The 115,343-nt window shown below is 59.4% G+C and carries 95 protein-coding genes and 1 riboswitch (1 of these 96 running past the window's edge); of the genes, 48 read left to right on the forward strand and 47 right to left on the reverse strand.

Annotated features, from left to right (window positions below; genetic code table 11):
- Positions 1-485: 485 nt before the first annotated feature.
- The 3 genes from VH599_12120 (at position 486) to VH599_12130 (ending at position 3,132) form a co-directional block, all read left to right on the forward strand.
- A complete protein-coding gene (locus VH599_12120; GenBank protein HEY7349049.1) occupies positions 486-1,721 on the forward strand; it encodes a hypothetical protein in 1,236 nt (411 codons plus the stop codon).
- A 318-nt stretch (positions 1,722-2,039) separates the two neighbouring features.
- A complete protein-coding gene (locus VH599_12125) occupies positions 2,040-2,450 on the forward strand; it encodes a hypothetical protein (protein HEY7349050.1) in 411 nt (136 codons plus the stop codon).
- 274 nt (positions 2,451-2,724) lie between these two features.
- Positions 2,725-3,132, forward strand: coding sequence for a hypothetical protein (locus tag VH599_12130; protein ID HEY7349051.1), 408 nt, complete (start codon positions 2,725-2,727; stop codon positions 3,130-3,132).
- Between the two features lie 333 nt (positions 3,133-3,465).
- Here VH599_12130 and VH599_12135 read toward each other — a convergent pair whose 3' ends face one another.
- From VH599_12135 to VH599_12145, 3 genes are all read right to left on the reverse strand, one after another.
- Positions 3,466-4,089, reverse strand: a complete 624-nt coding sequence (locus tag VH599_12135) for a restriction endonuclease (protein ID HEY7349052.1) — start codon at positions 4,087-4,089, stop codon at positions 3,466-3,468.
- Between the two features lie 237 nt (positions 4,090-4,326).
- The gene (locus VH599_12140; GenBank protein ID HEY7349053.1) at positions 4,327-5,418 is read right to left on the reverse strand and encodes a C45 family peptidase; all 1,092 of its coding nucleotides are present in this window, start codon (positions 5,416-5,418) and stop codon (positions 4,327-4,329) included.
- A 212-nt stretch (positions 5,419-5,630) separates the two neighbouring features.
- Positions 5,631-6,536, reverse strand: coding sequence for an LLM class flavin-dependent oxidoreductase (locus VH599_12145; GenBank protein HEY7349054.1), 906 nt, complete (start codon positions 6,534-6,536; stop codon positions 5,631-5,633).
- Positions 6,537-6,898: 362 nt separating this feature from the next.
- On the opposite strand from VH599_12145, the gene VH599_12150 reads away from it, so the two are divergent.
- From VH599_12150 to VH599_12160, 3 genes are all read left to right on the forward strand, one after another.
- Complete coding sequence (locus VH599_12150) at positions 6,899-7,618, forward strand: PIG-L deacetylase family protein (protein ID HEY7349055.1); 720 nt, start codon at positions 6,899-6,901, stop codon at positions 7,616-7,618.
- A 72-nt stretch (positions 7,619-7,690) separates the two neighbouring features.
- Positions 7,691-8,329, forward strand: coding sequence for a 4-carboxy-4-hydroxy-2-oxoadipate aldolase/oxaloacetate decarboxylase (locus VH599_12155; protein ID HEY7349056.1), 639 nt, complete (start codon positions 7,691-7,693; stop codon positions 8,327-8,329).
- A 43-nt stretch (positions 8,330-8,372) separates the two neighbouring features.
- Complete coding sequence (locus tag VH599_12160) at positions 8,373-9,407, forward strand: hypothetical protein (protein HEY7349057.1); 1,035 nt, start codon at positions 8,373-8,375, stop codon at positions 9,405-9,407.
- A gap of 56 nt (positions 9,408-9,463) precedes the next feature.
- On the opposite strand, the gene VH599_12165 is transcribed toward VH599_12160, so the two are convergent.
- Positions 9,464-12,370, reverse strand: coding sequence for a tetratricopeptide repeat protein (locus tag VH599_12165; protein HEY7349058.1), 2,907 nt, complete (start codon positions 12,368-12,370; stop codon positions 9,464-9,466).
- 737 nt (positions 12,371-13,107) lie between these two features.
- A complete protein-coding gene (gene fxsT / locus VH599_12170; GenBank protein HEY7349059.1) occupies positions 13,108-15,636 on the reverse strand; it encodes an FxSxx-COOH system tetratricopeptide repeat protein in 2,529 nt (842 codons plus the stop codon).
- 288 nt (positions 15,637-15,924) lie between these two features.
- On the opposite strand from fxsT, the gene VH599_12175 reads away from it, so the two are divergent.
- The 3 genes from VH599_12175 to VH599_12185 all read left to right on the forward strand — a co-directional run bounded on the left by VH599_12175 (position 15,925) and on the right by VH599_12185 (position 17,507).
- A complete protein-coding gene (locus VH599_12175; protein HEY7349060.1) occupies positions 15,925-16,218 on the forward strand; it encodes a hypothetical protein in 294 nt (97 codons plus the stop codon).
- 25 nt (positions 16,219-16,243) lie between these two features.
- Complete coding sequence (locus VH599_12180) at positions 16,244-16,522, forward strand: hypothetical protein (protein HEY7349061.1); 279 nt, start codon at positions 16,244-16,246, stop codon at positions 16,520-16,522.
- A gap of 199 nt (positions 16,523-16,721) precedes the next feature.
- Positions 16,722-17,507 (forward strand): hypothetical protein, encoded by a 786-nt coding sequence (locus VH599_12185; GenBank protein HEY7349062.1) that lies wholly within the window; start codon positions 16,722-16,724, stop codon positions 17,505-17,507.
- Between the two features lie 158 nt (positions 17,508-17,665).
- Here VH599_12185 and VH599_12190 read toward each other — a convergent pair whose 3' ends face one another.
- Positions 17,666-18,868 carry a glycosyltransferase gene (locus VH599_12190; protein HEY7349063.1) on the reverse strand — a complete coding sequence of 401 codons (1,203 nt, stop codon included), beginning with the start codon at positions 18,866-18,868 and terminating at the stop codon, positions 17,666-17,668.
- A 314-nt stretch (positions 18,869-19,182) separates the two neighbouring features.
- Between VH599_12190 and VH599_12195 the strand changes: the two genes are divergently transcribed.
- The 3 genes from VH599_12195 (at position 19,183) to VH599_12205 (ending at position 23,393) form a co-directional block, all read left to right on the forward strand.
- Entirely contained in the window at positions 19,183-20,355 is a 1,173-nt protein-coding gene (locus VH599_12195; protein ID HEY7349064.1) for an RNA-guided endonuclease TnpB family protein, read from the forward strand.
- Positions 20,356-20,684: 329 nt separating this feature from the next.
- The gene (locus VH599_12200) at positions 20,685-22,103 is read left to right on the forward strand and encodes an FAD-binding oxidoreductase (GenBank protein HEY7349065.1); all 1,419 of its coding nucleotides are present in this window, start codon (positions 20,685-20,687) and stop codon (positions 22,101-22,103) included.
- 189 nt (positions 22,104-22,292) lie between these two features.
- The gene (locus VH599_12205) at positions 22,293-23,393 is read left to right on the forward strand and encodes a beta-galactosidase (GenBank protein HEY7349066.1); all 1,101 of its coding nucleotides are present in this window, start codon (positions 22,293-22,295) and stop codon (positions 23,391-23,393) included.
- A gap of 40 nt (positions 23,394-23,433) precedes the next feature.
- Here the strand turns inward: VH599_12205 and VH599_12210 are convergent, their stop codons facing one another.
- From VH599_12210 to VH599_12225, 4 genes are all read right to left on the reverse strand, one after another.
- On the reverse strand, positions 23,434-25,272 hold the full coding sequence (locus tag VH599_12210; GenBank protein ID HEY7349067.1) for an ABC transporter ATP-binding protein: 1,839 nt from the start codon (positions 25,270-25,272) through the stop codon (positions 23,434-23,436).
- 492 nt (positions 25,273-25,764) lie between these two features.
- Entirely contained in the window at positions 25,765-25,986 is a 222-nt protein-coding gene (locus VH599_12215; protein HEY7349068.1) for a hypothetical protein, read from the reverse strand.
- Positions 25,987-26,143: 157 nt separating this feature from the next.
- A complete protein-coding gene (locus VH599_12220) occupies positions 26,144-26,563 on the reverse strand; it encodes a globin family protein (protein HEY7349069.1) in 420 nt (139 codons plus the stop codon).
- A 66-nt stretch (positions 26,564-26,629) separates the two neighbouring features.
- The gene (locus VH599_12225; GenBank protein ID HEY7349070.1) at positions 26,630-28,102 is read right to left on the reverse strand and encodes an FAD-dependent monooxygenase; all 1,473 of its coding nucleotides are present in this window, start codon (positions 28,100-28,102) and stop codon (positions 26,630-26,632) included.
- Positions 28,103-28,412: 310 nt separating this feature from the next.
- Between VH599_12225 and VH599_12230 the strand changes: the two genes are divergently transcribed.
- From VH599_12230 to speY, 6 genes are all read left to right on the forward strand, one after another.
- The gene (locus VH599_12230) at positions 28,413-31,370 is read left to right on the forward strand and encodes an AAA family ATPase (protein HEY7349071.1); all 2,958 of its coding nucleotides are present in this window, start codon (positions 28,413-28,415) and stop codon (positions 31,368-31,370) included.
- Positions 31,371-31,723: 353 nt separating this feature from the next.
- Positions 31,724-31,838: riboswitch (TPP riboswitch) on the forward strand.
- A gap of 53 nt (positions 31,839-31,891) precedes the next feature.
- Positions 31,892-32,743: an ABC transporter ATP-binding protein gene (locus VH599_12235; protein HEY7349072.1), complete on the forward strand. Its 852-nt coding sequence runs from the start codon at positions 31,892-31,894 to the stop codon at positions 32,741-32,743.
- A complete protein-coding gene (locus VH599_12240) occupies positions 32,740-33,645 on the forward strand; it encodes an ABC transporter permease (GenBank protein HEY7349073.1) in 906 nt (301 codons plus the stop codon). The genes VH599_12235 and VH599_12240 overlap by 4 nt, the downstream gene beginning before the upstream one ends.
- A complete protein-coding gene (locus VH599_12245; protein HEY7349074.1) occupies positions 33,642-34,676 on the forward strand; it encodes an ABC transporter substrate-binding protein in 1,035 nt (344 codons plus the stop codon). Before VH599_12240 ends, VH599_12245 begins: the two co-directional genes overlap by 4 nt.
- Positions 34,677-35,090: 414 nt before the next feature.
- Positions 35,091-35,783 carry an O-methyltransferase gene (locus tag VH599_12250; GenBank protein HEY7349075.1) on the forward strand — a complete coding sequence of 231 codons (693 nt, stop codon included), beginning with the start codon at positions 35,091-35,093 and terminating at the stop codon, positions 35,781-35,783.
- Between the two features lie 41 nt (positions 35,784-35,824).
- Complete coding sequence (speY, locus tag VH599_12255) at positions 35,825-36,988, forward strand: deoxyhypusine synthase (protein HEY7349076.1); 1,164 nt, start codon at positions 35,825-35,827, stop codon at positions 36,986-36,988.
- A gap of 64 nt (positions 36,989-37,052) precedes the next feature.
- On the opposite strand, the gene VH599_12260 is transcribed toward speY, so the two are convergent.
- Positions 37,053-37,673: a hypothetical protein gene (locus tag VH599_12260; GenBank protein HEY7349077.1), complete on the reverse strand. Its 621-nt coding sequence runs from the start codon at positions 37,671-37,673 to the stop codon at positions 37,053-37,055.
- 76 nt (positions 37,674-37,749) lie between these two features.
- Entirely contained in the window at positions 37,750-39,006 is a 1,257-nt protein-coding gene (locus VH599_12265) for a hypothetical protein (protein HEY7349078.1), read from the reverse strand.
- A gap of 334 nt (positions 39,007-39,340) precedes the next feature.
- Here VH599_12265 and VH599_12270 point away from each other — a divergent pair, with 334 nt between their 5' ends.
- Both VH599_12270 and VH599_12275 read left to right on the forward strand, forming a co-directional pair.
- A complete protein-coding gene (locus VH599_12270; protein ID HEY7349079.1) occupies positions 39,341-41,218 on the forward strand; it encodes an ABC transporter ATP-binding protein in 1,878 nt (625 codons plus the stop codon).
- 3 nt (positions 41,219-41,221) lie between these two features.
- On the forward strand, positions 41,222-43,048 hold the full coding sequence (locus VH599_12275; protein ID HEY7349080.1) for an ABC transporter ATP-binding protein: 1,827 nt from the start codon (positions 41,222-41,224) through the stop codon (positions 43,046-43,048).
- Between the two features lie 227 nt (positions 43,049-43,275).
- Here the strand turns inward: VH599_12275 and VH599_12280 are convergent, their stop codons facing one another.
- From VH599_12280 to VH599_12290, 3 genes are all read right to left on the reverse strand, one after another.
- Complete coding sequence (locus VH599_12280) at positions 43,276-43,743, reverse strand: NUDIX hydrolase (protein ID HEY7349081.1); 468 nt, start codon at positions 43,741-43,743, stop codon at positions 43,276-43,278.
- 64 nt (positions 43,744-43,807) lie between these two features.
- Positions 43,808-44,518 (reverse strand): class I SAM-dependent methyltransferase, encoded by a 711-nt coding sequence (locus VH599_12285; protein HEY7349082.1) that lies wholly within the window; start codon positions 44,516-44,518, stop codon positions 43,808-43,810.
- A 64-nt stretch (positions 44,519-44,582) separates the two neighbouring features.
- Positions 44,583-45,185, reverse strand: coding sequence for a TetR/AcrR family transcriptional regulator (locus tag VH599_12290; protein HEY7349083.1), 603 nt, complete (start codon positions 45,183-45,185; stop codon positions 44,583-44,585).
- A 196-nt stretch (positions 45,186-45,381) separates the two neighbouring features.
- On the opposite strand from VH599_12290, the gene VH599_12295 reads away from it, so the two are divergent.
- Positions 45,382-46,644: a cytochrome P450 gene (locus VH599_12295; protein ID HEY7349084.1), complete on the forward strand. Its 1,263-nt coding sequence runs from the start codon at positions 45,382-45,384 to the stop codon at positions 46,642-46,644.
- Positions 46,645-46,714: 70 nt separating this feature from the next.
- Positions 46,715-47,899, forward strand: coding sequence for an N-methyl-L-tryptophan oxidase (solA, locus tag VH599_12300; protein HEY7349085.1), 1,185 nt, complete (start codon positions 46,715-46,717; stop codon positions 47,897-47,899).
- On the opposite strand, the gene VH599_12305 is transcribed toward solA, so the two are convergent.
- The 7 genes from VH599_12305 to VH599_12335 form a co-directional block, all read right to left on the reverse strand.
- Positions 47,856-49,019, reverse strand: a complete 1,164-nt coding sequence (locus VH599_12305; protein ID HEY7349086.1) for a homoserine O-acetyltransferase — start codon at positions 49,017-49,019, stop codon at positions 47,856-47,858. The genes solA and VH599_12305 overlap by 44 nt on opposite strands.
- Positions 49,020-50,051: 1,032 nt before the next feature.
- Positions 50,052-51,137 carry a transposase gene (locus VH599_12310; GenBank protein ID HEY7349087.1) on the reverse strand — a complete coding sequence of 362 codons (1,086 nt, stop codon included), beginning with the start codon at positions 51,135-51,137 and terminating at the stop codon, positions 50,052-50,054.
- Positions 51,138-51,493: 356 nt separating this feature from the next.
- The gene (locus tag VH599_12315) at positions 51,494-52,558 is read right to left on the reverse strand and encodes an ABC transporter ATP-binding protein (GenBank protein ID HEY7349088.1); all 1,065 of its coding nucleotides are present in this window, start codon (positions 52,556-52,558) and stop codon (positions 51,494-51,496) included.
- Positions 52,555-53,709: an ABC transporter ATP-binding protein gene (locus VH599_12320; GenBank protein HEY7349089.1), complete on the reverse strand. Its 1,155-nt coding sequence runs from the start codon at positions 53,707-53,709 to the stop codon at positions 52,555-52,557. Before VH599_12320 ends, VH599_12315 begins: the two co-directional genes overlap by 4 nt.
- Positions 53,696-54,736: an ABC transporter permease gene (locus VH599_12325; GenBank protein ID HEY7349090.1), complete on the reverse strand. Its 1,041-nt coding sequence runs from the start codon at positions 54,734-54,736 to the stop codon at positions 53,696-53,698. Before VH599_12325 ends, VH599_12320 begins: the two co-directional genes overlap by 14 nt.
- Before the next feature lie 5 nt (positions 54,737-54,741).
- Positions 54,742-55,740, reverse strand: a complete 999-nt coding sequence (locus tag VH599_12330; protein ID HEY7349091.1) for an ABC transporter permease — start codon at positions 55,738-55,740, stop codon at positions 54,742-54,744.
- A gap of 358 nt (positions 55,741-56,098) precedes the next feature.
- Positions 56,099-57,772: an ABC transporter substrate-binding protein gene (locus VH599_12335; GenBank protein ID HEY7349092.1), complete on the reverse strand. Its 1,674-nt coding sequence runs from the start codon at positions 57,770-57,772 to the stop codon at positions 56,099-56,101.
- 357 nt (positions 57,773-58,129) lie between these two features.
- Here VH599_12335 and VH599_12340 point away from each other — a divergent pair, with 357 nt between their 5' ends.
- Positions 58,130-59,164: an SIS domain-containing protein gene (locus VH599_12340; protein ID HEY7349093.1), complete on the forward strand. Its 1,035-nt coding sequence runs from the start codon at positions 58,130-58,132 to the stop codon at positions 59,162-59,164.
- Positions 59,165-59,189: 25 nt separating this feature from the next.
- On the opposite strand, the gene nagA is transcribed toward VH599_12340, so the two are convergent.
- Positions 59,190-60,449 (reverse strand): N-acetylglucosamine-6-phosphate deacetylase, encoded by a 1,260-nt coding sequence (nagA, locus tag VH599_12345; GenBank protein ID HEY7349094.1) that lies wholly within the window; start codon positions 60,447-60,449, stop codon positions 59,190-59,192.
- A 278-nt stretch (positions 60,450-60,727) separates the two neighbouring features.
- Here nagA and VH599_12350 point away from each other — a divergent pair, with 278 nt between their 5' ends.
- The 6 genes from VH599_12350 (at position 60,728) to plsY (ending at position 68,117) form a co-directional block, all read left to right on the forward strand.
- The gene (locus tag VH599_12350; protein HEY7349095.1) at positions 60,728-61,474 is read left to right on the forward strand and encodes a GntR family transcriptional regulator; all 747 of its coding nucleotides are present in this window, start codon (positions 60,728-60,730) and stop codon (positions 61,472-61,474) included.
- 146 nt (positions 61,475-61,620) lie between these two features.
- A complete protein-coding gene (gene murQ / locus VH599_12355; GenBank protein HEY7349096.1) occupies positions 61,621-62,556 on the forward strand; it encodes an N-acetylmuramic acid 6-phosphate etherase in 936 nt (311 codons plus the stop codon).
- Positions 62,553-63,533, forward strand: a complete 981-nt coding sequence (locus VH599_12360) for a BadF/BadG/BcrA/BcrD ATPase family protein (protein ID HEY7349097.1) — start codon at positions 62,553-62,555, stop codon at positions 63,531-63,533. Before murQ ends, VH599_12360 begins: the two co-directional genes overlap by 4 nt.
- A gap of 5 nt (positions 63,534-63,538) precedes the next feature.
- Entirely contained in the window at positions 63,539-65,146 is a 1,608-nt protein-coding gene (nagZ, locus tag VH599_12365) for a beta-N-acetylhexosaminidase (protein HEY7349098.1), read from the forward strand.
- Between the two features lie 105 nt (positions 65,147-65,251).
- Positions 65,252-67,270, forward strand: coding sequence for a serine/threonine-protein kinase (locus tag VH599_12370; GenBank protein ID HEY7349099.1), 2,019 nt, complete (start codon positions 65,252-65,254; stop codon positions 67,268-67,270).
- 163 nt (positions 67,271-67,433) lie between these two features.
- On the forward strand, positions 67,434-68,117 hold the full coding sequence (gene plsY / locus VH599_12375; protein HEY7349100.1) for a glycerol-3-phosphate 1-O-acyltransferase PlsY: 684 nt from the start codon (positions 67,434-67,436) through the stop codon (positions 68,115-68,117).
- On the opposite strand, the gene VH599_12380 is transcribed toward plsY, so the two are convergent.
- The 10 genes from VH599_12380 to VH599_12425 all read right to left on the reverse strand — a co-directional run bounded on the left by VH599_12380 (position 68,066) and on the right by VH599_12425 (position 81,634).
- Positions 68,066-69,748, reverse strand: coding sequence for a glycerol-3-phosphate dehydrogenase/oxidase (locus VH599_12380; GenBank protein ID HEY7349101.1), 1,683 nt, complete (start codon positions 69,746-69,748; stop codon positions 68,066-68,068). The genes plsY and VH599_12380 overlap by 52 nt on opposite strands.
- Before the next feature lie 183 nt (positions 69,749-69,931).
- Positions 69,932-70,915 (reverse strand): MIP/aquaporin family protein, encoded by a 984-nt coding sequence (locus VH599_12385; protein ID HEY7349102.1) that lies wholly within the window; start codon positions 70,913-70,915, stop codon positions 69,932-69,934.
- 174 nt (positions 70,916-71,089) lie between these two features.
- Positions 71,090-72,625: a glycerol kinase GlpK gene (gene glpK / locus VH599_12390; GenBank protein HEY7349103.1), complete on the reverse strand. Its 1,536-nt coding sequence runs from the start codon at positions 72,623-72,625 to the stop codon at positions 71,090-71,092.
- A 188-nt stretch (positions 72,626-72,813) separates the two neighbouring features.
- Positions 72,814-73,281, reverse strand: coding sequence for a hypothetical protein (locus VH599_12395; GenBank protein HEY7349104.1), 468 nt, complete (start codon positions 73,279-73,281; stop codon positions 72,814-72,816).
- Positions 73,282-73,570: 289 nt separating this feature from the next.
- Positions 73,571-73,954: a DUF2180 family protein gene (locus VH599_12400; GenBank protein HEY7349105.1), complete on the reverse strand. Its 384-nt coding sequence runs from the start codon at positions 73,952-73,954 to the stop codon at positions 73,571-73,573.
- A 94-nt stretch (positions 73,955-74,048) separates the two neighbouring features.
- Entirely contained in the window at positions 74,049-75,383 is a 1,335-nt protein-coding gene (locus tag VH599_12405) for an MFS transporter (GenBank protein ID HEY7349106.1), read from the reverse strand.
- 170 nt (positions 75,384-75,553) lie between these two features.
- Complete coding sequence (locus VH599_12410; GenBank protein HEY7349107.1) at positions 75,554-76,438, reverse strand: hypothetical protein; 885 nt, start codon at positions 76,436-76,438, stop codon at positions 75,554-75,556.
- Positions 76,435-77,586, reverse strand: a complete 1,152-nt coding sequence (locus VH599_12415; protein ID HEY7349108.1) for a winged helix DNA-binding domain-containing protein — start codon at positions 77,584-77,586, stop codon at positions 76,435-76,437. Before VH599_12415 ends, VH599_12410 begins: the two co-directional genes overlap by 4 nt.
- 10 nt (positions 77,587-77,596) lie before the next feature.
- Complete coding sequence (locus tag VH599_12420) at positions 77,597-77,911, reverse strand: hypothetical protein (GenBank protein HEY7349109.1); 315 nt, start codon at positions 77,909-77,911, stop codon at positions 77,597-77,599.
- Between the two features lie 165 nt (positions 77,912-78,076).
- The gene (locus tag VH599_12425; GenBank protein ID HEY7349110.1) at positions 78,077-81,634 is read right to left on the reverse strand and encodes a hypothetical protein; all 3,558 of its coding nucleotides are present in this window, start codon (positions 81,632-81,634) and stop codon (positions 78,077-78,079) included.
- A gap of 179 nt (positions 81,635-81,813) precedes the next feature.
- Here VH599_12425 and VH599_12430 point away from each other — a divergent pair, with 179 nt between their 5' ends.
- Positions 81,814-82,419: a Uma2 family endonuclease gene (locus tag VH599_12430; protein HEY7349111.1), complete on the forward strand. Its 606-nt coding sequence runs from the start codon at positions 81,814-81,816 to the stop codon at positions 82,417-82,419.
- 44 nt (positions 82,420-82,463) lie between these two features.
- Here VH599_12430 and VH599_12435 read toward each other — a convergent pair whose 3' ends face one another.
- Positions 82,464-82,964 (reverse strand): ClbS/DfsB family four-helix bundle protein, encoded by a 501-nt coding sequence (locus tag VH599_12435; protein ID HEY7349112.1) that lies wholly within the window; start codon positions 82,962-82,964, stop codon positions 82,464-82,466.
- A 169-nt stretch (positions 82,965-83,133) separates the two neighbouring features.
- Between VH599_12435 and VH599_12440 the strand changes: the two genes are divergently transcribed.
- From VH599_12440 to VH599_12460, 5 genes are all read left to right on the forward strand, one after another.
- On the forward strand, positions 83,134-83,799 hold the full coding sequence (locus tag VH599_12440) for a CGNR zinc finger domain-containing protein (protein HEY7349113.1): 666 nt from the start codon (positions 83,134-83,136) through the stop codon (positions 83,797-83,799).
- 127 nt (positions 83,800-83,926) lie between these two features.
- Positions 83,927-84,874, forward strand: a complete 948-nt coding sequence (locus VH599_12445; protein HEY7349114.1) for an oxygenase MpaB family protein — start codon at positions 83,927-83,929, stop codon at positions 84,872-84,874.
- A gap of 94 nt (positions 84,875-84,968) precedes the next feature.
- Positions 84,969-85,523, forward strand: a complete 555-nt coding sequence (locus tag VH599_12450) for a hypothetical protein (protein HEY7349115.1) — start codon at positions 84,969-84,971, stop codon at positions 85,521-85,523.
- Between the two features lie 43 nt (positions 85,524-85,566).
- Positions 85,567-86,433: an intradiol ring-cleavage dioxygenase gene (locus VH599_12455; protein HEY7349116.1), complete on the forward strand. Its 867-nt coding sequence runs from the start codon at positions 85,567-85,569 to the stop codon at positions 86,431-86,433.
- A 237-nt stretch (positions 86,434-86,670) separates the two neighbouring features.
- A complete protein-coding gene (locus tag VH599_12460; GenBank protein HEY7349117.1) occupies positions 86,671-87,678 on the forward strand; it encodes a pentapeptide repeat-containing protein in 1,008 nt (335 codons plus the stop codon).
- Here VH599_12460 and VH599_12465 read toward each other — a convergent pair.
- A complete protein-coding gene (locus tag VH599_12465; protein HEY7349118.1) occupies positions 87,675-88,898 on the reverse strand; it encodes a carbohydrate kinase family protein in 1,224 nt (407 codons plus the stop codon). The two genes, VH599_12460 and VH599_12465, sit on opposite strands and share 4 nt — an antisense overlap.
- A gap of 35 nt (positions 88,899-88,933) precedes the next feature.
- Positions 88,934-89,770, reverse strand: coding sequence for a hypothetical protein (locus tag VH599_12470; GenBank protein ID HEY7349119.1), 837 nt, complete (start codon positions 89,768-89,770; stop codon positions 88,934-88,936).
- A gap of 500 nt (positions 89,771-90,270) precedes the next feature.
- Here VH599_12470 and VH599_12475 point away from each other — a divergent pair, with 500 nt between their 5' ends.
- Entirely contained in the window at positions 90,271-91,305 is a 1,035-nt protein-coding gene (locus VH599_12475) for a TIM barrel protein (GenBank protein HEY7349120.1), read from the forward strand.
- A gap of 14 nt (positions 91,306-91,319) precedes the next feature.
- Here VH599_12475 and VH599_12480 read toward each other — a convergent pair whose 3' ends face one another.
- The 3 genes from VH599_12480 to VH599_12490 are packed head-to-tail and all read right to left on the reverse strand — an operon-like array spanning position 91,320 to position 93,263.
- Positions 91,320-92,192, reverse strand: coding sequence for a PHP domain-containing protein (locus tag VH599_12480; protein ID HEY7349121.1), 873 nt, complete (start codon positions 92,190-92,192; stop codon positions 91,320-91,322).
- An 8-nt stretch (positions 92,193-92,200) separates the two neighbouring features.
- Entirely contained in the window at positions 92,201-92,749 is a 549-nt protein-coding gene (locus VH599_12485; GenBank protein HEY7349122.1) for a D-lyxose/D-mannose family sugar isomerase, read from the reverse strand.
- A gap of 37 nt (positions 92,750-92,786) precedes the next feature.
- Positions 92,787-93,263 (reverse strand): hypothetical protein, encoded by a 477-nt coding sequence (locus VH599_12490; protein HEY7349123.1) that lies wholly within the window; start codon positions 93,261-93,263, stop codon positions 92,787-92,789.
- A 251-nt stretch (positions 93,264-93,514) separates the two neighbouring features.
- On the opposite strand from VH599_12490, the gene VH599_12495 reads away from it, so the two are divergent.
- The 4 genes from VH599_12495 to VH599_12510 all read left to right on the forward strand — a co-directional run bounded on the left by VH599_12495 (position 93,515) and on the right by VH599_12510 (position 97,904).
- On the forward strand, positions 93,515-95,017 hold the full coding sequence (locus VH599_12495; GenBank protein HEY7349124.1) for a gluconokinase: 1,503 nt from the start codon (positions 93,515-93,517) through the stop codon (positions 95,015-95,017).
- The gene (locus VH599_12500; protein HEY7349125.1) at positions 94,983-95,153 is read left to right on the forward strand and encodes a hypothetical protein; all 171 of its coding nucleotides are present in this window, start codon (positions 94,983-94,985) and stop codon (positions 95,151-95,153) included. The genes VH599_12495 and VH599_12500 overlap by 35 nt, the downstream gene beginning before the upstream one ends.
- 147 nt (positions 95,154-95,300) lie before the next feature.
- On the forward strand, positions 95,301-96,008 hold the full coding sequence (locus tag VH599_12505) for a sigma-70 family RNA polymerase sigma factor (protein HEY7349126.1): 708 nt from the start codon (positions 95,301-95,303) through the stop codon (positions 96,006-96,008).
- Positions 96,009-96,062: 54 nt separating this feature from the next.
- A complete protein-coding gene (locus tag VH599_12510) occupies positions 96,063-97,904 on the forward strand; it encodes a hypothetical protein (protein ID HEY7349127.1) in 1,842 nt (613 codons plus the stop codon).
- Between the two features lie 59 nt (positions 97,905-97,963).
- On the opposite strand, the gene VH599_12515 is transcribed toward VH599_12510, so the two are convergent.
- Positions 97,964-98,428 carry an MGMT family protein gene (locus VH599_12515; GenBank protein ID HEY7349128.1) on the reverse strand — a complete coding sequence of 155 codons (465 nt, stop codon included), beginning with the start codon at positions 98,426-98,428 and terminating at the stop codon, positions 97,964-97,966.
- 165 nt (positions 98,429-98,593) lie between these two features.
- On the opposite strand from VH599_12515, the gene VH599_12520 reads away from it, so the two are divergent.
- Genes VH599_12520 through VH599_12530 form a run of 3 tightly spaced genes read left to right on the forward strand, consistent with a single transcriptional unit; the run spans position 98,594 to position 100,647 of the window.
- The gene (locus tag VH599_12520; protein HEY7349129.1) at positions 98,594-98,803 is read left to right on the forward strand and encodes a dienelactone hydrolase family protein; all 210 of its coding nucleotides are present in this window, start codon (positions 98,594-98,596) and stop codon (positions 98,801-98,803) included.
- A gap of 43 nt (positions 98,804-98,846) precedes the next feature.
- Positions 98,847-99,398, forward strand: a complete 552-nt coding sequence (locus VH599_12525) for a DinB family protein (protein ID HEY7349130.1) — start codon at positions 98,847-98,849, stop codon at positions 99,396-99,398.
- Between the two features lie 13 nt (positions 99,399-99,411).
- Positions 99,412-100,647, forward strand: coding sequence for a crosslink repair DNA glycosylase YcaQ family protein (locus VH599_12530; protein HEY7349131.1), 1,236 nt, complete (start codon positions 99,412-99,414; stop codon positions 100,645-100,647).
- Between the two features lie 71 nt (positions 100,648-100,718).
- Here the strand turns inward: VH599_12530 and VH599_12535 are convergent, their stop codons facing one another.
- From VH599_12535 to VH599_12560, 6 genes are all read right to left on the reverse strand, one after another.
- Positions 100,719-101,423 (reverse strand): DinB family protein, encoded by a 705-nt coding sequence (locus VH599_12535; protein HEY7349132.1) that lies wholly within the window; start codon positions 101,421-101,423, stop codon positions 100,719-100,721.
- Between the two features lie 142 nt (positions 101,424-101,565).
- Entirely contained in the window at positions 101,566-102,318 is a 753-nt protein-coding gene (locus VH599_12540) for an N-acyl homoserine lactonase family protein (protein ID HEY7349133.1), read from the reverse strand.
- A 173-nt stretch (positions 102,319-102,491) separates the two neighbouring features.
- Entirely contained in the window at positions 102,492-103,409 is a 918-nt protein-coding gene (locus tag VH599_12545) for an NAD-dependent epimerase/dehydratase family protein (GenBank protein ID HEY7349134.1), read from the reverse strand.
- Between the two features lie 76 nt (positions 103,410-103,485).
- On the reverse strand, positions 103,486-104,199 hold the full coding sequence (locus VH599_12550; GenBank protein HEY7349135.1) for a histidine phosphatase family protein: 714 nt from the start codon (positions 104,197-104,199) through the stop codon (positions 103,486-103,488).
- Between the two features lie 100 nt (positions 104,200-104,299).
- The gene (locus VH599_12555) at positions 104,300-105,499 is read right to left on the reverse strand and encodes a class I SAM-dependent rRNA methyltransferase (GenBank protein ID HEY7349136.1); all 1,200 of its coding nucleotides are present in this window, start codon (positions 105,497-105,499) and stop codon (positions 104,300-104,302) included.
- Complete coding sequence (locus VH599_12560; GenBank protein HEY7349137.1) at positions 105,486-106,463, reverse strand: alpha/beta fold hydrolase; 978 nt, start codon at positions 106,461-106,463, stop codon at positions 105,486-105,488. Before VH599_12560 ends, VH599_12555 begins: the two co-directional genes overlap by 14 nt.
- Positions 106,464-106,778: 315 nt before the next feature.
- Here VH599_12560 and VH599_12565 point away from each other — a divergent pair, with 315 nt between their 5' ends.
- The gene (locus VH599_12565; protein ID HEY7349138.1) at positions 106,779-107,213 is read left to right on the forward strand and encodes a hypothetical protein; all 435 of its coding nucleotides are present in this window, start codon (positions 106,779-106,781) and stop codon (positions 107,211-107,213) included.
- A 105-nt stretch (positions 107,214-107,318) separates the two neighbouring features.
- Here VH599_12565 and VH599_12570 read toward each other — a convergent pair whose 3' ends face one another.
- Positions 107,319-109,640: a xanthine dehydrogenase family protein molybdopterin-binding subunit gene (locus VH599_12570; GenBank protein ID HEY7349139.1), complete on the reverse strand. Its 2,322-nt coding sequence runs from the start codon at positions 109,638-109,640 to the stop codon at positions 107,319-107,321.
- 358 nt (positions 109,641-109,998) lie between these two features.
- Between VH599_12570 and VH599_12575 the strand changes: the two genes are divergently transcribed.
- The 4 genes from VH599_12575 to VH599_12590 all read left to right on the forward strand — a co-directional run.
- The gene (locus VH599_12575; protein ID HEY7349140.1) at positions 109,999-111,690 is read left to right on the forward strand and encodes a hypothetical protein; all 1,692 of its coding nucleotides are present in this window, start codon (positions 109,999-110,001) and stop codon (positions 111,688-111,690) included.
- Between the two features lie 1,010 nt (positions 111,691-112,700).
- Complete coding sequence (gene aspS / locus VH599_12580; protein HEY7349141.1) at positions 112,701-114,008, forward strand: aspartate--tRNA(Asn) ligase; 1,308 nt, start codon at positions 112,701-112,703, stop codon at positions 114,006-114,008.
- A gap of 94 nt (positions 114,009-114,102) precedes the next feature.
- Positions 114,103-114,540: a hypothetical protein gene (locus tag VH599_12585; protein HEY7349142.1), complete on the forward strand. Its 438-nt coding sequence runs from the start codon at positions 114,103-114,105 to the stop codon at positions 114,538-114,540.
- 123 nt (positions 114,541-114,663) lie between these two features.
- Positions 114,664-115,343, forward strand: partial view of a hypothetical protein gene (locus tag VH599_12590; GenBank protein ID HEY7349143.1) — the 5' portion only. Its footprint extends 31 nt past the window's final position; 680 of the gene's 711 nt are visible here — the first part of the coding sequence; the start codon lies at positions 114,664-114,666; its stop codon lies off the right edge, out of view.

Genomic DNA, 115,343 nt, shown 5'->3' on the forward strand with positions numbered 1-115,343 from the left:
TACAACCAGCGCCGACCACATCAGTCATTGGACTATCAGACTCCTGCTGAAGTGTATTTCACAGGAAGTAGCCGTTGAAGAACAGGGGGGACACACCTTCAAGACACCTTCTCCAGTGTCTTGACTTTGGGGTCCATCTTACCGCATTTCAGTGCCATCGTGAATAAGACCTCGAAATCGCAGCCTTCTATGCTATGATGAGGACAATCCTGGAAACCCTAAAGGAGGGACAATGCACTATCTCGTTGCACACCCGTGGGAAGGATCCTCGATACCAGGCGAGGTCTGCTGAGATACCTCAACGTATAAGAGAAGCACAGCAAGGTCGCTAGCTCTGATGCGAGGAAGGAGGGTTCTGAGAGGCTAGCAGCGAACATGATCGTGGCTCCTGGTACTGTCAAGATGAGCATCCTGGCACTCCTGGTTTGGCAAATCCGCACTGGACGGAAGGCCAAAGAAGCGCCAGGAGAGGAAGTGAGACACGGATGAAGGCCCTGTGTGGACACGCTCATGAGCCGGAGGCGGCGCTCTGGTTCCTGTTATTGCTGGGATTGGGAAGCCGCGTGGTGGTCGCCTTGCTGACGGCTGGCGCTGACTTTGACATCACCTCCTATCATATCCAGGCGCAGAGTGTGCTGGCGCACCGGAACGTCTACACAGTCACAGACCGCTATCCCTATCCGCCGGTGTGGATCTGGCTGGTAGCGTTGGCGCAATGGACGACCACGATGACGGGTCTCCCCTTCGTCTGGCTGGTGAAACTCCCCGGCATACTGGGCGATGGGTTAATCGTGGCCCTGCTCTACCGCGCCAAAGGCCGCAGAGCTGCGCTGTTTTATGCGCTCAATCCTGTTTCCATTCTGATTACGGCTGGGCATGGGCAGTTTGATGGATTGGTGATGGCGCTCGTGGTGGTCACCTGGGTGCTGTGGAACACACGACAGGATCAGGGTCGGTTATGGGCAGCCCTGGCATTGGGCGGAGCCATCGCACTCAAAGGCTATCCAGTCCTGCTGCTGCCCGCGCTGCTTCTGGGCGCTGCTTCTGGGAAGCAGCGCGGAGCGATCATAGGTCTGGCGCTTACCCCCTTGCTCGCCTGTGTGTTGGTCTACACCGTTTGCTTTGGACTCCAGCCAGCCATGATCACACACGTGCTGGGCTATCAAAGCCCTCCAATGCTCGGCTGGTCGCTGTATCTCCATAGTCCTCTGCCGTCCATCTGGCCTTCCCAACTTACACCGGGGCTGCTGCTCCTGGCGCTCTTCTTGCCCCCGATTACTCGCGTCATGATCCTCTGCTTGCCAGTGGCGCTGGCGCTACGCCAAGCGACCTGGACACTCGAAAATCTCTGGTTGGCAACGCTCCTGGGGTTCTATAGCCTGGCGCCTGGTCTCTCGCCCCAATACCTGCTCTGGAGCATACCGCTGCTCGCGCTGATGGATCTCAAGCAGGGAATCCTCTGGAGCGGGTTTGCGACGCCCACCCTCGTGTTCCTCTATCTGGCGAATTTCCCCGGAGCTGTACCAGGGGGACTCGCCCTGGTGGAGGCGACTCCCATCTCTCTCTGGGTGTTGGGCTATAGGGCAACCAATCTGGCCTGGTGGCTCTCGTGTCTTTGGCTCTGGCACGTCCTGTTCCGACAGGGCGCAAAGCCGTCTACTAGGAGCAAACGGCATAGGTCCACGCCGCGAGAAGTGCCCGTGCTGTATGGTAGCCCCTAAGCTCGACCTTGTACAATTCCTTCGAGTTGGTAACTTTCCCCTGGTTCCATCTCCAGCGTATAGAACGCTGCTGGGATATAGGCAAGCATCTTGAGCAAATTGCAGCTTCCAACCGCTCCATACCTCCAGGTGGGCAATTTGGCATCGCACATGCGTTGAACAAGAGCATGAGCAATAGAGGTGCTCCGGGCGAGCGTTCATCCCCCTGATGCCCGACGTTCTGCTCGGTTATTGATCACATCGCTGCCTCCTGGTCTGTCTCTATACTTCCTGGGGATGGCAGAAAGACTGGGTGATGCAGCTCTTGAGGAGGTAGATATGCTTCAGCCGACCTTGGGGGATCTTACGAATTTTCTCCTTATTCGCCTGCAAGGCGGAGGATCAGACTTACAGGTACTGGTATTGACCATTCAGTTTGGCAATTTGCCTGCGCTCTCGTTGGATCTGTTGGGAATCCTGCTCGTACTCGGTATCTCTGTGGTGGCTGCGGTCCTCGTTGGCTTCCTGACGCATGGGCCGACTGTCATTGACCTCGTCGGAACGTTTCTGTGGGCCTTGCTGGGGATCAGCGTCTTTATCCTGCTGATACCATTCGTCTGGAATGGGGATCTGCTTGTTCATGGGTTGCCTCTGTTCGCCGCGCTGATAGGGGCTTTCGTCGCCCTGTTGATCCGTCAACTCCTATCAGGTGGGTTCCGCCGCCGCAGGCCAGTAGTTGCTGGTGAATGAAGAAGCTGGAACAATAGGAGCTTCTCTGCTGTGTATAGACCGTGGTCAGTCGGCACAGAGCGGGATCTCTGGCAGGGGCACGTCCATGCCTGAGACTTCACGTCTATTCCAGAGTCTTTTTATTGGAGGGCAGGTCATGCTAGACCAGCAACCACAAAAAGTGCAGGCGCACGCCTAACCTTCCTCCTTAGCAGCAGGTATCTGGCTCCTTGTGTTGAAGCACTCTTCCTACCATCTCTGCAATCCATTTACTGCTCCTGGAAGGAGGTTCGTGATGGCCCTGACCCTGGCAAATTTGTTTTTCTTTAGTCTGAATATTGGGGGTTCTGGAGTCAAGTTCCTGGTGGTGACTCTCCAGATTGGCGATGCGCCACCAATCCAATATGACCTGCTTCAGCTCCTGCTGATTCTGGGCATCTCCATTGTGGCCGCCGTCCTGCTGGAGCGACTGCTCTGGCGTGGAACCCCTGGCGGGTTGTTGGGCGCCTTTGTGATCTCGCTCATCGGCATCTGGGTGTTCATCACCTTCATCCCACTCGTCTGGAGGGGAGATTACTACATCGATGGGATTCCATTGATTACTGCGCTCACCGGCGCCATCCTCTCGCTGCTGGTCGTGCATCTGTTGTTCGGCTTCTGGCGACACGAAGGACCACGTCGGCGGTATGTCTCCAGAGCCTAGGGCAGCCCACAGGTGCAAGAGGCTGGGCAGGGAGGCATCTCGCAGCCCCTTGCACCTGGACGTGAATGATAGCCTGAACCGCCTACGCTCCTCCCTACCGGTACGGGTGAGTAAAGGCGTCGGCGCTTGCTGGGATACATCCAGCACCGCCTGAACCTGCTCCTGCCAGACTCGGTAGGGGAGCACCTTCGCTAAACGGAATGGATCTCCGCCGCGCAAGACTTTTATGAAGAACAAAGAATCAAGTGATTCGCGTGGCAATTCCTCCCCAGCGGGGATTCCTTGCTCGCATCTGTTGAATCAGGCGGGCATCATACAAACACGTTCTCTATTTTAGGCCGGAGCGGGCACTTGCCGCTGTTGTTGGATGCGGAACTGTTTGACTAATCCCTCCAGGTAGGGGCCATCCAGGAGCATAAGGCCGTGCTGTTTGGCTAGCGCCCTGGCGGGATACGTATACGTGGAGGTGGTGACGAAAATGCCAACCTGGGCATGATGGTGGACACGCATCATACCAATAAACTTCTGAATTTCTGGCGAGCCAACAGGACGATGTGGAGCATAGCGCTTACATTGGACAACAGCCCGGGATCCTTGAGGCGTATGACAGGTGATATCAGCAGCTAAATCCCCACCGCCGCCCGTATGGTGTACATGACGATAGCCCCTGGTACGCAAAAGTTCGACGGTAATCAGTTCAAATTGCGTTGGGGTGAGCCGGATGAGGTCATTGAGCGTGCTTACGCGATCTCGCCAATGCTCCTTGTGCCGTATGCGCCGCCGGAACAGTACTACAGCCGTTACAGTGCCAACGAGCAAACATGCTCCGAGAAGGGCCGCCAGCCGCCAGTAATGTGCCGCGATGAGATAGACCAGCAGCACCAGCATAAACAGGTCAAGTATCAGGCTCATGTGAAGGGATAACGGCTCTTTCTTGCGTTTTCTGCGTCTGCTCATGACGGCCTCCCTTTCTCTTTTTTCTTTCCCTTCTGAGGCCATTATCAGCCGTTTGTAGCTCGATGTCAGTGAACTAGGTGACACTTTGGAGCGCATGGCGGCGTCCATCGAGAACTATTGTGGTCGTCTGAGCAACTCAGATAGATCAATGAGAAGAGCAGCGCAAAGGTGGCAATGATCGCGGCCTAAACCTCCTGAACTTTAGCCTGGAGAGCGGCTCAGTAGTGAACTGGTTTTTCAATCCACGATACGTATATGGTCCCCCAGCATCAGTCGCCGGTAGGGGTACTGGCATGGTGGCCCATCGGCAATATCAAGCGTACCAGCGGTCAGATCAAAAATGAGTGAAGCGATAGACTCGTCTTGTTGATCGGGTGGCAGATCCGTCTGGACGTGCAAGCAGATAGAATTGGGCGCGGTGGCATGGTCGCTAAGGATGCTGCGCAACCGGGCTTCGTCAATCGGCGGCTCCTCTGCCAGCAAGGTGGCACGCTGCGAGCGTGCCAGTGTCTCCGGCTGGTCACGAACATAGCGATCATGCAAGGCAAGCTCTCCATCCAGGCAATGATTGGCATGAGCCAGCACACCGCGCGTGGGCGAGAGCACTTGTCTCCCGAACGGCGTTGCCTCCACATCGGCCAGATGCCCGCCGCGATCAGCGATCAGGTGATTGCAAGAGGTCTGGCGTTTGGCCGCGCCAATCAGCGCAATGGCCTCATCCACTCCATGCGCCTCTTCGAGTACGCGCCGCAAAATGATGTGCATGGGCACAGCAGCCTGGCCGGTATCGAGGTCGGACGTGAGCAGGTTCACACACATGGCAAAGCCGCTGGCATTGACGCCGATTTTGCCGACCATTCCGGCTTCGGTCAGCGTCAGCACGTCCGGCCCGTCATCGCGCCGGATGGCCCACAGCACCAGCGCGCCCGCCAGCGGTGGCTTCCAATCCCAGTTTTGGGCCAGGCGCATATGTCCGTCGCTGGAAGCCTCAGGCGTGACGCCAAGAGAGGTGCATTCGCCAAACGGCACACCATACATCAGTTCTGTCCGGCTGTTGATAGCCACGATCTCGCGCAGGTCATGGCCTGCGCCTTCGGCAATGCCGCGCATCTCCTCCAGCAAATGCGGCGCATACGCTCTGATGAGTGGGATGAAGCGTTCGGCAGTGTTGAGCACTCCGGCGTGGTCCAGCCCGGCGCGCGCCTTGAAAAGCTCTCGATACGCAGAGACCGTTTGGTTCACACGCTGTGCCTGCGCGCGCCCCAGATGAAGCCCGCGCGCATAGGGCACACCTTCGCTCACGACGAGTGGAATCTGGCGATCTGGCATGGTGTTTCTCCTTTTCTTTGCTGGTGTGTTGGTTGACCTCTTCTCGATCCGCCGCGCGGGATGGGTTTCCTGCAACGCCAGAGCCGTACCTCCTGCCCATGCAGGTCTGGTCGAGTTCTCTCGTCCTCTGGCGAACACCAAGAAATCCTCGGCTTCGATGTGGACCTGACCAGTTTGCCCCAGCCAGCGGCGGAGATACTGTCAGGAACGCGTCAGTTGCCGGATTGCTTTTTAAAATAGGGCAACACTTCCTGTGCCAGCAACTCGACAGTCGTAAGGTCCGTGACATCCCGCACTCCGAGCATAAAGGAATCTATCCCCAGATCGATATAGGCCTGGATCTGTTCGACTAGCTGCCCAGGCGTTCCCAGCAACCCTGCCCCCGAAAGGCGCGCCGCTTCCTCACTGGATGAGACACAGGTACAGCGTCCAAACCAGCTCCGGCGCAACTGTGTGGGATCGCGCCCCTCCTGCTGGCACGCCTGCTCGAAGACCTGCACCCTCTGCCGATACTCCTCTGGCTTGGCCCAGGCAATATTCCAGTTATCGGCGTAGCGCGCCACCAGGCGCAGCATGCGCGGTCCCTTACCGCCGATCACGATGGGCGGCAGTGGGGCTGGTTTTGGCTCACAATAGGCGCCGCTGACCGCATAATGGTGTCCCTGGAAGGTGGCCTGCTTCTCGGTCCAGAGCGCCTTCACAATCTGTAGCGTCTCCTCAAGCTGCTCCGTTCGCGCATGGGCCGTGGGGAAGGGATAATTGTAGGCCCGGTATTCCTCCTCGTGCCAGCCAGCGCCAATCCCCAGCAGGAAACGCCCCTGACTCAAATAGTGCAGGGTTGCCGCCATCTTCGCCAGCAGCGCAGGATTCCGAAACGACTGGCACAGCACCATATGCCCCACCTGGAACTGCGGGTATTGGGCCGCGAGATAGGTCAGCGTCGTCCACCCTTCGAGCACGGGCGACTCTCCAAATTGCACATGGTCAACGCACCAGAGCGAGTCGATTTGCTCGCCCACCAGTTCGACCTGTCGCCGGGAGATCTCGAGGAACTGTTCGGAAGGCATCCCGCCTGGAGGGCCAGCGTTGAACACCCAGCCAAATTGAATCTCTGCCATGAATGGCTCCTTTCTCAAAACGCGCTGGCTTATCCCTGGCTTCCATCCCCTCCCGAAAGGCGCAGTGGCTGGAGAGCAAGACTCCTGCGCGACGCCATTTTAGCACACCTCTACCGTGCACTCAAACAGAGTTGGTGCTGTCCGTGCAATAGAGCCTATATAGCACTTTTGATACTATCCCGGTCTCACGGCTTTTCTGCGTGCCGGAGACGCAGCCTGCTGTTCCCTATGGTAGTATATATGCGGGCTGTACTCCCACCATGGAGTTCTCTCGCACATCCCGTATCCTCGCCAGGCTATGCACGCTCTTCTAGAGCACTTCTTCGAGGGACGAGTTTCTACACTGAAAGGAGCCATCGCCTATGAACCAGAGTCGAACGGTGCTGGTGGTAGGGGCGCACTCGGCAGACTTTGTGTGGCGAGCCGCCGGGGTAATCGCCACCGTGACGGCGCGTGGAGGCAAAGCGAGCGTCGTCGCGCTTTCCTATGGAGAGCGGGGCGAGTCGGGTGACCTGTGGAAAGAACCTGGGCAAACCATCGAACAGGTCAAACGCATCCGCCACGCAGAAGCCACACGGGCAGCCGAGGTCATTGGAGCGACGTTCCAATGCTTCGATCTGGGCGATTACCCGCTCCAGGTTGATGCACAGGCGATGGCGCGACTCACCAATCTTATCCGTGAGCTGGCCCCAAACGTGATCATCACTCATACCGAGCGCGATCCGTTCAATCCCGATCACCCGGTCGCCTCTGCGGTCGTCCAGCGCGCCAGTATTCTTGCCAGTGGGTCAGGAGTAGCCAGCGGCTTTCCCACCATCAAACCTGCCGAATTGTTCCTCTTTGAACCGCACCAACCGGAACACTGCGGATTCATTCCCACCACCTTCGTTGACATCACCGCCGTATTTTCGCTCAAGCAACAAGCAATGGAGGTCATAGCCGCGCAGAGCTACCTGCATCAGTACCAAACCGAGGTCGCAAAGTATCGTGCGAACCATGCTCGCCGCATCTCTGGGCGCACTGATATTCTCTATGCTGAAGCTTTCCAGCGCGTCACTCCCCAGGTGATAGAGACGCTCTAGCCAGTTCTCGAAAGGAGGAGCAGTTTCCTCCCGATCACTCTCCAGGTGATGGGAGTCCACTGCCAGGATCGCATGAACGAGAGCGATAGAAACGAATTGGCCCAGCATGGAGTAGCTACCGTCTACGAAGCCGCCGGACGCACCGGGCTTCTTGATATTCCCCTGATGCAACTTCTACCCGGAAGCCGCGTAGCAGGCGCAGCCCGCACGGTTCGTTGTGGGCAGGGAGATAACTTAATGGTGCATGCGGTGCTGGATCAGGTCCAGCCAGGAGAAGTCCTCGTCTTGACCATGCCAGAACCGGAACCTGTTGCATTGATCGGAGAATTGCTGGCACGACAAGCCCTGGTGCGCCAGGTAGCTGGCATCCTGGTAGACGCAGCCGTCCGCGATACGGAGGAGTTGCAAACGCTTGGCTTACCCATCTGGGCACGCTGGATTCGCGTGCGCGGAGCAACCAAAACCAGCGTTGGAACGATCAACGAGCCGGTTCTGGTAGGAGGCGCCACCATTGCTCCGGGCGATCTGGTGCTTCTGGATGCCGATGGGGCTGTCGCTCTCCCAGCCACCAGAGCATCCCTCATTCTGGAGGCGGCGCGTGAGCGTACGCGCCACGAAGCCGCGCTGCGCGCACAACTGCAAGCGGGGGCACTTACCTACGACCTCTCTGGCCTCCGGGCAGTCGTCGAGGAGGGTAAGCGGAACTCATAGGACAGACCGCAGAAATGCCGCGACAACCAGGAAGGAGTATATGATGGCACAACTGGTTTTCGGGATGGGCATGTCCCATAGTCCGATGGTGACGCTGCATGATTCCTGGTGGGCAGAGTGGGCAGCTCAGGATTCGACCCTGGCGATCCTGTACGATAGCGAAGGGCAACTGACGACCTATACGGAACTCGCCGAACGAGCAGGAAACCGCTATGCCCAACAAGCCATTCCCCAACACTGGAAGGAGCAGCACATTGCCGTGCGACGTGCGGTCGAGAGCCTTGCCAGCGATGTTGCCGCAGCGAAGCTAGATGTCCTCGTTATCGTAGGAGATGATCAGTTGGAACTGTTTACCCTCGCGAATATGCCTGCGCTCGCCATCTTCTATGGGGACAAGATCAGAAGCGGGCTTTGGACATCGCGCTTTGCTACGTACCAAAGGCAAGGCCAGCCGCCTACCGCCCCGCCGAGCCTGGAACTCCAACGCGCCGTAGTGGAAAGCTACGCAATGGATACCCATCACGAGTTTGCCAGCGCCCCGGCCTTCGCAAAAGGGTTGCTCGAACGCCTGATCGAGTATGGCTTCGATGTAGCGGGACTAGGAGAAATCCCTATGACCGATGAGTCGGCTGGCATCGGGCATGCGTATGGGGCTATCGTCACACAGGTCATGAGAGAACAGCCGATTCCTATGGTTCCGGTATTGGTGAATACGTATTTTCCGCCGAACCGGCCAACGCCATCTCGCTGCTATGACCTCGGACTCGCATTGCGGCGGGCGATTGAGGCCAGCCCGGCTAACCTGCGCGTGGGTATCGCGGCTTCGGGCGGCTTGAGCCATTTCGTCACCGACGAGCGGCTTGATCGCCATCTGTTCGCAGCCCTGCGCAAAGGCTCCGAGGACCAGTTGCGTGCTCTCCCTGAGAACCTGCTCAATGCTGGCAGTTCGGAGATTCGCAACTGGATTACTGTCTCGGCTGCCTGTACACACCTGAAACTGGCCTGGGACGAATACATACCTGTCTACCGCACGTTCGTTGGAACTGGATGTGGGTTGGGCTTTGCCTGCTGGTCTTGAAAGGAGAAGCACCGTCGGCTTAATGCTGCACCCTGCTGGCATGCTGATAGCCCTGCTCAGCTTGCGATCTCCTGGTTCTGTTGAGGTGATGGCTGCGGTGTCGCCGCTCTTGGGAGCGCCTGATCCGCTGGCAGGAGGCGTCCCTCTTGCCAGGTAGAGATGAAAGCCCCCTCGCCAAGCTGATCACGAACAGCGGCGACAGCAACATCATAGTCGGCTCGTTCAACAGGGTGCAGTGGTGCGCCAAGCGCTTCACGCAGCGCTTCGGCCATTCCCCAGAGCCGCGCCGCCTGGGCAGGATCGCCTTGCGCAGCTATCACACGCGCCAGCCCTTCCAATCCAGTGGCAATCAACTCTCTCTGGCCCAACTCTCTCGCCAGGGTCAGGCTTTCTTCATAGAGCGTGCGGGCCAGGGTCAGATCTTCCCGTGCAATCTCCACTTTTCCCAACAGAGCGTGCGCTTCCGCTATCCCCTCTCGATACCCTAACTCTCTGTAGAGGAGCAGGCCCTCTTCCATCCGCGAACGTGCCGTGGCAACATCTCCCTGTTTGAGTGCCACCGACCCGAGCAACAGAGAAGAGACGGCCATCCCTTCCTTGTCGCCTACTTCCCGGTCAAGCGAAAGCCCTTGCGCGAGCAAAGGGTACACCATCACCTGATCACCCTGAGAAACAAAAAGCGCGGCTGCCATCTGGGTTAGAGAGGCGGCTATCCCCCGCTTGTTGTCTAGCTTTCTGAAGAGTGCCAAACCTTCCTCAAACGCAGCAGATGCCCTGCTGTACTCTCCCTGCTTGATGTTGAGCAATCCGAGCGCAAAGAGCGACCAGGCGATACGATCTGGGTTCCCAAGCTCTCTATACAGGGCCAGGTCTTCTTCCATCAGAACCCGCGCGGTTGGGAAATCGGCCTTTCGCCAGGCAGCAATGCCAAGCCGATTGAGCGCGAGGGCGATGCCTCGTTTGTCTCCCAGTTCCCGAAACAGAGCCAGGCTTTCCTGGGCCAGCGTCTTGCCCCGATCATAGTCGCTCTGCATGAAGGAGAGTCGCGCGGCGGCAAGCAGTGCCCTCGCACGCACAGATGGCGCCACTCCTGCGCTTTCTAAGAGTGCCCGCTCTAAGAATGTCAACCCCTCACTGCGGTAGCCGCGCACCACCCAGAAACGCTCCAACGCCGAGCAGAGGCGTAAGGCCATGACTGCCTGGCCCGCTTCCAAAAACCAGTGCAATGCCGCCCGCAAATTGTCATGCTCCTGCTCCAGACGCTCCAGCCAGGAAGTGAGCAGTGGTCCATCCAGCGCAGGCACGGCCTCCTCTGCCACCAGTAAAAAGTGATCAGCATGGGCCTGACGGGCATCAGGTGCTTCCCCGCAGCTTGCGAGCAATTCCTGCCCATACTCGCGGATCGTTTCCAGCATCAGGAGGCGTGGCTCCTCCCTGTCTTCCCCCGTTTGCTCGATGGATCGCAGTAAACTTTTATCAATGAGCGAGGCTATGTCATCCATCTCGTCGCCAGTTCCGGCGCAAACAGCTTCGGCGGCCTGGAAGGTGCAGCCACCTACAAACACCGAGAGCCAGCGGAAGAGTCGTTGTTCCTGAGCATTGAGCAGGTGGTAGCTCCAGGAGATGGTATTGCGCAGCGTCTGCTGTCGTGTCGGCACATCCCGCGCCCCACCTGTTAGCAAAGTCAGGAGTCGCCCCATGCGCGCGAGCAGAGCCTGCGGAGACAGCAGTTTCATGCGTGCCGCTGCTAACTCAATTGCCAGTGGCAACCCATCCAGACGAACGCAGATCTCCGCGACCTCCCTGGCGTTGGCCGTCGTCAAACGGAACTCGGGCTTGATAGCCTGCACCCGCTGCACAAAGAGCGCGACAGAGGAGAAGTGTGCGAGTGCCGCCAGCCGGGGAAGATGTGCCGGATCGGGCAACGCCAGCGGTGGAACTGCGAACTCGTGCTCCGCACGCACATGCAGCACCTCCCGGCTTGTCACCAGCACCTTGAGTCGCGGGCACAACGCAAGGATCTCCGCCACCTGTTCTGCTGCTCCAACCACCTGTTCAAAGTTGTCCAGCAGCAGCAATACGGGCCTCCTTTGCAGCGTTTCCGCCACGCGCGCCGCTAGAGTCTGTCCCGCCCCATCCCGAATGCCAAGCGCCTGCGCGATGGTAGGCAGGACCAGCATGGGGTCGGTGATCGAAGCGAGCGAGACAAAAAAAACGCCTCCCATGAACACATCTCGAAGCCCTGCTGCCACCTGGAGCGACAGGCGGCTTTTGCCCGTGCCACCCGGTCCTGTTAAAGTCACCAGCCGCACATCCTCGCGGCGCAAGAGCTTCTCGATCTGCGCCACCTCATCCTCTCGCCCAACGAGCGCAGTTGGCGGCACAGGGAGCGTGTCAGCATGACCACCCTGCGTCTTGAGAGGAGGAAAATCGGCAGGCAGTCCAGCAATCACCACCTGATAGAGACGCATCGCTTGCTCGAAATCCTTGAGGCGATGTTCCCCAAGATCACGCAGGCTTCCCCCCTCTGCTGCGTCGTGCGCAACCAGATCGCGGGTCGTCTGGGAGAGCAGCACCTGCCCTCCATGAGCGGCGCTCATAATGCGTGCGGCACAGTGGACATCCAGGCCCACATACCCTTCGGTCATGCGAGAAGGTTCACCGGTATGCAGCCCCATGCGTACGCGCACCGCCACACCTTGAGGCCAGGAATAGGTGGCGAGTGCGCGCTGTGCAGCCACAGCAGCAGAGAGCGCATCACTGGCGCGAGCAAAGACAGCAAAAATGGCATCCCCCTGCGTATCAACCTCGTGCCCTCGCTGTCCCTGGAAAGCACTTCGCAGCAGGGCACGGCACGAGGCCAACAGCTCGCCGTAGCCATCACCGAGCTGATGGAGCAGTTGTGTCGAACCTTCAATATCCGTAAAAAGGAGTGTGATCGTGCCTGTCGGCAAATCACGCACACCGCACCTCCTCGCATCTCGCAAGACGTGAATCGCTCGCTGTACTCTCACCAAATCGTTTAGAACACTCATCTGGACAGATCTATTGTACTGTAATTTTAAGCTGATGTCCCCTGGCAGCAGCCTGGCCTGGGGTGGAGCAGGTGATGAGACACTCTGCCTGGAGTTGAGGCGAGATCGGCATCTCCCTTTTCTGGATCGGCTGCATCGAACACCTCGTCAGTTATCCCTAAAGAAAAAAGAGCGGCAAGAATATGTAGGCAAGATGCCAACCGATCGTCGAGATGAGCAATCCTGTCAAGACGCCTTTTTCCCAGAGTACGCAGGCGGCTGAAGAGCAAACAAAGCACAGCGAAGGCGACTTCTGCTCCGTAGACCGCGACAGCAAAGCCAGGGATGAACGTGAGGACCACGAGCACGGTGCTTGTGGGGAACCTCACCAGTCCGACCAGGGCGAGCGGCAGAGGAATGATACCTACTATCACGCCAGCCCAATACACCAGCCAGGAAAAAGCGCGCGCTTTTGAGTGAATTTTCATTCGCCAAGTCCTCTCTTTAGACACAGCGCCTTCTGCTCGTCTAACCACTGCTCGGCCAAGCTCCGCGCCAGCGCCAGCAGCAAGGAGCCTCAAGCCGCCCGGAATGTACCTGCGGCAGAGGTGCGCTCCAATTGTGGCGCCGTCTGGCCGCACGCGCTCCCCCGAGAGGGGCGAGTATTGACTACCCGATAGCTTGCGTCAACGTTGCGACTCCGAGGACAATGGCTCCTGGGCGCTCGTCGTGGCTGGCTTGGTGAATGCTGCCTCCAGAGCGGCAGCTTCCTCTGCTCGTCCCTGGACGGAGAGGAGGTGGGCGTAGCGGGTGCGGGTCTCTCGGGCATGAGGATGATCTCGTCCCAAGTGCTGTTCTTGGATCGCCAGCGCCTGCTGGTAGAAGGTGAGGGCCTGGTCTGGCTGGCGCTGGAGTTCATGTAAGAGCGCATACCCATATAGACTTTCCGCTGTTTCGAGATGATGCGCTCCGCGCTGTTGCTGGCGAATGAGAAGCGCGCGCTGGTAGAGCGGCTCGGCTTGCTCGTAGTGACCCTGCTCGCGATAGAGGTCCGCCAATCCGCTCAAGGGGAAGGCGACCTCCGGGTGAGTGCTTCCCAGTGCCTGTTCCCGAATCTCGAGCGCGCGCTGGTAGAGAGGCTCGGCTTCAGCATACTTCCCTTGCTCGCGATAGAGGCCAGCCAGGCTGTCGAGGGCGTAGGCCACTTCAGGGTGTTCTGGACCGAACATCTGCTCCTGCAGGAGCAGCGCCTGCTGCAAGAGCGGCTCGGCCTCGGCATAGCGCCCTTGCATCGTATAGAGGACTGCCAGATTGTTGAGGACCGGGGCGAGCAAGGAATTGTTGTCATCGGGCGGCTGCTCGCAGAGCTGGCGCGCGCGCTGGAAGAGCGGCTCAGCCTGCTGGAAATGGCCTTGCTCAGCATAGAGGATCGCCAGATTGTCGAGGACGAGGGGCATCTCGGGATAGTCGCCACTCCCTGCCTGTTCCCAGAGCTGGAGCGCACGCTTGAAGAGCGGCTCAGCCTCGGCGTAGCGCCCTTGCGCGCGGTAGAGTTCGGCCAGTCCGCTCAAGGGGAGGGCGACCTGGGGATCAGAGTTTCCCAGCGCCTGCTCGTATATTTGTAGGGCGCGCTGATAGAGTGGCTCGGACTCCGCGTACTCTGCGCGCTGGTACAAATAGTCTGCTGTTTTGGTCAGTAACGGAGCCAACTCCAGACTGGCCGTCTGCGAGGCAGTGGCATTTGCCAGAGTGAGGACATGGGGCAAGAGGCGGCCACAGGCGTCCCAATGTCCCCAGAACTGATGACTGACGTCAGGAAAGACACTGTTGAGTGCGGCGCTGCCACGCTCGATCCACTGCTCGCGCTCCTCTGGGGTCATGGCATCCTGCAGCACCGCCTGCACCAGGCGGTGGATCCAGAGGGTGTGTTCGCGGCTGTTGCGCCGGACCAACGAGTAGCGTTGAATGACCGCCAGCGCCTGGTTGAATACCAGCGAGTTCGTCTCAAGGACAGCAAGTTGCGGTCCCAGGTGAGCGGCGCCTTGCAGGAAGAGCTCTTCGGGAATGGCATCGGGATGCAGCCAGGCACACAATCGCAGCAGATCAGCCGCCAGCGCGCTCTGCTGCTCTACCTGAGCAAAAGAGAGCGACCAAGTAGTCGCCACGGAGTCGGGATGGTCGGTCAGCACGCCTCCGCGGCGCCGTAGGAGCTCCATCCGATGACTTCGGAAGAGGTCCAAATACTGCTGGAGGCCACACTGGGTCTCCTCCAGATAAGCTCCCGCCTGGTCCAGCGCCAGGGGCAATCCACCAAGCTCCTCTGAAAGCTGGATTGCCACTTGCCAATCGGTCTGCTCAGCCTGGGCCAGGGGCGCATCGAGGGCGAGCAGCCCTGCTCGACGCAGCAGCAACAGCGGGCCGGTGTCCAGGTCCAGCGGCTCGACCTCCAGGCGGCTAGCCAGTCCACCCAGGGCCTGGGCGCGTGTTGTGAGCAGAAGATGCCCCTGGAGCGGAGCCGGGAGAACCTCTGGTAAGAAGGCGAACTCATCCGCATTATCCAGGATCAAGAGCCAGTTGGGATGCTGGCTGAACCAGCCCTTGACGGCATTTACGATGACAGCTTGATCTCCTTCCTCTCGCTCTGGCAGGGACAGCGTCTGGGCAATCTCGACAAAGCCGACCACCAGCGCATCCCGACTCTCGGCACGCGCCCAAAAGATCGCCTGATAGTCCTGGGCGTGGCGATAGGCATACTCAAGGGCCACCTGGGTTTTGCCTACCCCGCCCAGGCCACTGAGCGCGGGTGGTTGCGCCAGCGCCATCGTCTGCCCCGCGTGCAACTGGCGGTGTAACCGGGCGAGGAGGTCTTCTCGTCCTAGAAAAAACGGGTTGCGTGGGTAGGGAAGGGTTAATAGGTGGGGAGCAGCAGGCACGGAAGGTCCAGCGGAGGCAGGCGTACCTCCTGCCTCCCGTTGGATGCGCGCCGCCTCGCGCAGGCGTTCTTGTTTGGAGGAGTCCAATCCGCTGGTGGTGAGCGCCGCCAGTAAACGGGCAACGGTATCGGGATAGGGCTTCAGGCGCGCCCCGCGTTCGAGGGCACTGATAGCATTGGGACTGATCCCCGCCGCCTCCGCGAGCTGGAGTTGGCTGAGTCCAGCGTCTTGCCGATAAGCTCTGAGCAAGGCGCCAAAGGGTGGGGGGGGCGTAGACGCCATGCGGTTCTCCCTTTCCATGCGCGGCCACACGTTCTCCCGAACGCAGCCTCTTCCTCCAGGCCCCTAGCATAGCAAAAAAGCCGCAGGAGCACAAGAGGTCAGCGTCTATGTGGGAAGTGTGGGGGGAGTGTGGGGGGAGTGTGGGGGGAGTGTGTGTAGACTGCCAGGCGCGGCGGCTCTATCCTGGATATGGAAGCAAGAAATGCGTTATCTGGCGCATCCACTGCACCTGCGTCCAATGGGGACGGTGGCAGTACGCACCACACCGAGAAAGGAGCTGTCATAAACATGACGCTTGTCGGAGCTAATCTTCCCCTGATGCAACAGCTGATCCATAGGTTATCCCAGGCCGAAGAAAGACTCGGCCCTCTCCTGGATGACACCTATACAGCAGGCTCTCAGTTTCTCGAAACCTTCACATCGCCCCAGAAGCCGCAGTTGGAGCAGGAATTCAACCAGTTGATTACCGACCTGCGGGGAGCGCGAAACTATAATTACCGCCTGCTCACCTTTTTGCAGATATTATTCCGCTACCTACAAGAAGCAGAACACGTGCAGCAGGCTGCAGACGCTGCGGAGTGATGCAAAAGAAAGGCCGATTTCGAGTATGTCAAACGTTTTCTTAGCTGATCTTGCCGCGCTGCAAAACCTGATTGCCAGGTTCCGATATGGCATTGACGAGTTGGAACACATCGATGGCGCACTCAACGCAGCCTATTATCCGTTTCTCGAAACCTTTCACTCATCTCACAGGCCGCGGGTGGAAGAAGCCTTCCAGCAGTTGGAACACTACATCCATGAGGCCACGGGGCTAGAACAGAGCCTTCTCTACGGTTTTGAGACGCTGCTTACCGACCTGCAAACCAGGCAGGGAAAGACGATCTAAGCCGCGAATAGCTTGCCAATAAGTAGGGGAAAGGAATAAGATCGTGGCGGAGGCCATGAGCAGCGCAATCCTTACGGCCTCTGATCCCAGGGGCAGCCAACCTCCCACCATCGGTAGCGAGAGATAGCCCTGGGTTTACCAGGTGCAGGAACCAGCTCCAGGAGGGGGTAGGTTTTGTCGGAGATGACAGGAGGCCGCTATGTTCACTGCCAGGCAGCGCGACCAGGTGCGTCAGCGCGTCCTCGAACTAGCCAGGGCCGATCCACGGGTCACTGCCGGGGCGCTCACCGGTTCCATGTCCTTTGGTGGTGGGGACGCCTGGTCGGATATTGATGTGGCCTTTGGGATCAGCGAAGGCATCCCTCCAGAGGCCGTCCTGGATGACTGGGCGCAGGTCTTCTCTCAGGAATGGAGCGTTCTCGCCCACTTCGATCTGCGCTCCGGTCCCAGTGTCTATCGCGTGTTCCTGCTGCCCAGCGGTTTGGAAGTGGACGTGGCAGTGACCCCCGCCGAGTCCTTCGGCGCACGCGGTCCGCACTTCCGCGCTCTCTTCGGCCCCACCCAGCCGCTTCAGCCCCCAGAGCCGCCGAACGCCTTCCATCTTATCGGGATCTGCTGGCACCACGTGCTGCATGCTCGGGCGTGCATCGAGCGCCACAAGCTGTGGCAAGCTGAATACTGGATCAGGGATCTGCGCGATCAGACCCTTGTCCTGGCGTGCCTCCGCTTGGGCGAGAACCCCTTCCACGGGCGCGGTCTTGATCGCCTGCCCACTGCCGTGACCACTCCACTCGCCGATGCACTGGTCCGCTCGCTTGAGGAGCGGGAGCTGCGTCGGGCGCTCGCGGGAGCGACCAGGTGTCTGATCGGGGAACTGGAAGCATGGGATCCCACGCTCTGCGCCCGCCTGTCGCCACTCCTGCACGAGTTCGGAACGACCCAGGTGATGCCGCCAGGTGTCCCAAACACGCTGGCGGAGCAGTAGGGGCGTTGGCAAGCGGGGACGAGGCGCAGGCGACTGTGTTGCTAGAGGAGAATCTGGCGCTCTCCCGCGAAGAAGGCAACACCATTGCGTACTCCTGGGCACTGGCGGTTCTGGCTGCTGTTGGGACAGAAAGGATTTGCACCTGCTGCGCTCGTAACTCATCCTGTTTGCGTTGGCGCTTCCCTGGTCGGAAGATGCGCCAGGAGCCACGCGGCGATATGGAGCGCCGCGCAAGGGTCTTGCAGGCGAGCCATGTTGGCCCGCATCTGCTCTAGCAGAGGTGAATGGGGCTGAAGAGCTTCCCGTAGAATCGAGATCACCTGTTCCGGGGTTTCAGCCCGCAGCCCAATTCCTTGCTCACAGGCGTACTCGATGTTGCGCTCCTCTTGTCCAGGAACACAACCTGACAGCACCAGTGGCAACTTGCACGCGGTGGCCTCGCAAATCGTGCTCGGTCCAGCTTTGGTGATCAGCAGATCGGCGGCCTGCATCAAGTCAGGCATCTGCTGCACAAACCCCAGCACCCGACACCGTTGCTGAAGATGGCCTGGCAAGCGCCGTGCGAGCTGTTCAAGCCGTCGCTGGAGCCGTGTATGTTTTCCGGTAACGACCAGCACTTGTATTGGCAGGTCCGACTGCCACAGCGCACGCGCCAACTCCTCCAGCCTTCCTACGCCTGCCCCACCTCCTGCCAGCAGAACGATGGGCATGTTCGGATCGAGGCCAAGCCTCTGACATACCAGCGCCTTGGGAGCGCCTGGGCGACCGAATTTCAAGTCTATGGGCAACCCTAATACCTGAATGCGCTCCGCAGCTAGCCCCTGGTGTTGGCAGCAGGCACGGGCCAATTCGGTTGGCACGATGCAGGCATCTACAGCCGGGTCAATCCACCCACGATGCGGCGTGATCAGATCGGTCATGACGGTTACAACCGGCACGCGCATCTGTAATGCGGCCAGCACGCGCAGCGAGACATGATTGATCAGGGGGTGCATCGAGACAATCAGATCAGGGCGTGTCTCGATGAAGAGCCGGGCCAGGCCAGAGCGGATGAGCCGGTACAGCAGCCACTCCAGCGCCCGGAAGCTCCAGGGGTGGTTGGTGAGGTGGAACAGTGCGCCATACAGCCAGGGGGCGTAGCGAATGGTAGCAGCATAGAGCATGCCCAGCTTGCGCACAGGCAGCGTCCCACAGGTTGTGAAGGCGTCAATCAATTCTGAGCGATAGCAGTTTGTTCCCTGGTCGTCCACTGAGGCCAATAGCTGCATCGCCTGGCGAAGAGCAGTGGCGGCACTGCGATGACCGGCCCCCGTCTCGGCCATGAGCAAGAGGATAGTAGACGGATGTGACCTCTCTTCCATAAAACCTCTTCTAATGTGTTGGTCTTTCTGTCATTCCGTCTTCCCTGCTCGCTCTCAGCCATTCTCTCGTTGGAAGGTACTTGCGCCGATATTCCTTTCTATACAATAATACCAGCCCCAAAAACAACCATTAGCAAAGCGCGTGCTGGCTTAGCAGCAGTATGTGTCCCCTGCGCAGCTAATCCTCCTTTCAGAGCGACGACTTCTTTCCATGCTCTTTTGGGCGCGGGTACCCACCACCTTTAGGTGTGGGAGGAAGCGCCCCCTCCTTTCACATAGTTGACTTTCCACAGAATAGATGGTATTCTGTGGATATGAAACACCGACGCGCTTACAAATATCGCTGCTATCCCACTGAGGAGCAGCGCCATATCCTGGCGCGCACCTTTGGTTGTACGCGCTATGTGTACAACTGGGGTTTGCGGCTGCGTACTGACGCCTACTATCAGCGGCATGAGCGCGTCTACTACAGTGACACCAGCGCGGCCATGACCCAATTGCGCAAGCAACCAGAAACCGCGTGGCTCTCTGAAGTTGCCTATATCCCCTTGCAACAAGCCTTGCGCCATCTGGACAAAGCCTTTCGCAACTTCTTTGAGGGGCGGGCGAAGTACCCGAACTTCAAGAAGAAGCATGGCCGCCAATCGGCAGAGTACACCACGTCTGCCTTTACCTGGGATGGGGAACAACTGACACTGGCACGCATGAAAGAAGCGTTGCCTATTCGCTGGAGCCGCCCCTTGCCCAAGGGAGCCAAGCCCAGCACCATCACCGTCACCAAGGATACCACCGGGCGCTACTTTGTCTCCTTCCTGGTAGAAGAGGACTTCAAGGCGTTGGATGTCACGCCGCAGATGGTCGGCATTGACCTGGGCTTGCACGATACCGTCACGTTGTCCACTGGCGAGAAGGTCGGCAATGAGCAGTTCTTCAGCCAGGATGAGAAGCAGTTGGCGAAAGCACAGCGTCTCCTGTCTCGTAAGCAGAAAGGCTCCAAGAATCGCATCAAGGCCGCGCTCTCGGTAGCTCGTATCCATGCCCGCATCGCAGATCGGCGGCAAGACTTCCTGCACAAACTCACGACACGCTTGATACACGACAACCAAGTGCTGTGTGTCGAGAGCCTGGCAGTAAAGAATCTGCTGAAGAATCACAGCCTTGCCAAGGCCATCGCTGATGTCGGCTGGGGCGAATTGATACGCCAGTTGCAGTACAAAGCCGCCTGGTATGGGCGGTCTGTGGTCGCTATCGACAAGTGGTATCCCTCGTCTAAGCGCTGCTACGACTGCGGGCATATCCTAGAGTCCCTTTCACTCGCTGTCCGGCAGTGGACCTGCCCGGAATGCGGCATCTCCCATGATCGTGACATCAATGCTGCGCTGAACATTAAAGCTGCCGGGCTGGCAGTATTAGCCTGTGGAGAGATGGTAAGACCCGGACGGGCCAAGCCCGTCAAGGCGCGTCTCCGTGAAGCAGGAAGTTCCTAGCCGCGAGGCTGGGAGTCCCCCGTCTTTAGGCGGGGGAGGATGTCAACGTTTCATCATCCCCGCTAGGTATGCTGTAGCCGAGTTGCATGACAACACCATGAACTTTCCGCCATCGTCTTGCTATCGAATGGTCATCTTGATATGTCATAATGCGAATAATTGAGATAGCGCCTGGAGCAGCATAAGGAACCAATCCCCGAATGCGCATGCTTGTAGTGGAAGATAATCTTCTCCTCAGCAGTTCGCTAACAATGCTCGTGCTGATCGTCATTGCGCGCTCTATTCGCCATCCCAGGCGCCAGGGAAGTTTTCAGGGGTAACGAGGCTTCATGACTCGAAAAGAGATGGGCGCTCCAGGGATGCAGGCCGAACTCACGAACTGGAGCAAGTCAGCACGCTCGCCGTGTTCTGTCTACCAGGCAAGTGATGTAGCGGGCATCACCAGGGCGCTGGCCGCCGCGCGGACACACGGCTTCTCCGTCATACCACATGGCGCGGGCCACAGCTATACTGATGCAGCCTTGAATACAGGCGGATTGGTTATAGATCTGACATCCATGCGCCGGATTCTCTCCTGGGATGCCGTGCGGGGAATCATGCGCGTGGAACCGGGAGTGACCTTGCGAGAGATGGTACAGGTGGCCTGGAAGGATGGTTGGTGGCCTGTCGTCTCGCCATCCACACCGAATGTCACCATTGGCGGCTGCGCCGCTATGAACGTAAACGGCAAGAACGCCTGGAAGTGTGGCCCTTTTGGAAAACACATCCGCGCTATAGATGTGCTGCTTGCCAGCGGAGAGGTATACACGTTGCAGCCGGAGCGCGACACGCAGCTTTTTCATGCGTTCATTGGCAGCATAGGGTTACTGGGCATCATCACGTCGATCACCATCCAGCTCCAGCGTATCTCTTCCGGGCAGGTCACTATCCGGCGGCGCACCTCCGTCTCACTCGCTGAGATCTTCACGATCTTCGCCGAGGAACAGCAGACGAGCGATTTCCTGGAGGGCTGGCTTGACGGATTTGCCGAAGGCCAGCAGCTCGGGCGTGGATATGTAACCTGTGCAACTCTAGGTGACAGCTCCGACGAAGCGCCCTCCTCATTTCCAACGCCTGGCATCATTGATCGGCTCGAAACGCCGCTGGTGCGCCTTGCGGCCAGTTTAGGCCGACCAGCACTGCTGCCAGGTGTACGCCTGGCAAACCGCGCTAATTACTGGTTGGGCCGACGTGGCCTCAAATCGAGGGAACAGCAACGTCACCTGCTCTCCTTCACCTATTGGCCCCAGGCAGCCTTTGCGGGCTATCACGCGCTGTTCCCGGCGGGAGTTGAGACGTTCCAGGCGTTTGTCCCCGGTCAGCAGGCGCAAGAGATTTTTGAGTGCGTGTTGCGCTATTCGCAAAAGCAGGGGTATATGCCGCTCTGGTGTGTCATCAAACAGCATCGGCGCGATCCTTTTCTGCTGAGTTATCAGGTTGATGGGTTTTCTCTCGAATTAAATTATCAACGAACCCATAAGACGGCGCAGACGTTGGAACGGACCCTGCGGCAGATGATTGCTATTGTAATTGAGGCAGGCGGGAGGTTTTATCTCGCCAAAGACCATTTTTTGACGCCCAGCCAATATCGCCAGAGCATCGGTGATCAGGCCGTTGATACCTTCTTGCACCTCAAACAACGCTATGATCCCACAATGCTGCTGCAATCGGACCTGTTTCGTCGGGTATTCCAGCCCTCGCTTCGGTGAGGAGAACGCCTTTGCTACTGCTGATCTATACTAATAGATGAATCTGGTGGCCTGCTAAGAGCGCCTGACAAAACCGCCGCACGAGCAGGGGCGGGGTTGTAGCGCCGTCCTTCCAGGCGGCAGGGGTGGGGCCAACCGTCGGTTGTGTGAGGCATTCTTAAGAGAGAAGTATAGGAAAGAAATCGAACCATGCGCGCGCTCGAATTTCGATTGAAGCAGCCAGCACAACCTCTGACCGATGTATGGCAGCATACGCCTATCATGCCACGTCGGTCCACGTTGCTCGGCATCAGCTTTCGCCCGCTCCAGGTGGCCGCGCTCGGCTTAGACGCGCAGGCCACGCTGCAAACCTTGCTCGCCTATCCGTTTCAACTCATTCGCCTGGGAGCCTACTGGAATCGGATAGAACCCGAACCAGGAACCTTTCTTCCTGACGAGCTTGATAGGCAGATGGATGCCGCCGAACAAGCCGGAAAGCAGATTATTGTGTGTGTTGGCCCGTTGAAAACCTTTGGCTATCCTGAGTTCTTTGTACCCGCGCACCATTTGCGGCAGCCCTTCCCAGAACATATTCGTGTCAAGCCATCCGCGTACCCCGCACTGTTGAAGGCGGCGACAGCATTCCTCACCCGACTTGTGGAGCGATATAAACTGCGCCAAAGTATCGTTGCCTGGCAGCTTGAACACGAAGCGGTTGATCCACTTGGAGTAGAGCATTCGTGGCGGCTAGATGCAGCCTTTGTTGAACAAGAAGTAGAAGCTTTCAGAAAAGCCGATCCTACCAGACCACTGATAATGAACGGTTTTTTGCCAACCTCCTTGCTGGTACGCCTCTCCCAATGGTGGCAGACACGCGATCAAGGGGATTCACTCGCTGTCGCCCAGCGTCTGGCAGATATGGTCGGGATAGATTACTACCCGCGTCACGCACTGATGGGCATCGGGAGCAGAACACTGTATCTTGATGGTAGCCAGAGTCGCTGGTCGCAACGGAGGCGAAGGCAATTGTTCGCCCTGGCTCATGCGCATGGGCGACGCCTCCTGATTGCTGAGGGCCAGGCAGAGCCTTGGGAAACGGTGACAACTCCGCCTAGTCCAGACCACCGGGGTATGTATAGTTGTTTGCCGGAACATATAATCACCAACTATAACACCTGCATGGGCTGGTCCGGGCAAGAAGCGCCGCTGTATGCGTACCTCTTTTGGGGAGCAGAGTATTGGATGCTGCGCAAACAACACGCTGACCCCAGCTATCTCCAGGCATTCGCCCGTATCCTTGAAAAAGCTTGATCTCTCCTTATTACCGAACGGACTGTGGACGAATGCGGTCTCATAGTTTTGATTGCATGTTGTACAAGTTCGCGTAGACACCGTTCAATGCGATTAACTCAGCGTGCGTACCCTGTTCAGCGATGCCGGTGTCAGATAACACCACGATTCTCTGGGCATTGCGGATGGTTGACAAACGATGGGCAATGACCAGCGTGGTGCGGTTGGCGGCTAACTTCTCCAATGAGTCCTGCACCGCCTTTTCACTTTCATTATCCAGCGCGCTCGTCGCTTCATCAAAAATGATCACCGAGGGGTTTTTGAGGAAGACGCGCGCGATACTCAACCGCTGCTTTTGCCCGCCTGAGAGTTTTACGCCGCGTTGACCAATATCCGTGTCATAGCCATCCGGTAACGCCATGATAAAATCATGCGCGTGCGCCTGTTTGGCCGCGTCAATGATTTCTTGCCTGCTGGCGTCAAGGTTTCCGTAGCGGATATTGTCCGCGACGGTCCCGGCAAACAAATAGACATCTTGCTGGACAATACCGATATTCCTTCGCAATGAGCGCAAAGTCACCTCTCGGATGTCCTGCCCATCCAGCAGTATTTTTCCCGCATTGACTTCGTAGAAACGCGGAATTAACGAGCAGAGCGTTGTTTTGCCAACGCCGGAAGACCCGACTAAAGCCACGTATTCTCCGGCTTGTATCTCCAGCGAGAGATTCTTCACGACATACTGATGATCCTCTTGATACCTGAAGCTCACATCTTGAAACTCCACATGACCCCACACCTGTGTCAGATCAACCGCATCTGCCGTGTCTTGCAGATCAGGCGCTACCTCCAGAATCTCCATAAACCGTTGAAATCCAGTAATGCCTTCCTGATAGAGCCTGCCAAAATTGACTAACTTGTTAATGGGATCGGTGAGGATGCCGACACAGAGTAAATAGGTCAGCAAATCAGCTAAATCCAGGGAAGCGTGAACAATGGCAGCGCCGCCAAAGATGAGCACAGCGATGGTCATAAGCTGGCTGAAGGCAATCAATCCACCGTAATAGTACGCCTCACTTTTATAGCCGTCGCTGCGGCTGGCGACAAACCGCCGGTTTGCGTAGGCGAACTTGCTTGATTCAACCTCTTCGTTAGTAAATGATTTGACGACTCTGATGCCGCCCAGCGTATCTTCGACCTGCGCGTTGATATCACCGATTCTATCCTTGCCGCTGCGCAGCGCCCTGTTCATCTTTTTATTGAAATACAGCGCGAAAACTGCCATGATGGGCAAAAAGAGAAAGACGATCAGGGTCAGCGCAACATTGATCTTCAGCAAGATGATGAAGACGCCAACGACCGTCAAACAGGTCGTGACGATATCCTCCGGCCCATGATGATATAACTCGGCCATCGCCAGGGTATCGTTGGTAATCCGGGTCATTAATTGACCGGTTCGTTGTTCATCATAAAAGCTAAACGAGAGCTTTTGATAATGCTCGAACAGCTCACCGCGCATGTCGCTTTCCATCCTGGCGCCCATCGTATGCCCTTGAAAGTCAATGAACATGGTGCATAGGGTATGGACACCAACCAGCGCCAGCATGAGCGCGCCCATCAGGTAGATGTCATTGAGCGTATGAGGCGTCGTACCTTCTAAGAGGTCTTTGGTGATGTAGCGCGCGCATAACGGGAGCAGCAGCGTAATCGCCGAGACGATCAGTGCGCAGGCCATGTCCGCGCAAAACAAGCCGATGTAGGGTTTGTAGTACGATAAGAACTTCTTGCCGCGCGAACTCCCAGGCGCAGCCGCGCTGGATGCAGAGCCAGCTTTTGCCACGGGAAGATCAGTCGCCGCTGGCATAGCCAGCGGTTCTTTCGTGATCGAATCGGGTGAAAGCAAAGGGATGCTCCTCATGGTAGTGTTCAAACAATCGCAGATCGCAAAGGGCACAAACATCTCACTCGCCCAAAACAAACGAGCGGAGTTAATGAGTGAGGATGCGCGCGACAGGAAACACCAGCACGAGAGGGAGTGAAGTGGAAGGCAAGACCGCCTGAGCGGGGACGTGGCTTATGGAGGTTGAAAAGAGGATGCGTTTTCTCGTGATCGAGAACAGTACGACGCGAAATGATAGCTCGGCGTCTACGTTCCCCGTGCGCCCTCGATACAGCTCCAAACCTTCATGACCTTCATGCCGGGTATCGCTGTTGCGCGGCGTGCGCTTTGGGGCATTTCTACACCTCCTTTCCGAACTGGCGGCGCGGGAAAGCCTGCGCCAAAGAGAATAACGAGTATCCTGTATGGGGCAATGATACCATATGAAACATGCTTGGTCAATTCTGCTCAAGGTATGGGTTCTCCCAAATCTGAGGTGTTGACAAGCGAGGCGTGTTACTGGTAGCGCCGCCTTCCAGGCGGCCAGCGTTGGCCTGCTGGTCCGCTGGCCTGGAGGGCGAACGCTCGCCAGGGCGAAGCGGTGGCCGCCTGGAAGGCGGCGCTACAAGTGACCCCCGATAATTGGTGGAACCCAAGGTATGGCAGGGCATTTTCAAAGTCCGATCCCGACCAGTCGCAGGTGATGTTGGTGACGCCGGGCCGCCGCAATTGCGTCATAAGGCCAGGCTGTTGCCATTCTTCGGGGATGTGTTGCCACTGCCCCCAGCATTCAGCAGGGGGCAGTGGCAGAAAACGCGAAGCTCCTCCAAAGGCAGAAGCCCATGCCTCAGAAAAGCCCTCTGGTTCTTTGGAAGACAGAAACGTTTGAGGCGATTCAGGCAACGCTTGGGACTTGCGCTCCTTCCAACATGATCGCGCAGACAACCTCGTAGGCTTCCGCCCAGGCATCCCGGTATGCTGGAGTCCAGCGCCTGCCCAGAAAGTCAGCGAAGGTTTCTAAGAGGATAGCCCCGACGATGGGATAATGCTCTGGCCGGACGCCATAGCTGACATGCCGCTGGCCCAGCCCCTTGAGGGCACTGGTCAGCACCTCTGGCTTCTTGAGGTTTTGGATCACCAGGACCAGCGCCCCCAATAGCTTCTTGCGCTGCTCCTTCATATCGGCGGTGGCAAAGAACGCTTTCGTGTCAGGGAATCGGGTGAAAAGCCGCTCATAGAAGGCGGTTACGAACGCCTCCCCATGTGGGGCAATGGCCTGAAAACTGGTTTCGAGCAATTCAATCTGAAGTGCCATGTGGTCTCCTACTTTCACTATTGGGTCTTACGTACTGTTCGATTGTTGGTGCAAGGTTCAACATTGCTATGAGCGATGGGCGGCGCCGACTGTCTCCCGCTCCACTGCTGCCACTGCTGGTTCTTTCACCTCACTAAGGTGGGTTGGCAGAGCCAGGTGGTCATCTTGCGCGGGCTTTTTCCTGAACAGCAGCACCGCTGCCAGCACACGGGGCGCAAACAGAGCTGTCGGCGGCTTGAGCATGTGCATCACTTGATAGAAGCTCTGGGCCAACCGGGGATTATCCGCTGCGGCATCGAGCAAGCGCCGCGAATACCAGTGGAAGAACCCCATCCCAAATGAGCGTTTCCCCTCGGTTTCGGGGTAGCGGAAATCTTCGCTGGTCGTAAACAGCCAGGCAACAGAAACGGTTTTGGCAATGGCTTTCTGGAACTGGCGCGTAAACCCGGCCATGTCTCCCTGCCGACGCATGCGCTGCTGCAAACAGGATTGGAGCGTCTCCGCTTCTATTGCAGCCACCGTCATCCCTTGCCCATAGATCGGGTTGAAGCTGCACACGGCATCACCCATGACCACAAATCCCTCTGGCAGACGAGCCATGCGCTCGTAATAGCGCCTGCGGTTCGCCGCGAACCGATAGATGGAGACCGGGGACAGCGGCTCTGCATTCTTGATCAGTTCATAGAGGGCCGGGCTGGGCAAGCTGCGCACATAGTCGAGGAATCCTGCCTCATCGCTGGGGGGATAATCTCGCAACCACCCGCTCACTGAGACGCTCCAGCGGTCGCCCTCGATAGGCAGCACAAAGCCCATCCGCTTCTCCTGGGGAGCAGTACAGAAGATCGCCAGAACTTTCCAGTCCGCAGGAACCTGTTTAGGGCGGCGATAGATACGGGTGGCATAGCCGACATCCACCTTCACCACCGTTTCCTCGACTTGTGGATAGCCCAGGGCCTTGAGCCAGTGGGGAGCTTGCGAGCCACGCCCGCTGGCATCCACTACCAGATCAGCCGTCAATTCCTCTTCGCGGCGTTCTCCATCGGCAGAACGTACCTGTACGCCAGTAATCCGCCTGCTGTCGGCGCTGGTACACAGCCGGGCAACCTCATACCCATCGAGAAAGCGCACATTGGTTCTGTTTGCCACCTGTTGGCGAATCTGCCCTTCCAACCAGGGGCGGCTCAGGCAATAGACCCGAATGCCACTATGGAACTGGACTTTCCACACGCCAAACTGATACCAGCGGAGATCGGCGCCCATATCAACTTTGCTGGCTCCTCCCTCAATGAGAGCTGGAAAGAGGTCGGGAAAGAGTTCCTCAATCACAGCAGCGCCCTTGCTCAAGATACCGTGAGTTTGCCTTCCGTGGGGCACGCCTTTGCGCGCTTCCATCCCCTCCAGCCGATCACGTTCGATCAGGGTGACGTGCTGGTAATGATCGGAGAGGACGCGAGCCGCCAGCAACCCGGCCATGCTGGCGCCAATGACCACCGCATGCTGACCTATGAATTGGGGGGATTCTGTTTGCTTGAGAGCCATCAGTACGTTTGCTACCTTTCTCGTGTTCCTGCTCATATCCTTTTGCAGAGCATGAGCGGTTCGTGTTCTTGCCGCTGTTAGAGAGTCTGTCATTGCTTTTCTCTAAGCCTGTGAGCAAAGTATGCCCGAAGCGGGGCGCCACGCCCAGACGCAAGAGACGCAACCAGCTACGCAATCAGCTACGCAATGGCTAATTTAGGAGGGTTGTCGAAGGCGCGCGGAGATGTTATGATCGTGCCAGGCGCGCTTCTTGCCTGCCTGGGCCGTGCAGGGACGTCTCCCGTGAGCCGCGCGCCGAGGGAGAGCCGCTATGGCCGCCTTTCCATCGCTGTCCTTTGGCGCTCTGCTCAAACGCTATCGGCTGGCCGCCGGACTTACCCAGGAAGACCTCGCCGCCGAGGCCGGGCTGAGTCTTCGGGGCATCGCTGACCTGGAGCGAGGCGCGCGGACACAACCGCGCAAAGAGACAGTGCGCTTGCTCGCCGAAGCCCTGCACCTCTCGGCGCCGGAGCGCGCCCAGTTAGAGGCTGCGGCCCGCGGGCGCACCCTCCCAACAGGTCCGGCTACCGCGCCGCAAGAGTTGCTCGCGGCCCACTTCATGCCCGCCGCGCCGCTGGTCGGGCGCACCCAGGAACTGGCCCTGCTAGACCGGCTGCTGAAAGATGGTCCCCCGGTGCTGCTGCTGGCGGGCGAGCCGGGCATCGGCAAATCCCGGTTGGTGCAGGCAGGCATGGAGCGGGCCGAGGCACTGGGCTGGACGGTGCTCGCGGGCGGCTGTCACCGCCGCAGCGGCCAGGATCCCTATGCGCCCCTGGTCGGCGCGTTAGTTGACTCCTTGCGCCACCAGCCCCTCTCGCAGCAGCGCCTGCACCTGGAAGGCTGTGCCTGGCTGGTCCGTCTGCTGCCAGAATTGGTGGAGCGCCAGGTTCTGTCAGCGCCCGCCTGGGCCTTGCCGCCAGAGCAGGAGCGCCGCTTGATGTTTGCCGCGGTGGCGCGCTACCTGAGTAATGTGGCTGGTCCCGCCGGGACGCTCCTGGTGCTGGATGATCTGCACTGGGCCGGTTCCGATGCCCTGGATCTGCTCCAGGCGCTGGTCCGCACCCCAGCGGAGCGTCCGCTGCGCATCCTGGGCGCCTACCGCGATACGGACATCGGTCCTCAAGACCCCCTCGCGCTCCTGGCGGCGGATCTGACGCGCGAGGGGCAAGCCAACCACACCTTGCTCGCTCCCCTGGCCGATGCCGAGGCCATCGCCTTGCTGGCGGAACTGCTGCCCGAGCCAGAGGACAGGCAGCAGTTCCGCCAGCAGGTGCTGGAGCGGGCCGGAGGCGTGCCGCTGTTCCTGGTGAGTTGTGTCCAGGCGCTTAGGGCTGGTCAGGTGGCCTGGCAAGGCAGCAGCCACGTCCCCTGGACGCTGCGCGAGGCGATCCTGCAACGGGTGGTGGCCTTACCAGAGGCCGCCCAACAGATCCTCCAGTTGGCAGCCGTGATCGGACGGCGGGCGCCACGAATCCTGCTGCTTGCTGTGGCCGCCCGCGCAGACCTGGCAGAGGAAGCCGTGCTGGAGGCTCTGGAGATCTGTGGACGGGCGCGGTTGCTGATGGAAGCCGACGAAGACACCTATCAGTTGCCCCATGATCTGATCCGCGAAGTGCTGCTGACGGACCTGGGCACGGCGCGGCGGGCTTTGGCGCATCGGCGCGTAGCCGAGGCGCTGGAGCAGGGACCAGGCGTTCCCTCCATAGAGGTACTGGCTTATCACTATGCGCGCAGCAGCGAGGTGGAGAAGGCCCTGTTCTATCTGGAACGGGCGGGCGATGCGGCCCGCGCGCGGTACGCGCATGCGGAAGCCGTCGAGGCATACCATCAGGTGGTGGAGCGGCTGGACACACTGGGGCAGGGAACAGAGGCAGCGCCAGTACGAGAGAAGCTTGGGGAGGCGCTGGGCCTCCTGGGACGCTATAAGGAGGCGCTGGTCGTTTTGGAACAAGCGGCAGCGGCGGCTCAGGAAGCCCACCACCCGGAGGCCGAACTGCGGGCGCTGGCCCAGATCGGGATCACCCATCGCTGGCACGGGACTATGGAGGACGGGCTGAGGCGGGTAGAACCTCGCCTTGCGCACCTGAGCGATGGAGAGGACTCGCCGGGAGTCGCGGCCTGCTACGCGGCGCTTGCCCAACTCTATCTTGGCGTGGAGCAGTACCAGCAGCAGCTAGCTGCCGCTCAGCGAGCGGCCAGTATCGCGGCCTCTCTCAACGACGACCGAACGCTGGCCGTGGCCTGTGGGCAGCAAGGTTTGGCGCTCTGTATGCTGGGAGACCTCCCAGAAGCCTATCAGGTGCTGACCGAAAAGGTTATCCCCTTAGCCGAGGCCGTCGGCGATGCCAGTACCCTCATCAGCACGCTCAACAACGTGAGTGTGCTCTATGGCTACTGGGGCAGTTATCACGAAGAACAGCTCTACGTCGAGCGGGCTTTCACGATTGCCGAGCGCCTGGGTGAGCACCGGCTCCGGGTGTTCTTGCTCTATCGGCTGGGCATCATTGCCTTCGCCTGCGGCCAGTGGAACCGCGCACACGCGGATCTGGAGCGGGCGGCCAGGGAAGCCCGAGAACGCGGACGCTTCTCTGGAGAGAACTATGCCCTCTACGGATTGGGGCTGCTGGCTCTGGCGCAAGGGGAGGAAGCCGCGGCCTCCACCTACTTTCAGGAGGCGACGCAGATGGAGCAGCGCCGAAATCACCGCGTGCTCCATTGGATGCACTGGTCCTTGGCCGAGCAGGATCTGCTGGCGGGGCAGCCAGAAAAGGCAGCGACCCGACTGACTCCATTCCTCACCATGCCCAATCGGAAGTCCGGCTATATTCGGGAGGTACTTCCACTCCTGGCCTGGGCCTATCTGGAGCTGGGCGAAGCGCCCAGGGCGCAGACCTTGTTGACCCGGCTCATTGCCGAAGCGCGGGAGGCCCGGATGCGCCCGGCGCTGATGGAGGCTCTGCGTGTCCAGGCACTCGCCTGGAGCAAGGGACACCGCTGGGAAGAGGCCGAGCAAGCCCTTGAGGAGGCTCTCACCCTCTGCCGGGAAATGCCCGCTCCCTATGCCGAAGCCAAAACGCTTTATCTGTTTGGACAGATCTCTCTCCAACTGGGAGCGCCTGACCTGGCCCGCGAGCATTGGCGGCGCGCGCAGGCCATTCTGGATCAGCTTGGCGAGCGTCTGTATGCCAGGCGGGTAGAGCAAGCTCTTAGCCAACGAGAAGACCCCTGAGTCGCCGCGCTATCCACGACTCTAATACAAAGAGCGAGATGGCAAAAGCCCCAGGTTTCACAGCCTGCAACGAAAACACGAATTGCTGAACTGTGGTTCCACCAATGATCGGCGGTCACTGGTAGCGCCGCCATCTTGGCGGCCAACGCTGCGCCAGCGCGAGCGTGCGCCCTCCAGGCCAGCGGACCAGCAGGCCACCGCTGGCTGCCAAGATGGCGGCGCTACCAGTAACACGCCTCGCTTGCCAACACCTCAGATTTGGTAGAACCCAGAACTGTTAGTACCTTGCGCTTGCTGCCCACTTATGGTATGATTGCTCTAGCAGACGTTATGTAAGTATTCATTCAGGTACATGTTGCCGCAACGGGAGCTTGGGAAAGCCAGGCTGAGAGGGCGACCACCTCGTCGCCGACCGTCGGAACCTGATCTGGGTAATGCCAGCGCAGGGAGCAGGGGATGAAAATACTCATCACCAGGCAGGCGCTGGAGCTATCCAGCGCCTGTTGTATTGGTGGTGCTATATGAATGCGCTATCCCCGCGAGCGCCGATCACCCTCGCTGTTGAAGGCGTCGCCAAAACCTTCCCCCAGCGAGGCCGGGAGCCGCTGGCTGTGCTGGACCGCATTTCGCTCCAGGTAGCCGCCGGCGAGTTTGTCAGCGTCGTCGGCCCCAGCGGTTCCGGCAAAAGCACGCTGCTCTCCATCATTGCCGGGCTAGACGACCCGACAGAGGGCAGCATCGCCCTGGAGGGAGACGCCAACGCAACGCGCCTGGGCCACATCGGCTACATGCCCCAGCGCGATTTGCTGCTCCCCTGGCGCAGCGCCCTGGATAACGCGCTGGCGGGCATCCAGGTACAGGGCGTTCCCAGGCGCGAAGCGCGCCAGCGGGCGCACAATCTCTTTTGCCAGTTCGGCCTTGCCGACTTCGAGCGCACCTACCCGCACGCGCTCTCCGGCGGCATGCGCCAGCGCGTGGCCTTTGCCCGCACAGTGCTGGCGGCGCGCAACCTGATGCTGCTCGACGAACCATTCGGCGCGCTGGATGCGCTCACGCGCCTCTCGATGCAACGCTGGCTGCTGGACATCTGGGGGCAGCTTGGCAAAGCAGCCATCCTCGTCACCCATGACCCCGAAGAGGCGCTGTTGCTGGCAGACCGGGTGTATGTCCTCTCGGCCCGCCCGGCGCGCATCGTCCTGTCCCTTGAAGTAGCCTTGCCACGCCCGCGCCAGACGGAAATCGTCGGCTCGCCCGTGTTTGCCGAACTCAAAGCGCGGCTCCTCCGCGCCCTGCTGACCGGCCAGGATACCCCTCCTGAATCGCTTCAGAGGCAACCGCTGCGCCACGAGGCAAGTCAGGAGGTTGCGCCATGAAACTCTTGCAAGCTATTCGCCGCGCCTGGCCGCCGCTGGTGGCGCTCTTCCTGCTGCTGGCCTTCTGGCAGTTGTACGTCCAGACACAAAACATTGACCCATTGATCCTGCCCGCGCCTTTACGCATCATTTCAGCCACTATTGCAGCGCGTTCGACCTTCGCGGCGCATATCGGGACCACGCTCTATGAAACGCTGGCGGGCCTGGGCGCTTCGCTGGCCTTTGGCGTGCTGATGGCAGCCATCATTGACCTTTCGCCGCTGGCGCGCCGGGCTATCTATCCCTTGCTGGTGGCGTCCCAGGCCATCCCAATTGTCGCCATCGCCCCATTGCTGATCTTCTCGTTTGGCTATAGCCTGCTGCCCAAAGTCATCGTCGTCACGCTGATCTGCTTCTTCCCCATCACCGTCTCCATGGCTTCTGGCCTGCGAGGCACCGACCCCGAACTGATGAAGCTCTACCGCACCTTTGGCGCGAGCGAACTGGTCATCTTCTGGCGGGTGCGCCTGCCCCACGCGCTGCCGTCCTTCTTCTCCGGTCTACGCATCGCCGCCACCTATGCCGTCGTCGGCGCCTTTCTGGGCGAACTTGTGAGCGCGATCTATGGCCTGGGCATCCTGTTCGTCTACCAGGAACGCTCATTCCGCACCGACCTGGCCTATGGCGATGTCATCATTACCGCCCTCTTGAGTATCGCGTTATTTGCGCTCGTCTCCCTGATCGAACGTATCGCGCTCCCCTGGTACTACGCTGCCGGGCGCGAGCGCGACTGGCACGAAGCCGGGCGGCCTCCCAGGAGACGCCGGGCGCCGCGCCAGAGCAAACAAACGCTAGAACTGCCTGCAACAGTTCAGGCAGAATCTCCTCACGAACTGACCACACCACGAAAGGAGTCTTTATGAAGTCGCTGCTTCGCTACGGCTGGATACTGGCTGCCCTTGCGCCGCTCTTTCTGGCGGCTTGTGGTTCAACCAGCAGTCCTGGGTCACAAAACCTCACAAAAGTTTCTCTGGCGCTGGACTACACGCCCAACACCAACCACACCGGCATCTACGTCGCCCAGCAGAAAGGCTGGTACCAACAGCAAGGGCTGAATCTCGACATTCTCCCCTACTCGCAGACCGCCGCGCCTGAAGCCCTCGTTGCTTCCGGCAAGGCTGATTTCGCCATCAGCTATGAAGAATATGTGACGACGGCCCGTATCTCCGGCGAAGACCTGGTTTCTATTGCCGCCATCATCCAGCACAATACCTCCGGCCTGGCCGTTCGCGCCGATTCCGGCATCACGCGCCCGGCCCAGCTTGCGGGCAAGGTTTACGGCTCATTTGGCGCCCCCTTCGAGCCGTATGTCATCTCTGCGGTCATCAACTGCGACGGCGGCCACGTCACCCCCGCGCAGATTAGGGAAAAGAGTCCACTTCTCAGCGATGACGGGCTGGCTTCCCTCAAGACGAAGAAAATTGATTACGTCTGGATTTACTTCGGCTGGGAGGGCATCGAATTTCAGCGCGATGGCCTGAAGTTCAATTACTTCCCCGTCTCCAACTACTGCGTCCCCGACTATTACACCCCTGTCCTCATCACCAGCGGCGCGTTCATCAAGAACCATCCTGATCTGGTGCGCAAGTTCATGGCCGCCACGTCACAAGGGTACAACTACGCCATTGCACACCCCGATGACGCCGCCAACCTCCTCATCAGCGCCGTACCTCCCGGCACGTTCGATGATACGGGCCTGGTCACGCAAAGCCAGGAATATCTGAGCAAGCAATATGCCCTGGACGCCCCGAAGTGGGGCTATCAAACCCTCCCGAAGTGGCGCGATTTCCCCCACTTCCTCTTCCAGACTGGCAACCTTGCCGACGCCAACGGCAACCCTGCCTCCACTGAACCAGACGAAAGCCAGTTCTTCACGAACGAGTTCTTGCCGTAGCGCAAAACAAGTGGCTGGGCAGGGCTGCCCAGCCACTGACAACTTGTAGCGATGCTACACCTGGACGCCTCGCCTTGTAGACCCCCTTTCTTCTTTCTTCGTAAGCTTTTCCTTCTGCTCTGGGGAAAGCAGATTGCGTTCACGCTGCTGCATCTGCCAGAATATTACGAAGAAAGAAGAAAGAAGGGATGACTCTATCAGGCATCTGCTGCCAGTATAGCACTGCCACCAGCAGCCAGACAATAGACACCCGTTTTTGGCGAGCAGGCTGATAAACTGCCTTGCACCTTTCTGCACAAATTATGCGATAATGAGGGACGCGCGATGCTTGCCGTTTCCCAGGCAAAGCCGCGCGGCGGTGGGCACACGAATACCGCTGTGCCGTGATCTCTATCGGAGGAGCAAACTCTCGACATGGCTGAAAACATCAATGTAGAAGAACTGGCGCGCAACGCCCAACTCCGGCGCGAGATTGAAGAGCAGATCACCCGGCGATTTGCCGCTGAAGATGATGTGCTGCGCCAGACTCTGGCCGCGCAGCATCAAGCAGGGCTGCCCAACATACAGATTTCTCCTATCCGGGGGCGTTTGCTGCAAGTTCTGGCTGCTGCTAACAATACCAAAAAAATTCTAGAGATCGGCGCGCTCGGCGGCTACAGCGGTACCTGGCTGGCACGCTCGCTTCCTGTCAATGGCAAACTCATCACCCTGGAGGTCAGCCCGAAACATGCCGAAGTGGTGCGCGCTGCCTTTGCGCGGGCTGGTCTGACTGACCGCACCGAAGTGCGCGTCGGCCCGGCGGATGAACTGCTGCCCGCCGTCCAGAGCGAGGCGCCCTTCGATCTCTTCTTCATTGATGCCAACAAAGACGGCTACCCGACCTATCTCGACTGGGCCATCAGGCTTTCGCGTCCCGGCAGCATCATCGTCTCCGATAACAACATTCGCTTTGGCAAGCCCTTTGAGGAGCCGCCCTCTGATGCCGAAAACGCGGGCATTGCCGCCTACAACCAGCGCGCCGCCACCGACCCGCGCTTGCGCTCGATCCTGATCCCCCTGGGCAGTGACGGCATGGATGGCTTTGCCATCTCCGTCGTTCTGCCCTGATTGGCGCCAGATAAAACTGTCAAAGAAAGATAGAGCAGCGGATGAGTACGCCACATCAACATCATCATCATCACCACCAGCCAGGCCATCAGCACAACACCTCTGGGCAGCAATCACAGAAGGATGACCAGGCGACGGGCTATCTCAGCGGCCAGCGCATCCTGCCACACAGGCTGCGCCCCGACATGACCGTTGCCGAACTGGTGGACAGCGCCTTTCAAGCCTACAACTCGGCGCGGCTCAACGAAGCTTGCCGCCTCTACGCGGAGCGCATGCTCGACCCACAGCAAGATGTGACCATCGCGCTGACTCTGGCTGGCGCGCTGACGCCTGCCGGCCTGGGCGGCAGCATCCTGACTTTGATGGAATACGGCTTTATTGACTTCATCGTCAGCACCGGCGCGAACCTCTATCACGACATTCATCACGCGCTGGCTTATACCCTCCATCGCGGCAGTTTTGAGCTTGACGACACCGAATTGCAGCGCGAAGGGGTCATTCGCATCTACGACATTCTCTTCAAGGACGAGGTTCTGCTGGACACCGACGCTTTTCTGCGCGAAACGTTCAGAACCGTGCCTGATCGGCCTATGTCCACCGCCGAGCTTCATTACCATATTGGCCGTCGCCTGCTCGACGTGGGCGTCAAACCCGAATACTCCGTGCTGGCGCAGGCGGCAGCCTGGGACATTCCCATCTACACCTCTTCGCCCGGCGATTCATCCATCGGCATGAACCTGGCGCGGCACGCGCTGGATGGCGCGCGCCTGACCATTGACCCGATGCTGGATGTCAACGAAACCACCGCGCTGGTCCTCAATGCCACGCGCAACGGCGTCATCATCCTGGGCGGCGGTTCCCCCAAAAACTTCTATCTGCAAACCCAGCCGCAGCTTTGGGAAGTGCTGGGCATCAACAAAGGCGGCCACGATTACTTTATCCAGATCACCAGCGATGCCCCCCACTGGGGCGGCCTTTCCGGGGCCACCCCTTCAGAAGCCGTCTCCTGGGGGAAGATCAAGCCCGATCAACTGCGCGATACCGTCGTCGTCTATGCCGACACCACCCTGGCCTTGCCGGTCCTGGCCGCCTATGCCATCAGCAAAGCAAAGCCGCGCCCGCGTCGCGGATTGTACGCGCGGCGCGAAGCCTTGATTGAGCAGATGCGAGCCGATTATGAGCAGGGCAAACGCATTCGCCAATAACAAACCCTGGCAGCCATCCTGGTCCAGCGATTACCTGAGCGGGCCGCGCGACAGAGAGAACCCATCAGGCGTTTTGGATTTGAGTAATGAAGTCGGCAACAGGGACCGAACGGGATCTGATGCTCATCATGACGGTTTCCGGGCTTCGCGGCTGAACGAGACCATTCTGCACAAGAAATCTTCCTGAAGGACCGCCGACGATAAAGGCGTACCCAGATTTGTAAATGTGCAAAAAGAGCAGCGCGTGTTCGCCCGCCTGGAACAAAGGATCATCCTGTATTTCATACTTCGTCCCATCCAGTATTCCTCCCGTTTGATGAATAAGGATAGTCGGGCTTTTGAGGAGGCGCCGCTCATCTACAATGGTTCGCTCAATCGTGAACACATAATCCGTGAAGACGATTCCGTCGTCCTGCCCCTGATCATTTTTCGTGAAGCCAACACGCTTGATGCTGGCAATAGCTCCTAACACCACCACATCAGAAGCGGCTTTGGCGCTTTTCACATCTGAATACAGAACACTCCAGCTTGCATCTAATGTGACCACCCGCGAGTAGGAAGGCTGCTGGCTGGCTGCTGATGATGATTGATCGCATCCCCCCAACCCAACCAGCAGGCACAGAGCGATCCCCCAAAAAAGCCCGAACCTCCGAAGAGTTCTGTTGGCAATGTTCACCTTTACCATTCCATTTCCCTCCGTTCCCTCGTCAGGGAGCATCACTTCTGTGAACAGTGTTACATATACCAGCTTTTACCGTACCCTACGGTGTGGGGCTTGGCGTCGGACTGGGTGTCGGACTGGGTGTCGGACTCGACGTCGGGCTGGGCGTCGGCGTCGGTGTTGGTGTCGGTGTCGGAGTAGGGGTCGGACTCGGCGTCGGAGTAGGGGTCGGGCTGGGTGTGGGAGTCCGCGTGGGCGATGGCCTGCGAGTCGGCGTCGGCGAAGGCGTTGGGTGAGGAGTTGGTTTGCTTGCCCCAGGCGCAGTTGGTGCGGGCGTAGGTGAAGCCGTTGGATCACTCGTTGGCATCGGCGAAGGCGCTGGACTGAAAGTTGGCGTCTGATTCAAGAGCATAAGCGGATTATCTGCGCTGGCTCTTCCTCTGGTCGCGCCTACTGCCACGATCCCAATCAGCAGAAGTACCAGAACCGCCGCAATCAAGGCTGCCACTTGCACCCTTGAAAATCCTCGCCGTCGTTCATGTCCCGGCAAAGGGCTTAACAGGAGCGGCGCGCGTGTGATTTCGCCGCTCGGAGCGAGGGGTCGCGTTTTCTTCGCCTGGCCTGCCCGCCTGGGGGTGTGATTGGGCCTGGTGACAAGCACTCGCTCCAGCGTCGGGTTACTAAACGATTGCGAGTCATTCCAACCTACCTGGGCGCGGAGCATGCCCGGGTCAGCCGGGTCCAGTCCCAGGCGCAGTTCGCGCTGCCATTCATTGCGGGCGATTTCTGAGGGCGACACTATGTTGGCTTCTTGCCAGTCAAGCGTTGAGTGCAATCTAAAGGTATAAAGAGGTTTGCCTTTTGCCGATGAATGAGGCGTATCCGAAGTGATCAGCAGCGCGTCTTCCGCGAGGAGAAGCTGAAACCACAGCTTCTTCAGTAATTGTTTCCACTCGTCCCGGCCCGGTGGTTTGGGCGCCGGGATAGTGACAAAGCGCCCTCCCACCGCCGTTTTCAGCAGCAGATGGCAGTCATAAGGCGTTTCCAAGATCGCCTGGCCCAGTGCGCGATAAGACACCTGCGCTTCCACTGACCGCTCGTGGACGCTGATCTGATACAGACGCAAAGGATCGTCCAGTACCTTCACCTCGGTAAGATAGAGCGGCTCCTGTCCCGCGAAAGAGAGCGCCGTTGTGGCCGAGGCAACCAGATACCGGGTCAGGTGATCCTGCCAACCCGCATTCAGCGCGGCGGCCTTGAGCGCCACCGTCCACTGGAAGTTTGATCGCTGCGCAACAAGCAGCGGGTGGTCCTGAGCGGTTTCCTCATTGCTCTCAGAAGAACCATCAGAAAACATAGCTGATTGGCTCCTATAGGCGCGCGAATGGGAACAGATAGAAAAAGCGCATTCTCATGAGCCGCCTGATAGTATAACGAGCATCCCTGGCAAGAGGCACACGGTTTACCCCCTGATTTCACCGCCAGACATCTGATCAAGCAAAACGAATGCCAATTTTGTGGGCAGAGACGCGCAAAAGGGAGCGCGCTACAAGCCATTCCTGATATTTCGGGAGCATAACGTGTACGTTTGCGTCAAAGCCGTCAAACATGCTATAATATAATTCTGCCCAGTTCATATCTTCTTGTCTCTGAAAAGCCCGAACGGCTGCATACTCTAGAAAGGTTTTGAGGTGACATTAAGTACGTGGAAAACCCATCCGATTCGATCATTCTTCAGCACATGGCAGACAAGCGGACGCATTTATGTACGAATCTTCGGCCTCCTTCGTCCCCATAAGACGTTAGCCCTGGGCGCTCTAGGCTGCCTCATCCTCGCCACGGTCCTGGCCCTGCTCATTCCTGAACTGATCGCCCAGGTGATTGCCATCGGCATTGGCAGCGGGAACCTGCGCAATCTCGTACTGATTAGTGGAGCCGTCCTTATCGCCAGCATTCTGCGCGGCCTCGCAGCCTACGGCCAGGGCTATCTTTCGCAAGCACTCTCTGTCGAAATAGCCTATGATCTGCGCAACCAGATTTACGACCATCTGCAACGTTTGAGCTTCTCGTTTCATGACGAGTCAGAAACCGGGCAGTTGATGTCGCGCATGACCGTTGACATCGAGGCTGTGCGCAACGCTTTTCCGCTGGGCTTCTTGCGCGCCCTCATCGCCATTCTCTACTTCGCCGCTGTCGCCATTATCCTGGCGATACTGGACCTCCCCCTGGCGTTGGTTATCCTGCTCGCTGTACCCATCTTGATCGCCCTCGCCATACAGGTAGCGCGCCGTCTGCGCCCCATGTGGGACAACGCCCAGCAAGAAACGGGCGCGCTCAGCACCATCATGCAAGAAAGCCTGAGCGGGCGGCGGGTTGTCCTCTCGTTCGTGCGCGAAGCCTTCGAGATAACCAAATTCGAGGCAAAAAACCAGGAGTTGCGCAACCTGAAAATCAGCGCGCAGCGCCTTTCGGCCTGGAATCAGCCCTTGATGGTCCTGTCGCTGAACCTCGTCACCGTCCTGGTCCTCTGGGTGGGGGGCACTGCCGTCATCAGCCAGCGTGTCAGCCTGCCAACATTAGTCGCAGTAATTCAGTATGCCCTGCTGCTCGGCACGCCAGTGCGCTCCTTTGGCTTCATGATTACCTGGCTCATGCGCGCGCGCTCCAGCGGTCATCGCATCTTCGAGGTGCTGGACACCGAACCCGTCATCAAAGACGCCCCCAACGCTATCGCCTTGCGCCAGGTGGCAGGCCATGTGCGCTTCGAGGGGGTCGGCTTCGCCTATGGGTCTGGCCCCCGAATCCTTGACGAAATCAATATTGACGCGCAGCCAGGGCAGGTGATCGCGCTCCTGGGTACAACGGGCAGCGGGAAAAGCACCATTTTATCTCTCCTGCCGCGCTTTTACGATGTCACCGAAGGGCGCATTACCGTTGACGGCCATGATATTCGGGCGGTGCAGCACGCATCGCTGCGGCGCAGCATCGGCTTTGTGTTACAGGATGTCTTTCTCTTCAACGCCACGCTGCGCGAGAACATCGCCTTTGGCGCTCCCCATGCCACCGAAGAGCAAATCATCGCCGCCGCAAAAGTGGCTCGCCTGCACGACTTCGCCTGCACACTGCCAGATGGCTACGAGACATGGGTAGGCGAGCGCGGCGTCACGCTTTCTGGCGGCCAGAAGCAGCGCGTCGCCATCGCCCGCACCATCCTGTTTGACCCGCGTATCCTGGTGCTGGATGACGCAACCTCCAGCGTTGATATGGAGACAGAATATCTGATTCAAGAGGCGCTGGATGCCGTCATGCGCGGGCGCACGAGCTTTGTCGTCGCCTCGCGCCTGCGCACCATCAAACGCGCCGACCAGATTCTTGTGCTGGATCGTGGCCGGATTATCGAGCGCGGCACGCACGACACTCTGCTGGCTCTTGATGGAACGTATGCGCGCCTGTACGAGTTGCAGCTACGCGAACAAGAGGAATACGAAGCCCAGGCGCTCAAGCTGCTGGACGGCGAAAAACCGGCGGCGCTGACCGAGGCAGACACCCCCCAGCAAACCAGGAGATAACCCATGAAAGCGACCTCCTACGCGGAGTACCGGCGGAGCCATCGTTGGCGCGAAAACAGCCTTGCCAGCGACGACGAGGATATTTATGGCAAGTTCGATTTGCAGCTCATCCGCCGCTTTGGCCCCTACCTGGCCCGCTATCGCGCCGCCAGCATCGCCAGCGTCATCCTCATGTTGCTATACACCGGGCTGAACGTCGCCTATCCTTTCCTGATCGGCGTGGCAATTGATGACTTCATCAGCCGCAGCAACCTGGGTGGCCTGGCTATCGCCAGCGCCGGCCTGGTCGCGCTTAACATCGTTATGTGGCTGGCTCAATACTGGCAAGTCTGGAGTATGTCCTGGGTAGGCGAGCAGGTTCTCTACCATCTGAGTTCGGATATGTTTGCCCATCTCCAGCGGCTCTCGCTCAGCTTCTACGACCACACGCAGATCGGGCGCGTCATGTCGCGCCTACAGAGCGATGTTGATGTGCTGGAAGGCTTGCTGAGTTCAGGGTTGCTCTCCATTCTGAGTTCCCTGCTGGCGCTGATCGGCATCATCGGCGCGATGCTGATCATGAACGTATCGCTGGCGCTGCTGGCCTTCACCGTCCTTCCCCTCATGATTGGCATCGCGGCGTTCTGGCAGAAACACGCGCAGCGTTCCTTCCGCGTGACGCGGGCAGCTATTTCATTAGTGAATGCCACGCTTCAAGAAAATATCTCCGGCATGCGCGTCATCCAGAGCATGGTGCGCGAGGACCGCAACCGCGAAGAGTTCGACGACCTCAACGCCTACAACCGCGATACAAACCTGACCGCCAGCAAGATCGCCGCGCTGGTCCTGCCGCTGGTGGAAGTGGTGGCCGCCATCGCCATTGTCATCACCCTCTTTTATGGCAGTGTGCTGATCTCGCGCGGCTCCCTGAGCGTCGGCGTGCTGGTAGCCTTTATCCTCTATATCTATCGCTTTTTCGATCCCATCCGTGATCTCAGCCAGCAATACACCCAGTTGCAGCGTTCAGGCGTAGCCGCCGAGCGTATCTTCCAAATCCTCTCGATACCCGTTGAAATCACTGATCGCCCCAACGCCAAAGTCCTGCCACAGATCAAAGGTGATGTGGAGTTCCGCGAAGTCGTCTTCGGCTACAAGCCCGAAGCGCCCGTCTTGCAAGGGCTGAACCTTTCGATCAAAGCCGGTCAGACCGCCGCCATCGTGGGGCATACCGGCGCGGGAAAAAGCACCATCGCCAGCCTGCTTTCGCGCTTCTATGATGTGCAGCAAGGGGCTGTCTTGATTGATGGATACGATGTAAAAGAAGTGACGCAGAGTTCGCTGCGCAGCCAGATTGGCATCGTCCTTCAGGAGCCGTTCCTCTTCACCGGAACCATCCGCGACAACATCAGCTATGGCCGCCTTGAAGCGACTGATGAAGAGATTGAGGAGGCGGCGCGGGTCATCGGCGTCCACGACATCATCATCCAACTGCCCCGGGGTTATGAAACGCCTATCCGCGAGCGCGGGCGCAACCTCAGCGTGGGCCAGCGTCAGCTCATCTCCTTCGCGCGGGCGCTGCTGGCCGACCCACGTATCCTCATACTGGACGAGGCCACCGCCAACATTGATACCTTCACCGAAGTGCTGGTGCAGCAGGGCTTGCAGCGTCTGCTGCATGGACGCACCGCGCTGGTGATCGCGCACCGCCTCTCGACGATCAAGAACGCCGATACCATCATCGTCCTTCAGGGCGGGCGCATCATCGAGCAAGGCTCCCACCAGGAACTTTTGCAGCGCGACGGAGCCTACGCCACGCTCTACGCGATGGGCTTCCGCCAATCGCATGTTTGAGAGCGCACCTGCTTGTACCGCCGCCTTCCAGGCGGCTAAACCGCGTGTACCGCCGCCGTCCCTGGCGGCCAAACCGTTCGCCAGCGCGAACGCTCGCTCTAGTAGGCAACGCTCGTGCTGGCCCAACGTTGCGCCGCCAGGGACGGCGGCGGTACACGCAAATGCTAGTCGCATTCAAGAAGACGTGATATTAGCAAAGAGGGTATTGCACTACTTAACAGAAGAACCTAAGAAACACTTTGCCCATCTTCCAGATAGAGAGTTACTTCCTCTCTCTGCGCTTTTACCGCAAAAGGTAGCCTTTTCGCTGACCAGGGATTCAGCAAATGCACCGCCTCATCCAATGACACAAATTGGAACGTCTCCAACTCCTGCGCTTGCAAACGTATCTGCCCAAGGCTTTCTTCCCCTAACACCCCACCGAAAAAGACAAACTCCATGCCCTCTTCTCGCCTTGTTTGCTGCGCCTTATAGTCAACACACAACAGCCTTTCCACCGCTATCTCTAACCCTAATTCCTCCTTGATTTCTCGCATACAAGCCTGTCTTGGCGATTCCCCATCCTCCACTACTCCCCCTGGCAACAACCAGAATGGCCGGTATACCGGCTTCACAATCAAAATCTTCTGCGACGTATTGAAAAACAAAGCCCCAGCGGCCATCCGTTTCTTAGGAAAAGGTCCAGGCAAACTCATTTCACTCAGCCTCCGCGCTGGCGGCCCGCTGCGCCAGCCGCGTGTACCGCCGACAGGGACGGCGCTACGAAGCCACTGCCTGGCGCTGCTTCTGCCAGACCATAACGAAGCTGACGGGCCGATTGTGATACTGGCCCCACTTCGGCTTCTGCGCCAGCCATTCCTCGTCAATCAGCCCCTCGTGCATTTCAAGCAGCGACCAGCCTGACGCCAGAGCCGCTTGAACGTGATCGCTTATCAGGTGAACATATGTCTGAATCGTGGCTGGTTCACCCGATGCTCTGTTGAAATGGGTCGGGATGCCACTCATCAGGAAAAACGGGTGATAGCCGACGAGGACGAAATAGCCGCCGGTGCGCGCAATCCTGGCGCTCTCCTGATAGAGCGGACGCACATCTGGAAGGTGTTCATCTGCCAGGGAAATCGTCACCAGATCATACACCCTGGCTTGTAAAGGCGTCTCACGCACATCTCCCAGGAAAAGCTGCCGATACCCCCCTTTCGCTCTGGCTCCTTCCAGCATGGCAGGCGTCAGATCAACGCCATCGAGTGAGGCGACACCTTGCTGCTTGAGCCAGACCCCCGTTCGACCTGTGCCACAGGCCAGATCCGCCGCTTCCCGAAGCTGATCCCAGGCGACGGATCGGATTTTCGCCAGTAAACGCAGGTCCATAGCATCCAGCACACTATCTTCATAGGTGGCCGCCCATTCTCCATAGCCTTCCTGCACAGAGAGCGTGGGATAGTTGCGTGTATCGAACTGTGAAAAATCCATAGCCTGCTCTTCTCTTGCCGGTTCCCCTGCTGCTCTATCGTTTCCAAATAACCGTTCGGTCCACTCATCCGCGATGGCTTCCCCCGGCATTCTCTTCTGCCACCTGCCTGGGGCTGAAGGCAACTGCGTTGGTCGGGCGCACAATCAATTCGTGATAAATAACCCCCATCCGCTCAGGCGGATAGGGCATCTCATGCTCCAGCCACCACTGAATCAAGGCCAGCGTCGAAGCAACCAGGTGATAGGCCGCAATCTCCACTGGCACGACGGCCTCCGCCAGCGGAGTATTCTGGCGCAGCACGCTCTCTGTCCCTGCCTCGATGATACGCTGCACCAGGGTTGTCGAGCCTCTGCTGCTCAAGAGCACCCGACACACCTCGCTCTGCTGCTGCACATAGCGGAAAATTAAGGCTCCTACAGCGGCAGGGTCAGCATCAGGCGAGAGCGGCAGCAGCCCCATTAACTCCTCCAGCACCACCTCCAGCACATCCAGCAGCAGCGCATCTTTATCGTGATAATGCCGGAAAAATGTCGCGTAGCCCACATCGGCGCGGTCCGTAATGTCACGGATCGTCACTGCCTCATAACCCTTCTCCAGAGTAAGCGCAATCAACGCCTTTGCCAGTAAGTTCTGCGTGCGTTTGATTCGTCGGTCCTGTATTTCCATTTCTACTCTCAGCTTGCCGCTGTTTGCGGGCTTTTGTGTCTGCTCATCATACCATACCACCTTCCATCTTGCGGGCTGCTCTTGACTCAGCACTTCATTATGATATATAGTGTTTCATAATATATTTAGTATATAAAAATAGATAGTATGAATCATAAAATGACCACGCCAGCCAGCGCGGGGAAGGACCAGAACCATGAGCATATCAGCCGAACACATCAGCCAGCCTCCAGTCAAGAGAGATGAGGCCGCCGTCCGTTGTCCAATTGACCATGCAGCGTGGTCCCACCAGAAGACCGCCCGCGAAGTTGAGCCAACCAATACTCCCATCGAACGGGATGCCGATGGAGTCTGGCACGTGCGCGGCTACGAGGAGGTCAGGGCAATCTTGCGCAGCACCAATACAAAACAGGCTGGTTTTAAGGCAGAACTGCTGGGCCGCCTGCCCACCAGCATGAGCAACTCGCCCATCCTCTATCAAGAGGGCAAACCGCACCAGCTTCAGCGCAAGCAAACGGCGCGATTCTTCACCCCCAAAGCCGTCAGTTCCAACTACCGGCTTTTGATGGAGCGGCTGGCAGACCAGCGTATCGCTGAACTTCAGCGTGTCCAACGCGCCGACCTCAGCCGACTCAGCATGACGCTGGCGGTGCGTGTCGCCGCAGCAGTAGTTGGGTTGACCAGCAGCCGCCTGCCTGGGATGGATAAGCGGCTGAGCGCCTTTTTCGCTCGTGATATGCCTGCCTTCGCCTGGAACCTCCTGGCGCTCTTTCGATTGCTGCGTATCCAACTGAGCATAGCCGCCTTCTTCTATCTGGATGTGCAGCCAGCCATTCGGGCACGCAAGCGCCGCGCACGCGAAGATGTCATCTCCCATCTGATTGCCCAGGGCTATAGCAAGAGAGAGATTCTGACCGAGTGCATCACCTATGCTGCGGCTGGCATGGTAACAACGCGCGAGTTTATCAGCGTTGCCGCCTGGCATTTCCTCGAACAGCCGACGCTCCGCGCCCAATATCTGGCAGCCCCGGAAGCAGAGCGCCAGGAGATGCTTCAGGAAATCTTGCGCCTGGAGCCGGTAGTCGGGCATCTCTACCGCCGCGCCACCGCCGATCTCCATCTGGAAAGCAGTGGTTTGCCCATCACCATTCGGCAGGGCGAACTGATTGACGCGCATATCTACGCCGCCAATGCGGACGAAAGCGCGGTTGGAGCGCAGCCGCTGGCGCTCTTTCCAGGGCGAAAACTCCGCGCAGAACATATCTCCGCTGCTGTGATGGGCTTTGGCGATGGCCCCCATCGCTGCCCAGGATCGTTTATCGCCATTCAGGAAACGGACATCTTTTTGCGGCGGCTCCTGGCGCTAGACGGCCTGTTCATCGAGCGCGCTCCTTCCCTGCGTTGGAACGATATTGTGAGCGGCTACGAACTGCGCGACTTTCTGATCGCGCTGGCGTAATGCAGCCGGACAATGGTATCATGCTCTCGCACAGGTAGCGAAATACCAGTATCTGCTAGGGGGTGATGCCATGAGCAACGAATATGACGCCATTGTCCTTGGTTTGGGAGCGATGGGCAGCGCAGCCCTCTATCAACTTGCTCGCAAGGGCAAGAAGGTGCTGGGCCTGGACCAATATGCCCCACCGCACACGCTGGGGTCCACGCATGGCGACACGCGCATCACGCGCCAGGCCATCGGCGAAGGCGCAGAGTATGTGCCGCTGGTCTTGCGTTCCTATGAACTCTGGCGTGAAATCGAGCAGTTGAGCGGCCATGATCTGCTCACCATCACGGGCGGCCTTATCATGGCAAGCCAGAGGCGCCAGGAGTCTATGCACGGCTCTGAGAACTTTCTCAAGACCACCATTGCCGCCGCAGAGCAGTACAACATCGCGCATACCATATTGGAAACGGACCAGATTCGCCAGCGATTTCCGCAATTCCAGCTAGTGGGGGATGAACTGGGCTATTATGAAGTGAACGCCGGTTTCCTGCGCCCCGAACGCTGCATTCAGGCGCAGCTTGCGCTCGCTGAGCGTTTTGGCGCAGCCATCCAGACCGGAGAGCAGGCGCTGGAGTATCGGCCCGACGCAACTGACAGCCGTATAACCCTCAAAACCACGTACAACAGTTATACGGCTGAAAAGCTGGTTATCACTGCTGGCCCCTGGATTGGCAGCCTGCTCGAAGCCGCTTATGCCCGCTACTTCACCGTCTATCGGCAGGTGCTTTACTGGTTTGGCCTCAGAGGAGCTATCGAGCCATTTCTACCGGACCGCTTTCCTATCTTTATCTGGGAACGACCTCATGGCTTGCTCTATGGGTTTCCGGCCATTGACGGCCCGGCAGGCGGGGTCAAAGTGGCGACTGAGGACTATACGAAGTCAACCACCCCTGACATTGTAGCGCGCGCTGTCACCAGCCAGGAAAAGCGCGAGATATACGAGCGGCAGGTTGCCAGCAGCCTGCCCAACCTCAGCGATACCTGCGTCAAAGCGGTATCGTGCCTGTACACCGTCACGCCCGATGAACGCTTTGTGCTGGACACGCACCCGCAGCACCCCCAGGTCATCATCGCCTCCCCCTGTTCCGGGCATGGCTTCAAGCACTCAACGGCCATTGGCGAAGTGCTGGCCGAAATGGTAGTTGACGGCAAAAGCCGGATTGACATCAGCAGCTTTTCCCTTCGCCGATTCCTGCCAGCGGAGGTATGATGGGCGGCGCTTTTGCAGCCAGGAATGGCCGCAAAAGCGCGTCAAGCTGCTCCCACTCTTTCAGAAACGCATCGTGTCCATGCGGCGAACGAAGCTCTACATAGCGCGCTCGCCCGCCAGCGGCGGTAATCCCCGCCGCAAGGTCGCGCACCTGGCGAGCGGGATACAGCCAGTCGCTATCTATACCCACCGCCAGCACCTCTGCCTGAATGCGAGCGAAGGCGGCGGCGTCGGAGCCGCGCCCCGGTCCCTCAGCGGCGTCGTAGCGGTCCATCGCGCTGGAAAGATAGAGATAGCAGTTCGCGTCAAAGCGTCGCACCAGTTTCTCGCCCTGGTGCTGGAAATAGGTTTCGATGTCCAGGCGTGGGCCAAACGTCGGATAATTGCTGGGCCGCGTGGCAAGACGACGCCCAAAACGCTCCTCCAGCCCCTCAGCACTGGTATAGGTGAGTATGCCCAGCATACGCGCAATGTTCAGACCTGCTGCTGGCCCCGCGCCTGGCGGATAGTTCCCATCCTGCCAGGCCGCGTCACACAGAATAGCCTGCCGCGCAATCGTGTCAATCGCCAGCCCCTGCGCAGAAAGGCGTGGCGACGCAGCGATCACCATAGCGCGCTCCACCATCTCAGGGAACGCTATCGGCCACTCCAGTGCTTGTAGCCCTCCCAGCGAGCCGCCAGCAACCGCCGCCAGGCGCTTAACGCCCAACCGTTCGAGGAGCGCCTGCTGCGCCCGCACCATATCCCCAACGCTGACCAGCGGAAAGCGCAGGCGATATGGCTGCTTATCCAGAGGATGCGGGCTGGTTGGTCCGACGCTGCCGTAGCAGCTTCCCAGGACGTTAGAACAGACCACAAAAAATCTCGTCGTGTCAAAGACCCGTCCTGGGCCGATCAGCGGGTTCCACCAGCCCGCGCGTGGATCATCGGGCTGCTGAGTATCATAAGCATGAGCATCTCCCGTCAGCGCGTGGCAGACCAGGATAGCATTATCCCCTGCGGCATTGAGGCGCCCCCAGGTTTCATAGGCCAGTGTCACTGGAGCCAGAACCGTCCCATCGTCGAGCGCAAGATGGGCCAGTGTGATATGCCCCTTCTGCTGGAATCCCTCTGTCTTCATTGCGGATGGTTGCCAGGCTCCATCGGGCCGTATCCCCTCAGCTAATCTGGTTGACACTCTCCCGCTTAAAAGGCGGGAGATTCTTCCTTCATCCAGCCAACTTAGCAGACCGCAATCGCTTGCGCCCGCCAGCGGTTGTCTGTCCAGAAGCGTTACGCCGCTCCGAAGCGCGACCCGTTTCCGCCTGCCCGGCGGTACGGTTCAATGCTGCCACCATCACCAATGCAGCAGCCAAAATGTTCAGGGCAGCGTTCCAGTCCCGATCTAGTACCTACCTTCATCATCTTATCAGGCAGTAATTCTGAGAATAAGGCCCCCCGAGACGCATCCGCTTACGCCATCTCCCTGCTGACATATCCTCTCAAACAGCCAGTAATAGTCAGCAATTGGCTGCGATGGAAGATCCAGGATACTCGTGCGAGTCACATTAGTCCAGTTATCTATTTGGATGGGCAGAGCAGAAACCACCACTGGAGCAGCCTCCTCGACCTTATTTGGTAGCACCTGATTAGCGGTCTCAAAAGACGAGAAAGGACCGATCAGTTTCACGAAGAAAGTAATAAGCGCGTGCAATCCCGCTCCATCTGTAGTTGGCTGCCAGGTTACAATTATTTGATTTCCTGGCTGCAAGAGATAGTAGTTACTATCGGATGGTAGGGTTGCATTTGCTGGGGCATGGATATAGTTATAACCGTAAACGTGGCTGTAAGTTGGCTGTGAGTGAGGAATGGGAGAAGCACACCCGGGAAACAGCGTTACTAAGAGCAATCCTATTCCAAGCAAACCATTCCACTGTATTAGCGCTTTCTGCTTGACCACTCGCCGTTACCTTGCCCTTTCTTACAATCCCGAGAGCGAAAGCGCAGTCTTAATTGCTGCTACCGTCGTATGGCACAAATCCGAGAGCGCTTTCGCCCAGGAAGATTCGACTACTATGCCTGGCCGAAATCCTAGAGTCTGTTATGCACTTTTGCGCGGACTCGCTTTTCACCAAGCTTTGCAGCAACCATGTCAAACTGCGATCCATTGCTGTTAGCCCGGACGTGAACTGCCTTCGTAAAAGTGCATAACACGCTCTAGCACCAGGCCACAGGAAGGACAGATATGGGTCCGCATCGAGAGCGACTTTTTGACCCGTTCGCCACAGCTAGAGCAATCCTGTGTGGTGAAGCGCGCCGGGACCGCTACGACTAGCACGCCCGCAACCTGCCCATAGTAGCGCACGAGCGAGAGGAACAGCCCCCAACTGGCATCAGAGATACTTTTTGCCAGATGGTGATTCTTGACCAGATGGGCAATCTTGAGGTCTTCAAAAGCTACCAAGTCGCTAGACTGGATGAGCGCTCTCGCCGTCTTCACCGCGAAATCTTTACGCCGCCTGTGCACTCTCAGATACCCTTTTGCCAATCGTCGTATGGCCTTCTTGCGGTTCTTGGACCGCTTGATTTTGCGGGAGACGCGCCGATGCAAGCGCTTGAGTTTGGTTTCAGCCTTCCGCAGATACCCAGGGTTGGCAACGGTGGCCCCGTCGCTATCGGTATAGAAACTCTTCAGCCCAACATCAATGCCCGCCTGTTTGCTGGTAGGAACATGGGCTATCTTGCGTTCTGCCTGCACGGCAAACTGGACATAAGAGCCATCCGCCCGCTTGACCAGGCGAACCCGCTTGATTTGATTGCTGGGGAAGGTTTCAATGGAGCGTGTGCCAATCAACCGGAGCGTGCCAATGCCGTGTCCATCGGTGAAGGTGAGCCGCTTGCCATCCGGCTCCAACCGCCAGCCAGAGGTTTTGTACTCGACACTCCGGTTATCCTTCTGGAAACGGGGATAGCCCTTCTTGCCAGGCTTGTGCTTCTGGCAATTGTCGTAGAAGCGAGCAATGGATTGCCAGGCGCGTTCTGCGCTGGCTTGTCGGGCCATCGAATTGAGCCGGGCCACAAAGGGATACTCTTTTGCCAGTTGGGCGCTGTACTGATTCAGGACGTAGGCATTCGTGCCCCGCGTGTCCATCCACAGCCCAAGGGCCTTGTTGCGGATGAACTGCGTGGTACGGATGGCCTCGTCAATCGCGGACCGTTGAGCCTGGTTGGTCCTGAGCTTGTACTCCAGAATCAGCACGGATACCTCGCTTGCGGGCGGCCTCTCGAATCAACAGTTCCATCACTGCCGTTTGAGAAATCCCATCGGCTGCTGCCAGTCGCTCCAAAAGCACTCTGGCGTTCTCGGTTAAGCGAAAATGTGTAGACCGTTTCATGTACCTATTGTAGCACATGATGGGCCTCTATGTCAACCGCAGCAAGGGCGCTTCTATCCCCGGCTTAAAAGCGCGGGGTTTTACGCGCCCCTTCTATAAGCGTAGGACGTTGCTCTGCATTGTCTGCTGACTACCATATCTGATCCTGCTGCCTGCCGTCAAGAACAGTATCAGCAGCCTGGTTGCTTGATCGCGAAGAAAAAGAACTCAGCGAATAGTGTTAATTGCCACTCTCAGCCTGCTCCGCGCCATCACTATAGAGAAAGCAGTGCGTCCAATGTCCATTGCCCAGGTCAGTCCGTTTCGGGAAGCGTTCACGGCAGACGGGCATAGCATGCGGGCAGCGTGGATGAAAGCGACACCCGCCAGGCGGAGTCACCAGGCTAGGAATCTCGCCGCGCGCGGGCAGCGAGGCCAGGCCCTGCCCATCGGCATTCAGGCGATCAGGATCAGGCGCAGCCGAAAGTAGCAATTGCGTGTACGGGTGTTTTGGCTGCTGAGTAATTTCCTCGCTTGGCCCACCCTCCACCATCTGTCCGGCGTACATCACCAGCGTCTCTTCAGCAAAGTAGCGGGCGCTGGCAATATCATGGGTGATATAGAGCAGCGCCAGCCGTTCCTCCTCCTTCAGACGCAGCAGCAAATTAAGAATATCCAGCCGAATAGAAACGTCCAGCATCGAAACCGGCTCATCGGCTAACAGCACCTCCGGGCGAACTGCCAGAGCGCGCGCAATCGCTACTCGCTGGCGCTGTCCACCGCTCAATTGGTGCGGGTACTTGCGCAGAAACTGGTCGGCAGGGGTCAGGCTGACACGGTTGAGCAGCGCCAGCGCCTGCTCTGTCACCTGCGCCGAACTGCGCGCATGCCCATAGAGCCGCAGCGGGCGGCTCAGATGATAGCGCACATCATGCACCGGATTCAGCGAAGAAAAAGGGTCTTGAAAGATTAACTGAATATGACGCCGGTACGCGCGCAGATTGGCTCCCAGCCCCAATTTGACTGGCGCGCCCCGGAAATAGATGCTGCCAGCCGTCGGCTCATACAGGCGCGCCAGCATGCGCGCAATCGTCGTCTTGCCGCTCCCGCTTTCGCCGACCAGCGCCGTAGCACGGCCAGGAATCAGGGTAAATGAGGTATCCTCAACCGCATGGACCGCGCGCCGGGGTCCAAAAGGGTTCAAGCGCCGCAAGGGGAACCGCTTTTGTAAATGCCTCGCTTCCAGAACGGCTCCCGAAGGATGCTCTGCGTCAGAAGCCATCGTTGCTTGCTGAGAACCACTCATCGAACGACGCTCCCTTCTGCTCTGGCTTCATACCTCTCCGCGATAGCAGCAATAGTTGGCGGCTCGGCATTGAAGCGGGCGTCATAGAGATGGCAGGCAACCTGCTGCGTCGTTTCGGCAGACGCCTGCCGCAGCCCTGGCACAGTGGTGGCGCAGGCGCTAAAGGCGAACGGGCAGCGCGGATGAAAGGCGCAGCCGGGCGGCACAGCGCGTAAATCTGGCGGCGAGCCTGGAATCCCAAGCGCCTTGCGTCGCGGGCCATGCAGGCTGGGGAAAGAGTGAATCAAACCATAGCTATAGGGATGGCGTGCAGCCTGATACAGATCGCGCTGCGTGGCTTTCTCGACAATACGCCCCGCATACATTATGGCAATATGGTCGGCAAGCTCCAGCAGCAGCGAAAGATCATGCGTAATAAAGATCACCGAAAACTGCAATTGTTCGCGCAGGCGCATAATCTCCGCCAGAATCTCGCGCTGCACCACCACATCCAGCGCCGTCGTCGGCTCGTCCATAATAATGATTTCGGGCGAAAGCGCCAGCGCAATCGCAATTACCGCGCGCTGGCGCATCCCGCCGCTCAACTCATGCGGATAGCTGTTCAGCCGATCAGGCGCAATACCAACCAGCCGCAGCAGTTCGAGCGCGCGCTGCTTGCGCTCTTTGCCGTTCATACCTGGGCGATGCGTCTGCAACACATCCATAATTTGCGCGCCAATATTCATCACCGGATTCAGCGCGTTCATGGCGCTCTGAAAGACAATCGCCAGATCATTCCAACGAAAAGCCCGCAACTGCGCGGGCGAAAGCTGCAAGACATCAACAGGTTGCCCAGCAACGCCTGCGCTGAATGTTCTGGAAACGCGCGCGAGGTTCTCATCCACCCGGCGCCGTCCAGCGTCCGCCGCCGTAGGCGGATAGTAAAGAACTTCGCCGCCAGTGATGATCGCGGGCGGGTTCAAGAGCCGCGAGATAGCATAGGCCAGTGTTGATTTGCCGCTGCCGCTCTCGCCTGCCAGGCCCAGCACCTCACCGCGCTGCAACGTGAAACTTACGTCGTCCACCGCATGCACCGTACCGCTCGCCGCCTCATAATCCACGCTCAGGCGTTTCACCTCAAGGAGCGCCTGCTTCTGCCTACTCGTATCCATCGGCCACCGCCTTCTCTTTGGCTAGCTTGCTGGCGCTCTTCTTGGCGCTCTTTGCCGGGCGTTCGCGGCGCAAACGGGGGTCAGCAATCTCGTCTATCCCAAAGTTCAAGAGCGCCAGACCCGCTCCAAGCAGCGCAATGCACAGACCAGGGGGAACGAACCACCACCACGCCTCCAGAATTATTGCGCCTTGAGTATAGGCCCCGTACAGAATCGTTCCCCAACTCACTGTGAACGTATTACCGAAACCAAGAAACTCCAGGCCAGCCACCGCCAGGAGGACTTGAATCGTCGTGGTGACAAAGTTGGCAGCCACGATGGACAGTTGGTTCGGGAATATCTCCGCGAAAATGACGCGCCACGAACGCTCTCCACCAGCTTGCGCTGCTGTGACAAACTCTCGATTGCGCATCGAAAGCGTCTGCGCTCGGATCACGCGCGCCCCCCAGGGCCAGTTTGTCAGCGCAACCACCACAGCGATAGTCACTTCGGTTCTGGCGAAATATTGCGAGGCGACAATCGCCAGAGGCAGCGCGGGAATCACCAGGAAGACATTGGTAAGCACCGAAAGAATATCATCCGCCACACCCCCAAAATACCCGCCGACCAGCCCAATTGTGACCGATATAACTAATACCGCCAGTCCGGTCACAAACGACCAGAAGAGCGTGACACGGGTGCCAACGATCATCTGGATAAACACGTCCTGTCCCGCCTGGTTGGTCCCCAGCCAGTGTTCGAACGAGGGAGCAGCCACCAGATTGGTCGTATAGGCCAGGGGGTCTTGATGGACGAAGAGCAGCCCGAAGATCGCCACCATTACGAAGAACCCGATGATGCTACAGCCCACCATGACTTTCCGATTGAATGTCACCAGGCCCCAGAAGACAGAGAGCCAGGCCAGAATGCGCGAGAGAACAGCTTCCAGACGCTTCTTGCGCTGCTCCTGCGGAGAGCGAACAGCAGGCAGAGCATCATGCTCACCAATCGCTGTTGGTGAAAATTGCGAAGAAGGCGATTGGCTCACTCCCACTAGCTCCTTTCCTGGCGCACACGCGGATCAAGCACAGCATAGAGCAGATCAGCAATGAGGTTCATAACAACAGTTGCCACAATCACCAGCAGGAGGATTCCCTGTGTCAGAGCAAAGTCGTCGTTTTGGATGCCTTGAAACAGGGAAAAGCCGATGCCAGGATACGAAAAGATCGCTTCGACGAACAGTTGCCCACCGATCACCCCTCCCAGCGCCAGCGCAAAGCCAGTCACACTGGGCAAAATCGCGTTCCGCGCCGCATAAGCGAACATCACGCGGCGCGAGGTGAGGCCCTTCGCCTTTGCCATCGTGACATAATCTTCAAAAAGCGTCGTAATCATGGTATTCCGCATCGTCAGCATCCACCCTGCAATGGTCGAGATCACGATGGTGAACGCGGGCAGAATAGCATGGTAGGCCGCGTCCAGAATAAAATCAAGGTTCCAACCAGGAGTTACTCTCGAAGCATCATAGCCTTGCCCCAGGACAGGAAACCAGCCCAGGACAAAGGAGAAAAAATAGAACACGACGAAGGCCAACCAGGGATAGAGCAGCGAGTAGAAAAAGGTCATCAGCGCAGAAAGCGCCGTATCGAACGCCGAGCCGCGCCGCCAGGCCATCACGATGCCGATGAGCGTGCCGAGCGCAAAACTGATCAACACGCTGACCGTCAAGAGCACCAGTGTCCACCTGATATTCTGGTTGATAATATCTGCCACTGTAGTGGGGAAAAACGTGGTCGAAATCCCTAAATTCCCATGAAGCAGATTATTCAGATACTTGAAGTATTGCACCCATAACGGGTCAGTCGTATCCACCCCAAACTCAATTTTCAGCGCGTTCAAGAGATTGGGGTTCACCGAACCATGCTGCGAAAGGCGAAAAAAGAGCGCCGAGGCCGGGTCGCCTGGCGCGAGGCGAGGCAGAAAAAAATTGAGGGTAATGGCTGCCCAGACCGCCAGAAGATAAATGCTCAGGCGACGGATCAAGTGGCGCATAGGGGTTCTCCTTGTGCAGATAAGCGCCTGCTATCTACATCGTTTGGGTGATACCACATCTGGCTCTGCGCCATCATAACACAGGTATAAAGGGTCCGATCAAGAGCGCGACGCCCCATTGGTTCTACCAAAAAGCGGGGGCCACCTGTAGCGCCGCCTTCCAGGCGGCCACCGCTTCGCCAGGGCGAGCGTTCGCCCTCCAGGCCACGGCGCCAGCAGGCCACCGTTGGCCGCCGAGACGGCGGCGCTACCAGCGGCAACCCCCGATCATTGGTGGAACCGCGCCCCATTGGTTAACGCTGAGGGGACGACCTCGCGGCCATCCCCCCAGGCCGAGGAAGGGCACAGAAAATCTGCGCTAGGCTGGCGTGAGGTGCAAGATCACCTGCGTGTTATCACCCGGAGGCCGCGTGTAGGGAGAGCCGATGGCATACGGATTATCCGGTGTAGGCCAGCCAGTCCATTTGACTGTCGTGTACTCGAAGAACTCGATAGCGCCCAGCAGCGGAATAACCGGCAGTTGCTCCACCATGATCTTCTGAATGCCATACAGCGCCTGCTTCTGCACGTTCGGATCGGTCGAGGTGGCGTACTGGTTCAGGAACTGGTCTGTCGCTGTGTCCTTCCAGCGAGGCCAGTTGAGGCCGCCCTGACCAATGTTGGCGCTGTTCAAGATGTCGTTGAAGTAGTAGAACGGCGTTGGGCCATACAGCGCGCCAACCATCATGATCTGGTAATTCCCTGAACCGCGATCATTGAAGTACGAGTCGTCTGACACCTGATTGACTTTCAGGTCAATGCCAGCCGCCTTGAGGTTTTGCGCCGCGATTTGCAGGTTCTGCACATAATCGTTAAAGTCGCTTGGCACCTCTGCCGTGAACGACAACTTGCCGCCGTGCGGGTCAACAAAGATGCCATCTGAACCCTTGGTGTAGCCCGCGCTGGTCAGAATCTGCGCCGCCTTGTTGGGGTCTGGCGCGCCAAAGGTGAGACTCGCGTACTGCGGGTCCATGAAATCCTTCTGCCCAGCCGTCAGCCCGGTCGGGCTAATCACCGGCTCCAGCCCCGCCTCACCGGCGCTTGACATCTGCTGGCGATCCAGCGCGACGCTGATGGCCTGGCGAACTGGCAACTGGTTGAGCGGATAGATCGTCTGGTTCAGGATCAGGCTGACAGGAGCCACCGGGACCATATATTGATGGTTATGCGCGGAGTCTGCCTTCACAAACGTATTGACCGCAGGGCTGAAAACACCCGACCAGTCAACGGTATGACTTTGGAGCGCCAGGATCGCCGCCTGCGCGTTCCCAACCGCCTGATATTGCAGTTCGTCAACCTTCACCTTGTCGGCCTGCCAATAATCGGAGTTCTTGACCAGCGTGATAAGCTGCGCTGTGAAGCTCTTCAGCTTCATGGGGCCAGTGCCAATCGGAGTCGAGTTCACAAACTTGGTGGGATCGCCCGCAGTTTGCCAGGTATGCTGAGGCACGATGTTGACGCCCTCAATGTATGGCAGCAGGGGTACATTGGCTGTCTTGAACGTGAAGACGACCGTATTCGGGTCTGACTTCTCTACACTACTCAAGTAGCTCCACAGCGCGTTGCCATCTGCCGCCGGATACTGCTTGAGTAGATTGAAGGTGAACACCACATCATCAGCAGTGAATGCTTGCCCATCCGACCACTTGACCCCCTGGCGGATCGTAAACGACAACTGGGTGTTGTCACTGTTGAAGGTATGGGCGGTTGCCAGCATCGGCGTTTCCTGGCCGTTGATGGCGTCCACGAACACCATCGGCTCATAGATCATAAAGGTGCCATCATTGGGATTTGCCCCAAAGGGTGTAAAGGACTCGGTATAGCTGCCATTCGTATTGGCGATTGCCTTCAGGACTTTGGGGCCGGAATTGTTGGCGGGCGGGTTGCCGCACGCCGCGAGCAGAAGTGTAGCAACCACCAGGAAAATGAAGGATAGCGAGGCTGCTGTGCCTTTCGCCTTGAAAGACCGCAAGGGGAACGTATGGAAAGCCATACAAAACCTCCTCATGCCGGAGAATTTGATCACCTGTTTGATCGGCAAAATAGTCTTTGACTGAAAACCAGGGCAGCGACCACCGCGCTGCTGTGAACCACCAACCGGAGCCAACGAGCCAGAGATTCCCGCTCCTTTCTAGCATTTCCATGCCGGTCTAGTATTGCTCTGCTTGTTCTTCAGCCAGGCGCACGTGTATAAAACTCAATGCTTTTTCCCTGATTGGCTGTTGTAACGTAGTGTACCTGGTCCGTGTCCATTTGTCAAGACATCTAGACCACTATACCAGAAATACGATAAAATGAACCTGAGAAAAACGTTACCATGTTCCCGCTCAGGAAACTCAGAGGAGGGTCTATGACCTCACTGCTCGAACAAGAAATCGGGAGCCAGCCAGGGGTAATCGGCGATCTCCTGCGAGCTGAACTGCGCCACATGACCCATATCACCGCGCAGCTCCCCTCTTTTGATTACGCTTTGATCGCGGCGCGTGGCTCCTCAGACCACGCCGCCATCTATGCCCAGTATGCCTGGGCGGCGCTCGCCAGCTATCCGGTAGCCCTGGCCGCGCCATCCTTGCACACCCTCTATAAAACCGCGCCGCGCATGGCGGGCGCGCTGGTCGTGGGCATCTCGCAATCAGGCCAGTCGCCCGATATTATCGCCGTCCTGGAAGAGGGCAAAAGACAGGGACGGCCTACCCTGGCAATTACTAACGACGGCGGCTCTCCCCTCGCAGCCGCAGCAGATCATGTCGTGGAACTGCACGCTGGCCCTGAACAGAGTGTCGCGGCAACCAAAACCTACACCGCCCAGCTTGCCGTGATAGCTGCCTTCGCCGCTCTATGGAGTGGCAAGCAAGAGCGCCTGGCCGAACTGCAACAACTCCCCGAAACGCTCCAGACCACCCTACAGGGAACCGCTGAGATTGCCCAGCGCATTGAACGCTACCGCTATATGGACCAGTGCGTCGTGATCGGGCGCGGCTATAACTACGCAACCTCCTTCGAGTTGGCGCTCAAGCTCAAAGAACTCACCTACGTCATGGCGTCCGCCTATTCCTCGGCGGATTTCCGTCACGGCCCCATCGCCACGATTGAAACCGGCTCTCCCGTTGTCCTCATCATGCCAACGGGCATGGCGTTCGACGACATGCTTGACCTGGCAGAGTCGCTGCAAGCGCGCGGCGCAGAACTGCTCGTCATCTCCGAAGCGCCCCAGGCGCTCGCACTCGCCAAAACGCCGCTGCCAATCGCCGCATCTCTTCCAGAGTGGCTTAGTCCGCTCAGCGCCATCATCCCCGGCCAGACCCTGGCCCTTCATCTCACCCTTGCCAAAGGCTTGAACCCCGATCTCCCTCGCGGGCTTCAGAAAGTCACGCGCACCCTGTAAACACCTGTGCCAACATAGAACCTGCCTACACGCCAGGCGGTTGGTCCTGCGTCTGGCGGCGGCTTTTTTCTGGCTTTATCACCAGCGCGCGCTCATCGGGAGGGGCCAGAAGAACGCTCAGGCGCTCGCGCCAGGCATCCGTCGCAAAGGCAAGCGTTCCTCGGCAAATGGTGGCCTGAAGCTGGAACGCGCTGTCAAAGATGACCAGATCAGCATCGTAGCCAGCCTGTAACCGCCCTTTGCGCCCTGCGACACGCGCCGCCTGGGCCGGATTAAGCGTGAGCATGCCCACAACCTCCTGAAGCGACAAATCCCCCATCTGCACGATATTTCTAAGCGCCTGATCCATCGTCAGCACGCTGCCGGTAATCGTCCCATCGGCCAGGCGCGCAACACCATGAATCACCTGGGCTGGCTGTCCGGCAAAGGTGAAGGGACCATCGGGAATACCTGCTGCGGAGAGCGCATCCGTAATCACAATCGTGCGCCCTGGCCCCAGACTCTTCATCACGATACTCATCATGGCCGGGTGGACATGCAGGCCATCTGCAATCAACTCGCCATACACCTGGCTCGCCCCGGCAATCGCGCCCAGTGGGCCTGGATGGCGATGATGAAGCGGGCGCATCGCGTTGCAGCAGTGGGTGGCATGCGTAATCCCCAGTTCAATCGCTTCCTGGGTTTGTTCATACGTCGCGTCGGTGTGGCCGATACTCACGGTGACGCCAGCTTCGACGAGCCGCCGGATCATTGCCGCAGCGCCGGGCAGTTCAGGGGCCAGAGTGATGAGGCGCAAATGACCACCGGCCAGCGCCAGCACACGCTCAATCTCAGCGACATCTGGCAGGCGCAGCCATGATTGCATATGCGCCCCCCGGCGTTGGGCGCTGATATATGGCCCTTCCAGGTGAATCCCCAGCGGTTCAGCGCCAGATTCCTGAGCATCAATAGCCTCAACTGCCGCCTGCAACTGCGCTTCGGGCAGCGCGCCAGGCGTCCCGACTACGCCAATTAGAAACGAAGTGACACCTGTTTCCGGCGCCCAACGCATATAAGATTGAATCTCCCCGGCATCACTGGTATGTAAGTTATAGCCCCCTCCTCCGTGTGTATGCACATCAATAAACCCCGGCATCACGATCATATCCGTCGCATCAATGACCGTCCCTGCCAGCTCAGATGAAGTGCCTACCGCCTGGATGTGTGCGCCATCAAGAGAAATGTCGCCGTCGGGAAGTTCAGAAACGGCGTCCACCAGATGGACGCCATGTAACATCAATCTCATGAATGCTCTCTCCACTCGAACTGCTGCTGGTTCGCGTTATCGGGTGAAACGCTTCAGATTCCTCCCTTCCAGGCTTGACAGCCAGCAGATTATCTGGCATTATATTAGAAGATATGTGGTCTATACAACATACTAATTATACCACCTGCTGTAGTAGTACCATATCGGCGCAAGAAAATCAACCCTTCAATAACTCCAGGGCCTATGCTTACCGGCTGCTATCTCATATAATGCCTGGAGAGTTTGTGAACACGCTAGAAAGGTTGGGATGAGAGAGCATGAGTACTATTTACCGGCATAGCCCTGTCCCTCGCTATCATCAGTTGAAAGAAATCTTACGAGAAAAGATTCGCTCCGGGGAATGGAAGCCTGGCGACCTCATCCCATCTGAACGCGAATTAAGCGAAACCTATGGCATCAGCCGCATGACCACTCGCCAGGCCATCACCGATCTGGTGAACGAAGGCGTCTTCTACCGCGAGCAAGGCAAAGGCACATTTGTCACCCGCCACAAGATTACCCAGCAATTGATGCGCCTCACCGGCTTTACCGAAGATATTCGCGCGCGCGGCCAGCAGCCGAGTACAAAAGTGCTTTCGGTCCAGATGCGCCCCGCCACAGAGATCACCGCCGAAAAACTCCGTGTGAGTGTGGGCCATTTGATCTTTTGCTTGCACCGGCTGCGCCTCGCCGATGGTGAGCCGCTTGCCATCGAGCTTTCTCATATCAATTTCAAGGGCTGCGAAAAGCTGCTGGAAGAAGATTTGGAACAAAACTCACTCTATCGGCTGCTCGAATCGAAATACGGCGTGCCGCTCATGGAAGCCGAGCAAGAACTGGAGGCCGGGCTGGCAGGCAATGAAGAATCGCAAATCCTGAAAATCCCCGTTGGCAGTTCCGTTCTGTATACCCGCCGCACCACCTTTACTGACCGCTATCAGCCCATCGAGTACGCCAAATCTGTCTACTGCGGCAACAAATATATCTTCTATACCCACCTTCGGCGCGAGCAGTTGTTCTCTTAGAGCGCCTCACACAACCTCCGCACGAGCAGGGGCGGGGTTGTAGCGCCGTCCTTCCAGGCGGCAGGGGTGGGGCCAACCGTCGGTTGTGTGAGGCATTCTTAGTGAAATATCAGAGGATATTGAACGAGCAGAGAAGGGCAGGCAGCATGTCAGCCGATCCGAACGCGCGTCTTTCGCAGGGGCAGCCTTATAACCAACTCGCAACCGAACAGGTTAATCAGGCGACCAGGGAGATTGACCGCATGACGCCTCTGGAGATCGTCCGCGCCATGAATGCGGAAGACGCCAGAGTCGCGGGCGCTGTTCAGCAGGAATTGCCACAGATCGCCAGAGCCATTGAAGCGATTGCGGCGCGGCTGAGGCGTAGTGGTCGGCTGATCTATATGGGCGCTGGCACGTCGGGCCGCCTGGGCGCGCTCGATGCCTCGGAGTGTCCGCCAACCTTCAACACGCCCTCCGACATGATTATTGGCTGTATGGCTGGCGGCCCATCGGCCCTTACCAGGGCTATGGAGGACAAAGAGGACAGCGCCGAGTCTGGTAGGGCCGACGCGGCGCAGTTCAACATCACCGAGGCAGACGCGCTGGTGGGCATCACCGCCAGCGGGCGAACGGCTTATGTCCTTGGGGCCATCGCCTACGCCAGAGAACAAGGCGCGCTGACCATTGGCCTGGCCTGCAACGCTGGCACACCGCTGGAACAGCAGGTAGACATCATCATCGCGCCAATCGTCGGGCCAGAAGTCATCAGCGGCTCGACACGCCTGAAAGCAGGCACTGCGCAGAAGATGGTGCTGAATATGCTCAGCACCGGCGCGATGATTCTGCTGGGCAAGACGTTCGGCAACCTGATGGTAGATGTTCAGCCGACTAACCAGAAACTCCATCAACGCGCTTTAGAGATCGTGCGGCAGGCTACCGGACTGGAGCAGGATGCCGCCGAGGCCCTGCTCGTGGCTTCAGGCGGCGAGGTCAAGACCGCCATCCTCGCAGCGCGCGCCAACATCGAGCCGGAGCAGGCCAGAGCGCGCCTTGCCGCACATGGCAGCATTCTTCGCGCAGCCCTGGACGCGCGCCCATGACCAGCATTTCAGCCGATAAACATCCCAATCCTCATTTCCTGGGCATTGACGGCGGCGGCAGCAAAACGCTGGCCGTGATCGTAGATGCGCAGGGCATCGAGCGCGGGCGCGCGCTGGCTGGCAGCGCAAATTACGCGGCTGTCGGCGTCGAGCAAGCCATCAAACATCTCCACGCGGCGGCTGAGCAGGCAGCAGCCTGCGCCGCCTGCCGATTGCCTCTCAAGGCCGCGTGGCTTGGCCTGGCAGGCGTTGATCGGCCCGGCGATCTGGCTCTGCTCCTCCCCTGGCTTCAGTCGCTGGCCGACTTCATCCGTCTCACTAACGACGCCGAACTCCTGCTGAGCGCCCTGGATGACGCCGTTGGCGTGGCGCTCGTCGCGGGAACCGGCTCAATCGCCCTGGGGAGAGACGCGCGCGGCGTTATCACGCGCGCTGGCGGTTGGGGGCATATCCTGGGGGATGAAGGCAGCGGCTATGACATAGGCCGCCTGGCCTTGCAGACGGCAACACGCGCTGCCGATGGCCGGGGCGAGGCCACCGCTCTGCTGGAGCATATCATGACCCATTGGAACCTTGATAGACCAGACGATATGATCGGGCGTGTCTATAACAACGATGACAAAGCCGAAATCGCGCGCCTCTCGTCCCTGGTCTTCCTGGCGGCCCGCGCCGGAGATCACGCGGCGCGCAAGATTACGCGGCACGCCGCAGATGAACTGGCCCTCGCAGCCATCACCGTTTGCAACGCTCTTGATTTCTCAGGCGGGCGCGTTGCTCTGGCGCTTGGCGGAGGACTGTTCCTGCACGAAGCCGCTTTCCGCAGCCAGACGCTGCGCCGCATCCGCCGCCGCCAGCCCCTTGGCCGCGTTGCTATCGTTGATCAGCCCGCGCTCAGCGCCGCCCGCGCGGCTATCCACCTGGAAACGGCCAGCACATGGGCCAACAAGCCAGCGCACAATGTCTCTCAAAGGAGATAACCCACATGCCAGGAGACACCACCGGAATGACCCTTGAGCAGCAAATCGGCCAGCTTTTTATGGTTGGCTTCGACGGAACCAGCGCCTCGCCAGGGATCATTGACCTGATTCAGCGTTACCATGTTGGCGGCGTCATATTTTTTTCGCGCAACATCGCCAGCGCCCAGCAGGTCTCGGCGCTGACTCGCAGCCTGCAAGGAGCAGCAAAGGCAGCCGGGCATCGTTATCCCCTGCTCATCAGCATTGACCAGGAAAACGGCATGGTGCGGCGGCTGGGGCCGGATATGACCGCCTTTCCGGGCAGCATGGCCCTGGGCGCCATCGGCTCAGAGCAGATAACCTATGACGTGGCCCAGGCCACCGGCGAAGAACTCAAAGCCGTCGGCATCAACATGAACCTCGCGCCAGTTGCCGATGTCAACAACAACCCTGCCAATCCGGTCATCGGCGTGCGCTCGTTCGGCGAAGACCCCCAGCAGGTGGCCCGACTCACCGCCGCTGCGGTGCGGGGCTATCGCGCTGCTGGTATTATCACTGCGATCAAGCACTTTCCGGGTCATGGCGACACCGCAACGGACTCTCATCGCGCCCTGCCAGTTGTCCCACACAGCATGGAGCGCCTGTCTGCCGTCGAACTCGTCCCCTTCAAGCGCGGCATCGAGGCGGGCGCAGACACGGTAATGATCGCGCACATCTCCCTGCCCGCCATTATGCCGCCCGATGGGCTGCCTGCCACCGTATCGCCCGCCGTCATACATGACCTGCTCCGCGAGCAGCTTGGCTATGAGGGCGTCGTCATCTCCGACTGTATGGAAATGGACGCCATCACCAAAACCGTTGGCGCTGAACAGGGATCGATACTGGCGCTGAAGGCTGGGACCGATCTGGTCCTGGTCTCGCATCGCTATGACCGCCAGCGCGCCAGCATCGAGGCCGCACTAGCCGGAGCCAGATCAGGCGCGCTCCCCCCGGAAACCATCAGCCAGGCCGTAGAGCGCGTGCTGCGCCTCAAGCAGCGCCTTGTATCCTGGGATGACGCCCTGCCCGCCGCGCCGCCAGCCTGGGCCGGCAGCGAAGCACACCAACAGCTTGCTCAGCGCGCCTACGAACAATCAACCACCCTCGTCAGAAACGAAGATGCGCTGCTGCCGCTCCGCCTGGACCCGTCAGATGCGCTTCTCGTCCTCTTGCCCAGGCCCACTACTTTTTCCCAGGCTTCAGACAAAGCGCATCATCACAAGTTCTTTGCTGAAATCATCCGCCAGCGCCACAACGCGGTAAACATCCTCTCTCTTTCTCCTCAGCCAACCGAGGCCGAATACCAGCGGGCGCTGCAAGCCGCCAGGAGTGCAAAAGCAACCATCGTGCTCACTATGAACGCCAATCTGGACAAACACCAGACACAACTTATGCAAGCCTTGCTCCAGACAGACGCACCCGTCATAGGCGTTGCTGTGGGCAATCCGTATGATTTGCTGGCTTTTCCGGCCCTGCGCACCTATCTCGCCACCTATGAATACACCCAGCCAGCCCTGGCGGCGGCGGCGCGCGTCCTCTTTGGCGAAATACAACCGCAAGGACGCTTGCCGGTGAGCCTCCCAGGACTGGCATAGATCAGAAACCATTTGCTGATGGGAATGGGCCTTGCCTGTTGTTGTTGAAACTGCTATACTCCCATTACGCCGACCAGGCAAAGCTCACAGGGGAGGAAAAATGTCGTGGCACAAGATGGGCAAGAAATTGCTGGCTACAAGCTGCTCAAGAAAATTGGCGAAGGTGGCATGGGGCAAGTCTTCCTTGCCGACCAGCTTCGTCTGAAGCGCCAGGTTGCCATCAAACTGGTGCATCTGGATGTCAAAGCCGATGTCCCGCCTGGGGGCGCCGAACCGGCGGAAGAGTTGACACGCGAGGCCGAGGCGCTGATGGCGCTGGAGCATCCGCATATTTTATCGCTGTATGATACCGGACGCGAGGGGGACACCGCCTATCTGGTAATGCCCTACATTCCTGAAGGCTCGCTTCAGGACGCGCTGCGTTCTGGGCCACGCCAGCAGCTTCACCTCCCCTTGCCGCCTGGGGAAGCTCTGCTGTATATCGAGCAGGCTGCATCCGCCCTCCAGTACGCGCATGACCGCAACTTCATCCACCGCGACGTGAAACCAGCTAATTTTCTGATTCGTTCGCTTTCACGCTCCAGCGGAGGCGGGCGTGGCATGAAGCGTCTGCACCTCTTTCTCGCCGATTTTGGCCTTTCCAAGTTTCTCGCCTATTCCACCAATACCACCCACCTCTCCGGCACGCCCACCTACATGGCTCCAGAGCAGTTCCAGGGCCACGCCAGCCCTGCCAGCGACCAATATTCGCTGGCGATCCTCTTCTTTTATCTCTTGACCGGCGATCTCCCCTATCGCGGCTCGCCCGTTGAACTCATGTTTCGTCATCTAAACGACGCCCCCCCATCTGTCGCCTCCCTGGTGAAAGGCATCCCTGAATCGCTTGCCAGCATCGTCCAGCGCGGCATGGCAAAGACACCAGAGGAACGTTATCCATCCGTAGGAAGCATGGCGGAGGCTGCCCGTGAGGCGCTGGCGGAGGCCGGCCTGGTCCCTTCGCACGACTCTTTTCCCATCATGCCAGCCGTTCGAGCCGCTGACCTGCAATCGGAAAAGCCCAGGGAAAAGCCCAAAGAATCCGGGCAAGATATTCCCCTGGCCCCGACGGCTGTGCTGGGGTCTTCAGGGGTGTCCTCTGCCGCCACCATCATCACCGACGATCTGGTAACATCAAGAGACCCTGTGGAGCCGAAGGCGCAGGCTGCCGAGAGTTCGCTGCCCACGATTGCAGGAAAGGTGGACGAAGGGTCACTTCCGACGCTTCCAGTCGAAAAACCCAGTCAGCCCCCCAAAGCGCCCAAAGGCGACAAACCAGCTTCGGAGGGTCGGCCACGCCGACGCGGTTTGATGGTCGCACTGGCCGCGCTGGCTGCCGTCGTGCTGTTGGGCGCTGTCCTGGGCGGCGGAGCGTTCATGCAAATAGGCCCATTCCAAAAGAGTACGCCGCAAAATAATACACCCGTCGCTCAGATTACTCAGCAGCCGACATCTGCGCCAACCACCACAGCCACGCTCGGACCAACACCCACACCCACGCAAGTGTTGGCAGCCGACCTTCTCACCCGCATCCTCGCGCAAAGCCCATTCGTCACCGTTGATCTGAACCAGGGGTCTGGACCGTGGGACGGGCCAGCCCTGCTTGATAAAAATGGGCGTGCTGATCTGCGTACCCCACCAGGCAGAGTAAATCTTACAAATGGCATCCTGACCTACAGCGCCCGGACGTTCCCGACTCCCCTGGCTATCGCCGTTGATTTGACGGCGGCATCCGACCGAGAGTTCTATATCCTGCTGGATACCACTACTACCGGAAAGAGCGGCCATCTCTATTATCGCCTGCGATTCACCAACAGCGCAGCCCCGCAGGCCGCGCACTCAACGAATAATAGAAACTTTACTAACGATGGCACAGCCTCCGGTGGAAGCACAGCCTGGACCGATGGTAAGAAGCATACGCTTATCCTCGTACTGGACGGCACACGCCTCTTGTCCTACTTCGATAACCATCCTCTGGTGGACGCGAAGATTCCTCTGCCTAACGCGCAGGCAAGGCTCATCCTGGCTACCCGCGACTTTGCCTCGATAACAGGGATTCGCGCCTACCGCGTTCCGCAGACGACATAAACCCCGTAGCGCCGCCGTCTCAGCGGCCACTCGTAGCGCCGCCGTCCCGGCGGCCCAACGCTGGCCCAGGCGCGCGCTGCCCTTTCACGCAGTTCGCCGGGCGCCTGTGCTGGCACACATGCTGCGGGAAACCACCTGTAGCGCCAGAAAGGGGGCGCTCTCCATGCGTGTTGTTCGCTGGCTCCTCTCCTTGCTGCTGGGGTATGCGCTTGGCTCGTTCCCTTCCGGGGTGATGATCGGGCGCTGGAAGGGCGTTGATGTGCGCCGCTATGGCAGCGGCAGAACCGGCGCAACCAACGTGCTGCGCATCCTCGACCCTCGCAGCGCCGGACTGGTCGCTGTTCTGGATATACTCAAGGGCGCGCTGCCGGTATTGCTTTCGCGCGCGCTCTTCAAGCCGCGCGACGATTGGAACGACGCAGCCGCAGGTATGGGAGCAGTTCTCGGACACACACGCTCGATCTTCCTGCGCTTCCGGGGTGGGCGCGGCGTCCTGACCGCTGGCGGCGCGATGCTGCCCATGAACCCGTTCATCACCTGGACCGCCCTGATAGCTGCCGCTGTGCCTATCGCCCTGACGCGCTATATCTCGTTGGGATCGATGATCGGCGTCTCCAGCCAGGCGGTGATGTCACTGTCTCTGGCGCTCAGTAAACGCGACTCCTGGGCGCACTTCGCTTACGCCCTCGTCAGCAGCGCCTGGGTGGTTGCCGAGCATCATGATAACATCCGGCGGCTGCTCGCAGGCACAGAGCGCAAAGTCGGCGAGAAAGTCCAGATCAAGCTGGAAACGGCTCAAACAGGCGCCTGCTCTGATAGCTCCTCTTTGCCCACCCAGGCGCGATAAGCGTTGATCTGCTCGCGTTTTTGCCCTGCCGACCAGCCAAGCTGAAGGGCCATCAGTTTCGCCACATCTCCAGCAACGTCAGCGCCTCGCTGGCGATCTTCAATCGCCAGGCGCGTGCGGCGCTCCATCATATCTTCCAGTTTCAGCGCCATCTCAGCGCGGCAGGCATACGGCGCCTCCGCCCGAATATAGGGCAGATCAGGCACAATGCGCCGCGCCAGGCTGGCATCGTGATCGATCAGATCAAGCACCGCCAGCGCCTCACCGCCATAGTACAAGCCAAGATGCTCCACAATATCCGCGCCCAGCCCCAACGCGCGCGCCCGCCTGGAAAGCTCCTCAGCAGCTTCCGACCAGCGTTCGGCCCCCAGCAGCAGCAAATGCTCGGTGGGATGCCGAATTGGCAGATGATCACGCCGCGCCAGGTGATCAACCGTATCCTGGCCCATCCGACGCCAGGTCGTCAGCTTCCCGCCGACAATCGAAATCAGGCCGTTAGGGTGTTCCAGAATCGCGTGGGTGCGCGACAGATTCTTGCCCTGCGTCTTATCGCGCGAACGGACCAGCGGGCGATACCCCGCAAAGGTGCTTACCACATCATCCTGGGTCAGATGCACGTCCAGATAGCGGTTCACATGCCGGATAAGATACTCAATGTCTTCCTGGCTGGTGGTGGGATGATCGAGATCGCCAGCGCCCGTATCGGTAGTCCCGATAATCGCCCGGCCCTCCCAGGGGATCACAAACAGGATGCGGTTATCTTCCGTCTGCGGCAGAACAATCGCCATCTCCTCCAGCCGCAGGCGCTCGCGTGAAACCACCAGATGCACGCCCTTGCTCGGCTGCACCTCAATTTGGGCTGCTCCGCCCGTCAGCGCCTCAATCCGTTCTGCCCAGACACCGCCCGCATTCACAAAATGGCGCGCCTGAATCGTCAACTCGCGCCCCGTCAGCTTATCGCGCACCTGCGCGGCAGAAAGCTTACCATCGCGCTGCTGGAAACCGATCACTTCCGCGTGGTTGGCAATGGCCGCGTTCCAGCGGGCCGCCGTTCGCAGCCCCACCAGCGTTAAGCGCGCGTCATCAAGCTGGGCATCGTAATAGGTGAAAGCATTCCGCAGCTTTTCAGGCTTCAGCGCCGGAGCCAGCCTCAGTGCTTCTGCCTGGCTGATGCGGCGGTGGCGCTGAATGTTCCGACGTCCGGCCAGCGCATCATAAAGGTGCAGGCCAATATCCAGCACCCAGCTATTGCCTATGCCGCCTGGCAGCGTCACCGGCAAGCCCACCGGATGGCGATCACCCTGATACATCGGCAGCACAAAGCCCATCGGGCGCACCAGAAACGGCACATTCTCCAGCATCAGCCCGCGCTCAACCAGCGCCTCATGGATCAGGCCAAAATCGAATTGGGGCAGATAACGGATGCCCCCATGCGCCAGCTTCGTTGATTTACTGCTGGTGCCGCTGGCAAAGTCGCTGCGCTCCACCAGCGCCACCGAATAGCCGCGTGTAGCCGCGTCAAGCGCAACGCCTGCTCCCGTAATGCCACCGCCGATGACCAGCACATCAAAAGGTTCGCGGGCCATCCGTTCGAGATATTCGCCGCGCGCCGCAGCCGAAAAGGTTTCCATGCTCTTTTGGGCGCGGGTACCCACTGCCGAGAGAAGTGGGAGGAAGCGCCCCCTCCTTTCGCATAGTTGACTTTCCACCTGCGTATCCTTATCCTCATACACCAGCAACAGACTCTATTTTCCACACACCTACAACGAGCAACTCCCTTTCCCAGCCACCACGCAGCAGGAAACACAGGCCGTTCAGACCTCGCGGGTAGTACGGCCACGCTCCTCCATCTCAGGGCCAGCCGCTCCTGGTTGCTCTCGGACGGTTCTGCCGCGTTCTTCAAGGGCGCTCGCTGCTTGTTCGTGGCGCGCCACCAGAACCGAGTGAATGCCCAGGTCATAGACCAGCGCCCCAATGACACCGCCGACGAGCGGCCCGACAATCGGCACCCACATATACCCTCCTGGGCCGGGAATAGCGAGCAGCCCATAGCCAACGGTGAACGCGAACAAACGCGGGCCAAAATCGCGCGCCGGGTTAATCGCATACCCTGCATTCAACCCAAAGGACAGGCCAATTGCCACCACGATCAAACCAATGATAAAAGGCGCGAGGTTCGATTGCACTGGCTGGTTCAACAGATCAACCACAGCAAAAATCAGGCCCACCAGCAGCGCCGTTCCCAACACCTGATCGGCGAATCCGGCCAGGTTCGAGACGGTCGCGGGAGGATTACCCGGAATCTGCAACGAGTTCGGGAACGTGTAGAGAATCTTCGCTGACAAAATGGCCGCGTTGTTGGCTGTCACGCCGCGAATGATATGATTCGCGGCTTCATAGTTCGAGATAAACCAATTGTAGTTGAAGTACACCATCGCCGCGCCAGCATACGCCCCCAGGACTTGAGCAATCCAGTATGGGACGACCTTCGCCCAGGGAAACTTCCTCCGCAAAGCAAAGGCCAATGTGACCGCCGGATTGATGTGCGCGCCAGTCACCGCGCCAGCCACATAGACGCCCAGCATAACACCCAGACCCCACCCCAGGGAAATCACCATCCAGTTATTGAACAGGGGATTGTTGAACCCCGTACCGGCTCCCAGGGCGATTGCCACAGCGCCATCGCCAAAGAGGATCAGCACCATCGTACCCAGAAACTCAGCTATGAGTTCCCCCCAGATGCTGCCCAGGAACCTGTTCGCGCGAACACGATCAATGTTGAGCAATGAGCCTTGCATGTCTTGTTCTCCTAAAGAAGCTGTATGTATCGCCGTCTCAGCGGCCACTTGTAGCGCCGCCTTCCAGGCGTCCATCCGCCTGTACCGCCGCCGTCCCTGGCGGCGAACCGCCGCGCTCGCGCGGACGCTGCCCCCTCCAGGCAAGCGCCACGCTTGTTCAGCAAGTGGTATTACCTAAACAGTAAGGGCCTCGCGTTTTTGCTGCTGCGGCGTCTCCCAGTTGCGGGAGCGATCCACCGCCCGCTTCCAGTTCGCGTATAGTGCTTCGCGCTGATCTTTGCCCATGCGCGGCTCAAACACCTGATCGAGCGCCCAGTGTTCGATCAGTTCCTGCTGATTACGCCAGAAGCCCGTCGCCAGGCCAGCCAGATACGCCGCGCCCTGCGCCGTCGTCTCGGCGACCCTGGGCCGCTCCACTGGCACGCCCAGAATATCCGCCTGGAATTGCAGCAGCAGATTATTGGCAACCGCGCCGCCATCCACGCGCAGCCGCCGCAGCGGCTCCTGGCTGTCCAGCGTCATCACTTCAGCCACGTCGCGGGTCTGATAGGCTATCGCTTCCAGCGTGGCTCTGGCGATATGCCCGGCAGTCGTCCCGCGTGTCAGGCCGACAATGGCGCCGCGCGCCCGGTCATCCCAATAGGGCGCGCCCAGCCCCACAAAAGCCGGAACCAGATAGACCCCGCCATTATCCGGCACAGTACTCGCCAGACCCTCCACCTGGCTGCTGCTCTTGATAATCCCCAGGCCGTCGCGCAGCCACTGCACCGCTGCCCCGGTGATAAAAATGCTCCCCTCCAGCGCGTAGGTCACATTGGGTCTGGCCGCATCCCCCAACCCCCAGGCGATGGTTGTCAGCAAGCCGCTGGGAGAAGGGACCGGCTTGCCGCCCGTGTTCATCAACATAAAGGAGCCAGTACCATAGGTATTTTTAGCCTGGCCCGCTTCATAACACACCTGGCCGAACGTAGCCGCCTGCTGATCGCCCGCGTCCCCGGCGATCTTGATCGGCCCACCAAAGAACTCCGAGGCCGCTTCTCCGTAGACGGCGCTCGATGGCATCACCTGCGGCAGCATCTGGCGTGGCACATCCAATTCGTTGAGGATGACATCATCCCAATCCAACCTCTGGATGTTATAGAGCAGCGTGCGCGAAGCGTTAGAAAAGTCGGTGACATGCGCCTTGCCCTTCGTAAGCCGCCAGATCAAGAAGGTATCAACGGTGCCAAACAGAACCTCGCCCCGGCGGGCGCGTTCGCGCGCGCCCGGCACATGATCCAGAATCCATTTGACCTTCGTACCCGAAAAGTACGCATCTGTGACCAGGCCAGTGCGCGCCCGAATCTCTTTATCAAAGCCCTTCGCCTTCAGTTCATCGCAGATCGGCGCTGTCAGACGGCTCTGCCAGACAATCGCGTTGAAGATCGGCCTGCCGGTATCGCGCTCCCACACAATCGTCGTTTCACGCTGATTGGTAATGCCAATCGCGGCAATATCCGCAGCAGACGCGCCCGCGTTGTTTACCACCTGCCGCGCCACCTGAAGCTGCGAGTTCCAGATGTCCTCCGGGTCATGCTCGACCAGCCCTGGCCTGGGGTAAATCTGCGGAAACTCCTGCTGCGCCGTCTTCACAACAGCGCCATCGTGATTAAAAAGGATCGCGCGGGAACTGGTTGTACCCTGGTCCAGCGCCAACACATACTGAGGCATAACAAACCCTCCTGCTTCTCAGAATCTCTCAGCGCGCCAGCGATCAAGCTGGGCGCTTCGGAAATCCGGCAAGGAGTATGCCAGGGAGTATGCCTACGAGCAGCGCCGCTTTTCGTGAGCCTCGTCGGTGAGGCGCCCGGAAGGCGGCGCTATCAGCGGTATCCACAAGCATTCAAGAAGATCGGGTATCACCCGACGATCTCAATGCTGGTGGCGTTGATGGTCCTGCCCTGACCAGTGCAGGAGCCAACGACGTAAATCTTGGAGCCGACGACAACGGCGCTTACCGTAGCAGAATGACCATTCTGCGTGTAGCGAGTCCTTGAGTTGATGTGGATGGTGGCGGTGCTGCCATCCGACCTGGTAACGGTGATGGTCCTGCTGTTCACCTTTGAGACGACCAGTTCGCCATTACACTGGCCCGGCGTGCCTGGTCCGACAGTTGGCATCTGGCGGGTATCCACCCCGCCGGGCTTTGCGCCCTTTGCTGCCTGGACCTGGCTCGCGCCGAGCGTTGACCCCAGGAACGCGCCCATCCCCAGGGCAAGCGTCAATGCGAGGGCGATGCCCCCCCACCGAAGACGCCTGCGACCCCTCTGGCGTGGCGCAGGCGCCTGGGCAAACGAGGACACTGCTGGCTCTCCAAAGTCTTCCATTCATATCCCCCTTGAAGAAGCAACTGATGCGGCGAACGTACTCACCGCATTGCCGCATCGGTCGCACATTTTACGCCTTTGTCGGGAAGAGCCGAACAACAGTGTATGGGAAAGGAGCTAGTTTTTTGACGAAGGGTGAGGCGCTGGCAAAGACAGGCGTCTCTGGACAAAAACAGCGCGCTCACCTCAGAGATGAGCGCGCGTGAGGCTGCATGCTCGCTAACTCGCGTTCCTGTTTATAAATGGCTATACAGCGGTGTTATATCAAATCTGCATGAAGAGGAGCGTTTTATTTGTAGCGCCCGAAGAAGCGTCTCCAACCCTTGCGAGGCGCTGGCATTTCGGCGCGTTCCAGGCCCAGCAGGTCTTCAATCGTAGTGATTGCCTCTTGAGCATCGGGCAGAGTGCGCCTTGCCTCCGGCGTGAGCGCGGTGGAAGCGCCCACGTCTCCTGGCGCTTTCCGGCGGGCAGCCGAGAAAAGCGCGGGCTGCAACGCCGCGCATCGTTCACAGAGAATCTCTACGCGCGGCGCCAGCATTGGCTGCATGCCGGGGCCATGTCCGGCGTGGGTTCGCTCCTCCAGGTGGTCAATACAGCAGGCGGCCCCACAGCTTCGGCAGACCGCTGCCGCCGATGTCGAAACGCCAGCGCGCAGGCACAGGTAACAGTTCATCAACGCCTCTCCTTTCCCACGCCACGCGGAGCGAGCGATCCCGTTCTTTTCTTCTCCACCGTTTCTGGAACGGTAACAGATGGGCTATGCGCTGTCAAACGTTCAGGACATTTTCCTTATCAGCCTCAGCGATGCTGCGCGCCTTCTCTTGCAGCGGACTCGTATAGCGGCGCAGCGCGGCCCAGCGCCACGCAATCCAGCCTGTCAGCAGGAAGGTTGCCAGCCCGCCGGTCACGATAGCAAAGGGCGCGCCCAAAAAAGCCGCCACCAGCCCGGCCTCTAGCTCGCCCAGTTGCGGGCCAGCGTCTGCCAGGAGCATATGGATGCTCGACATACGCCCCCGCACGTAATCGGGCGTCAGCGTGTGGCGAATCGTCGCCCGAATAATCGTAGAGACCGTATCGCCTGCGCCCGTCAGGCCAAAGAGAAGATACGAAAGCGCGAAAAACGGCGAAAGCCCGAAAAGCGCCGTCGCCAGCCCATAGGCCGCCACACTTCCCAGCATCGTCAAGCCTTGCCGCCGAACGTCCCGACGCAGCGACAGAATGACGCCCGTCGAGACAGCCCCCACCGGCTGAGCCGTCGCCAGCAGCCCATAGCCCTGCACGCCCACATGCAGCACGCGATCCGCCACGATGGGCAGCATCGTTCGCGCCGACGAAAAGAAGGTCGCGTAAAAGTCAACCAGCATCGTACCCCAGATTAGCCGCGTGCCCCGTACAAAGCGCAGACCCTCCGCCAGCGAGCGCCAGCTAATCTCGGATCGCTCTACGCCTGCCTGCCCACGATAGCGCAGCGCCCACACCGCGCCAAAGACCGCCACAAACGAAAGGGCATTGAGGGCATAGACCAGACCAATCGCCAGATGAGCGATGGTCACGCCTGCCAGCGCCGGGCCAATGATCGTGCCGATCATCCAGATCAGCGAGTTCAGGCTCACGGCGTTGGTCAGATGCTCGCGGGGGACCAGTTGAGGCACAAGCGAGTTTTGGGCAGGCTCATCGAACGCCTCGATAGCGATACCGGCTGCCGTCAGCAGATAGAGCGCGATCAGCGTAATATGCCCCGTCAATGTAATTGCTGCCAGCACAGCGGCGATAGCCACCGAGCCAATATTGCACCATAGAATCAGTTTGCGGCGATCAAAGCGATCTGCCAGCAGCCCGCCGAGCAGCGCGAAGGTGATGATAGGGAAGACGCGCACCAATCCCAGCAGGCCCAGCCCCAGCGCCCCGGCGCTCACGGATACTTGATGCCCAAAGAATGTGGGGGTATAGGTTGTCCCTTGCAGCAGTTGATAGACGTGCCAGTTGATCGCCACCACCTGCATCTGCGAGCCGGTAGAAGAGATCAGTTCGCCGCCCCAAAAGAGCCGGAAGTCCCGATGCCGCAGGGCCGCCAGGCGAGGCGTAGTCGTGTTCGCGCTCACAATCGCCCCTCCAGTTCGCGCATCTCAGCGTTTGGCACGCGACAGGCGTTCTGGATAGAGCAGGGCATGCGGCAAAGTCTCCTGACTGGCAAAGTTGGCAGCGCGATGAGGAACGGGCGTTCCACAGGCTCACAGCATATCATGCCCCGCGCCAGGCTGTCAAGCCAGTTTCACGGCCAGGAGAGACCCATCGGGTTCGGAATGGGAACCCCGCCCCTTTCCACGATCAGCCCGCTCAATGGCCTGACAAGCTCAAGGAGCCGGGCCAGCTTCTCTTCTCCTAAATGACGCCAGGGCGGCATAGCTAACTCGTTGGTACGCTCCTCGATAGCATTCCGGCCAGCCCAACCACGCTCCGTGAGTTTGCCTGTTTCGTCGAGCCAGCCTCGGCTCACCAGGCGCACCTGCGCGGCTTCCCACTCCTCATCGCTCCAGCCGCGACTGGGCTGGACCGTCTCCCTGGGCGCGCTGCCAGCCCCCACCAGCGTCAGGTGCGCTTCGCAGCCATCCAGTCCCTCAGCCAGCAGGGCGGCCACATGGCCGTCGCCTCGGAACTCGCGCAGCAGCGTCGCCGCGTGCCAGAGCGCCAGATGGGCCGCCGCAGGCCAGGGCAGCGCGAGATGCGCCGCAAAAAGCGGGCGGCCAGCCACGCTGCATCCCTCAATCGCCTGGCGCGCCAGATCAGCCGCTTCAGCCATCTCAGGGGCGCTTACCCGCTCGCCCAACAGTCGGCGCAGCGCCGCGTCGGCCCCCTCGAAGCGAGCCGCAAGCACCCGCTCAGGCGTCGAAAACTGCCAGGCATCGGGAATAGCCCGCGCCACCATGCGCGGATGAAAATTAAAGAAGGTCGCGGCCACTACGTTCGCCGACACCGGCCCCATCGCCGCCGTCCGCGAAGCAAAGTAGCCCATCCAATAGCCCTTCAGGCCAGCGGCAGTATAGCCTTCGCGGGCCTCCGGGGCAAAATAAACCATCGCGTGATATGGCTCCAGCGTCTTCCACGCCAGCCGGGCGGGATGCTGCTCCCAGGTGTTTGATGCAGATATGCTGCTCAAGATGATGCCTCCAATCCATTTTCCATATAGACTACTTCAGCCGGAGCGCCGAGGAAGACGCCCAACCGATCAGCCTCCTCCTGGATACTCCCCTTGATGGCGGCATCCAGCGAAATAAAGGGATCAATTCGTACCACCACCCGCTGGCTGCGCTTCTCGTGCCGCCAGACTCCAGCAATGCGACCACGCGCCAGCAGCACCGGAGAAATCCAGCCCGACTGCCGGGAAATCTGATCTTTGACTGAACCAGGGAGCAGATGCTCAATATGAGGAAGGACACCAATCAGGTAGGCATCAAATCCAGGCAGCAGGCGCGCTGGTGGTGGAAGGGGCAGATTTCCCACCTGTTCGATCATCGAGGTCAACGCCCACGCTTTCCAGCCGTCAACCGAAACCTCCGTGATCTCATCACCAAGCCGACGGAATGCCTCCCGAACCTCGCGGAGATACCTCGACCCCCACCAGTGCGCAAAATCTTCAGGCGTCGCCGGGCCATACGTGGCAAGATAACGCCGCGTAATCGTGATTAGCATCTCATCCGCATCATAATCCTGCCAGGAGCCTATCCATTGGTCAGGCCGAACAAAGGTCACATGCTGCTCTTGCTTCGGCCCGAAACAGAGATAGCCATGATACGCCGCAGGCTTGAGCAGTTCGCCCCACCCGGAGCGCAGTACCGCTTCCACCTGCGCCAGGCCGGTAACACGGGCCACTTCTGCCGCCAGTTGCTCGCGGGTCAGGCAGCGTCCATCAAGCGCGATCCTCACCCTCTCAATGATCGCCAGAAGCTCCTCGCTGCTGAGGTTGTAATATTTCAGCCACGCGCCCGTAATACGGTGGCGAGTTCGCAGCGCAGCGGCCACCAGCGGAAACTCTGCGGCATCGAATAGATGTAGCGTCCCGCGCATAGACCACGTTTTGACGAGTGAACGCTGCTTCCAGAGCAGTGCTGACAGCGTATCTGATGGCATATCCTGCACACGCGCCCACAGCACAAGCTCCGCTGACGAAAGCACCTGGGCCTGAATACCAATAAGCGCGCCCGCGACTTCAAGCAGACGCTCAAAGGCCACTCGCTCGCTGAGATGGTGCTGCACCAGTCGCCAGGCGCAAACTTGCTCCCAGGTCAGTACAAAAGGGTGCTTCACTCCAACCCCATCAATCTACCAGATCTCCTGGCGCTTCATACAGGCCGCTTGAACACGCAGAGATACGTGGATGTCCACCTATCTTTCCAGCCCGCAGCCGGGTTAGTGATCTGAATGTCTCCATTATCCCCACTATTACGGGCTGAATGGAGACCAACTCCCAGCCTTGCCGCCCAAAGTCATCCAACAGCGGCATCAGCGCCTGGGCAGCATACATGGGAAACTTCTGCCCAGGCCATTTCTCTTGCAGAAATGACGCCTGCTGCCTGGCATCAGCCTCCAGGTACACAACCAGATGCTCCCAGGTAACGACATCGGCTGCCATGCTGTTTTCCTCGCTTCCCACGTGTACCGCCGCCGTCTCGGCGGCCATTCGTACCGCCGAGCCTGCGCGGACGTTGCCTCTTGCAGCGCAACGTTCCGGCAACCCAACGACGGGCCGCCGAGACGGCGGCGGTACGAGCTACAGCGACCATCCTTTTAGCATCGATTACGGCGTGATGCGCACTTCCAGTGGGCCAGGGTTCCCCGCCTGCTCCTCCTTGAACATATTGCGCACCAGCACTGCCCAGTGCTGCGCAGGCACATCCTTCGCTCTCGCGCTGCCTGGCGCTGCATGCCCGTTGCCGTCTGCCATCTCCCCTGGCAGCAGCGTCGGGCCAATAGCAGCCAGCGGCACGCGCAGTTCGGTCTTTTCCGCGAAGTCCAGCGCAAAGCGTTTCACCTGGCCGCCGCCAACCACGCGCGCCAGCCCATCTGGCAGGCAGACGTGCGCCACCAGACACGGCTCGTAGCGCGGCACACGAATCACCAGATCGAGCGCGTCGCCCACCTTGAAGACCGGCGCGGGCCTGCCATCCTTCTCCAGCGAAACCTCCACGTTCAGCGCGCTCTGGAAGGTATTCCAGTCCTCCACCAGTTCCGCCGTCACCTCCACCGTCAGCACACCCTTCAGGCAGGCTACCGATTCCACTCGCTCGGTGGACTCGATGGCTTCCGCCAGCGTCATCTGCTTGCCATTCAGTTCCAGCGCGTCCGCGCTGCCGCCGGTCACGCCAATGCCCGCCTCGCGCAGACCAATCATCAGCGCCAGCATCGCTCCCGTATCAACGGTGCTATAGAGAATGCCCGCTTCGTTAGTCTGGCTGGTCAGATAATTGGTCGCTTTGATGACCAGCGGCAGATCGCGTGGTTCGCCTCCCGCCAGCAACGCGGCAGCCGCATAAGCCGTCTCCTCGCGTGAGCCGACGGCAGCGCCATGCAGCAGATAGGACGGCTGATCGCGCGGCACACGGACAACTGTTTGCCCATCCTGCTCGCTCAAACGGCTGCGAACATACTCAGCCGCCTGCGCCTTCTTGGCGGCGCTGGGGCTGCTTGCCAGAAGCAGATAGGCGTCGTGGCAGTCGTTCACCCGCTCCGGCGGATACGTGATTTTGTAGACTTTGGCGGCGTCGCTTGCCATGCGACGAATCTCATTGAGAGCTTCGGCCATCGCCTGGCTGATCCCGCTCAAATGCTCTGGCCTGGGCAAATTCAACTGATGCCGCGTCCCGCCCGGCGCGTAATGATGGTCTGGCCCCCTGCCGCCGCCTTCATTCGGGGGATACATCGTATAACCCCTTCCCGGCAGATACATGCTCTGAATGCGCTTGACATAGGCCAGCGACGAGCTTTCGTATTCGTCGCGCAGTTCAGGCGTATCCAGGTTGGCGACATAGCCCGCCACCATCGCCAGCAGCTTGACCGAACTCTGCTCGATGCAGCCATGCGGATACGCGCAGGCCCCCTGCACAAAGACCTGGAAGGGCCGCTCCAGCCCCGGCAGCACGCGCAGGCTTTGCGCGCCAGCCTCTGCTCTGGTCAGCGTCTCGCCCGCCGTCAGCAGGCGCGTGCGCTTCACGATAGAGCGTATCTGCCCCGGCGGCGTCACAAAGCGTTCGCTCACATCCGCCTCGCCCGTCACCGCATCCTTCACAATCGCCGTAAATGCCCCTGGCTGCGCGGGGAAGCGCACCACCGCGCCGCTCTTGACCTCTTCGCCTGGCGCAAGGCGGCGACCATCCACCCACAGCGGTACTGGCTCGCCATCGCGCTGCACCTCCACGCGCGCCCGGCCACTGGCCGCGCCAACATACAGCGTCCCCTGCGCCTGATCGCCAGGGGAGACGAACGGCGAAAGCGTCAGATCACCATAAACGGGTAGCTGCGCCTCAAGCTGCGCCTCCTCGCGCGCCCAATCCAGCCCGGCCAGCCCAAACGCCTCGATACTATACGTCGTCAGTGCGTCGCCCAGCTTCACCGCCACCTCAGCCTGCCCCTTGACATACACGATGCTGTTGTGAATCACCTCTGGAAACTCGACGCGAATCGGCGTGAGTTCGGCCTTCGCGGCCTGGGCAGGCTCGGCAGCACTCTTCTCAGGACTGATAGTAATAGCCCGCGCCATGACCTCGTAGGGCGCAGCCTGCGGAGCAGCCGCTACCATTGCCATAGCCCGGCCACCCATGCGACCCCATCCGCCCCTTCCCGCAGGCGCGGCGGGCGGCATGCCAGCAAATGTCATCATAGGAGGCGCGGGCGGCAGGGGCGGCTCGTAGCCAGCGGCGTAGAGACTGGCCCCTGGAGCGCCGATACCTAGCCTGCCACGCTCTGTTGTCAGCGCCGCCTTGATGCGCGCCGCCAGTTCCACCTGCGGGTCGCTTGGCGTGATCAACCGCTGATCTTTGATAATCACCTGCACCGGCACAACCTGATCAGGCCGGTTTGTGCGCAAGATGATTTTGACGCGCTCGCCCGGCTTCGCTTTGCTGGGCGCTCTCGTCTCCAGTTTCAGACCGCTGGGACGGAGAGCGGCGCACCAGCCTTCCCAGGCTTTGCCCTTCACAAACGCCCCCACCAGCAGCAGGCCATACGGCGCGGGTACAGTGAGCGTCAGCCGCGCGCCCGACGCGATATTCGCCTGCGTCTTGATCTGGGCTGTCTCGCCTGTGGTGGGCGCAATCATCACCGCGCGCAGCAGATCAACCTGCTCGCGCGCCACCAGTTCCACCTCTTCGCCTATCACCTGGCTCACCAGAAAGGGCGACGTATTCATACCGCGCGGCGAAACGTACAGGCCCCGGCAGACCTCCGCGCCGGGCAAAGGCAGCAGACTCATCTCCTGCGCCTGCCCTAGTTCGCTGATCGTCAGCGTCTCGCGGCGCTCCTGCTCGGACCCCTTCAGAGCCACCGTCGCGGTGCGCTCGCCCGCGACCACATTGAGGGTATAGGGACCAGCCCCGGTCAGTTCAACCTTGCCGGAGCAGCGCCCCCGCGCATCGGTCATCAACTGCTGGCGTTTGCCCACGCGCTGCCCGCGCTCCTGAAGCTCAACCTCCACCGCGCCGCTGTACGGCTGCCCAAAGGCGCGCAGCAGCAACGTGTAACTGAGCGCGCTGCCCTCCAGCGTCTGCCCCACCAGATCAGCCGTCAACGGGGCTAGGCGATACTCAGCCACCTCAAAGCGGCATGATCCCGCCTCAGTCCCATCCAGGCTGGCCTCGTATTCGCCTTCTGGCAAGCCAGCAATAGAACGCAGGCAAACGCCATACTCGTCAAGAGCAATGGCATAGCTGGCGTAGTGATTGCCGCTCAGCCGAAGGGTCAGCTTCAATTCCTGATTGGGGCGCTGCGGCGAGGCGATCAACAGGCGCACGGCATCTTTGCCCGCCCGATACAGCGCCTTGTCGCTGGTCAGCGAGATCAGGTCGGGGCAGATAAACGAACTGCCCGCGATTTGCGCGCCCGGCAGCGTCACCTCTTGCTCGCCAAGAAAGACTATCGCGCCGCCCCGCTTGAACTCATCAATCGTAGCCTGACTAAAACCCAATTGGTCAACGCCGCGCACTGCCTCCTCGATCCAGCCAGGCCGGAAAAAGGCGAAACGCTTACCGACCATCACCAGATCGCCTACGCGCTGGGCCAGCCGCCAGCCATCCAGCGTCACACGCTTGTCGCGCAGCCCGGCGGATGGGGGGGTTCCCTCGTCTGTCGTCTCTGCCATCATATCTCTCCGTTTCTCTCTCTATCTCCTGGAAGGACGACTGATTGCCACCTGTGATTCCCCAAACAACACCATGCCTATCCAGTCTACCAGAGCAAAGCAAAGATAACAAACGAAGAAACGGAGATGCTATAATGGACTCAAGAACCACTTGCGCAGCTAGCCGAACCGAGGGAAACCCCATGATGCAGCACGAGACCCTAACCCTGTGGGGCGAGGTCGTCACTGACGCCCCCTATCCAATGAGCTTTGAGGAATTCGAGCGCCTGCCAGATGATGGCTGGCATTATGAATTAGTGCGAGGGAGATTAATTCGTATGCCCCCACCAGGAGGTCAGCATGCTAAGATCGCAGCAAAATTGATGGCTGCACTGCTCACCTATGCAGAGCAATCGAACCTGGGGGACGTGCTGGGCGAGATGGGCTTTCGCCTGCAAATACCTGGTGAATCAAAGCCAATCGAACTAGAACCGGATATATCCTTTGTGCGAACTGGACGTGCGCCAGCCCCGGATAGTCCAGAATACCCCAAAGCCTGGAGCCTGGCCCCTGACCTGACCGTAGAGATAGCTTCACCCGATCAATACCGACCTGAGATGGCCGAGAAGGCCCGACAGTACCTGGCCGCTGGCGTGCGCATCGTCTGGGTTCTCTGGCCGAAGCGTCAGCAAGTGGATGTCTGGCGCGCTGGCTACGACATACCCATTGATACCCTGGCGCTGAACGAGGCGCTGGATGGGCTGGAAGTGTTGCCCGGCTTCTCTTACCCCCTCTCAAAGCTCTTTTAATAAAACAGCCCCCACTTTTGCCGAAGGAAAAGCCACACGTCATATCACTCCGCATCTGCGAGCCAGACGTGAACGGCTAGAGCGTGGTCGTTATAGTGTTCGTAGGTCTCGGAAGCGATAATCTGCTGAAGCGCCTCTCCATCCAGCCAGGCAAACTTCCTGGGGTCTTTGAGCGTCTCCTCGCTGAGCGCCTCAATCGCTTGCTTCACCTGGGCATACGTAGCGTGAAACGCGGCCCACACCTCGTTCAGCGGGCGCGCTTTCGCCGCTGCATAAAATTGCTCATCCCAATACCCCATCTCATCAGATACCGAATGATCATCCAGCGGCGCTGGCTCCGTCCCCTCAAGAGTCTCCCGCAGGAGCATCAAGAGATGCTTCTGCCAGACCGTAAGATGCGCCAGCAGGTCTTTGATGGACCACGCGCCGATAACCCCAGGGGTAGTCAGTTGCCACCCATCCAGCGGAGCCAGCAGATCGGCAAACGCTTTATACTCAGTCTCTATCGTGTCGAGGATGGTCGTTTTGTCCAGCAGTGCTTCCATTGACGCTACTCCCTGATGCTGAGGTTGACAGCTTCTCTCTAACCTGCTATGATGTTATTGATGGTTAGATTATAACAGAAAAAATCTAACCTGTCAATGGCTCTTTAGTGGTTAGATACATAAGGGAATCAATGCCACGTCAGAGCGGAGAACTACGCGGAGGAATATCATGAGCGCATCAGAAACAGCAGAGGCGCATCTCGATCTTGTAGGAGGGCGGCTTTGCCTCGATTTCATCAACACCGCAGATTCGCACGCCAGCGATCACCCGGAAGAGCATCTGACCAGCTACGCCGAACTGGTCGCCTGGAGCCAGCGCACGAACATTCTCAGCGAAGAGGAAGGCCAGCTTCTGCTCGCTGAAGCAGCCCAGCGGCCCATTGATGCGCTCGCCATCCTTCAGGAAGCCGGAGTCTTCCGCGAGGTGCTGTTTCGCATCTTCCTGGCAGCCCTGGCGGGCAAGACGCCCGGCACAGATGATCTCGTCATCTTCAACAACACACGCGCTCAAGCCCTGTCGCGCTCAGAGATCGCGCCAACTGCCAGCGGCTTTGCCTGGCACTGGAAGGTCAGCAAGCAGACCTTGGGCTGGATGCTCTGGCCGGTGGCACTCTCGGCAGCAGAACTGCTCCTCTCGCCCGACCTGAAACAAGTGAGAGAATGCTCCAGCCCTGATTGCGGCTGGCTCTTTCTGGACACCAGCAAGAACCACACGCGCCGCTGGTGTACGATGGAAAGCTGTGGCAACCGCGACAAGGCCCGCCGCCACTACCAGCGCAAACGCCAGAGCGTCCAGACACAGGCACGCAAGCCGCAGGTGAGCGACTACTCGTAACACTTGCCGTAACGATCAGCAGACGCCAGAGCAGATAAGATGCACACATGGGAAAGCCCAATGGTACAATTACTATGAGGAGCGTATCCATAGCGCGTCTGTAAAAGAGGCGCGGGGATGAAGTGAGATGAACATTGACCCCATTCGCCTGATTCGCTGGGTAACGGGTACAAATCTGCCCGACGATTTATCCCTCAGCGACACTGACCCCGACCCTGGCATCATGGGGCCGGACTCTCTTACCTGGCGGCTTCATCAAGAGCAGTGGCTCATTCTGGGCGGCGCGCGCGCCTTTCTGATGCAGGCCGCGCATCCCAAAGTAGCCCAGGGCGCGCTCGACCACAGCGCCTACGCCGAAGACCCCTTTGGCCGCGTCTACCGCACCGTCATGGCAATGAGCGTCTTCCTGGTCGGCACAACCCACGAAGTCAATACGACGGCGCGCTACATCAATCGCCTGCACGCGACAGTGACCGGCACAATCAACCAGGCCAGCGCCGGACGGCATCCGGTGGGCGAGCCGTACAGCGGCATGGACCCTGACGCGCTGCTCTGGGTGCAGGTGGTCTTCGTTGATAGCATGCTCAGCGCCTATCAATCCTTCGTCGGCCCGCTCTCTGAGGCCGAGCGCGAGCAATACTGGCAAGAATCCCTGCGCTATGCCCGGCGGCTGGGCCTCACCGATGCCATCCTGCCAGCCAGCTACACTGCTATGCAAGCCTATCTGCGCGAAGCCATTGCTTCCGGCGAAGTGGCCGTCAGCCCTGGAGCGCGCACCGTTGCGCAGACCGTCCTCTATCCTCCGCTGCCCTGGTATCGCCGCCCGTTCTGGGGAGTCGTGCGCTTGATTACCGGCGGGCAACTACCGCCAGCACTCCGGCACGGCTATGGCATGCGCTGGAGTTGGACGCGCCAGATAGCATTTAAGCTGGTTTCTGGCGCGCTGCGCCTGATGCGCCGCCTCTTTCCCCGCTCGCTGGGCCGCTCCGTTTTGGTGAACTTCGCCCAACGGCGCGCGCGTGGTGAGTTAGTCAACGAGCAGACTAAAACACCCAGCAGCGTCGTTGGCGTATAAATCCGGTCTGGAAAGCTCTGTGAAGCCAGTTTTTTTAGCGGACTCTTGATGATATACTGCGGACGGCAATCATATATAAGAGGAGTCCACAGTAATGAGTACCATAGAGTTCATTTCCAACTTTTTCCTAGCCGCCGTTCCTGGCGTCCTCATTGCCCTCTTCGTGCATCAACTGGAGGTCAGGCGCTATAATCAACTGGAGGAGCGGGCCAACCAGAACGCGCGCAAGTTGCTCTCCCTGGAGATCCAAAGCAACCGCGCCTCGCTTGCATCTTTCTGGCAGGAAATCAACGACCTCGACACAGAGAAAGCCGAGATCACTTCAGACGAACACCTGACAGCTATAACCGAAGGCGGCTTTTTGACGTATCCACTGCCTCATTGGAACTTCACTCGCTGGCAGCCCGCGCAGCCTAGCTGGCTCGTGATCGTGAGTGAAAAAGAAGTCGAACTTGTTGATCGCATCTATCGCAATCTCGAACTCATCACAGACCTGCACACCCGCATGGTTACGCTCAGCCCGCAAGAGCAGGAGTTGATGGCGCATGATCGCTTCTGGGCCAGCCGCTATGCAAGCATGCGCAATCGTCTGTTTCCCAGACTAGTTGAGGTGGTCAATCAGACACTGGCCGCCCGGAACCCCCTATAGCGCAGCAATCGGTGGAGCAGCAGCATAAGACAGGAGCCAGCACATGAGCAACAACACCGAGGAGCAGATCACTCAGAATGTGCTAGACAGCATGGCACACACGCCAAACCCCAGGCTGAAAGCCGTGATGACCAGCCTCATCACGCATCTCCACACTTTTATTCGTGAGGTGGAACCCACCCAGGAAGAATGGGCATTGGGCATCCAGTTCCTCACCAGAATCGGCCAGATGTGCGACGATAAGCGCCAGGAGTTTATTCTGCTCTCCGACACCACCGGTGTCACCATGCTGGTAGACGCGATCAATCATCGCGTGGCCGATGGCGCGACAGAAAGCACCATCTTCGGCCCCTTCTATCGTGAAGGGGCGGCTGAGCTTCCACTGGGAGCCAACATCAGCCAGGATGAACGAGGCGAGCCTGCTGTTGTCACCGGACGTGTGCTTTCCACCGATGGCACGCCAATCCCCAACGCGCTGCTCGATATTTGGGAAACCAACGAGAACGGGCTGTATGAGCAGCAAGACCCCGAACAGCCCGACATGAATCTGCGCGGCAAGTTTCGCACCGATAGCGAAGGCCGCTTCTGCTTTGTAGCGATCAAGCCCGTCTCCTATCCCATTCCCGATGATGGTCCCGTTGGGCAGATGCTTCGCGCAGTGGGTCGGCATCCCTATCGGCCAGCGCACATTCACCTGCTCATTTCGGCGCAAGGCTTCGCGCCGGTCACAACGCACCTGTTTGTCAAAGGCGATCAGTACCTCGATTCGGATGCCGTCTTTGGGACCAAAGACTCGCTGGTCGTTGATTTTATTCGCCATGACTCGGCGGAAGAGGCCGCGCGCTATCACGTCAAAGCGCCTTTTTACACCGTCGAATATGATTTCGCCTTAAGACCGCTCCGCCAGTAGCATCCGTCCGCGTGTACCGCCGCCGTCCCTGGCGGCGCCTGGCGGGGATGTGGCGCAGGCTGCGCCCGCCTTCCCATTGGCATCTTCCCCTTAATTTTTCTCATCGCTTGAATTAAAAATATGTATATAACCTTTGACAATCTCGCTTCGTACCAGTATTATTACCGCAGCAATGAAAAGAAATGTAGAGAGTGATAGGTCCAGGAGAAGAGCAAAGCAGCCCAAGGAGGGCCAAACATGCAGCAACCGGCATTGACACCCCAACAAGAGGCGATCCGCGAGATACGCGCACGCTACGAGCAGGGCAATATCTCGTTCGACCATTTTGAATATGCTCTGAACGCCTTGATTCAGGCGCAAACCCCGGAGGAATGTCGGGGCATTGTTCAGGAATTATCCACATTAAAAAACACCGCTCTGGACGCGCTCACCCCTCCAACTGCGCCTGCGTCTGTGAGCATGCCGCGCCAGGTGCAGTTGATCACCGTCCTCGGAGAGTTAAAGCGCATGCGGCGTCCCTGGAAGATGGGGCAGCGCACCCGCGTGCTGATGGGCATCGGCTCGCTCAAGCTCGATCTCCGCATGGCAACCATCCCACCGCAAGCACTGCTGGAGGTCTATTCGCTGATTGGCGAAGCCAAAATCTATGTACCTCGCAACATCCATGTGACTGTGCGGCAGTTCATCTTGATTGGGGAGAATAAAGCCCTGGGCGAAGAACGCAATGGCATCTTTAGCATGCTCGAAGAAGAAGAGTTTCCGGCGGAAGGTCCAGACGCCGCCTCCGCGCCACATCTCACCATTCATCAGATGATGCTGATCGGCTCGGCTCAGATAATCCCCTCTGGCGGCCCAGGAACCTTGTTCAGCGGACTCGGCGCCAGGCTGAGCGGGCTGGGGGAAGACTTGCAGGGCATTGATCTGCGCGGGGCGAATCTGGAGGGCGCTGATCTCAGCGGCAAGAATCTGGAGGGCGCGAAACTGATTGGGGCCAACCTGCGCGGCGTTGATTTCCACGGAGCGAATCTGAGGAAGGCTAACCTGCTGGGGGCCAATCTGGAGGAAGCCAATCTCAGCGGGGCAGACCTGACCCAAGCGAAGCTGTTTGGGGTTAACCTGAACGGGGCAAACTTGACCGGGGCGAGCCTGGGTGGGGCTAATTTGCGCGGAACCAACCTGGAGGGCGCCATAGCATTCGGCGCGCAGAGCGCATCTGCTCCGCCTTCACTGCCGCAGCCGCGTTAAGCCGCAGCGCGCTGATCGCGCGGCCCATACCAGATACCCTCTATTGCGTCCCACCGCCAGCCGGGCAGCGCGAGCGACACAGCGCATTGCCGCCAGCCTCCCTGGGCTGCGCGCGCCCCTTCAGCAATGCGCTGCTGCACCACTTCCCAGGCTGGCACCGCGCTGCTCGCGTCGGCTGCTTCGACGCTGCACGCGCCCACCGCCACAGCGCCACGCAGCGCCGCCTCTGGTCTTGCGCCGTCTAGCAGACTCGCCAGGAAACCGGCGATAGTCGCGTCCCCCGCGCCCGTCGTACCCACCACATGCGCCTGGAAGCAGGGGGCAAGCAGTTCGCGCCCGCGCCACTCCTGCTGATCGCCGCTGATTCCCCGGCCCGCGCTGCCCAGCCGTTGCCGATCAGCCGTCGTGCGCAGGTACAGCCCCTGGTCGCCCAGCTTCAACGCCACAACCGCCGCGCCAAACGCCAGGCACGCCTCAGCCAGCCGCGCCAGCGTATCACCGTCCATGCTCAGGACGATGTTCCCATGAGCGCGCGCCTGCAACACTCCAAACCTGGGACGGTCCAGCATAAACAGTAACTCCTCGGCGCTCGGCAGAAAGAGAGCGACCTGGGGCAAGACCCGTCGCAAGAAGGCCGCCCAATCAACCTGCCCAGCCTCGGATGCCGGATCGGGCAGCGCCATATCCAGCGAAGTGGTCACGCCCTGGCGGCGCGCGCGCTCCAGCATCGTGACCAACTCCCGCCCATTCTCCTGATAGATGCGCCGCATCAGCGGTGGATAGCCGAAATGCAGGAAACGCGCGCCCTCCAGGTCCGCCGCCGCCAGATCAGCCGCCGCATAGGTATCGTTGACGCCTGGGCAGTGTAAGAAGATGCGGTCCACGCCCGGCGGGCTGATGACAACGCTGTACGACGTTGGCTCGCCGGGCGCGACGATCATCCTGGCAGCCAGTTCGGGGTCCAGGCGGCGCAGCAAGTCCAGCAGCACGCCACCCAGCAAATCGTCGCCTACTTTGCCGAAGAGACGCGGTGGCACGCCCAGGCGATGCAGCGCCAGACCCACATTGGGAACCGGCCCGCCAGTCGCAAAGCGCGCCGGGCCAACATGTGTCAGCTTCCCAGGGGTAAGGACAGCATTCTCTTTCCCAGCGGCAGCCTCAAACGCTGGGATGATGTCCACACAGCAATGCCCGGCAATGGCTATAGGACGCTCGACCATGCCTGTCCTCCTTCCTGCTGCCGCTTGAAAGCGCCTCACGCCTCTTTCAAGCAGGCGCGCGCCTGCTCAGGTGTCGCGCCATCATGGACAATCGCCATCAGCGCCCGCGTCATGCTCGTCGGCGCAGCGTGCTGAAAGACGTTGCGGCCATAGACGATGCCCGCCGCGCCTTGCTGCATCAACGCAGCCGTTCGGGCCAGGACTTCGTCATCCGGCGCGCGCCCGCCGCCGCGCACCAGCACTGGAACACCGCCTGCTATCTCGACAACGCGATGATATTCGCCAACCTGGTCGCTGGGATCAGCCTTGATAATATCCGCGCCCAGTTCCACCGCCTGACGCACCAGTGGCAACATCTTCTGAAGATCGCCTTCGACCATATAGCCGCCGCTGCGCGCATCGGCTTGCATCACCAACGGCTCGATCATCAGCGGCATGCCAAAGCGCGCACACTCCGCTTTCAGCGCGCAGATATTGGCAATGCACTGATGATACACCTTGGATTGATCGGGCAAGAGCAGCAGGTTCGCCACCACACAGGCGGCATCCAGCCGCAGCGCCTGCTCGATGGGCGCTGCAATCAACTGGCTGAAAAGATGCGCTGGCAGCACAGAACCATAGACATTCGCCGTATCGGTGCGCAAGACCAGCGACGGCTTTCCCTTGCCGGGAAGTTCCTGAAGGTGCTGCGCCTGGCCGACGCTCAGTTGGATAGCATCGGGCGCTGCGGCAACGACGGCGCGAATGGTGGCGGGCATCGAGTCAATGCCCGCCAGGAACGAGACCTCATTAAAGAACCCGTGATCGATGGCGACATCAAAACACTTGCCGTCAGCGGCAAAGAGACGGTTGAGTCGGGGCTGGACGTTCATAGAAAAACCATTCCTCGATTATTTGCCGCCGAGGCGGCGGCGCTGCAAGTAACAAACGGGGCATCATGGTATTATTATCGTACACCGCTCAATACCTGCACAACCGGGCAGTTGAAAACGGTTCTACCAAATCTGAGGTGTTGGCAAGCGAGGCGTGTTACTGGGAGCGCCGCCTCCCTTCGGAGAGGGCCGCTTGCCTCCTCCTGCGGGGAGCGGCCCTTGCGGGAATTGGGTTCCCGCATTCTCCCTCGCTGCGCTCGGTCGCGGGCCGCTGCTGTTGCCCCGTCCTCTCGCTCCCGTTGGTCGCTCGCGCGTCCCTTCTTGGCGGCCAGCGTTGGCCTGCTGGTCCGCTGGCCTGGAGGGCGAACGTTCGCCAGGGCGCAGCGTTGGCCGCCTGGAAGGCGGCGCTACAAGTGACCCCTGATAATTGGTGGAACCGTTGAGAACACGTGTTGTCTTTGCCGCGCAGCACCAGCAGCAAAGCATATTCTGGAGGCAATATGGAAAAGTACGGCTATCGCTTTTCGTTCGGTCCCTGGAATATTCACGAGGGCGCTGACCCCTTTGGGCCGCCGGTCCGGCCTCCACGTGACTTCGAGAGCAAACTGGCGGTCTTCACAGAACTGGGCTTCGATGCCGTACAGTTCCACGATGACGATGCCGTCCCCGGCCTGGATGACCTTTCGGCGGCGCAAATCCACGAGCGAGCGCGAGCCATGCGCCAGAAGTTGGCTGATCAAGGGCTGGAAGCCGAATTTGTCGCGCCGCGCCTCTGGGAGCATGCCATGACTGTTGACGGCGCTTTCACTGCAAACGACGCCAGAGCCAGGGAGTACGCCATTGAGCGCGCCAAAAAAGCCATAGACATCAGCCATGTCCTGGGAACCAATCTGCTGGTGCTGTGGCTGGCCCGCGAGGGAACCTATCTGCGCGAAGCCAAAGATGCCCGCCGCGCTACAGATCAGTTGCTGGAAGCAATCAACGCTCTACTGGAGTATGACCCGCAGGTGCGCATCGCCATCGAGCCAAAACCCAACGAGCCAATGGACCTGGCCTACATCCCAACCATCGGGCATGGCCTGGCCCTGAGCGGTCAGGCAAGCGATCCCGCCAGGGTGGGCGTCTTGATGGAGTCGGCGCATGCCATTCTGGCGGGGCTGGACCCTTCAGACGAAATCGCCTTCGCCCTGTCTTTTAATAAGCTCTGGAGCGTGCATCTCAACGATCAGAACGGCCCCAAATATGACCAGGACCGCTCCTTTGGCTCGGTTGATCTGCGCCGGGCGTTCAATCAAGTGCGCGTGCTGGACAGCAATCGCTACTGGACAATAGGAATGGTTGGCCTGGATGTCAAAGCCATTCGCACGCAGCCCGCGCTGCTGGCGACCAAACACCTGCGCAACAGCCTGCGCGCCTTCCTGCGGCTGGTCGAAGTCGTTCGCTCGGTAGATGAGCAAACGGTGAACGCGCTCATCAAAGAACGCGACTACGAAGAGCTTGACTGGCTCATCCTCAACTCGTTGATGGGCCGCTAAAAGCGTGTGGTCTTCTACGCGATCTGGATACCAAGACGTTCCAGCAGCCTTCGGCTCAGGGCTGCCGGGTATTTGATCGGTTTCTTAGCTGGCCCATGTGAGTCTGAACCTGAGCTGACAAGCAAGTGGTGCTTCTCGGCATACTCCAGATACAGAGCGATCTGTTCTGGTGTATGCGCGGGATAATACACCTCAAGACCGTCTATGGGTACCTCCTGGCGAAGCTCATTCAGCAGGCGGACATCAAACCGTATATATCCCTCTCCCCGTCCAGGATGGGCGATGAGACACACCGCCCCACTGCGATGAGCAGCATGAGCCACTTCAGCAATGTCATTAACTTCCCACTCGAACCCTGCGTCTGTGAGCATCTGCCCTAGAGAGGCATCTTCATAGCCCTGTTGTTTTATAAGGGCCACCAGTTCATGAGGCTGCTGCGCGCTCGGTGTTTCCAAGAGTCGCCGCAGTTCAGGGAACAGCAGCGCCTCGTCTGCATCCCCCTTTTCTCCCTCTTGCCGATGAGAAGAGAGATAGCCTTTTCGCCAGAGATTCTTATACACTTCCCTGGTATTTTCGGTCTGGCGGCGTATCACATCTCGCGCCAGGTCGTTCAACTCGTTCTTTGCTGGATCAAACCCATAACAGAGGACATCAACTGGCTCATCTCTCCACCTGGTGCTCATTTCCACCGCCGCGAGCATGGAAAGCTGCTTTTCCGCCGCAAGCTGTTGCAGCGCGGCAACTGTATCCACCCGCTCGTGATCGGTGATGGCAACCAGGCCGAATTGTTCGCTCACCAGATACTCAATCAACTGCTCAGGCGCCCAGGTACCATCGCTGTAGGTGGTGTGCAGTTGCAGGTCAATGGCCGCATCAGTAGCAAGCATACTATACATCAACCCTCTACAATTTCAGGGATACGCTTGATGCGCGGGTCAACAAAAATATCAAACTCATCGTGGCTGGCGCTGGAAAACTCCGATACTATTGCGCCCTCATCGCCCGCCTGAAACCAGTGCCAGGTATCGGGCGGAATTGTATACTGTTCGCCAGGCTGCAACGCAATCTCGTGAAAGACGGTATAATAGGCTTCGCTGCCCGCCGGAATATGCGCCTGCGGATTGGCCGCCGCCGCGCCTTCGACGTACAGCCAGACCTTGCCCCAGCGACAGCGGAACGTCTCCATCTTCCCCGGCGCTTGCCCGATGGGAGGATGGCGATGCTGGGGACAGGTCTGTCGTGGAAATAACACGAGTTCCTTCGCGCAGTAGCGATCAGTGTTGACGTAGACGACGATCTCTAAGCCGGTTCGCTCCAGTTCGCCCAGGCCGAACTCCGCTATCTCGATCTGCTCGCGCTCCTGTGGTGTCAAGACCACACCAAGGCGGGCAAGCATCTCCGCAGCGCGCTGCTGGGCCTGTTGTGCCTGGCTGCGCTTCAACACCGCCTTCACTCCTTTACAATTCTGGCTGCGCAGGCTATTATGAGTTCCCAGCTTGTCCAGCGTCCTGGCTGCGCGCTTCATCCACGATCTGGGCAAACGTGCAGGCATCAATCCACTCAATGGCGTTGCGGTCCAGGTGAATAAGCGGATGTCCATGCCCTTTGAGCCGAATCTTATAGCCCGAACTATCCAGCCCGATCTCTTCGATCTCCCTCAACGGCACGCCAGCCGCCAGCCGCTCGATCCCCTGTTCTGTCTCTTCCATTTCGTGCGTCACCAGATACCTGAGCAGCCGGGAGATAAAATTGTCGCCAGATACCGCTACCGCAGCCGCTTGCTCAGCCTGCTCGACTTCTCGCTCCAGAACCTCCGCGCCACGCAGCAGCAGTTCCCCGTTATCGGTGAGAACCAGCACCATATCGGGGACACCCTGAGCATCCCTCACCTGGAGGGTGGCTCGATCCGCCATAGTAATTTCCTTCTCTTCCTGTTGTATCGGCGAGGTATCATTCATTCCTTTACGCGCTCTTTGACCCCTGTCATAATACACTACGTTTCAACAGCCAAACAGTTGAGAAACAGTCTCTTTCCTATGATCGGTCAGCCTGATTTTGGCCGGAAACTTGCGCGCCGGAGGACTATAGCAGGGAATAGAGGCAGCCGAACCCATGAGAACCTCCCCTTTCTTGCAGTGAACCGCGCAGAAAGCGTGTCAAGCCTTCTTGCGCCTTTTTGCCGCCAGCGTAAAGGAGCGATCACCTACAGATGCAGCCAGATAGCGTTAAAGCGCCGTTGATCCTGACCATAGATGCTGGCACCTCATCGGTGCGTGTCCAGTTGTATGACCATCAGGGCCGCCAGGTGGAAGGCGTTGCCAGCCACGAGCCATGCCACCTGCACACTACCGCCGAGGGGGCTGTCGAAGAACATCCCGATGAGATGCTGGCGCGCATCGAACGCTGCCTGGACGCCGCGCTGGAGCAGGCAAAAACGAGGTTGCTTGCCAGCGCCGTCAGCGGGGTTGCGTGCGATACCCTCGCCGCAACCATCCTGGCGATTGACAAAGCCGGGCGGCCAATCACTCCCCTGATTACTTACGCCGACACCCGCAACGCTCAGGATTCGGAGGCGCTGCGCCGCCAGCTTGATGAACGCGCCATCCATGATCGCACCGGCTGTATGCTGCGTTCCAGCTATTGGCCTGCGCGGCTCGCCTGGTTTCGACGAACTCAGCCGGAAGTCTGGCGCAATGCCGCGCGCTGGATCACGCTTGGAGAATACCTGGAACTGCGCCTGTTCGGGCAGAGCCGTGTCAGCTACTCTATCGCTTCATGGAGCGGCCTGCTTGACCGCCGGACGCTGCGCTGGGACGCGCCGCTGCTCGATGCCCTTGGCCTCACGCCGGAGCAGCTCTCCCCTCTCATAGAGAGAAACGAGCCGCTGCGCAGCCTCGCCGCGCCCTATGCCAGCCGCTGGCCCGCGCTGCGTGACGTACCCTGGTTTCCAGCGATTGGCGACGGGGCCGCCGCGAATATAGGCAGTGGTTGCGTGAGCCACGAGCGCATCGCGCTCACCATTGGGACGAGCGGAGCCATGCGCGCAATCGTTGATGAGGTGCCTGAAGTGCCAGCGGGATTGTGGCTCTATCGGGTAGACCGTCGCCGCGCCTTGCTGGGCGGCGCAACCAGCGAAGGCGGCAACGTCTACGCCTGGATGAGACAGACGCTGCAACTGGGCCAGCCAGAGGCGCTTGAGCAAGCGTTAGAAGCTATGCCGCCTGATAGTCATGGGCTAACCGTCCTGCCCTTCCTGGCTGGCGAGCGCAGCCCCGGCTGGGCTGGCGATGTAAAAGCCACTATCACCGGCCTCAGCCTCAGCGCCACGCCTCTCGACATCCTGCGCGCCAGCCTGGAGGCCGTCGCCTACCGCTTCGCCCTGATCGCTCAGGGCATCTGTAACCGGGCCGATTGCACGCATCGCTTCATCGCCAGCGGCGGCGGGCTGCTTCACTCCTCGGCCTGGATGCAGATTTTTGCGGACGTGCTGGGGCGGCCCGTCGTCGCTTCGGCTGAGCCGGAAGCTACCAGCCGGGGCGCTGCGCTGCTGGCGCTGGAAACCCTGGGCGCTATGCCCGCTATTGAGACGGTACCGGCTGCCGATGGAGCCATTTATCAGCCGAATCCTGAGCGCCAGGAGCGTTATCGCGCGGCCATCGCCCGCCAGCAGCGCCTCTATGATCTGCTCATTCCCCACAGCGCCCCCGCCTGACGAGCGCCAGTTGAGTGTAGCGCCGCCGTCTCGGCGGCTCAACGTTGGCCTGGCGGAACGTGGCCCCTTAGAGCGAGCGTTTGCCCAGGCGCGGCGGGTGGCCGCCGAGACGGCGGCGCTACAGGGTTCTCCTTGACCCGGCTTTCGCGTGATAGCTCAGCGACATGGCGCGTCTAAAGAAGCAGAACACACATGTGTACTCCATCATGAAGCGCGCTGGTAGGCTGATCCGGCCAATCAAGCGACAGCCCCCTTCATGATGCTGCCGGAGGGAACGTAACCGATGGCAAAGAAAGAACGGCTGCGTATGGCGCACACATCAGCCAGGGAAGAGGCATCCGACAAACAGCCAGAGCCGACACAACCACCGGCTGATGAAACATACCAGAACGCGGGAGACCTCTCAGCCCTGGTCGAGCAGGCGCGGGCAGGCGACCACGCGGCTTTTGAGGCGCTGGTGACACGCTTCCAGACACCTGTACGGCTTTACCTCGCGCACCTGATCGGTGATGATGAGCAGGCGCGCGATTTGACCCAGGATGTCTTCTGGCAAGCATGGACTGGCCTGCCAAAGCTGCGCGACACAATGTATTTTCGGGCCTGGCTCTTTCGCGTGGCAACTAATCGCGGGCGCTCCTGGTTACGCCACCGTCGGCTGATCAACTGGGTCTCATTAGACTGGCTCAATGGGGCCAGCGAAAACCGAACCATTAATCGAGAGCGAGCCGCTCTCCCTGGCGATGCGCTGCACGCCCCGGAAAGCGGATTTGAGGAGCGGCTGGCAGAAATAGAAACGCTCCGGCAGGCGCTTCGCCAGGTTCCGGTGGAGTATCGCTCCTGCTTGCTGCTGCATCTCAGCCTGGGCTTTACTGTACCAGAGGTAGCAGATCAGTTGAGCCTCACCACTGGCGCGGTACGTATGCGGCTCTTTCGGGGTCTGGCGCTGCTGCGTCAGACCTTCAAGCAAGAAAGCGTGAGCGGCAGTGGATAAGCGCGCCTGGACCATTCCCTGAGCAAGTCTGAAGCACCAGAAAGCGAGGCATTCATGTCCTCGACGATATGTGAACATAGCGATGAATTACTCACGCTGGGAGCCATGCAGCTTCTCTCAGCGGAAGAACAAACCAGACTGGAGACGCAGGTGAGCGCCTGCGCAGCCTGCCGGGCGCGCTTTCAGGAATATCGTGCGCTGGCGGGTTCAATGCCCCAACTGGCGCTGCTCGAAACCGCCCCCTCCAAAGCACTGAACGGGAAGCAGCCTCCCAGCACAAATAGCTATGCGCCGCATCTCCCCACGTTCTTCGGAGCAGGCGCAGCGGGCAAAAAGCCAGAAGACACCGGCTTTTCTAGTTCAGAGCAACCTATCGCCATTGGCCCACAGCGGCGCCGCGCCAACCAGCGCCTTGTCAAAGTGCTGAGCAGCCTGGCCGCAGCCGTCATCCTGGTTGGCTTGATCGGCGGCTTCTGGCTTTTGATGCTGAGCCGCGCGTCTCATACCCATAACCAGACCATCAACCAGCCGACGCAGCAGACGGTCATCGCTTACAACCCCTGTAGCAACGAAATAGCGAAAGGCGTTAACGGCATTTTCCCGGCCTGTGGCCTGATCGTGATGGATTACTCTCAGACCCCTCCAACGCTGAAAGTCATCAACCCGTCAACGGGTGAGCCGCTCTTCGGGGTGGACCCATTGCCGGTAGGCAATGCCCTGCTGGCCTCGCTCTCCGCAGACCGTCTCACCCTGGCGCTGGGCATTATTCCTAACCCGGCCACCGACCCCATTTCTATTCAGATGGTCGGGATAGATCCCTGGAAACTGGGCGCGAAACTGCCTCTGCGAATAGCATCAACTGAGAGCCTTCAGAGCCTGGCAATCACTTCCAACGGCACGGGCGTCTACGCGGTCATCGAAGATTACTTACAAACGCCCATACAAGCGATATTACAGTATTACACCTATGCTCGTGGGACCGATACCCTCAAGCTCGGCTGGAGTGAGCCGCTGCCGTTTGTGCCAGGCAATGGGCTGATCGGTGATGGCTCATTCGCGCTCTCGGCTGATGGCAAAACAGCTTACCTCTTTAGCGCGGCAACCAATCCCCCGCAGCTTGCCGCTGTGCCTCTGCAAGCCAACGGCACTGGCAGTCCGCACATCCTCCAGTTGCCTTCCATTGCTACTGGCGCAGAGCCGCCGCTTGGCGATGAGCACTACACGTACCGACCTGGCGACACAATCTATCAATGGTATCGGCCTGCCGTGATATTTGCGCCGCAGCAAAACAAGCTCTATCTCGTTCATGCCCAGGCAGCAGACCCCAACAAAGATATGCTGCTCGTCATTGATCTGGCACAAATGAAGGCCAGTCCAGACATCCCCATCCACGATGCAGGCCAGGCGCTGCCTGCTCTCAGTTTGCCAGCGCAGAGCGGCGCGGCGCTGGCAGCTTTTTCGGCGTTGTTCTCACCGCAGATCGCCCCAGCAATGGGCAGCAATCCACTGACCTTGCAGCCGCAGATAGGGGTACAACCCTATAAAGGGTGGAAACCATACAATGGGCGAAAGGAAGTGGGCGCTGTCTCGCCAGATGGCCGCTGGATTTACCTGAGCGGCTCAAGCTCCTCGCCGCAGTTCAATTCAGATGGTTCGTGGAGCAGAAGTGAGCAGGAGACCGGCCTGGGCGTGTTGAAGATTGATACTCAGACCGGCCAGGTTGTTGGGCGCTGGCTCAAGGGTTCATTCTACGACGGGCTGACCCTCGGCGGGGATGGCCGAAACCTGTATCTTAACGCCATCAACGCGCTCCTGGTCTTTGATACGCAGCAGCAGGAACTGACACAGGCGTTTCTGAACATTCAGAGCACCTGGTTCATCCTGGCCCTGCCCTGATGAGGCGCTGGAGCGCACTACTTGCAGCGCCGCCGTCCCTGGCGGCCAGATTTCGCCATTCACAACGGATCGCTCAGCTTAAACGGCGAGGCCGGATCATCGTTCAGCAGGCGCAGCAGGGTATCGGGTGGGTTCACCCGCAGCGTCTGCGCGCTGTCCAGCACCTCTCGAAGCTCATCTGGATTCAGATCAAGCCTGGGATCCCAGCCAAATCGCTTCATATCCACGCGCCCATCCGGCTCAAAGCTCACCCCATCCTCCTCCAGCAGGGTGCGCATGCGGTCTTTCGCGCCAAATGCCTTGCTGCCAGTCAAGACACCCTCTTTACTAATCACGCGATGGGCGGGAACATTCAGGTTTGCCGGAGTCGCGCTCATAATCCAGCCAATCATCCGCGCCCCGCGCGGATAGCCCACCGCACCCGCCAGCCAGCCATACGTCGTCACGCGCCCCTTGGGGCACGCCCGCACCAGCGCGTACACCTGGGCGCTGAGCTTGCCCGTCTGATCTTTCGTAATCGCCATCTCCCTGCCCCTCTCTAAAGGGCTGTTAGAATTAACGGTTCTTGCTCATAATTTAATACTTCCTGCACATATTAAAACACCTTGCAAGAGCCTGTTTGGCAATGTGGGAAGCGGGAGCCTGCTTTCTGCTGCTCGAAAGACACGTCAGCACTCCGAGCGACGCGCGTGGTTTTTTTTACCGGATTTGGTGGACCTGGGCAGAATCCCTCTTGGAACACCTGTTGGCCTCTCGGTGGGAGACTGACAGAACCGTTTCGGCAGGTCTGCGACCGACTCGCGCAGGCGGGCTTCGTGGCGCCCGCCCCCGACCTCTACCGTGGTAAGATGACCACCTCGGTCGAAGCACAGCACCTATACCTGATCCGTTGTCCATGATCTTCTGTTCAGCGATAGCGCCATGACTCTTGGAGGTGTATTGATGGACCCCTTGTGGAGAACCGCCCTTTGGCAGCAGTTCGGCGCGACGATTGATATGCTCGAAAACGCCCTGCTCGCCTGCCCCAGCACGCTGTGGACTGCACACCTTTGGAGCGACCACTCCGACCCGCCACAGCCCTCGGAAGACGCCGCCTTCTGGTCGCTCACCCATCACACTCTCTTCTGGCTCGACTTGTATCTCACCGGCTCCCTGGAAGGCTTCGCTCCCCCCACTCCCTTCACCCAGGATGAGTTTGGGCCAGCAGGTGGCCTTCCCGAACAGCCCTACACCAGGGAGGAGCTGCACAACTATCTGGTGAAACTGCGCCAGAAGTGCCAGGCCACGCTGCGCTCGTTGTCAGACGAGCAAGCTCGCCGTCAGGTTGCTTTCCCCTGGAGATGGTGGAAGCCGATGAGCTTTTTCGAGCTTCTGTTGTACACTATGCGCCACGTCCAGGAACATGCGGCCCAACTGAGCCTCTTTCTTGGACAGCACGGCATCCCGGACGAGGCGCTCGACTGGGTCGCGCGAGCGAAGGGTGACCGAGACTGAGACAAGGACTTTCATGGTGAAAAAAGCTTCCGGCACGATCTACCCACTTTCCGCCCTCAGAGCGATGGTGCTGCATACCCAGCTCCTCACGATGCCCAATGGGGCATCGCCTGCCCCCACTCCCGACAACATCGTCGATCTGGTGACGGCGCTCGGCTATGTGCAGATTGATACGCTGCATGTGGTCAACCGCGCTCATTACATCACGCTGTGGGCGCGCTTCGGATCGTATGGCATTGGCAACCTCCACAAGTTGATCTACACCGCCGAGCAGCGCAGACTCTACGAAGGGTGGGGCCATGCCGCCAGCATCATCTCGCTGGAACATTATCGCTACCATAGGTGGCGGATCAGTTCCAGCCATAGCGAGTGGCTGAACAAAAATGGCAACCGCGATCTGGCCGCTCAGACATTGGAGCGCATCCGTTCGGAGGGTGGGCTGCGCGTTGCGGATTTCGAGTATAACGGTCCGCAGCGCGGAGCGTGGTATGACTGGAAGCCCCCGAAGATGGCGCTGGAGGTGTTGTTCGCCTATGGTGATCTGATGGTGGCAGATCGGGTGAACTTCCAGCGCGTGTACGATGTCAAAGAACGTGTCCTGCCGGAGTGGGTTGATACCACGCCTGTCGCCCCCGACGAAGCGCGCCGCTTCTGTCTGGAGCAGGCGGCGAAGGCGCTGGGTGTGTTCGAGCCGCGTCACCTTACCTGGTACGCTCACATGATGGCTACGCCTGCCAGATCAATTGTCAGGACGCTCATCGAGGAAGGCGTGCTGGTCGGGATTCAGGGTGAGTCAATAAACGGCGTCAAAACGTGGATGGTGCATCACGACAACCTGCCGCTGCTTCAGCGTGCTGCCGAGGGCGATCTCAAAGCGGAGCGCACCACCTTTCTCGCCCCCTTCGATTCCCTGTTCTGGGCGTGGGAACGGGATCAAAGGCTGTGGGGCTTCAAGCAGGTGCTGGAATGCTACAAGCCTGCTACGGATCGTGTCTATGGGTACTTCTGCTTCCCGATCCTGCACAAGAATCGGCTGGTGGGGCGCTTCGATCCGAAGCTGGATCGCAAATCGGGGGTGCTGCATTTGAATGCCCTCTACCTTGAGCCGGGCATCGAGCTGGATGATGAGCTTGTCGCCGGGGTCGCCACCGCCATGCGCGACTTCCTCTCGTGGCATGGCGCGAAGGGTCTCAAGATTGAGAAGAGCGATCCGCCAGCGTTCGGGGAAAAACTGATGAGCGCCCTGTAGAAGTGATGTGTGGTTCGGGCATAATAACTACAGGCTCCGTTGTAGGCACGATAGTGCGATGAGAGCTATCTCTATGATAAGTGACTGTTCGGGGCGACCTGGCTCGCAACCTCCTGCATCCAGGGATAATGTTCGCGCAAATGCTTGGTCATGCGCCGGAGCGTCTTGGCTGCGGTCCACTCGGCTTCCCCCTGGATGTAGATACGAGCGCGTTGGAAAGGCGTCAGTCCACGCAGCACAGTCTCGTAGGTTCTCCCATTCTCGATCAGCCTGAGGGAAAGCTCTTCCTCGGGAACAGGCAGCAGTGCTTCCGGCGCCTGCTCGGAGAGACAGCCGACATAGTGCGCCTCAGCTTTGAGTATATGCTCAAGGTGGTCCGTCAGCGACCATTCACCAGGCTTGGGCGCGCAGTTTCTTTGAGCAGGCACAACCACGTTGTACAGGTGGGCGAGCAGGGCACGGGCAATTGCGGCGACCTGTAAGGCGGTCTCCATCTCCTGATCGGTTGGCGCGGGCAGGTCGGATTCGAACCGTGGTCCAGCCGGGTTCGCACGCAGGATTTCCTTGACTACGACATTTCTCAAGGAGACAGCCCCTTCAAGGAAGCAGAGTTGGTTCTGCTTTAACCAGCGGGCATAGTCTGCGATGGCTTCTGGCGCTTGCTGAATCGCCTCCTGGGTCGTTGCTGCGCTGACGAAACAACCAGGTAATTCACGAAAGAAAACGATGCTCTCGTCGGGGTCTGACCATTCTTCAATCAAGGCATAAAAATCCATCGGTTTCCTTCCCTCTTCGTTTCAGACTCTCAATCAGGAGACCATCCGATCCTCAATGCGGGGAACCGCCCTTTCTCTTTTTGCAGCTGAGAAGGCGCAGGACAAGCGGAAATGCTCCTCTTCTCCTATAGGCGTCGAAGTATTATTCATAATATTCCGGCGCGTGCCGCAGCGTTGCCCACTGCCCCGGATCATGGCCGAAGATCACTTTTGCGCCCGTCTCCTGCGCAAGCTGCCGCAGCCGGTTCATACTCTGGCGCGCGTCCTCTTTATTGGCGCAGGCTCCCAGCGCGTCTCTCAGCCAGAGCGCCTCTGTATACACCGCATCCACCGTCAGCAGCAGCGGCCCGCTTTCCGGCAGCCGCACCAGGAGCGAGTGATGGCCCGGCGTATGCCCAGGCGTTGCCAGCAGCCGCACATTCGGAGCCAACTCGTAATCGCCGCCAAACGTCTGAAACTGCACGCCTGGCCCCTCGAAAACCGGCAGATAGCCTTCAGAAGTGCGCGCGGTCTCCAATTCCCGCGCATCAACCAGGATGGGGCGATGGGTTATATGCTGATTGCCGCCGCAGTGATCGAAGTGCAGATGGCTGTTGACCACCATATCCAGATCGCCTGGCTTCAGACCAAGCAGCGCCAGTTGCCCAGGGATGGTTTGATGCTGGCCCATATCGGGAGCCATCTCTGGCGGGTTTGCCTCGCCTTCATCGGCCAACGCGCGCGGGTTGTCCACGCAATAATCCGGCAGCCCGGTATCAATGAGAATATGCTTCCCATCCACTTCCAGCAGCATTGCCGGAACTGGCAGCCGGAGACGATCCCCTTTTGGGGAACCCGGCATGATAACACTTGTCTCCAGATCAAGCGAACCGCAGTGCAGAAAGTAGAGGCGCATACTTTTCCTCCCTCTAAGAATGCCTCACACAACCGACGGGTGGCCCCACCCCTGCCGCCTGGAAGGACGGCGCTCCAACCCCGCCCCTGCTCGTGCGGAGGGTGTGTGAGGCGCTCTAAGAAGGGCCGCTTGCCTCGGCCCGGCAAGCTTTCAGAAACGGCAAGCGAGCGCGATCAGCGATAGTGACGGCGCAACTCGGAGGCATATTTCGCCCCCACTTCATCCGCGTGCGCCGCCAACCAATCGCTCAGGCGCGTCGGCGCAGTTGGAGGCTGGGCAGAAATGAGCAGATTCGCCATCAGCCCCCTGATCTCATCGCGTGTCAAAATCACATCGCCCAGCAGCAAACCCATCACTTTGCTGATCGCCAGCATCAGCCCAGGGCTGATGTACACGAGCCTGGCCTTGCGATGCAATGTTCGCGCCACCAGGCGCACCAGATCATCAAAGCGATAGGTCTCCGGGCCAACAGCGTCCATCAGCACCGGTTCTTGCTGCTCGCCAACCTTCACCATCAGATCAGCCAGGTCTTCTACGTAAATAGGCTGAAGCTGATAATCGCCTGCCCCCATAATAGCAAACAGTGGGAAACGTCGCACCAGCCAGGCGATATTGTTGATCAAAATCCCCTCCGGCCCAAACAGCACCGTTGGCCGCAGAATCGCGTAGGACAGCCCCGACTCCATCAGCGCGCGCTCCAGCCCGGCCTTGCCCTTGAAATAGGGCAGGGAAGAATCCTCTGAAGGATTGGAGATGCTGATATAGACCACGCGGCGCACGCCAGCCTCTTTGGCCGCCCGAAAGAGCGTCCAGGTATTCTCGACAGCGCGATCAAACGTCATCGGCCCATGCGCAAAACGAATCCAGTAGCTGATATAAAACGTGCTGGCCCCTTCCAGGCTTTTCACCAGCGCGCCAAAGTCATCAAAGTGATAGGGGAACGAGGTCACCTGATCGCCAAACGGGTTGGGGCTATGGGGGTGGCCGGTCAGCGTGCGAACCCGCTTGCCCTTTGCCAGCAGGCGTTCTGTCAGATATTTGCCGGTGAAGCTAAACGCTCCGGTTACGACGTTTATTTCAGGATCAGCCATCAATGCGCCTCCCAAAAAAAATTCGCCTTTTAGTCTGTGTCGCCTGCGTGCAGCGCCGACGTCAGAGGCGGCGTTGCTAATCTGCCAGCCGTACTAATCCAGCGTCGCGCAGATGGCAGATGTCATTCAGCCCCAGCAGCACACGCATGCCATCCTTCACACGCACCACATTCACCGAGGTATTAACCACCGGGAAAAAGAAATCGCGCTCCAGCCCCAGTGTCACAGCGAGGTAGGTGTTAATCACACCGCCATGCGAAAAGACAGCGAGGCGCTGCCCCACGTGGCGCGCCGCCAGGCCATCAATCGCCGCCAGCACCCGCGCGCGGAACTCACTGCCCGGCTCGCTCCCCGGAATCGAAGACCAGTAGCCAGAGCGCGCCACCATGCGCACAATTGTATTCAACCGCTCGCGCAGAGCAGCCGCGTAGGCATCCGGCGACACCCCTTGAGGCAACCCATCTCCAATCTTGCCCAGGCGAATCTCGCGCACCTCCGGCTCAATCCCTACCTCCAGACCCTGCGCCCGCGCCAGCGCCTCGGCGGTTTCGCGCGCCCGGCGATAAGGGCTGCTGTAGATCGCATCGAAGGGCGTCTCCTTCAGCCGGGCAGCCAGCGCCTCAGCCTGCTGCCGACCAAGGCTGCTTAGCGGCTGCTCGTCATACGTCCCCCCCGGCACAATCTCGTCGCCCGCTGGCAAGGCGTCCCCATGACGAATCAGAAAGATTTCAGTCGCCCCATACTTACGACTCAAAAATGGCTGCTCAATCGGCGTTTCAGCACTGCTCAAACGTTATCGCTCCTTTTAGCGTCAGGGATAGATTAGCGTCAGGATTTCAGCAGATTCATCCTAGATGATAGCAACAGACGAGCGCCCAGATCAACCGCGCTCAAACCTCCTCTGCTGTACCAAGCACAAACTTGAGATAGCGGCCCTCCGGGAAATGCGCCGGAACAGGATGATCGAGCGGCTGCCCCGCTTCGTGCAAAATCAGGAAGCGCCTGCCCAGGCTGGCCGCCGCCTGGCTCAGCGTCTCCTTGAACATATCAGGCGATACGTAACTCGTGCAGCTTGCCGCCGCCAGCAGCCCCCCTGGCCGCACGCAGCGCAGCGCCAACTGATGCAGGCGGATATAGCCGCGCAATGCCGCGTGCAGATGCTTCTTGCTGTGCGCGAAGCTCGGCGGGTCCAGAATCACCAGATCAAACAGCCGCCCCTCGCGGGCAAAGCGCGCCAGCAGGGCAAAGCAATCCTCTACCAGAAACTCGTAGCTGTCGGGATCAAAGCCATTAAGGGCAAAGTTGGCCGCTGCTTCGCTGGCGCTGGCCGAGGCAACATCGCAGCTCGTGATGGCGCTTGCCCCGCCGCGCGCCGCGTACAGCGAAAACGCGCCGGTATACGAGAAGCAGTTCAACACCGTTCGCCCCGCGCACCAGCCTTCTAAAAAGCGTCGGTTCTCACGATGGTCCAGAAAGAGGCCCGTCTTCTGCCCAACAAACAGGTTGGCATGGAAGCGCAGCCCATGCTCCTCAACGATCAGATCGCGTGGGGGCAGCGCGCCCCACAGCCGCTCGATCTTGCCCACTGCTTCTGGCTCATCCTCCGCGCTTGCACCTGCGGCGGCAGGCGCTTTCCTCCGCAGCACAATCCCCCGCAGCGGAGCCGCCGCTCGCAGCCCATCGGTCAGCCAGGGCAGCAGCGCCTCCGCGCTCTCACAATAGGTATGCAGGGCCGCGAACGCGCCATACAGATCAACCGTCACGCCGGGCAGCCCATCGGCCTCGCCAAATATCCAGCGATAGGCGCTGATTCGCTGCTCGCGCAGCGGCGCGCGCAGTTCCCAGGCGCGCTGCACCCGCCCGCGCAGCCACGCAGCATCAGGCACTTGGCGCGGCGAAAAAAGGCGCAGCGCAATCTGGCTTCTGGCATCCCAGAGGCCATAGGCGCTGAAGCCCCCGCAGCGCACGCGCACCCACGCGCCAGAAGGCAGCGAGGGAGGCGCGTCAATCTGATTGCGATACACCCAGGGGTGGCCCGCTGCCAGCCGGGGCTTCAGCGCCGAAGGTAAGGTTATTTCAGGAAGTTTCATGGCTCCCCAAAAAGGCTATTAACATCTCGTTAAACTGATCAGTCGCCTCTAAATAGGGATGATGCCCGCACTGAGCATACACCTCCAGCCGCGCGTCGGCGCGCAGCGCCCGCAGCGTCTCCGAATCCTGCGTTGGTACCGTCCTATCCTCTTCGCCCCAGATCGCCAGTGTCGGCAGCTTCAGTTCCGCGTAATCTTTGCGCACCCGCTGATCGGTCCCGCCGATCAAACCCACAACGGCGCGGCCCGTTCGCACCAGACCCCGCACCATGTTTTGCTGCTGAAACAGCAGATGCGCGCTATCGGCCCAGGCCAGCGCGCCCTCCGGGCTGGCCCGTCCGGCGAAGCGCCAGTTGGCGCGTTCGATCAGCTCCTCTCGCGTAGGTGGCTGAAAGCGATAGCGAGCAAGCGCAGCCGAGAAGCCGGATGGCGTCAAAACACGGCGCCAGGGCAGCTTCACTCCCTCTGGCCTGGGGCGGCGAAAGCGCAAACCGGCGACAATCAGGGCCATTCCTGGGAGAGTCGCAAGGCGCATCAGGCGCACATCGCGCTTCGCTCCAAAACCCAGCGGCGCCACCAACACCAGCTTTGCCACGCGCTCCGGGCAGCGGCGCGCCAGCCGCACCGCAACCGCGCCGCCCATCGAATGCCCCACTACAAAAGTCTGCTGCATGCCCAGGCTATCCATCAGGCCGATCAATTGGTCCACCCAGCGGTCCAGGCTATAGCGCCCATGCGGCTTTGCCGAGCGGCCCATGCCCCATAATTCAGGCGCAACCACGCGAAAGCCCGCCTGCTCCAGCGGCCCAATATTCAGCGTAAAATTACGCGCCGTCCCCCCAAACCCATGCACGAACAAGACCGGCTGGCCGTCCAGCGGCCCGGCCTCAAAATAAAACGTCGCCCGATCTTGCTCCCCCAGCAGCCGACCAGGAAACGCCTCTGATGGCAACGAAGCGGTCATACCTCATCCTCACTTTGGCTGTTTCATGCCCCTATTCTAACATTGCTCCTTCCCTTTCGCCACCCCCGTTTTAGTCGGTCCCTGGCGGCGCTCCAACGCGCGGTGCGTTTCTTTGTGTACTACTACAATCACCGCCAACGCCTGTATCTGTCCCATCCAGCCTATTGCGGACGCTTGCCTCTACTTAATTAGCCACTCCCAAGCTTCGAGAAGCCCCTTGACGGCCTGATAGTGATATGCTAGGATGCTGGCACCGAATAAGGGTTGAGGGTTGGTCGGCAAGGATTGAGTCTGGAGGGGCAAGAGGAGAAAACAATGCCGCGTGCTGGTTCGGCTTTTCGTCTCACAGAGCGACAATTCGCGCGACTTCAGGCCATCATCCAGTCAGAATATGCCGCCTTTGGCTGGCAATTGCCACTCTCGCAATTGGATATACTTGCCACCAGCGTGGCCCGCACCTGCGCGGGCATGAATGGATACTACAGCGAAGCCGGCGCCCGCCGGGTAGCGCGCACCTGGGCATGGCTGCGCGCGGATGTCTTCCCTGGCGACCCCCTTATTGCCTACACACAAGCCGTCATCGAGCGCGAGCGCCGCACCTGGAAACTCTCCGCGCTTGCCACCCATGATATGCGCCGCATGGCCCTGGATTCACTCTACTTTACTTATATCCATAAAGGCAGCTATTCCCTGAACGATGTCTGGGAAAATGCCCGAGCCTTCGCGCGCGGCGTCACGCCTGGCCGCTAGAAGTAGGATACCAGTTGCAGCGCCACCTTTCAGGCGATTTGCTACCTGAAAGGTGGCGCTGCAACTGGTGAGCGCGCTGCCCATGCCGCATGCAGATTTACAGAATCATATATTGCCGCTTGTATTGCCGCTGCCGTTATGAAGCGCCTGGAAAACGCGCTCCGGTGTCATCGGAATCTGCGTCACCCGCGCGCCAGTGGCATTGGCAATAGCGTTGGCAATCACAGCAGCCCCCGGAATGACTGGTGGCTCGCCAACGCCCTTCGCCCCAAAGGGACCATTCGACGAAGCCACCTCAACCAGCATCGTATCAATCTTCGGCGCAACTCTCGCGCCCGGAATGGCATATTCCATGAAGCTGCTGTTCAATAACTGGCCCTGCTGATCGTAGAGCATCTGCTCGTAGAGCGCCCAGCCCAACCCCTGCACAATCCCGCCCATCATCTGCCCCTCCACTTCGGCAGGGTTGATAGCAAAGCCGACATCCTGCGCCGCCGCATACTCCAGCACCGATGCCTGCCCAGTCTCAGAGTCCACCGCCACCCGTGCTACATGCGCTGTGAACATCGGCGCGCCACCTGTGATCGCCACCGAGCCACGTCCAAAGACCGGCTCATAACGTGCGCCAAAGCTCATCGTCTGGGTAGCAATATCGCTGAGATCGATGCCCCGCGCAGCCGCGCCGCGCACCTGAACACGCCCTGGCAGCAGTTCTAGATCGCCCGTCGCGGCTTCCAGCCTGTCTGCGGCAATGTCCAGAATCTGGCGGCGAGCATCTTCGGCGGCCTGTTTGACAGCAGCCCCAAGCGTATAGGTCACTTTGCTGCCGCCCGTTGCCCCCATAAACGGGGAGGCGTCGGTATCGGCATGCACCAGGCGAATTGATTCAGGAGACTGGTTCAGGATTTCAGCGGCAATCAGCTTCAGCGTCGTATCCGAGCCGGTAAGGTCCACCGACCCCACCACCAAGGTCAGCGTGCCATCACCATCCATACGGCAGGCAGCCGAAGCAGGCTCCAGACCACCGGGCCAGCCACCCACCGCCACACCGACCCCAATCTTGCGGCCCAGCGCGTCGGTCTCATTGGCGCGGCGATTCTTCCAGAGCGGATGCTCAGCAACCTTCTCCAGACATTGGCGCAGGCCAATCGCTGGAAAGGCCGGGCCGTCAGGCCGCTTATCGCCCTCGACAATCGCGTTGTGCAGGCGAAACTCCAGCGGGTCCAGCCCCAGCGCGTGCGCCAGAGCGTCCATATGTGATTCGATGGCAAAGGTCGCTTGTGGCGCGCCAGGCGCGCGATAAGCCCCTGATCCTGGCTTATGGGTAAGCACCTCATACCCGCGCAGGTCGAGATTGGGGCAGCGATAATAGCCGCCAACCATAATAGCCGCGATGCCAGCAGGCGCGCCAGGATACGCTCCGGCGTCAAAGACCAGCCGAGCCTGAAGCGCCGTTAGCGTGCCATCGCGTTTTGCCCCCGCCTTGATCGTAATGATGCTCTGTGGTGCAGGATTGCCCGCCAGAAAATCGTCGCTGCGCGTAAAGCTAAGCAGCACCGGCTTGCGCACCGCCACCGCCAGCGCAGCCACCAGCGGCTCCAGCAGAATAAACTTGCCGCCAAAACCACCACCTACCGGCATCGCCACCACCCGTATTTGATGCTCTGGAAGTTTGAGCGCGGCAGCAACCTCAGAGCGCGCGTAAAACATCGCCTGAGTGCTTGCCCACACCGTCACCTGGCCCAGCGGGTCTATCGCCGCTGCCACCGCCTGCGGTTCTATGTAGGTCTGATGAACCATACTCGTGCGATAGGTCTCTTCCAGCACCACATCAGCCTCGCGGAATCCTTCTTCTACATCCCCGCGCTTGAAACGCGGATGAGAAGCAACATTGACGGAGAGGTCTTCTTTTTCGGCGTCCGCGTCCTCGGATTGCGCCACAGCAGCGTGCATCCCGGCTTCGGCATCGGCAGCCTCATGTGAAAGGTGCGGATGCACAGGTGGCGCTCCAGGCAGCATAGCCACCAGCGGATCACTCACAGCGGCCAGCGGCTCGTAATCAATAGCCACCAGATCAGCCGCATCCTGGGCAACCGCCGGATCAGAAGCCAGGGCCATTGCTACCGGCTGCCCCCGGAACAGCACATAGTCATGAGCCAGCGGCGAGCGATGGCGCGAGGATTCATCCTCTCTGCTGCGGGTCATCGGCAGGTCATCAGCCGTCAGCACAGCAAAGACGCCAGGGAGCGCCAGCGCGGCGCTCTTATCAACGCTGCGAATGCGCGCGTGCGCATAGGGGCTGAGAATCGGGCGAGCATACAGCAGCCCATCAAGAGGGAGATCGGCGGTATAGCGGGTCTGCCCCGTGAGCTTTTCTGGCCCATCAACCCGGCGCACAGAATGTCCAAGGTAGGTATACTCTGGCATGTTGCGCTTGTTCCTCACTTTACCAAAAATTGCCTGTCTTTTTTCCTTGACAGAAGGCATTGTAGTCCATGACTTCGGGTGATCGCTAGCAGTTCATTCTACTGCAAGAACTGACACTATTGCCAGCGTTTCTTGCGGTTGCCCGTAAATGGGCGCAATCTGGCCGCCAAATTACCCCCTTGTGCTTGCTCAGTAGCTCTGCTAAGATTTTGCCCGAAGCAGACGCGCAAGCCTCGGACGGACCTGGGGGGCAGCGCGCGGTCAGGGCGTGGAAAAGGATCACGCGCCGCCTTGAGCGCGGCACGCTTCGCCTCTATTGAACATACTGTTGCCTGCAACGCAGGAAAGGAATGCGGCAATGGCCAGCAAAAATCCAGAGAAGGATGCACAGGAAAGCACAGCGGATACCAAGATAGAGGTAGCCGTGCTGGCGGATAACAGCGGAGCGGAGGGGCAGGCCGAAGTGGTCGTGGATGAGGCTGGGGAGCATGCGGAGCAGCTAGAAATAGATCGTCCTGAGGCGACGGCAGAGGAGGCAGCGAGCGCAGAGAGCGGTGAGCAGGAAGCGCCCGATGAAGCTGAAGCCAACGTCCTCGTTGTCAGCGCCGCTGCAAGTGGCGAAGACGAACAATCAGAAACATTAGCGGAACTCGCGGACGAACTGCCCGCCGATGCGTCTTCAGACGAAGAATCCCATGCTGAACCCGAAGGCGCTGAAGCGGAACCCAGCGAGGCCGCTGAAGCAACAGAGGAACAGGCTGCCGAAGAGCCAGCAGCCGAAGAAGCAGCAGCGGTAGCTGAGGCAGAGAGCGCAGCCGCAGAGGCGGAAGCGCCCAGCATGGAAGCTGAAGCCGCCGAAGCGAGCGAAGAAGCAGCAGCGGCTGAGGAAGCTGCCGAAGCAGTGGCTGAAGTATCTGCTATGGAGGAAGCCCCTGCGGAAGCTGAGGCTGCCGAAGTTGAAGCGGAAGCCCCTGCGGCAGAAGCCGAAGCGGCTGAAGCAGCCGAGGAGGCGCCTGCGGCTGAGGAGGCTGAAGCCGTTGCGGCGGCTGAAGAAACTCCTGCGGCTGAGGAGGCCGAAGCTCCTGTCTCCGAAACCGAAGCGGCTGCCGAGGCTGCAACACTGGAGGAAGCGGCTGAAGTCTTTGAGGAGGCCATCGCAGAAATCAGGGAAGCGATAGAGGCAGCCGAGGAGGCACACGCCGAGGCCGAAGCGGAAGCCGCCCCGGAAGCAGCGGCTGAGATGGAAGCCGAGTCTGCCGAAGCAGCGGCTGAAGTCGAGGAGGCAGCCGAGGCTGTAGCCGAAACTGAGGAAGAAGCCGAAGCAGTAGCCGAGGTCGAAGCTGAGGAAGAAGCCGAAGAGGTAGCCGAGGTAACTGCTGAAGCCGAAGCCATCGCTGAAGAAACAGCAGTGGTAGCTGAGGCCGAAGCCGTCGCCGAGGCCGCTCAAGAGGCAATAGAGGAGGCCGAGGTCCAGACCGAAGCCGCCCAAGAAGCAGAGGCCGAAGCTGAGGTTCCTTCAGCAGAGGCAGAGGAAGCAGAGGCAGTGGCCGAAGCGCCCGCAGCGGAAGAAGCCGCCGCTGAAGCCGAACCTGCCGCTGAGGCAGAGGAAGCGCCAGCAGAAGAGCCTGCCCCCGCAGCAGCGAGCGCAGAGGCCGCGCGAGAACCCGTCACGATTGTTGCCCATCAATTGATCGCCGTCGGGCCGAACCGCGAACCCCGTATTCTGCTGCACCGTTATCACGGGCGAACCGGTCAGCCCCTGGGTGGAGCGCCTATGCTCTGGGATACCGCCCGCGCCGCTCGCTTCTTCCATCAAAAAGCGGTCAGCGGCCAGGCAAGCGGGCATGAAACGCTCGTGCATATCCCTGAAGAGCAAACTGTCGTCATCATGGCTGGTGATGGCGACATCATCAGCGTCCATGAAGAGGTTGCCAGAGCCATCTTCCCAGCCATCGCGCAGCATCGCGCGTCCTGGGCAGAAGAGCAATGGGACATCCCAGCCGAATATCACCAGGCATCCCCCGCCCTCTCATTCGATGATTGGGCATAACGCACAAGAACACAATATCGGCCCAGTAGCGCATCTTTTTTAGTGCGAACAACGCTCATCTCTTGCCTCCTGCAAAGCACAACGGCGTGCTATACGCAGCGCAAAAGAGAAGCACCAAGTCGGTGAGGAGCAGGAAAGCGCCCGGCGGCTCTATGCCCAACGGACGCCGATAGATGAGAGCTTCGGCTGATAAGACACCGGGGCGCAACCTCGCGCCAGGGACATCTATGTCGTACTGCGCTGCGGCCCAAACACACCGCACCAGACGAGCATGAGGCAGAAACGCCTGCCCAACCGGGCGACGAAGCGCCACCGGCGCTCAGTTGTAAGAAGCGTATCTCTATCCAGAACCAACCGGAATGAAACAGAAGACAAAAACGGCAGCAGTGTTTCCACGCCCGCACTGCTGCCGTCTTTTTGCAAGTAATTTCTTCTTGACGTTTTGTTGGCCGGTGTGATAGAGTCACATTACAAGAAAGAAACGGCTGTGATGGGGACGGGTTCGGAGGCTACACAGCGTTCAGAGAGCGATGTCCTGGCTGAGAACAGCGCCGCTGCTCCTCTCGAATGACCCCCCTGAGCCAACCAGTGAACTGGCTTAGAGCGCCTCACACAACCTCCACACGAGCAGGGGCGGGGTTGTAGCGCCGTCCTGCCAGGCGGCAGGGGTGGGGCCAACCGCCGGTTTTGTGAGGCATTCTTAGCTGCGCCATAGTAACTGGCTTCGGCAGCGCCCGTTATCGCGCGATGGTTTCTTGCTTCCCCTTGAACAGAAGCATCAACCGCTGAGGCCCCACGTTGGGGCAAATGGTGGTGGTACCACGATACGGCTGTACGCCCTCGTCCTCCAAACGGACGAGGGCTTTTTGTCGCTCGCACAGAGCTGGAGCAACGATATGCGTGACAACGATCTTCGGGAAGGCGTCTAACGCCCTGCCTGGCCTGCCCAGGACGCCCTTCCCAATCACTCCAGGGCAGGCAAACATCACTGAAGACAGGGAGGGATTTGCATGCAGCGTATTCGCACAACTGAGGCTCGCGCACACCAGGGCGAGCGCGTTTCTGTCGCTGGCTGGCTCCATTCACTCCGACGCCTGGGAGCCGTGAACTTTCTCGTCATTCGTGACGGCTGGGGGACCATCCAGGCCGTCGCAGAGAGCGAAGCTGAATTAGCGCCGCTCCTGGCAGAAGAGGCAGGCGTAGAAACTGTTCTGGCAATCGAAGGGCTGGTTGTCAGCAATGCGCAGGCTCCTGGCGGCTGTGAATTGCACGAATTGTCCATCAAGCTGATCGCGCCGGTCACTGAAGCGCCTCCGGTAACGATCAGCAAGCGCGCCGTCAAGGCCAGCCAGAGTACCATCCTCGACCATGCCGTCGTCACAAACCGCCATCCAGAGCGGCGCGCCATCCTTCAACTCGGCGCAGGCGTCCTGGCTGGCTTCCGGGCTGCCCTGGGAGAGCAAGGCTTTACCGAGATACAAACGCCCAAGATCGTTGCCTCCGCCACCGAAAGCGGCGCAAACGTCTTTTGCCTCGACTATTTTGGGCGGCCAGCCTATCTGGCACAAAGTCCGCAGTTTTACAAGCAGATCATGGTGGGCGTCTTCGAGCGCGTCTTCGAGGTTGGCCCAGTCTTTCGCGCAGAGCCACATGATACCGCGCGCCATATCAACGAATATGTGAGCCTGGATGTGGAGTTTGGCTTTATCGAAAGCCATCATACCGTGATGGCGCTTTTACGCGACCTGCTGGCGAGCATCTTTACAACATTGGCACAGCGCCATGCTGACGAGCTAGCCCTACTGGAGACGAAGCTGCCCGCTGTGCCTGTCGAGATTCCCAGCATTCACTTCAGCGACGCCCAGGAACTCATCTACCAGCGTCATGGCGCCGACGTGCGTGGCGAACCCGACCTTTCGCCCCAGGACGAGCGCCGACTTGGCGAATGGGCGCGTGAACAATTCGGCAGCGATTTCCTGTATGTGATCGGCTACCCGATGCGCAAACGCCCATTCTATACACATCCAGACCCATCGCGTCCAGAATATTCCAACTCATTCGACTTGATCTTCCGGGGCATGGAACTGGCTACAGGTGGGCAGCGCCTGCATCGCTACGCCGATTACATTGCGGCGCTGGAGGCAGCGCATTTGCCCATCGAACCATTCGAGGCGTATATCGAAGCGTTCCGTTACGGCATGCCGCCACATGGAGGGTTTGCCTTCGGCCTGGAGCGTTTGTTGATGCAGCTTACTGGCGTCTCAAACATCAAGCTGGCTGCACTCTTCCCCCGCGACCTTGCGCGGCTTACACCCTAACCACTCAGAACAAGGATGCCAGACGTTGCGCGCGCCTGGTATCCTCTTTTGTAGAGAGCGTGATACCCTGTCAGAAGGGAGATGAGAGCGAGCCATGAAACCCTCAAGGCAAGGAACAGACAGCCGCGCGAAAAAGGGGCTGCTCTGGTTGTGGACACTGGCCGCCGGATTGGTAGGCGTGGGCGTCGGGCTGCTGGTGTTGATCTTCGAGCATGCCCCCATGAACGACACCCCTGCAACCCCCCAGGAAATCTTTGTCTTTATGCAAGCCGCGCTCTTGCTGGGCTTTGGGGCGGGCCTGGTCTCACCCTCCGCCTGGGTCGGCAAGCGCGGCTCAGCCGCCCTGGCTGGATTGCTAGGCAGCGCGGCGCTCTTCCTGATCGTCGCTGTACAGGTGGTAGACGCTGGCAATGGCACTGCGCTTTTCTTTGGCTGCTTCACTCTGCCCTTCCTGCTGGTCAGTGTCCTGGGCGGAATCTTCGGCTCCTGGATTGGCGCGCTGCTGGCCGATATGCGCAGAGGCGAAGGATAACGAAGAGTGAAGGCTTCCAGGGCGCCGTCCAGACAATCTCTTGACCTCCTGTGTATCAATATGATAGGCTCTGTCCTGTAATCAAGCGGCTATGCTTGCACCCCACAGCAGAAAAGAAGGCATATGTTGATGCTCAAAGGTCTCGATCAAGACGATCTGGCCCACTGGAACCCTGTCCAGCTTGCCCAGCGGTGCGCTGTCGAGCAGCAGCACTATCACCAGCATGTTCCTTCTGATGATCGCTACTGCCTTGAGCTATTTCTACGCGCCATCCACCAGCGCGATGAGCTTGCCTGGAAACTGATTGCCGATCAATTCAGCGGGACAGTGCTGGGCTGGCTGCGTCAGCATCCCTGCGCCAGCCGGCTCCGAAATCAAGAAGAACCAGATGCCTACGTGAGCGCCGCCTTCAGCAAGTTCTGGCTGGCAACTGCCTCTCCTGGGGCCACCACCCCTGACTTTCGGACACTGGCAAGCGTCCTCGCCTATCTGCGTAGTTGTCTCAACAGCGTCGTGCTGGACGAAATGCGGCAACTCAAGACCCGCTCGCGCGAAGGGCCGCTGGAGGATATGAGCGACACAGCAGTAGATGAACCTTTGCGCCAGTCGGTTCAGGAACTCTGGACCGTCATCGAGCGCGCCCTGCCAGACCGGCGGGAACAGCGTCTGGTCTATCTCCTCTTTGTGCTTGACCTCAAACCGCGCGACGTGGTACGAATAGCTCCACAAGATTTTCCTACCGCGCAAGAGGTATACCGGCTGACGCGCAACGTCCTTGATCGCTTGCGCCGTAATCCCGCCCT

The sequence above is a fragment of the Ktedonobacterales bacterium genome, from assembly GCA_036557285.1.
In the GTDB taxonomy this organism is placed as follows: Bacteria; Chloroflexota; Ktedonobacteria; order Ktedonobacterales; family DATBGS01; genus DATBHW01.

Bases quoted from the DNA above. Each gene is read 5' to 3' on its own strand.
- VH599_12120 (HEY7349049.1), top strand. From the start codon at position 486: ATGAAGGCCCTGTGTGGACACGCTCATGAGCCGGAGGCGGCGCTCTGG.
- VH599_12125 (HEY7349050.1), top strand. From the start codon at position 2,040: ATGCTTCAGCCGACCTTGGGGGATCTTACGAATTTTCTCCTTATTCGC.
- VH599_12130 (HEY7349051.1), top strand. From the start codon at position 2,725: ATGGCCCTGACCCTGGCAAATTTGTTTTTCTTTAGTCTGAATATTGGG.
- VH599_12135 (HEY7349052.1), bottom strand. From the start codon at position 4,089: ATGAGCAGACGCAGAAAACGCAAGAAAGAGCCGTTATCCCTTCACATG.
- VH599_12140 (HEY7349053.1), bottom strand. From the start codon at position 5,418: ATGCCAGATCGCCAGATTCCACTCGTCGTGAGCGAAGGTGTGCCCTAT.
- VH599_12145 (HEY7349054.1), bottom strand. From the start codon at position 6,536: ATGGCAGAGATTCAATTTGGCTGGGTGTTCAACGCTGGCCCTCCAGGC.
- VH599_12150 (HEY7349055.1), top strand. From the start codon at position 6,899: ATGAACCAGAGTCGAACGGTGCTGGTGGTAGGGGCGCACTCGGCAGAC.
- VH599_12155 (HEY7349056.1), top strand. From the start codon at position 7,691: ATGAACGAGAGCGATAGAAACGAATTGGCCCAGCATGGAGTAGCTACC.
- VH599_12160 (HEY7349057.1), top strand. From the start codon at position 8,373: ATGGCACAACTGGTTTTCGGGATGGGCATGTCCCATAGTCCGATGGTG.
- fxsT (HEY7349059.1), bottom strand. From the start codon at position 15,636: ATGGCGTCTACGCCCCCCCCACCCTTTGGCGCCTTGCTCAGAGCTTAT.
- VH599_12175 (HEY7349060.1), top strand. From the start codon at position 15,925: ATGACGCTTGTCGGAGCTAATCTTCCCCTGATGCAACAGCTGATCCAT.
- VH599_12180 (HEY7349061.1), top strand. From the start codon at position 16,244: ATGTCAAACGTTTTCTTAGCTGATCTTGCCGCGCTGCAAAACCTGATT.
- VH599_12185 (HEY7349062.1), top strand. From the start codon at position 16,722: ATGTTCACTGCCAGGCAGCGCGACCAGGTGCGTCAGCGCGTCCTCGAA.
- VH599_12190 (HEY7349063.1), bottom strand. From the start codon at position 18,868: ATGGAAGAGAGGTCACATCCGTCTACTATCCTCTTGCTCATGGCCGAG.
- VH599_12195 (HEY7349064.1), top strand. From the start codon at position 19,183: ATGAAACACCGACGCGCTTACAAATATCGCTGCTATCCCACTGAGGAG.
- VH599_12200 (HEY7349065.1), top strand. From the start codon at position 20,685: ATGACTCGAAAAGAGATGGGCGCTCCAGGGATGCAGGCCGAACTCACG.
- VH599_12205 (HEY7349066.1), top strand. From the start codon at position 22,293: ATGCGCGCGCTCGAATTTCGATTGAAGCAGCCAGCACAACCTCTGACC.
- VH599_12215 (HEY7349068.1), bottom strand. From the start codon at position 25,986: ATGACGCAATTGCGGCGGCCCGGCGTCACCAACATCACCTGCGACTGG.
- VH599_12220 (HEY7349069.1), bottom strand. From the start codon at position 26,563: ATGGCACTTCAGATTGAATTGCTCGAAACCAGTTTTCAGGCCATTGCC.
- VH599_12225 (HEY7349070.1), bottom strand. From the start codon at position 28,102: ATGGCTCTCAAGCAAACAGAATCCCCCCAATTCATAGGTCAGCATGCG.
- VH599_12230 (HEY7349071.1), top strand. From the start codon at position 28,413: ATGGCCGCCTTTCCATCGCTGTCCTTTGGCGCTCTGCTCAAACGCTAT.
- VH599_12235 (HEY7349072.1), top strand. From the start codon at position 31,892: ATGAATGCGCTATCCCCGCGAGCGCCGATCACCCTCGCTGTTGAAGGC.
- VH599_12240 (HEY7349073.1), top strand. From the start codon at position 32,740: ATGAAACTCTTGCAAGCTATTCGCCGCGCCTGGCCGCCGCTGGTGGCG.
- VH599_12245 (HEY7349074.1), top strand. From the start codon at position 33,642: ATGAAGTCGCTGCTTCGCTACGGCTGGATACTGGCTGCCCTTGCGCCG.
- VH599_12250 (HEY7349075.1), top strand. From the start codon at position 35,091: ATGGCTGAAAACATCAATGTAGAAGAACTGGCGCGCAACGCCCAACTC.
- speY (HEY7349076.1), top strand. From the start codon at position 35,825: ATGAGTACGCCACATCAACATCATCATCATCACCACCAGCCAGGCCAT.
- VH599_12260 (HEY7349077.1), bottom strand. From the start codon at position 37,673: ATGGTAAAGGTGAACATTGCCAACAGAACTCTTCGGAGGTTCGGGCTT.
- VH599_12265 (HEY7349078.1), bottom strand. From the start codon at position 39,006: ATGTTTTCTGATGGTTCTTCTGAGAGCAATGAGGAAACCGCTCAGGAC.
- VH599_12275 (HEY7349080.1), top strand. From the start codon at position 41,222: ATGAAAGCGACCTCCTACGCGGAGTACCGGCGGAGCCATCGTTGGCGC.
- VH599_12280 (HEY7349081.1), bottom strand. From the start codon at position 43,743: ATGAGTTTGCCTGGACCTTTTCCTAAGAAACGGATGGCCGCTGGGGCT.
- VH599_12285 (HEY7349082.1), bottom strand. From the start codon at position 44,518: ATGGATTTTTCACAGTTCGATACACGCAACTATCCCACGCTCTCTGTG.
- VH599_12290 (HEY7349083.1), bottom strand. From the start codon at position 45,185: ATGGAAATACAGGACCGACGAATCAAACGCACGCAGAACTTACTGGCA.
- VH599_12295 (HEY7349084.1), top strand. From the start codon at position 45,382: ATGAGCATATCAGCCGAACACATCAGCCAGCCTCCAGTCAAGAGAGAT.
- solA (HEY7349085.1), top strand. From the start codon at position 46,715: ATGAGCAACGAATATGACGCCATTGTCCTTGGTTTGGGAGCGATGGGC.
- VH599_12305 (HEY7349086.1), bottom strand. From the start codon at position 49,019: ATGAAGACAGAGGGATTCCAGCAGAAGGGGCATATCACACTGGCCCAT.
- VH599_12315 (HEY7349088.1), bottom strand. From the start codon at position 52,558: ATGAGTGGTTCTCAGCAAGCAACGATGGCTTCTGACGCAGAGCATCCT.
- VH599_12320 (HEY7349089.1), bottom strand. From the start codon at position 53,709: ATGGATACGAGTAGGCAGAAGCAGGCGCTCCTTGAGGTGAAACGCCTG.
- VH599_12330 (HEY7349091.1), bottom strand. From the start codon at position 55,740: ATGCGCCACTTGATCCGTCGCCTGAGCATTTATCTTCTGGCGGTCTGG.
- VH599_12335 (HEY7349092.1), bottom strand. From the start codon at position 57,772: ATGGCTTTCCATACGTTCCCCTTGCGGTCTTTCAAGGCGAAAGGCACA.
- VH599_12340 (HEY7349093.1), top strand. From the start codon at position 58,130: ATGACCTCACTGCTCGAACAAGAAATCGGGAGCCAGCCAGGGGTAATC.
- nagA (HEY7349094.1), bottom strand. From the start codon at position 60,449: ATGAGATTGATGTTACATGGCGTCCATCTGGTGGACGCCGTTTCTGAA.
- VH599_12350 (HEY7349095.1), top strand. From the start codon at position 60,728: ATGAGTACTATTTACCGGCATAGCCCTGTCCCTCGCTATCATCAGTTG.
- murQ (HEY7349096.1), top strand. From the start codon at position 61,621: ATGTCAGCCGATCCGAACGCGCGTCTTTCGCAGGGGCAGCCTTATAAC.
- VH599_12360 (HEY7349097.1), top strand. From the start codon at position 62,553: ATGACCAGCATTTCAGCCGATAAACATCCCAATCCTCATTTCCTGGGC.
- nagZ (HEY7349098.1), top strand. From the start codon at position 63,539: ATGCCAGGAGACACCACCGGAATGACCCTTGAGCAGCAAATCGGCCAG.
- plsY (HEY7349100.1), top strand. From the start codon at position 67,434: ATGCGTGTTGTTCGCTGGCTCCTCTCCTTGCTGCTGGGGTATGCGCTT.
- VH599_12380 (HEY7349101.1), bottom strand. From the start codon at position 69,748: ATGGAAACCTTTTCGGCTGCGGCGCGCGGCGAATATCTCGAACGGATG.
- VH599_12385 (HEY7349102.1), bottom strand. From the start codon at position 70,915: ATGCAAGGCTCATTGCTCAACATTGATCGTGTTCGCGCGAACAGGTTC.
- glpK (HEY7349103.1), bottom strand. From the start codon at position 72,625: ATGCCTCAGTATGTGTTGGCGCTGGACCAGGGTACAACCAGTTCCCGC.
- VH599_12395 (HEY7349104.1), bottom strand. From the start codon at position 73,281: ATGGAAGACTTTGGAGAGCCAGCAGTGTCCTCGTTTGCCCAGGCGCCT.
- VH599_12400 (HEY7349105.1), bottom strand. From the start codon at position 73,954: ATGAACTGTTACCTGTGCCTGCGCGCTGGCGTTTCGACATCGGCGGCA.
- VH599_12420 (HEY7349109.1), bottom strand. From the start codon at position 77,911: ATGGCAGCCGATGTCGTTACCTGGGAGCATCTGGTTGTGTACCTGGAG.
- VH599_12425 (HEY7349110.1), bottom strand. From the start codon at position 81,634: ATGATGGCAGAGACGACAGACGAGGGAACCCCCCCATCCGCCGGGCTG.
- VH599_12430 (HEY7349111.1), top strand. From the start codon at position 81,814: ATGATGCAGCACGAGACCCTAACCCTGTGGGGCGAGGTCGTCACTGAC.
- VH599_12435 (HEY7349112.1), bottom strand. From the start codon at position 82,964: ATGGAAGCACTGCTGGACAAAACGACCATCCTCGACACGATAGAGACT.
- VH599_12440 (HEY7349113.1), top strand. From the start codon at position 83,134: ATGAGCGCATCAGAAACAGCAGAGGCGCATCTCGATCTTGTAGGAGGG.
- VH599_12445 (HEY7349114.1), top strand. From the start codon at position 83,927: ATGAACATTGACCCCATTCGCCTGATTCGCTGGGTAACGGGTACAAAT.
- VH599_12450 (HEY7349115.1), top strand. From the start codon at position 84,969: ATGAGTACCATAGAGTTCATTTCCAACTTTTTCCTAGCCGCCGTTCCT.
- VH599_12455 (HEY7349116.1), top strand. From the start codon at position 85,567: ATGAGCAACAACACCGAGGAGCAGATCACTCAGAATGTGCTAGACAGC.
- VH599_12460 (HEY7349117.1), top strand. From the start codon at position 86,671: ATGCAGCAACCGGCATTGACACCCCAACAAGAGGCGATCCGCGAGATA.
- VH599_12465 (HEY7349118.1), bottom strand. From the start codon at position 88,898: ATGGTCGAGCGTCCTATAGCCATTGCCGGGCATTGCTGTGTGGACATC.
- VH599_12470 (HEY7349119.1), bottom strand. From the start codon at position 89,770: ATGAACGTCCAGCCCCGACTCAACCGTCTCTTTGCCGCTGACGGCAAG.
- VH599_12475 (HEY7349120.1), top strand. From the start codon at position 90,271: ATGGAAAAGTACGGCTATCGCTTTTCGTTCGGTCCCTGGAATATTCAC.
- VH599_12480 (HEY7349121.1), bottom strand. From the start codon at position 92,192: ATGCTTGCTACTGATGCGGCCATTGACCTGCAACTGCACACCACCTAC.
- VH599_12490 (HEY7349123.1), bottom strand. From the start codon at position 93,263: ATGAATGATACCTCGCCGATACAACAGGAAGAGAAGGAAATTACTATG.
- VH599_12495 (HEY7349124.1), top strand. From the start codon at position 93,515: ATGCAGCCAGATAGCGTTAAAGCGCCGTTGATCCTGACCATAGATGCT.
- VH599_12500 (HEY7349125.1), top strand. From the start codon at position 94,983: ATGATCTGCTCATTCCCCACAGCGCCCCCGCCTGACGAGCGCCAGTTG.
- VH599_12505 (HEY7349126.1), top strand. From the start codon at position 95,301: ATGGCAAAGAAAGAACGGCTGCGTATGGCGCACACATCAGCCAGGGAA.
- VH599_12510 (HEY7349127.1), top strand. From the start codon at position 96,063: ATGTCCTCGACGATATGTGAACATAGCGATGAATTACTCACGCTGGGA.
- VH599_12515 (HEY7349128.1), bottom strand. From the start codon at position 98,428: ATGGCGATTACGAAAGATCAGACGGGCAAGCTCAGCGCCCAGGTGTAC.
- VH599_12525 (HEY7349130.1), top strand. From the start codon at position 98,847: ATGGACCCCTTGTGGAGAACCGCCCTTTGGCAGCAGTTCGGCGCGACG.
- VH599_12530 (HEY7349131.1), top strand. From the start codon at position 99,412: ATGGTGAAAAAAGCTTCCGGCACGATCTACCCACTTTCCGCCCTCAGA.
- VH599_12535 (HEY7349132.1), bottom strand. From the start codon at position 101,423: ATGGATTTTTATGCCTTGATTGAAGAATGGTCAGACCCCGACGAGAGC.
- VH599_12540 (HEY7349133.1), bottom strand. From the start codon at position 102,318: ATGCGCCTCTACTTTCTGCACTGCGGTTCGCTTGATCTGGAGACAAGT.
- VH599_12545 (HEY7349134.1), bottom strand. From the start codon at position 103,409: ATGGCTGATCCTGAAATAAACGTCGTAACCGGAGCGTTTAGCTTCACC.
- VH599_12555 (HEY7349136.1), bottom strand. From the start codon at position 105,499: ATGAAACTTCCTGAAATAACCTTACCTTCGGCGCTGAAGCCCCGGCTG.
- VH599_12560 (HEY7349137.1), bottom strand. From the start codon at position 106,463: ATGACCGCTTCGTTGCCATCAGAGGCGTTTCCTGGTCGGCTGCTGGGG.
- VH599_12565 (HEY7349138.1), top strand. From the start codon at position 106,779: ATGCCGCGTGCTGGTTCGGCTTTTCGTCTCACAGAGCGACAATTCGCG.
- VH599_12570 (HEY7349139.1), bottom strand. From the start codon at position 109,640: ATGCCAGAGTATACCTACCTTGGACATTCTGTGCGCCGGGTTGATGGG.
- VH599_12575 (HEY7349140.1), top strand. From the start codon at position 109,999: ATGGCCAGCAAAAATCCAGAGAAGGATGCACAGGAAAGCACAGCGGAT.
- aspS (HEY7349141.1), top strand. From the start codon at position 112,701: ATGCAGCGTATTCGCACAACTGAGGCTCGCGCACACCAGGGCGAGCGC.
- VH599_12585 (HEY7349142.1), top strand. From the start codon at position 114,103: ATGAAACCCTCAAGGCAAGGAACAGACAGCCGCGCGAAAAAGGGGCTG.